Here is a 115343-nt window from a genome sequence, read left to right on the forward strand (position 1 = left end):
ATTTTTGATAAGGAAATACCAGAAATCACAGGAAGAGTGGATATTCGTATTCTCCCAACTAAGGATGAATATGTAAACGATAAAGCTTATTATATTATTGAATGTAAAAGGTTAAATACAACTAACTTTAGTGGAACAACAGGATTGAATGCGGAATATGTAAAGAATGGAATATGCAGGTTTTCTACCGGATATTATTCTTCGTATTTTGGTTGTAGTGCAATGTTCGGTTTTCTTGTAGAACCGGTGAATATACAAAAGGACATTGTGAATAATATAAATTCGATGTTGAATACAAATTTTGTCAATGCCCAAGGACAGTCAGTTAATGCAAATGCAACACAGCAAATACAATATGAGAATTTTGCTAATGGATATTCTCATTCCTATGTATCAAGACATACTTATCGTTCCGGAAATGAATTAACTTTATATCATCTAATGTTTGACTTTTCAAAGAATATCCAATAAAACTAACCTTTGAATCCAATTTAGCCTATCAGCAAGAAGCAATACACTATCAGTTATTCTATAAAGAAGAAAAATAGACTAATGAAAGAAGAAAATAAAATTATACTCTATCAAGATGATAACGAAATAACTCGTGTGTCAGTGCGCTTTGCTGATGAGGATTTGTGGCTGACACAAAATCAGTTGGCAGAAATATATTGTACTACTCAACAGAATATTAGCCAACATGTGGATAATATTTATAAAGATGGTGAACTTGCCCTGGAGGCAACTAACAAGAAATTCTTGTTAGTTCGGCAGGAGGGAAGTCGTCAGGTAAAGACCGCGACGGATATGCCTGAACGATTGAGAAAAGCACTACCGGATATGGAAGAACTTAAAAAGCTGTTGTAATGAATAAAATGAACCAAATCCTTGTGAATAACTCCACAAAGGCCATTATTTGCCACAAAAAAATAGCAATTTTGTGGCAAAATATAAAACTATGGGTGCTAACAGCTCTTACAAGGCTATGTATGACAGTAGTGCCTTTCTTGGATTTGCACTTCTTCTAGGCTCAAAATCTTCTAGTATTATACCCTATTTGATATAATTCTATCTGATATAAATAAATTATACCTTTTCTGATATAATATGAAAGCTTGTGAATAATTTGTCCGCCACAGTCAAGATATTGCGAAAGCAGTATGATCTAACGCAAGAAGAACTATCGTTGAAGTCGAGGGTCGGGCTGCGCTTTGTTCGTGACCTTGAACAAGGAAAGGAAACCTGTTGCAAAAACTGTATCTTTTCGGACAAAACATAATTTATATCTATCCGCCAGATAGATATAAGAAAATTTATAACTTCCCCCTTGCGTATTCTGTTGTAGATTTGTTCTTGTAGAACTAAAAGAAAGGAAAAGAGTTATGCTAAAGAAGGATTTTACGGCGTCGATGCGGTTGCAGGAGCGGGTAAAGAGGAGACGGGGGGCGGAGAGTACGGCGGACTTGTACAGGGCTGTGCGCAACCGGCTGCTGTGCTATTCGGGTAAGGAATGTGTGATGGTGAAGGATGTTACGGTCTCGCTGGTCGCGGGTTTTATGGAGTGGCTGCATGCGGAAGGGTTGCGCGTCAATACGGTGAATAGTTATATCAGCAACCTCAGGGCGATGTATAACCGCTGCCTGCGTGAATCGAACAGCAGGTGTCCGGCCGACTATCCGTTCTACGGGTTGAAACTAAGGCGGGAGGAGACGGAGAAACGTTCTGTTCCGGTGGTGGCGATGGGGGCTTTGGCAGGTATGGAGTTGCCGGAGGGAACAGGTTTGTCGGTGGCGGCGGACCTCGCTTTGTTTTCGTTTACAGCCTGCGGTATGCCTTTTGTCGATCTGGTTCACCTGACGAGGGAGAATATCCGCGACGGCAAGCTGCTGTCGTACCGTCGGCGGAAGACCGGCACGCTGATAGAGCTTGAACTGACGGAGGGGATGAAGCGCCTGATGGGGAAATATGCCAATGCGCATTCGGTTTATCTTTTCCCTGTTCTTCGTGAAAGTTCCACGTATGCGGACTATAAAAGGCTGCTCCGGCAGTATAACGCGTCTTTAAAAGTAATCGGCGTACGTTTGGGGTTGCAGGAGAAATTTACGTCTTACACCATCCGCCACACCTGGGCTTCGGCGGCTTACCGCCAGCATGTCGACATCTCGGTTATCAGCCAGGCCCTGGGACATACTTCGGAAAAAATGACGCGTACCTATCTGGCGCGACTTGATCCGATGGAAATCAGCGCGGCGAATAAACGGGTTTCAGGGCATGTGGATGAATTGCTTTTGAAGAGAGCTTGAACCCTTATTTATGAAATAAGGTACGGGGGCTTGGGAAAGTCGCTTTGTATTTGTTGAAAAAACAGACAAATCAAGCTAACTCGCGACAAAGTTAATAATAATTTGTTATAAACAAAATCTAATATTATAAAAATGAATGCCCTTTTAAGAGCCTTCCCTCTATTCTATTGCTATTAATATATGTTTTTTTATGGATGTGTTCTCTTATTTAGTAAAAAAGTCTTATATCCCTGTTTGAAGGGTGTGACATGTTTGGGCGCTATGAAAATTAACTCCCTTTTACATAATAACGGCGGTTTCTTTACCTCCTGAAACGGGTTTTATAACGGACTTTTTCCAGTTTTCTCCTTGCCGGGAGAACTGTAACCATTTTCTTCCTGTGGAATTCCTTTTTTTTCGTCTTTTTATCCGCCCCGTACCTTATTTCATAAATAAGGGTTAACGGACGGGGAAAAAGGTAAAATCAGAAGAGAGGGGATAAAATGAAAATTTGCAAATTACAATTCTTGCTTTTCCTGTTGTTGCTTCTAGGGGGATGTAAAGATGAAACGGAAGATGTGACCGGTACGGGTAAACTGCTGTTGACAGTGCCGAAGTTGGACGCGTCACTCTGTTATACGTTGTATGCCTATCCCGAAGGAACAGACAAAGTAATTACCACGCAACTTGTTTCAGAAAGCACAGAATGCGTCTTGCCTGCCGGCATTTGCTCTGTGGCGCTGGTCGGATATGACAGTGAAAGCCTGGAACCGGTCGATACCGAACACTTCTCGAGTCTCGGACTGGGCATAAAAAACGCACCGGACATTTTACTCCCTTTACCCCATCCCGCATACCGGGCTACAGCCCCTTCCGTCCGGATAGAAAAAGACGGGAACACCTCCCTTCCCCTCACGCCGGAGGCATTTACCCCTGTTCTTCGCCTGCAGGTAAAGCTGGGGAAAGAATTCTCCGGTATGGAAGCCGAAGGGACATTGGGCGGCATCGTGGCACAACGGCTTATAGCGGGTGAAACGGATAAAACACAAGAGACAAAAAAACTGAAACTGCCGCTCCGCACGGTGACGGATGCCGGGACGTATGAGGTGGAAGCCGGTTTGCCCGGAGTGGGAGAGGAAGCTTGTACGCTTACCCTTTCGCTGCGTGACAAAGCGGGACATACCTGTTCGGGAAGCCTGGACATGACGGAACTTTTGCAAACGGCCCTTGCCGGAGGAAACGACACGCTGGATATCTCCTGCAAAATAACGCCAGCCGTGCCTATCCGCCTTACAACAGGCATACAGACGCGCGCGGCGATAGACGCCTTCGACAATACGCCGGTGGGCATTGTCTACGGAACAGCTCCCGGAAATTACGACGGATATTGGGAAGGACGCGCTGCCGGCGGGGAGATTACGCTCACTCCGGAACGCTATTACCCTTCGGACGGCTCGGCGCTCTATCTCTGCGGCTATTATCCTTTTGCCGAGATGAAGGACGGAGTGATCAAATATACCCTGACAGGCGGTGAAGACCTGATGTTGTCATCCGAATCGGTTGGCTCGCTGAGGAAACCGTTCGACCGGGAAGACGGCGGCGCTCCCCTGAGCTATAAACACCTGCTTACCCTGCTGGGCTTTTCGCTGGAAATAAAAAATATGCCATCCTTTTATAAGGTACGTTTAGTGAACATGAACGGCTATATCTCGAATGTAGAGGTGTCTCCGGGAAAAGGCGGCATCGTGAAGGCCTCCGACCCGTTGCCGGTCAAGGTCTATGAGGCGCCTGCCGGTGGCGGTATCCCTGTGGAGAACGGCAAAGTGGACTTGCCGGGATACCTGCTGGTAGTCCCCTCGGCAAACCTGACGGTAGACCTGCATCTAGCGGTGAACAATGACCCGGACAACGACCGGGTGTTTAAAAATGTCCCGCTTCAACTGTCGGGAGGCGAAGGCGGCAGCGCTTTCGAGGTAGTGATCAATCTGGGGTACGACCCGTTGCCACCTACTCCCACTCCCGATCCTGTACCGGACGGGGTAACGCTTGGCATACAAGTCCGGGTGTCGGACTGGGAAACGGTAATAAAAGACGGTGACCTGGCGCTCCGTCCCGATAAAAATAACCCCGACAATATATAAGAAAAAACAATTTTACGACGACTTAAAACGAAATGAAATGAAAAAGAGAAACATTTTGCAGATCACTTTTCTGGCTCTCTGCGCCACACTTTGCACCTCCTGTACAAATGAGGAGGAAACAATCGCGCCTGCACCTCCGGCAGGCGAGCCTGTCCTGCTCCAGGTTCATACCGGGATAGAGCTGACAAGAAGCGCCATCCAGGGCAGTACTGATGCCTCGACGGTAGGAGCGGCCTTGGATTCTATTGCCGTGTATGCTAACAGTGCAACCCAGCATAGCGCAACCAATAATTATTCCGTATATAAATGGGACACTTCGGCAGCAGGCGCGTGGGTTATAGACGGTAAGGATTCAATCAAATTAACCGGCGAGACGGCCAAAATCTATGCCCATTATCCGGCATATAAGATGAATAATGACGGAACGGCAGATAAATCAAGTGCTTTGAAACCGACAAGCGCCGCCCCGTATATAGGTTCAAGTACGATTGCCATATCCGTGTTTGAAAAAGACGACGTAACGGCTGCCAACCATACCATTACTCCGGTGGATAATGCGGATAAGGACAGTGGTGGTAATGACAATATCAGCGGTAAAGGCAAACTGGCTACCGCTCCGGGTGATATAGACTATATGTATGCCGATACCAGTACGGCTGTAACAGCAACCGCAACCAGTCCCGACGTAACGCTGAATATGAAGCATGCCCTGTCGATGGTCAGCTTCCGCGCTTATAATGACGGGACGTATAATGGGATCGGCCTGTTGACAAAAATTATGCTTAAAAACAGCAACAACGGTACAGCCCTGGACAAGGGTACAAGTCCTGCAATGCAATTAAACGGCATACTTGTTAAAGGAGTTGCTGCAGCTGCGACATATACCCGGTTAATAGGAACTAATGACGAAACATTGGTAAAAGCAACTACAACAGACATTGATGGCAAGACGCTAGCTAAAGAGAAGTCCAAAAAGTTCGGCATCCTGGTCCTTCCGGACGAGATGGCCGGTAGCAGCGGTACTGCCGGCGCTGATAAAAGTTCCGTTAACGTGGTTCTGACCATCGATGGCGTTGATTATACGACAGCATTGCCAAACACCGGAGCTACCTGGGTGCAGGGCAAGAACTATCTCTATACCCTGAAACTAAGCGGTGCGGGCTTGTCCGTTACCTCCGTAATGATAGCAGACTGGACTACGGAAACAGCCGGTAGCGACCTGGAAATAAAATAAAGAACCGGATGAAGACAGTGTTTACACATATCACCCTGTGCGCCTTCCTTTTGTTTGCTTCTTGCGTCAAGGAAGGCGACGGCGCTGATCCGGATCAAGACCTTGCCACTCCGGTAGCGATGCAGGGGCGTGTGGCGGATGTAGAGCTGGAAACCCGTGCCGGTGCTACCACGAGTAATATGAATGGTAAGCACTTCGCGGTGTATGCTGTGAACCACACGGACGGCGAAACCGCCTACGGCACTCTTCCGGCGGGTACGCGGGGAGAATATGAGATACAGGCGGACGGCTCTGCCAAAGGGGTGGAGGGTAAAGAACTCTGGCTGGTACACCAGCGCGCCCGTATTTATGCCGCCCATCCGGCGGGTACGTTTGAGCCCAGTAAGAATATGAATAACAACGATACGGTCCCCCGGCTGGTCATCCCGACCGGGACAATCGTTTATCAGAATACGGCTACCGCGGATGCGAACCGGAAACAGTTGGATTTTGCGGCGGCGGACAGTGATTATATGTATGGGGTGGCTTATAGCAACGGCGCGTTCGGTACGGATCACCCACTGGCGGACAATGGAAAATTACGTCCGGGTGAAGACCGGGTGAACGAATGGGGGCCTTCGGTCAGCTTCGGTTTCCGGCATGCTTTTGCACGTATCTGCATCGTGCTCAAACGGGGACAGGACTATAACGGTTCTACCAGCGTAACACAAGTAACCTATACGCGTGATATGCCGGGCATCGACAGGAATACCCGGATGAACCTGCACACCGGTGCGCTAGAGGGTCTGACAACGGCAGCATCGAAAGCTTATACTTATGACCTGTCCGCGATGACGGATAATAAGATAACTACGGCTACCGATGACAAGGTGGTAATAGAGAGTTATGCCTTGCCTTGCGAGCAGAAAGCATCGAAATTCTCGGTAACGGTGGACGGCAAAGAAATGGAAGTTGCCCATTCCGCCGATGTTGCGTGGGAAGCTGGCAAGGTATATGTTTATACCCTCTCGATTAAAGGAACAGGGTTGGAAATGACCGGAATTACGATGGAAAGCTGGACTGCCGGCTCTTCTACCGGCAGCGTGGAAATATGATGCAACGGATAAATAAAAAAACAATGGGAGCTAAATTGACATACGCTTTAAGTGGGGCGCTGTTCTTGCTGTTTGCCGCCTGCAATGACGAAGAACAGGTGCTTTCCGGCAGTGCGGACTGCCTGCTGCGGCCGGCATTCGAGGCGGAACAGGCCTCTGCGCCCGTGAGCCGTTCCGTTATCAGCGGGATAGGGTCGGCTACGGCAAACGGTACGATTAACAGTATCAAGCTGTTTCTTACAAAGGAAGACCATAGCGCTTATACGGGTAACGAATCGTCCGTCTTTTCTACTGCAAACGGTACAAGCTGGACGGGAAGCCCGGAGATCAAACTTTCGGGCGACAAGGTGTATGTATATGCTTTTTATCCTACGAGCGCAGCGGTTACCAGAGCTGCCGGCGCTAACACGCATACTATTCCGGTGAGCGTCCCGGCTATCGCCTCTTTCGATGGCAGCAGTACCTGGAACTGCAGTACGACGGACTACCTGTATGGTGTAAAGCCAAACTCTTCTCAGGAAGAAACAGTGACCGCCAGCAACCGGGATAGCGAGTTTAGTCCTTCTATTTATATGCGCCATGCTTTGGCACAGGTCGTGTTCAAGCTACAGGCGAGTAACCCGAACAGTACATACGACTATGTAAAGGAAATACGGCTCTCCGTTCATGCCGGTAATGCGCAGAAATTCCGGGCCGGAAGCGGGACGATGCAGATTAAAGACGGAGCGCTTTCGCTTACGGATACGGAAACACTGACTTTTCGCGCGTCGGTAAACCCGGTTTGTGCGACTACATCGTCGGTAACCGTCGGCTACGGGCTGGCAGCGCCTCTGGCGGTAGCGCCGGAAAATGTGTCGTTGACAATCGTATTGGGTGAAAAGGGCGACGCGTCGAACGACCGTACCCTGACGGCCACAAACACCGGGTTTAATATCCAATGGCAAAAAGGGCATATATACACGTATAACCTGAAACTGAAAGACCGCAACCTGACGCTGGACGGCGCTATTACGGACTGGGTGCAGGGTGATCCCACCTATACGGGCCCTTGGGATAATTGAATAAATGACGAAGGAGGAATACGATGACAGGATACAGATACGGGAAACAATTATTATGGATGGCGTTACCGCTCTTATTGGCGGCGTGCGGCCATGAAGCGGAGGATCTGGTAACGCCGGACGAAGGGCCGCTTCGCATCACGGCGGAGATAGGTATGCCTGTGACCCGCGCTACGGATACGGCTTTTGAAGAAGAGGACATAATTGCGGTTACACAGACAGGCGGTAGCACAGGGAATTATAAAAAAACAGGTGGTAACACTTGGACCTGTGTGTCTGGTGAGAATTTCGCAACGATAAAAGACAATACCGCTTTTACCGCTTCCTATCCGGTTGGTTTTTCCACGATTTTGGAAGATCAAACCACGAAGGAGGGGTACACCAATAGCAACCATTTAACGGCAAGCGCCTCGTCTGCCGCTAACCACCTGAACTTTACGTTTGCCCCGGCAGGTGCGAAACTAATTATCAATGTGGCGTATAAGGAGGCTACGGCTGTTACCGGCCTGTCGGTAGCAGGCAACGGCATCTGTACCACGGCAAATTCGTCGGAAACCATCAAACTGCTCCGTGTAACAAACAGCGAAGCTTTAACCTACCATACGTTTACCGGCATTATGCGTGCGGCCGCGTATTCTGCCGGATACAAAATAACGCTGACCGGAAGTGACAATGCTACAAAAACATATACGCAGCCGGCATTCGAACTGAAGGCCGGCCATGCTTATACGTATAATTTTACGTACGGGGTGGATTTGGTATTGAACAGCGTAACGGTAACGGATTTTACAGAAGTAGAGGGTGATAAAGGCGGCGATGTGGGGGATGCCACCTGAAACAGGCCTGCGGAGGAAATGAGAAAAGTAAAACAAGACAGGATATGAAAATAAACGGATTATTAACAGGCGCTCTGGGTCTTTTACTGTATTCCGCCTGTACGGCGGAACACCCGGAAGAGGAACGGACAGGGCTGCTGCAACTAAAGGAAGTAGCGGTGGGCGGTGAAACGCGCGCCCTGGTAACAGCCGACGGGCTGGCAGACGTTTCGCTGTATGTTACGCGTGAGGGAGTGCCTTATACGCTGGGAGGGAATACGCCTTTGGTACAGTTTACAAAAAGTGGCAATGCATGGTCAACCTCCTCCCCGTTTTCTATTTACGGCGGTAAGCCTGCCAAGGTATATGCCTGTTATCCTGTGGTGAACGCCGTTTCTTCTTCCGGAAGCAACGTGTTTACAGTTCCTGTGACGGTTATTTCGGAGGATGATTTTTCGGCCGGTTCGCAAACGGATTATCTGTATGGCAGCAGTGAGGCAACGGCGGAAAGCCCGTCTGTAACCCTTGCCATGCAACATGCTTTGGCAAAGGTGAGTTTCTGTGTCAAAAAGGCGGCAGGTACAACGGAGACCATTAAACTGACAAAACTGGAAATGCTGAGCGTCGGAAATAACCTTTGGCGCGGAACGGGCGTAATGAACCTGTCGGACGGTTCGCTGGACGGATTGACTTCATCGGTTTCGGTGCTGTTGACCAGTGTCGAAGGGATCGTGCTTAACGATAATACGACGGCCGCCAATCTTTTCAGTCTGGTTGCCCCGATGAAGAAGCCGGAGCAGCAATTGTCGTTTCGCCTGACGGTGGAGATTGACAATGATTCATATACCTTCCTGACCGGTTCGGTAAAGGGAGATGTACAATGGAAAGCCGGCCGGCATTACCTCTATACGATTACGGTCAACAAAGTGGGAGGAACGCTTACGGGGATTCAAATTAACGGTTGGATGGACGATGCGAGCCAGGATACGCATATCGGAATTTAAAAAGGAAAATTGCATATGATAAACAGTCGGGTTGGAATATGGACGGTTTGTGTGGCGCTGCTGTTGGCGGCGTGCACCCGTGATATGCCGGAAGGAATAGACAGGCCGGGCGGAGAGGAAGAGGCCGGAACTCCGGTGGAGCTCTCTTTTGACCTGGGAGGAGGCGCGGCGACGCGCGCCGCACAGGAGTCGATGGCGTCCGGTACGAAAATACAGATTTATGTGTATAAGAAAGGAGCGCAGGTGTCCGGAGAGCCTTATGCCCAAGGGGTGTACACGGTACAGTCCGACCTGACGGCAACGGGAGAAATCAAACTTTACCGCGGGGAATATGACATCTATCTGGTGTCGTATAATTCATCGGAAGCCGGAGATGTTCCGGTTCTGTCAAGTACGGATAATAAGATTGCGGTTGGTAACGGTAAGGATTTTATGTATCTGACCCTGAAAGGAATCCGCGTACAGCCGGATAAAGCCGGAGGACAGTTGATGACGGTTTCCCTGGCCGAGCCTTTCACACGCATGGGGACGAAGGTAGGCATCTCGGTCTGCGCCCCGAATACCACCCAACCGGTAGAGGTAAAATCCCTGGAAGTGGTGTCCGTAGTGTTGAAAGGACTTCCCGAAAAACTTTCTTATATACTGGGCAACACCTCGTGGGAGGCAGCGGAAAAATATGAATCATCTTATACGTATAAAGGCACGGATTTTGAGCACCAAGGTACAGCGTGGTTCGATCCGTGGATAGCTGATGCGCAGGTGCTGCTTCCGGTAGTGCCTGCTACAGGGCTGGCTGAACTGGTATTCGAGGTAAAACTGAAAGTGAACAACTTGCCGGATGTATTTACTTATGATGTTGCCCTGGAGAAGATGTTGCTTCCGGGTATGATGTATAATTTCGAGTTTTCCCTGAAATTTTACGGGGCTTTGACTCCGGAAGACCTGACGATTGCCGTCAAAGAATACGATGAGATCAAGGTAGGTACGGATGATTTGGGAAAAGATTAAAGAAACAGGAGTATGAATATAAACAGGATATACATATACGGACGGATCGCATTGGCAGGATGGTTGTTGTTATGCGTGTTTTCTTCGTGCGAAACAGAGGAGGCGCGGCAACCGGAAACAGAGGGTTTGCGTATCTGCCTGCGCTTGCCGGAGGCGCTGACGGTGGAAACGAAAGCGGCAGGGGATAAGATTCTGGACGGAATCACAATAGGCGATGTATGGGTGCTGCAGTATGCTGCCGACAGCACGTTCAAACATAAACAATATATATCAGGAACAGACATTCTGGCTGCTGCCGCTAACCAGACTATTACGCTTACCACGAGCGGTTTCAGCAATGAGGATAGCCGTTTCTATGTGATAGCGAATGCCGGAAACACAAATTCGACGAGTTCCTTTAGCGGAACGGAGACGGAGTTGCAGGCGCTTTTCCGGGCGACGAACGACGGTTGGTCGCAGAGCGAATATAATCTGGTTTCCGCCGGGCCGGTGGTGTATAAGGCGCAGACTGGAACATCGTCGGACAAAGCCGTCATTGTAGCCCCTTTGCAACGCGCTTTTGCCCGTGTGCAGGTGGCGTGGAAGTTCACGGGTAGTACGGGTAGCGGTACGGTGAAGATAAACAGCGTGAAGGTAACGAACCTGCCGAAGAAGATGGCGTTTTATGCCCGTGGCGGCCGGCCGGCGGGTATCGCCTATCCGGATATCGGAGATATAATAAAGGACACAAAAACAGTAAGCAGTCAGTCATTAACCCAGAACTCGACGCTGACTTTCTATATGCCCGGAAACCTGCGGGGGATGGGTACGGGGACGAAGTTTACCGATAAGAATGTGGTAGCTAACGGTCCGGGTGGCACTTTGGCCGGGTGTACTTATCTGGAACTGGAGGGGACATATACCTATCCGGGCAGCAGCGGGCAGATCGGGGTGAAATACCGTATCTACCTGGGCGGCAACCTGGTGAACGACTATAATATCCGCCGGGGATACTCGTATGCGGTAACATTTAATATCAGCGGTGCGAACAGCGCGGATGTGCGGGTAACGGTAACCGATGATAATGTGGTGGTGTTTGACGATGTGGAGACGGTGGACAACACAGTGGATTTTTAAAAGGACAGCATTATGAAGAAAGGACAATTCAATATATGGATGGGGGTTGCCATCCTGCTGCTGGCAGGCATGGCCTCCTGTGAGGACGAATGGGACAGGCAAGCCGCCGGAAAAGGAGAGGGCGATGCGGTAACGGTTACGCTCCGTATCGGCTTGGCGGACGAGGAGGATGGTTCTCTGCCTTCCACCCGCTCGGCGGAAAAGGACGGTGGGGCGTTCGGTATAGAGACGGGCGTTGTTTCCACCCGTGCATCGGTATTGAAACCGGATAAACTGTATAACCTGGAGGTGGGGCAATTCGACCTGTCGGGCAAGTACATGGCAAAAGCGACGGTAGCCAATAGCAGTACCGGAATAACAATAGGTGACAAAGTTACGCTGACCGGCCTGCAGGCGGCACCTAATGGTTGCCAATTGGTAGTGGTGGCAAGGGGAAGCGATGGCGGTACGGTGGCTACATTGTCGGCAAACCAGCCGCTGGACAGTGTGCGTGCCTTGTCGGTAGCGGCGGAGAAGATCAATGCGCTTGATCCCACAAAACTGGAGGATATGAACAAAATGCCTTATGTGCTGCATGTGAAAAATGTTATTATAGATAGTAACGGCGTTATCAGCAGCCCGGAGGGCGGTACGGAAGATGTCCGTTTGAAGCTGAGACGCCTGGCGGTAAGATTGAATATAAGCTGGAACTATGAAGTGGCGGATTATACCCTGCAACGCGTGTTGGTGCAGGATGTACCGAGGAACTACAACCTGTTGCCCAAACCGGAGGCGGACGGTTCGTATCCTTCCCTGGTGGGGCAGTTTACTTCGTATATGGTGCCGAGTACTAATGTGAGTGTCCATAACAGCTATTCCTACTGGATGCCTGCCAACGTGCGTGGCAAGAAGCCGGAAATCACATCGGTAACGATGCGTTCCGGATCGATAGCTCCGGATGGCAGCACGTACCTCTATTTTACGGCGGTGAATAACTCTGTTTCGTCTAAAAAACTGAACTACCGCGTTTATCTGGGCGGGCAGGATGTGACGGATTTCAGCTTGTACGATAATACGGATTATAACTATACGGTCAATTTCAAGCATACCTCTTTGCCGGTGGATGATGAACGGGTGGAGATTGTTTCGCCTGTGCCCGCTTCGGAAAACAACAATAATGAAATACCTACGGCAAACTGCCTTCTGGTAACTCCCGGTAGCGCTTTCTGTTTCGACCCGTATGCTTACAGGCAGAACGGTACAGACATCGAGAATACGCTCCTTACGGGTTGGGCTAAAGACGAAGGAGGTATCGCCTCGGTGAAACTTCTTTGGCAAACGAAGGAAAACGGCGACGTGGGTGATCCGGTAGTGGGCGTGGTCAATTCGGAAACCGACCATACGAACATCGTAGAGGTGAAATTCCGCGACGGCACGGATGTTTCGGCGGCCTCCCCGCTGAAAGAGAAGGGTAAAGGCCTTATCTATTGCCGTGTGGCAAACACCAAAGGCGGTAACGGGGTGATAGCCGCCTATAACGTGAGTGGCGAAATATTATGGAGCTGGCATCTCTGGATAACAGAATATAGCCCTGACCCGACAGGGAATGAGACGGTGACGACGGAGAATAAGCAGAAGCATAAGTATAATAGAAGCGGACGTGATGCCCAATTGCCCATGATGGATCGTAACTTAGGGGCAATGGCGGGTTACAGCACTGTGCCGGAGCGGGAAATAGACCGTTCCAAAGCAAATGGTCTCATGTATCAGTGGGGACGGAAAGATCCGTTTAGAAGCAGTTATACGGAGGAAGTAATTGGATCAATACCGATAGGTTCTTCGGTTGATGTTCCTCTGAAGGGGATATTAAGTTGCTATGGAAGTGATGGTATGACATTCTTTCCGATGAAGATACCAAATATAGCAGCAACTTATCGTGAAGCATATAAAAAAGTGAATACAGTGTTCAAAGTACCAACGCAACAAGGATGGGTATCACCTGTTCCTTCTGACTATTCAACAGCGTGGGGTATGGGGGCAAATAAGGCGATACATGATCCTTGTCCGACTGGTTGGCGTGTTTGTACACAAGAAAATTTCTTTCCCTTATTTAGTTCAGGTACAACATTAGATAAAGCAACTGACAACAATGCCCAGAAGGATGGAGGTTTCTTATTAAAATATGATAGCAGTGATCCTACAAAAACAACTTATTATAGACTGCCGGGATATTGGTATGAAGATCATTATGGAAATATTGGTACTTTTGGTTACTATTGGAGTAACAAAACAGATAATCAAACTGATTCAGGAAAAGGCCCTTATCCTTTGCGATTATTAGCTGATAATACTTCTGTAAATACGTCTGGAGGTGCTAGTGATTACGCCGCATTATTAATCCGTTGTATTCAGGAAAAAGAAAACTAAATATGAACAAAACAGACTTATCGAATGAATTAGCTAAACGCCTGTCTGTTTCCCGATGTCAGGCCCGCCATTTTATTGATGCTTTCAGGGAAGTGTTGGGCGACTGTTTATTACAGGACGATTCCATTTTGATACAGGACTTCGGCAGGTTTGATCTTTGGATTCAGAACGAGCGTAATGGGCGGAATCCGAAAACAGGTACTCCTGCCATTATTCGTGCCCGTAACAGTATAAAGTTCAAACCTTCCCCCCGTTTACTGAAAAAGTTGAACAGGAAGGAATAACCGCTTCCCCGTCCGGGAAGGGCGGAGGCGTGTGGATTTTGGCTTTTTTACCGGATTCGCATTTCGCGTCGGAGGGATACACATTCCCCCTCCGTACGTGAAAATGAAAAATGAATTGAAACGGCTGCAATCCTTGTTTGGAGTGGCCAGCCCTACCGTCCGCCTGTTCGAGGCGCAAATGAAATCCCTTTCTCCCGACGTCCGCCGGGAATGGGAACACTTAATCTGCCGCCTTGCCTTCGGCTATTACGACAACCTGCCTAAGAGGTATGAGAAGTTTATACGAAGGTATCTATCGCATAGCCCGGATGTTTATTTGAATTATTTGCGCCTCCATTCTCCAATGGGGGCTTTTTGTTATCCTTTACTTCACCCTGATTTGTTCCTGAAAATGGTTCATTTGCTTGAGACTTCCGAAAGAAAAACTAAAATTTCCTACTGCCATTTAGCATCCAGTATCCTCCTGGCGTTTGATTTCCGATTGAAAATAAGCACATTATCCAAATATCTGCGTACTTATAAACATGCACCGGAAGAAATCCTGAAATTGATCGGTAAAATAGAGATATATGAAGATGATATGCTTGATTAGCAGCAATATAAACCTTTGTAAAGTTGGAATTTCCTCTTTTTCGCTTGCTTTACATTTGCATCGTGTTCAACAGTGGACACATAAACCTTTTAAATTTTATAATTATGTCACAAGGATTTAAGTTAGTACAGCGTTCCAGTAAACCTGGAGAACAGGATGCAGAGAAAAAGTATTATGCAATGGCGAAGAGCAACGGCACATCCAGCCTGAAACATTTGTGTAAGTTGATTGCCGCCCGCAGCACCGTGTCGAGCGCTGATGTAAAAGCGGTGTTGGACAATCTGAACTTTGTCATGGACCTGGAATTGCAGGAAGGCCGTATCGTGCAGTTGGGTGAGTTCGGGAATTTCCGCCTTTCGGTGAGCAGTGATGGCGTGACCGATCAAAAGGATTTCGACAACAGTCTGCTTCGTAAGCCGAAAATCGTCTTTACGCCGGGCAGCGAACTGCGCGAGACCAAGAAGACGACCGAGTTCACGAAAGTTACGCCCGAAGTGGTAGAGTGCAACCGTCCGCATGCCGTATGATTTACGGACTGAGAATGCGATTAGTAATGGCGCTGCCGCACGAAGCGGCAGGCCTTACTATCCTGCACATTCGCCGGTGCTTTGGCCGGCGTGGATTATTCATACAAATTAAAAAGCAAATAAGATGAATGTAGAAAAAATAATCGATGTTCTCACAATTGTAGCCCGCTGTATAAAGGCGGCCGGAAAACTGATTGGTAAGATAAGCGGCAAAAAACCGCCGAAAAAAGAGGAAGTGCCCAAGGATACAGAATAAAGAATATAGAAAGAAGAGTGCAAATACAGGCTTTTACGGCCCTTTTGTCCGGATCGCTAAAAACTTTTTTCAATTTTTTCTTTGGAAAATTTGGTGGTTTAAAAAAAGTCCTTACCTTTGCACTCGCTTTTCAAACGAAAGCAAACAACGTTCTTTGAAAAATTTACATACAACTAAAAAGTAGTACAAGTATTAAAAAATTAATACCGTCAATACTTACAATAAACAAGGTTATTCTGAGCAGAGATAAAAACAATTTAACAACGAAGAGTTTGATCCTGGCTCAGGATGAACGCTAGCGACAGGCTTAACACATGCAAGTCGAGGGGCAGCGAGGTGTAGCAATACACTGTCGGCGACCGGCGCACGGGTGAGTAACGCGTATGCAACTTACCTATCAGAGTAGGATAGCCCGGCGAAAGTCGGATTAATACTGCATAAAACAGGGGCTCCGCATGGAGATATTTGTTAAAGATTCATCGCTGATAGATAGGCATGCGTTCCATTAGGCAGTTGGCGGGGTAACGGCCCACCAAACCGACGATGGATAGGGGTTCTGAGAGGAAGGTCCCCCACATTGGTACTGAGACACGGACCAAACTCCTACGGGAGGCAGCAGTGAGGAATATTGGTCAATGGGCGAAAGCCTGAACCAGCCAAGTCGCGTGAAGGATGAAGGTTCTATGGATTGTAAACTTCTTTTATAGGGGAATAAAGTGCGGGACGTGTCCTGTTTTGTATGTACCCTACGAATAAGCATCGGCTAACTCCGTGCCAGCAGCCGCGGTAATACGGAGGATGCGAGCGTTATCCGGATTTATTGGGTTTAAAGGGTGCGTAGGTGGATAGATAAGTCAGCGGTGAAAGTTTGTGGCTCAACCATAAAATTGCCGTTGAAACTGTTTATCTTGAGTATGTTTGAGGTATGCGGAATGCGTGGTGTAGCGGTGAAATGCATAGATATCACGCAGAACTCCGATTGCGAAGGCAGCATACTAAACCATCACTGACACTGAAGCACGAAAGCGTGGGTATCAAACAGGATTAGATACCCTGGTAGTCCACGCAGTAAACGATGATTACTAGGAGTTTGCGATACAATGTAAGCTCTACAGCGAAAGCGTTAAGTAATCCACCTGGGGAGTACGCCGGCAACGGTGAAACTCAAAGGAATTGACGGGGGCCCGCACAAGCGGAGGAACATGTGGTTTAATTCGATGATACGCGAGGAACCTTACCCGGGTTTGAACGCATTTGGACCGGAGTGGAAACATTCTTTCTAGCAATAGCCATTTGCGAGGTGCTGCATGGTTGTCGTCAGCTCGTGCCGTGAGGTGTCGGCTTAAGTGCCATAACGAGCGCAACCCTAATCACTAGTTACTAACACATCAAGGTGAGGACTCTAGTGAGACTGCCAGCGTAAGCTGTGAGGAAGGTTGGGATGACGTCAAATCAGCACGGCCCTTACATCCGGGGCGACACACGTGTTACAATGGCGTGGACAAAGAGCAGCCACCTGGCGACAGGGCGCTAATCTCCAAACCACGTCTCAGTTCGGATCGGAGTCTGCAACTCGACTCCGTGAAGCTGGATTCGCTAGTAATCGCGCATCAGCCATGGCGCGGTGAATACGTTCCCGGGCCTTGTACACACCGCCCGTCAAGCCATGGGAGCCGGGGGTACCTGAAGTCCGTAACCGTTGAGGATCGGCCTAGGGTAAAACTGGTGACTGGGGCTAAGTCGTAACAAGGTAGCCGTACCGGAAGGTGCGGCTGGAACACCTCCTTTCTGGAGCACAGAATTACCGAGTATAGTAACGAAGGTATTAACTTCCTTACTTGTGCTGCTTTAGTTGTAATGTATTTATATATGATCTTAAAACTGGACAACCCAGTAGAGAAAACAGAAGCTTCGACGCGGTATCCCCGCGGAAAGAAAGTTTCAGGAAGAAAAAGATAAGCCAGTCCTATAGCTCAGTTGGTTAGAGCGCTACACTGATAATGTAGAGGTCGGCAGTTCAACTCTGCCTGGGACTACACTCCGGGAGAAGTAGTAAAAGTAGTCAGGAAGTTAAAGTAGATAAGTCTACTAACTACTAACTACCAACTACTATCTACCAAACCAAGAGGGGGGATTAGCTCAGCTGGCTAGAGCATCTGCCTTGCACGCAGAGGGTCAACGGTTCGAATCCGTTATTCTCCACAACACTCAGTAATGAGAAAAGATCTTTGACATGATGGACAGAATCAATAAAGTAAAGAAGTAGAGCGAACTTACAGAGATATCATCCCGACACGACAGCTAGTAATAGTTTGTAAGTGTCACCGGAAAGAAAGTAAGTAAGGGCAGACGGTGGATGCCTAGGCTCTCGGAGGCGATGAAGGACGTGATAAGCTGCGAAAAGCTTGGGGTAGGTGCAAATAACCATTGATCCCAAGATATCCGAATGGGGCAACCCGGCAGGTTGAAGGCCTGTCATCCCTTAATGGGAGGCAAACGTGGGGAACTGAAACATCTAAGTACCCATAGGAGGAGAAAACAAAAGTGATTCCGCAAGTAGTGGCGAGCGAACGCGGAACAGCCCAAACCGTTATTGTTTAGGCAATAGCGGGGTTGTAGGACCACGATATAGCAAGAACTTAATCAAGTGGAATGTTTTGGAAAGAACAGCGAAATACGGTGATAGCCCGGTACACGACTGGTTAACGAAGCTTAGTGGTATCCTGAGTAGCGCGGGGCACGAGAAATCCTGTGTGAAACAGCGGGGCCCATCCCGTAAGGCTAAATACTCCCGAGAGACCGATAGTGAACCAGTACCGTGAGGGAAAGGTGAAAAGAACCTCGAACAGAGGAGTGAAATAGACCCTGAACCCGTCTGCCTACAAGCGGTCGGAGCATCTTAGGATGTGACGGCGTGCCTTTTGCATAATGAACCTACGAGTTACTTTCTCCGGCAAGGTTAAGTTCTTCAGGAACGTAGCCGAAGCGAAAGCGAGTCTTAACAGGGCGATTTAGTCGGAGTGAGTAGACGCGAAACCAAGTGATCTACCCTTGTCCAGGATGAAGGTTAGGTAACACTAACTGGAGGTCCGAATGGTTATACGTTGAAAAGTGTTCCAATGAGGTGAGGGTAGGGGTGAAAGGCTAATCAAACTTGGAGATAGCTCGTACTCCCCGAAATGCATTTAGGTGCAGCCTGTGAACTATATAGCATGAGGTAGAGCGACTGATTGGATGCGAGGGCTTCACCGCCTATCAAGTCCAGATAAACTCCGAATGCGTGCTATAGTTATTCATGGAGTGAGGGCGCGGGTGCTAAGGTCCGTGTCCGAGAGGAGAAGAATCCAGACCACCAGCTAAGGTCCCGAAATAACAATTAAGTTGAACTAACGAAGTCAGACTGCAAAGACAGCTAGGATGTTGGCTTGGAAGCAGCCATTCATTTAAAGAGTGCGTAACAGCTCACTAGTCGAGGGGTTTGGCGTGGATAATAATCGGGCATAAATTGTTTACCGAAGCTGTGGATTTCGAAAGAAATGGTAGGGGAGCATTCTAACGGCGCAGAAGATGAGGGATAACCCTTGTTGGAGCTTTTAGAAAAGCAAATGTAGGTATAAGTAACGATAAAGGAGGTGAGAAACCTCCTCGCCGAAAGACTAAGGTTTCCTGATCAACGTTAATCGGATCAGGGTAAGTCGGGCCCTAAGGTTAAGCCGAACGGCGATACCGATGGAAGAATGGTTTAATATTCCCATACTACTTTATGGAGTGATGTGGAGACGGAGAAGTGACAGTCCTGCCGGCAGACGGAATAGCCGGTTAAAGGGTGTAGACGTAGATCGAGGTAGGCAAATCCGCCTTGAGAGTCGAACCTGACAGTATGCAGCGTGCTTGCACAAAGCAATATGGATGTAAACAGGCTCCCAAGAAAATCCGCTAAACATAATTCATAAAGTACCCGTACCGTAAACGGACACACGTAGTTGGGTTGAAAATACTGAGGCGCTCGAGTGATTCACGGTTAAGGAACTAGGCAAAATGGTCCTGTAACTTCGGGATAAAGGACGCCATTCCAGAGATGGAATGGCCGCAGAGAATAGGCCCAGGCGACTGTTTAACAAAAACACATGGCTATGCAAAATGGAAACATGCAGTATANAGTGTAGACGTAGATTATGGTAGGCAAATCCGCCGTAAGAGTCGAACTTGACAGTATGCAGCGTGCTTGCACAATGCAATATGGATGTAAACATGCTCCCAAGAAAATCCGCTAAACATAATTCATAAAGTACCCGTACCGTAAACGGACACACGTAGTTGGGTTGAAAATACTGAGGCGCTCGAGTGATTCACGGTTAAGGAACTAGGCAAAATGGTCCTGTAACTTCGGGATAAAGGACGCCATTCCAGAGATGGAATGGCCGCAGAGAATAGGCCCAGGCGACTGTTTAACAAAAACACATGGCTATGCAAAATGGAAACATGCAGTATATAGCCTGACACCTGCCCGGTGCTGGAAGGTTAAGAGGAGAGCTCAGGAGCAATCCGAAGGTTTGAATTGAAGCCCCAGTAAACGGCGGCCGTAACTATAACGGTCCTAAGGTAGCGAAATTCCTTGTCGGGTAAGTTCCGACCTGCACGAATGGTGTAACGATCTGGGCACTGTCTCAACCGTGAGCTCGGTGAAATTGTAGTATCGGTGAAGATGCCGATTACCCGCGATGGGACGAAAAGACCCCGTGAACCTTTACTATAGCTTTACATTGAGTTTGGGCAATGGATGTGTAGGATAGGCCGGAGACAAAGAAACGGGTACGCCAGTATTCGTGGAGTCGACGTTGAAATACGGCCCTTCTATTGTTTGAGTTCTAACCCGCAGGAGTGGGGACACTGTATGGTGGGTAGTTTGACTGGGGTGGTCGCCTCCAAAAGTGTAACGGAGGCTTCTAAAGGTACCCTCAGACCGATTGGTAACCGGTCGTAGAGTGTAATGGCATAAGGGTGCTTGACTGAGAGACCGACAAGTCGATCAGGTAGGAAACTAGAGCATAGTGATCCGGTGGTTCCGTATGGAAGGGCCATCGCTCAAAGGATAAAAGGTACTCCGGGGATAACAGGCTGATCATTCCCAAGAGCTCATATCGACGGAATGGTTTGGCACCTCGATGTCGGCTCGTCACATCCTGGGGCTGGAGAAGGTCCCAAGGGTTGGGCTGTTCGCCCATTAAAGTGGCACGCGAGCTGGGTTCAGAACGTCGTGAGACAGTTCGGTCTCTATCTATCGTGGGCGCAGGATATTTGAGGGGTTCTGACACTAGTACGAGAGGACCGTGTTGGACAGACCACTGGTTTACCGGTTGTACCGCCAGGTGCACTGCCGGGTATCTAAGTCTGGATTGGATAAGTGCTGAAAGCATCTAAGTACGAAGCCAGCCTCAAGATGAGATATCCCTGAAGGGTCGTTGTAGACTACGACGTAGATAGGCTACAGGTGTAAGTGCAGTAATGTGTGAGCCGAGTAGTACTAATCGCCCGAGACTTTCAGAAGGGAAAGTGGGATGATAGTTTTGTAGGAAAGGAGTTTTACTGAAAAGACTTTATTGATAGTCCAGAGTGTTTAAGAAATAAAAGATATTAAGGTGGTTATAGCACGAGGGATCCACCTCTTCCCATACCGAACAGAGAAGTTAAGCCTCGTCACGCCGATGGTACTGCGTAAAAGTGGAAGAGTAGGTAGCCGCCGTTTTTAAGGAATCAATCGAAAGGTTGGTTCCTTTTTTGGTTTGGTAATTATACTCTGTTTTAAGTTTATGAACAGAAATAGTTTACTGATGTTCTAAATTTATATTGTTGTTTTATTGAGTTTATTTGATTGAAGGGATCAAATAAATATTTATATTCGTCACATATATAATGACTTTATAAATGTATAATATATGGAAATAAGATGGTTGTTTCTTTTTTTTGTAGAGACTTGTCTGGTTGGTACTATTATGGCACAGGATAATCCGATATTATTGTTTCCAAACGGAGCTCCAGGCGAAACGGTCAAACTTATAGAGAAAGCTGATCGAGATGGAGGAAAAGTAGGTGGCGAAACAGTTCTTCGGCTTACAAATGTAAGTGAACCTACTATCACTGTTTATCATGCACCGGACGATGTTGCAACTGGTGCAGCAATATTGGTGTGTCCAGGCGGAGGATATAATATTTTAGCATATGATTTAGAAGGAGATGAAGCTTGTGAATGGCTTAATAATCTTGGCATTACGGCTGTTTTGCTTAAATATAGAATACCACGTCGTGAAGGGCTTCAAAAACATGAAGCTCCTCTACAAGATGCTCAACGAGCTTTGGGATATATTCGTGCGCATGCAGAGGAAATGGATATAGATCCATTGAGAATAGGTGTTATGGGATTTTCTGCAGGAGGGCATTTGGCTGCTATGTTATCCAATAGCCAGAAACGTACATATCCATTAGTTGATGCTGCGGATAAAGAAAGTTGTTGTCCTAACTTCTGCTTATTAGTTTATCCTGCTTATTTAGATGGTGAAAATTTCCAGTTGTCACCAGAATTAAAAATTTCTTCAGAAACACCACCTACAATGTTAATACAAGCAGAAGATGATAAATCCTATATTAATAGTAGCCTTTATTATTATTATGCTTTGAAAGAAATGGGTGTACCTGTTTGGATGCATTTATACAGTAAGGGGGGGCATGGTTATGGTCTACGTGATACAGGTGTTGCTATAAATGAGTGGCCGGATCGAGCAGAAGACTGGTTTCGAGAACTTGGTATAATAGAATAAAGAGCGAAAACAGCTTAGAAACAGGGAATATTTTATATCTTTGCAAACACAATTAGGGGCTGACCGGTTTTGACAGCGGGCAGAAGTGGTTTGTAAGCATGTAGTGCGTAGTTGGCTTGCACTTAAATCTCAGACAACAAACAATTAACTGGCGAAAATAATTACGCTCTCGCTGCTTAATCGAAGTATAGTAGATTAAAGCTTAATCCTTGTAAAAGTTACGAGGACGTGACATCACCCGGAAGCTGTGGCTTCGAAGCGTTCCGATCAGGTGGTGCAGCAATATCGGAGATAGTCTGAAATAAGCCTTGGGTTTCAGATGAAAATTTAGAGGATAAGAGTTGAGTGGGTGGCTTCGGTCTTGCTTAACTCCGACAATTAAAGGCGAAGATAAACATGTAGAAAGCAAATTAATTCCTCGTTTGGACGAGAGTTCGAGTCTCTCCAGCTCCACAAGAAAAGCATAAAGTACAACTTTATGCTTTTTTTATTGGGGCATATTATTATATGTTTCCGTTAATTGATGTGGCATAATGTCTGTTTGTTGTACTATAATNCGAGCCGAGTAGTACTAATCGCCCGAGACTTTCAGAAGGGGAAGGGGGATGATAGTTTTGTAGGAAAGGAGTTTTACTGAAAAACTTTATTGATAGTCCAGAATGTTTAAGAAATAAAAGAGATTAAGGTGGTTATAGCACGAGGGATCCACCTCTTCCCATCCCGAACAGAGAAGTTAAGCCTCGTCACGCCGATGGTACTGCGTAAAAGTGGAAGAGTAGGTAGCCGCCGTTTTTAAGGAATCAATCGAAAGATTGGTTCCTTTTTTGTTTTGGGAGGAATTTTGCTTATTGATAATGAATAATAATCTATATTTGCAAAATAAAAAATGATCGATATGAAAAAACTTATTATTCCGGCATTAGCCCTTTTTCTATCGGCTATGACGCAGGCCAGTGAAAATCCGCTTTGGATGCGTTATTGTGCCATATCGCCTGATGGTAAAATGATCGCTTTTACCTATAAAGGTGATATTTATACTGTTCCGACAGCAGGTGGAAAAGCTGCTCAGTTAACAACCAATCCTGCACATGACACACACCCTGTATGGTCGCCGGATGGACAACAGATTGCTTTTGCAAGTAACAGAAATGGCAATTTCGATATTTTTATAATGGATAAGGATGGCGGCGTTCCGCGACAGCTTACGAGCCATTCTGAAAATGAATATCCGGAAGCGTTTACGAATGATAAGCATATATTATATCAGGCTTCCATACAACAGGATGTAAAAGACGGACAATTCCCATCTTTCTTATTTCCGCAAATATATAAAGTATCTACGGATGGAGGACGTCCTGAATTGTTCTCTTCACTGACAATGGAGAATATCTCTATTAATAAGGATGGAGACAAATTGCTTTATCAGGATAAAAAAGGTTATGAAGATGCGTGGCGGAAACATCATACATCGTCTATTACGCGTGATATTTGGTTATGTACATTGAATGGAGACCGTTCATATAAAAAGATAACTTCTTTTAAAGGTGAAGACCGTAACCCTGTTTGGGCGGCAGACGGAAATTCATTCTATTACCTGAGCGAAGAAAACGGAAGTTTTAATGTTTACAAAGGTGATCTTTCCGGCAAGAATGAAAAGCAGATTACAAATCATACCACACACCCTGTTCGTTTCCTTTCTTCGGATAATAACGGAACACTCTGTTACAGTTACGACGGAGAAATTTATACGGTAAAAGAAGGCTCGCAACCCCAAAAAGTAAATATACAGATTGTTACCGATAAAATAGAGAATGATTTGATAAACCGCTTACTTTCGAGTGGAGCAACAGATATTGCAGTGTCTCCTAATGGAAAAGAAGTGGCGTTTATTGTACGTGGCGATATTTACGTTACATCGGTAGATTATGAAACAACGCGACAGATTACAAACACACCTCAACAAGAGCGGAATTTAGACTTTAGCCCGGATGGACGTTCGCTTGTTTACTCGGCAGAACGTGCTAATACATGGGGTATTTATCAAACCAGCCTTGTTCGTAAGGATGACAAATATTTTACTTATGCACCGGAAATAAAGGAAGAACCGCTTGTGGTAACAGATCAGACATCTTTCCAGCCAATGTATTCACCGGATGGAAAAGAAGTCGCTTTCCTTGAAAATCGTGCGACATTACGTGTAATTAATCTGAAAACGAAACAGGTACGTACTGTATTGGATGGTAAATTCAATTATTCATATAGCGATGGCGATCAACAATATCAATGGTCTCCGGACAGTAAATGGTTTCTGGTTAAATATATCAGTGTAGGAGGCTGGAATAATTGTGATGTAGCTTTGGTTAAAGCTGATGGTAGTGGCGAGGTTACAAACCTTACGGAAAGCGGCTACACGGATGGGAATGCGAAATGGGTTCTCGATGGAAAGGCTATGATCTGGCAAAGTGACCGTGCCGGTCTTCGCAGCCACGGTAGTTGGGGAGCGGAAGACGATGTGTATATCATGTTCTTTGACGGAGAAGCTTATGACAAGTTCAGACAGACAAAGGAAGAAGCGGCTCTTCTTGAAGATGAAAAAAAGGAAGATGATAAAGACACTTCAAAAGACGGTAAAGACAAAAAAGATAGTAAGAAGAAAGAAACAGATAAAGAAAAACCTGTTGACCCGTTAAAATTTGACCTTGTAAACCATAAAGACCGTATTATCCGTTTGACTATTAATTCATCAATGCTAGGTGATGCTGTTCTTACTCCAAAAGGAGATAAGTTATATTATTGCTCATCTTTTGAAAAAGGCTTTGACCTCTGGGAACGCGATTTTAAAGAAAATACAACTAAGCTGCTGATAAAAGATGTTGGTTTCGGTTCTCTTTTCACAGATAAGAAAGGCGAAAATTTATTCCTTGTTTCACAGGGCAAATTGAAGAAAATCGATATTAAAGACAATAAAGTCGAACCAATCGCTTTCAGTGCTGAATTTGCCTATCGTCCGGCCCAGGAACGTGAATATATTTTTCATCATATCTGGCGTCAGGTGCTGGATAAATTCTATGATCCGAATATCCACGGAATTGACTGGAAGGGATATGAGAACGCTTATGAGAAATTCTTGCCGCATATCAACAATAACTTCGATTTTCAGGAAATGCTGTCTGAGTTGTTAGGCGAATTAAACGGCTCGCATACGGGAGCACGTTATTATCCTGAATCTAAAGCTCCGGCAACAGCCAGTCTGGGAGCGTTCTTTGACAATAGCTATACAGGAGACGGATTGAAGGTAGAAGAAATCATAGCAAAAGGCCCGATGACATTGGCTGACAGTAAAATCCGTACGGGATGTATTATTGAGAAAATTGATGGAAATGCAATTAATAAATCAGAGGATTATTACCCTCTACTGAAAGGTAAGGCCGGAAAGAAAGTACTTCTTACCGTATATAATCCTTCTACAAAAGAACGTTTTGAAGAACAGATAAAACCGATATCTTATGGCGAACAGTCAAACCTGCTATACAAACGTTGGGTTGAACAGCGCCGGAAGATGGTAGATGAATTGTCCGGAGGAAAAGTGGGTTATGTACATGTTAAAGGAATGGATAGCGAAAGTTTCCGCGAAGTCTATTCGGAAGTATTGGGACGTTGCCGCAACAAAGAAGCCATTATTGTAGATACTCGTAACAATGGCGGAGGTTGGTTGCATGACGATCTGGCTACTTTATTGAGCGGTAAGGAATATCAACGTTTTATGCCACGCGGACAGTATATCGGTAGCGATCCGTTTAATAAATGGTTAAAACCGTCATGTGTACTGGTTTGTGAGAATAATTATTCAAATGCACATGGTTTCCCGTGGGTTTACAAGCATTTACAGATAGGTAAACTGATAGGAACACCTGTTCCCGGAACAATGACTGCCGTATGGTGGGAACGACAGATTGACCCTTCACTGGTCTTCGGCATTCCACAGGTAGGCGTTCAGGATATGCAAGGTAATTATCTTGAGAATCACCAACTTGATCCGGATATAGAGGTTTATAATACACCCGAGTCCCAATTAAAAGGAGAAGATACTCAGTTGAAAACAGCCGTTGAAGAAATGCTTAAGACAATCAGCAATAAATAGAGTTGTTTTTTATATAATGTTTGAGGCCGTTCATTTTTATGAAACGGCTTCTTTTTTATTGATGTTTTTATAATGAGCAGAAGAACGAAACAAAGAACGGAACCGTGAAATCAACAATAATTCCGTGAAAAATGGAAACAAATACAAGGTCTTTCCCGGAGTAACGGGTGATAATTGGTAATGTGGTATCCATTGTTGTGGCGCCTCCGGCACAAATCGGAGATAAACGACCGAAGTATTTCACGAATAACGGCGCTCCCAATAAAGCTATAATTTCACGGATAATATTGGCAATTAATGCAATTGTACCCAATTCCGTAGCCAATTGTACTCCTAATGAGGCTTCTTTTAACTCCGTAATCAGTATGGATGAAAGTGAATAGTACGCGAAGCCGCTCCCCACTGCCAGGCAATCGAATACGCTCCATTGGGTAATGACTAAACTGATCAGGGCAGAGGCTGTTAATGTACCGACAATTGTTGCCAGCGGAACCAGTAATAGCTTTGGGCTTATGCTACATAGTATATCTTTTAGTTTTTTGTCACTTCCTATACTCAGTCCTACCTGAAACATCAGCAAATAAAGGACGTAGACTGTAATATCGTTCTTAATTATTATATCCGGCAGATAGCCGCTCCATCCCAATAAACAGCCAAAGGCAAAGAATGCTACAACAATCAGACTACCTTTCATTCTTTCCTCCTTTCTTTAAAGAAAAAGTGATAAACAGCCCAGGCGGCCAGTATACTTCCTGTAGTTCCGGCTAAAGCAATTAGAAGCGCTTGTACTCCTAATGTCGTGAGATTATTGACAATTGCTTCATTCGCTCCGACCGAAATCCCTAAAAGGAAAAGGAGTAGCAGGATCGTATATGAGATGGGCTTCCCTATTTTTTGTAATAATTCTATATTCCGTAATAGATAACCGATGGCGATTCCGCCAAACATAATCCCGATTACTGTAAACATTATTTTTTCTTTCCCGATTTAGATGTTTCCGATACTATTTTCTTAAAAGTGACAGGTATGGACATCCCCTCGGCGTTGGCTAATCCATTCGTGATTTTATTGTCTGAAAATTTAAACGAAAGTTCTACAGAAGCACCATCCAAATAAAATTGGCATTTGTATATGTCTGTATTGTCTTGCGCCTTAATATCGTCAATTTTTAATTCTCTTCCGCTTACTTTTACGGTAGCTGTCAGTTTCCCATTTTTTGCTTTAAAAAAACAGGTTCCTTCCTGATAACCGTATGGGGCATCCGACGCGGAAAATTCCCAATTGCCTGTTGGTTTTTCTGAATTTTGTGCTGAAACCATTGTGCATATAAACATGCAAAAGACAACATACATAAACTTCATTACGTTTGTTTTCATAGATTTATTAGAATTAAATTAGATTTATGGGTCAAAGATAAAAAATATCGGAAAGAAAGGAAGGATGGAACAGTATAATAAGTAAAGCGAGAAGCGGAATAATTACCATAAATAAAGTATGTCTCTTGTTCTTTTTCATTACATTTGTAAATCGTTTTGCGTGATTTTTAAATTCAAACTAAATTGTATAAACAGTGAAAAAAACAACCTTATTATTACAGGCTGCCGTATTGGGGCTGATGTTGGCAGGATGTAAGCCGGCTTCAGATACAGAGCCATTAATGGATAAAGTACAATATGTTGATCCTTTTATCGGAACAGGTTTTCATGGACATACATTTCCCGGCGCAACCCGCCCGAATGCTTTGGTACAGTTAAGCCCGGATACCCATTTATTGGGATGGGAGGCTAGTAGCGGCTACCATTATGATGATGATCATATTTACGGATTTAGCCATACGCATTTATCCGGAACAGGTATAGGCGATCTTGGTGATGTTGCATTGCTTCCATATTCCGGTGAAGATTCTATTAAGCCGGTCGCTACATTCAAAAAAGAAACAGAAAAAGCGACGCCCGGCTATTATGCCGTTCGTTTGGATAATTTCGGTATAAATGTGGAACTCACAACTACAGACCGGGTCGGTTTTCATAAATATACCTACGACAATCCTAAAGAGCGTCGCGTAATGCTGGATTTAGGACATATCCTCCAGGCAAACTGGGGACATAAAGTGGTTGGCAACAGCTATATGTTCGTTAATGATTCTACTGTAGAAGGTACGGTTAAAACACAAGGATGGGCACATTTTCATTCTGTTTCCTACCGGATCACTTTCTCCGAACCGATTGAAACGGTTTACCAGTATCTGGATGGAAAGCTACGCCAAGATTCCTTATTCCTGCGTGTTAATACAGATAAGGATTTGAAATTCCATTATAAGTTTCCCGAAAAAGATCAACCATTATATGTAAAAGTAGGAATCTCTACAGTTGATCCGGAAGGCGCCGAAAAGAATTTGCAGGCCGAATTATCGGGCTGGGACTTTGATAAAACACGGGAAGAGTCTTTCAAAATATGGAATAAAGCCCTTAATTTGATTCAGATAGAAAGTTCCGATCCAAAAGTGTTGGTTAATTTCTATACGGCACTTTATCATACAATGATCTCTCCTTATGTATATCAAGATGTAGACGGGCGTTATCTAGGAATGGATAAACAAATACATACAGCAGAACCAGGCTATGTGAATTATTCGGTATTTTCTTTATGGGATACTTTCCGGGCTTTACATCCGTTAATGACAATCATTAAACCGGAATTGGCCGCAGACTGGGGAGAAGTAATGATACAGGGATATAAAGAAGGCGGCATATTGCCTAAATGGCCATTGGCGTCCAGTTATACCGGTTGTATGGTTGGTTATCCTGCCATGTCCATTCTTGCAGATCTTATTGCGAAAGACCTGGCGAAAGGAGATATGAATTTATGGACGGAGGCGGCCACACGTTCTTCCGTTTACCGCCCTGACCTAGCAGAAAAATTCAAAGGTACCCGCGAGCTGGACTTAATAACCAAGCATTCGTATTACAAGGAAAAATATGGTTTTATTCCTGCTGATTCTGTTCCCGAATCCGTATCATGGGGTTTGGAAATGGCTTACTATGACTGGTGTATTTCCCAAATAGCGAAGAAAGCAGGTAACACTGATTTAGCCAATGAATATGCCCAAAAAGCTGAATATTATAAACGTTATCTGGACCCGGAAACAAAGTTAATGCGTGGTGTCATGGGAGATGGCTCATTCCGTACGCCATTCAATCCCCATTATTCATCCCACATGAAAAGCGATTATACGGAAGGAAACGCATTCCAATGGAGTTTCTTTGCTCCTCATGATATGGATAATTTTATTACAGCTATCGGCGGTAAAAAAGAACTTGAAATGCGTCTGGATACTTTGTTTACCACTTCTTCCGAAATTGACGGAGAAGAAGCCTCTGCCGATATTACAGGATTAATCGGGCAGTATGCGCATGGGAATGAACCAAGTCATCATATCGCTTATTTATATAATTGGACAGATTCCCCGTGGAAGGGACAAGAATATCTGGACTATATTATGCGGGAATTTTATACGAACGACCCCGGCGGTATTATTGGAAATGAAGACTGCGGGCAAATGTCGGCATGGTATGTAATGAGCGCGTTGGGCTTTTATCAGGTTTGCCCCGGTATACCTGAATATACATTAGGCCGTCCAATGGTAGACCATGCGGTAATTCATGTAAAGGGTGGTAAGTTTGAGATCACAGTTATAAACAATACTCCTGCAAATAAATATGTAAAAGAGGTCAAGTTGAATGGAAAGCTATTGGAAAAACCTTTTATTTCGCATAACGATATTGTAAACGGTGGCAAATTGGAATTTATAATGAGTAATACGCATTAAGTATAATTCGTTATTTTGATATAGAAAAGGCAGGTAATACACAATTATCTGCCTTTTTTATAGCCCTTGTTGATTGAACTCTTCCTGTGAATAACTACCTGATTTATCTGTATGTCTTCGCTATTATCTCTTAAAATAGTATATACAAACCCTGTTTGATTTAAAAATATTGGTAACCAAAAGGAAAATAAGATTTATATTGGTTGCCAATATACTTTAAAGATTAATATTTTAATGATAATTTTAGATGTTTTTGTAATTACAAAATGATATAGTTCTAACAGAACTAATGCTATTTTCACTTATAAAATGAGCGAAATGTTAAGAAATAGAAGTAGGGGAGGTGTAATTTGTATAAATTATAGCAATATGATTAATAAAAGTATTAAAATGTTTTTGTAATTAATTCTTTTTTTCTTCCTTTGCGGCAAATCTCTGATGAATTAAATAAACTAAATTTTCAGTTCTGTTAGAACTAATTTGTAATCATAGAATAAATAGAGAAATATAAAGTTATGTTCCACATTCTACTAACAGTTAATTAAAAGAAGTATGAAAAGAAAATTAACGTGGTTACTGCTATTTGTATTCTTTGGAATAAGTATATCTATAGCACAAACGAACTCTGTGAAGGGTGTTGTTATTTCTGAAGAAGATGAGATGCCTATTATTGGTGCATCTATTTTGGTAAAAGGTACTTCACAAGGTACAATTACAGATTTTGACGGACGTTTTGATTTTTCCATTCCCGCAGATGCTAAAACTTTGGTTGTGTCGTATGTTGGTATGGAAACACAGGAAGTGCCTATTCAGCCCATCATGAAAATTATAATGAAGAGTAGTTCAAAAGCTTTGGACGAAGTGGTTGTTGTTGCTTATGGTACAGCTAAAAAATCTGTTTTTACAGGTTCTGCGGCAAGTGTTGATAATAGTAAGATACAAACACCGAGCGCCTCTTTCGATAAATCTTTACAAGGACAGGTTGCCGGTTTACAGGTAATGTCTTCTTCCGGTCAGCCGGGTTCCACTTCATCATTCCGCATCCGTGGATCAGGTTCTTTGAATGCCTCTAACGAACCTCTATATGTTGTGGATGGTGTGCCTATTTCGGCAAACACAAAATATAGTAAATTGGCAGACGATAATGATAACACTTCTAGTATTCTTGCGACTTTAAACCCTCAGGATATAGAAAGTATAACGGTTTTGAAAGATGCAGCAGCAGCTTCATTGTATGGTTCACGTGCAGCAAATGGTGTTGTGCTGATTACTACTAAGAATGGTAAATCGGGCAAAGCTACAGTAAGCTTCAATGCTCAATTTGGTTTTTCATCCGTTCCGAAGGCTTATGAAATGATGAGCTCTTCACAATTCTATGATATTAAGTTCCGTTCATATTATGAACAAAGACTGGCATCGGGCGCAACTCCAGCCGAGGCTGCTGCCGCTGCGAATACATTGACACAGGGTGCTATTACGTTTAATCCGTATAATATGGACCAGCCTTACGATGCCAATGGAAATTTGGTTAACGGTGCACGTATTATTGTTGATACGGACTGGCAAGATGAAATATTTAAGACAGCATTTACCCAAGAATATAATGTGAATGTAAACGGAGGAAATGACAAGACTAATTATTTCTTTTCTGTTGGTTATCATGATCAGGATGGTGTAACACCGTCGGCTCTTTATAAACGTTATTCCGGAAAAGGAAACATCTCTACTGAAGTAACTCCTTGGTTGAAAGCCGGAATGAATGTTACATTCTCTCATTCCATTCAGAATATGGAAGTTGGTGGTGGAGCAGGAGCAAGTCCTTTGTATAATGCTTTATTGTTCCCGAATGGGGTTCCTGTATATTTGACAGACCGTGAAGGTAATCCTATTCTTGACGCTAACGGCAACAGACAATATAACTTTACAAACCCGACTTCTTTGGACTTTAACCCGATTGCAATTCCGAAGATGGATATTAACCAAAGTAAGAACTATCGTTTCCTTGCTTCTGCGTTTTTGGATTTTGAGTTATATAAAGGTTTAAATTTCAAAACCGTTTTCTCTCCCGACTATATTCATTATTCAGAATTGAAATACTGGAATAAGGATCACGGAAACGGACCTGCTTATGGTGGACGTTCAGACCGTTATAATACTACCGATTTGATGTATACTTCTACTAATACATTAAATTATAGTACCCAGATTGCAGAAAAGCATAACTTGAATGCAATGGTTGGTTTTGAGTATTGGCAAAGCTCTTATGAAAGAGTTGAAGCCGGTGCAACATCTTTCCCATTGAACGGAATGCACGAGCTTGGTTCAGGAGCTTCCGCACTTGCTCCGCAATCTAAAACAACGAAAGAAGCCTTGATCTCTTATTTGGGACGTATTGAATATACTTATAATGACCGTTACAATCTCTCCGTAAGTTTACGTAGTGATGGTTCTTCTGTATTTGGTACCGACAATAAATGGGGTACTTTCTGGAGTGCCGGTGCTTCCTGGCGTATGGAACAAGAAAACTTTATGAAAGATTTAACCTGGATTGATCAGTTGAAGCTTCGTTTGAGCTACGGTACATCAGGTAATAACCAGGGACTGGACCGTTATCAATCATTAGGTTTATGGGATACAGGTGCTGACTATATTTATGGAACCGCTTCCGGAACAGGTCATACACAGCTTGCCAATCCGAATTTGCGTTGGGAAAAACAGGCAATGTTCAACGTTGGTGTAGATTATCGTTTCCTGAACCGTTTCTACGGGTCTTTGGAATACTTCTACAAGAATTCAAAAGACTTGTTGTACAATTATCCTCTTGCTGCTTCCAATGGTTTTGAATCTGTCATGATGAACATGGCAAAGGTTGCCAATTATGGTGTTGAATTTACTTTTGGCGCTTACATTTTGCGTGATACTCCTGTAAAATGGAATGTAGACTTTAACTTGTCTGCTATCCGTGATGAAGTTAAGGATATTATGGGTGATGAGCAAATCATTTCAAATACGAAGAAGATTTGGACTAAGGGATATAGCCAGTATGAATTTTATATGCCGACATGGGCAGGTGTAGATCCTGCAAACGGTGATCCTTTATGGTATAAGGTTGATGCGAATGGAAACCGTACGACAACAAATGTTTACAGTCAGGCTTCTTATGAAAAACAAGGACGTGCTACTCCTGATGTATATGGTGGTTTGAGTACCAGTGTTTCATATAAAGGATTTGACTTGTCTGTTTTGTTCGCATACAGTTGGGGTGGTTTAGTTTATGATGGACTGTATTCTCAGATTATGCATGACGGAAATCAGGCCGGTGCACAAATGCACGTGGATGAGACAAATGCATGGACTCCTACGAATACTAATACAAATGTACCGAAGTATTCAAACAACAATACAAATTCATCAAACGGTGTGTCAACCCGTTATCTGTATGATGCAACAAACATAAAGTTGAAGAATATAACTTTAACTTACAATCTGCCTTCACGTTTAGGTGCATTTTCAAACGTAGTGAAAGGTGCAAAAGTATTTGTTAGTGCAGATAATTTGTTTACTTGGTTCAAAGATGACTGGAGAGGATATGATGACATCGATATCTTTGGTGTTGGCGGTTATAATGACCGTACGACAATACCTGTTCCACGTACATTTACAATGGGCTTTAATTTGAATTTCTAATCTCACTAATTTATTAAAATGAAATTAAATATGAAGACAAAATATTTATTGTTAAGCCTGGCATTGCCGTTCTTTTTCTCATGTTCCAGCGATGTTCTAGACCAGATACCTACGACTTCCGTGTCTGATGAGCAGATTTATACGGATGTAGCTGCTGCTAAAACTGCTTTAATGGGAGCTTACGCGCAGTTGGGCGATTATCGTTACCACACATTGGCAATGGGAACTTCCGATTTAATGGGAGAAGACCTTACAATGACAAGTGGAGCTTACGGATTTCCTACTTATAACTGGTTGATATTCTCTTATCAATATGCTCAGACTCCTGTTGACGATCCATGGTGGACCGGATATTGCGCATATATCTGGCGTTATGCTTATAAATCAATCGACCAGGCAAATACAATTATTGCCAGCAAGGAAACAATGCTTCCTGATGGTGCTGAGAAAGAAGACATGATAGCACAAGCTTATGGTTTGAGAGGTTATAATTTCTTAATGCTTACCCAATTGTATGCACGTGCTTATACGGACCAACCGGACTCAAAAGGTATCCTGCTGCGTTTAAATCCGGGTTCTACCGAAGAAAGTGAAAACGTGCCGCGTACTACAGTGAAAGAAGCTTATGCACAAATTATTTCTGATTTCACTTATTTATATGAACACAGCAATGGTTCGGATGCTCAGTTTATAAATAAAAGAGCGGCTGCTTTGTTACTTGCCCGTACATATTTAAATATGGCTGATTATCAGAATGCAGAAAAATATGCAACATTGGCCGTTGAAAAATATGATGGTTCTAACCTGATGTCTCAAAGCGAATATCGTGCCGGATTTAAAGATCATAATAAAGAATGGTTGTGGTTCTTTAACTTCACACCAAATACAAGTAATCTGTATGCTTCTATTCCTTCTTTCTATTGGTATTGTTCTTCTTTTGAAGGTTATGAATATGGTGCCAAAATTGCTCCCGGGGATGTAGAAAGCAAGGCATCTGCCGATATGTTGAAGGGTTATAGCACGATTCGTGCCGCCGCTTCTTTCGTGAATATGTTTGAAACCGGAGATTGCCGTAAATTATTCCCCGGTTATGTATACGAAGACGATGGTTATTTTATAAGTAAGTTCGGACACCGTGAGCGTATCGGTGATGCTGAATCTCCTTTCTGTCGAATTGCAGAAGGTTACCTGATCAAAGCTGAATGTGAACTGCAGATGGGCAATGCCGCTACAGCCAAAAACGTTTTGAATACATTACAGGTAGCTCGTGGCGCGACTCCGACTGATGCAACTTTGGATAATATCTGGTACGAAAGACGTAAAGAATTATACGGCGAAGGTTTTGCATTGAATGATATCAAACGTTTGCAGAAACCTTTGAATCGCGTAGGTATGGATCAATGGGCCGGTGTTAAGCAGCTGCCTGCTAACAGTCCACGTTTTATGTTGCCTATTCCGAACACCGAAATGTTCTACAATAAGCAACTGACAAATGAAGATCAGAATGAATATTGGAGAAACTAGACATTCTAATTGCTTGCTTTTATGAATAAACTATTTGCTATATTAATGCTGTTGGTGGTTGCTATGACCACCAACGCACAGCAAACATCCTCCGATCTTGTATTGAAGTTCCAGGGACGTGATGTTAATATTGCTCCGTTCTTCCAGGATTTTCCTTATTCGCAGTTTTCATTAAGTGATGACGGAACAAAGCTGTTCTTCTTTAAAGCATCCAATGAAAATAAATTGCAATGGTTGGATATCGCGAAGGAACAGGACTTATCTAAAGCAACCGATGTTGTGGATCTGGATTTTTCCAAACGCAACTGCTGGCATCCTCAATACAATGATAAGGACGGTTGTGTATATTGGATAGGTGATGAGAGTAATGAGGAAATTATCAATATTTACCGCAGCAATCTTTTGTCTCCGAATCCGGAGAAGCTGACGAATGTTCCCTACATCTACGCGTGGAATTTCAATCCTAAGAAAGATAAGATTGCTTATGTTGCCCGCCTGGCACAGAATGAAAAACGTTTAGACGAACTTCGTATCCTTGACCTGAAAACCGGTAAGGACGAATTGGTTCGTCAGGATGAACCGGATTTCCGTTATACATGGGGTGACGTTAGCTGGCAACCCGACGGTAAAGGCCTTATGATCCTTGCCTTGAAAGATGCTGATCGCCAATATGCCAATATTGTGTATATCGATACGGAAACGAAGAAGACAACAGTCTTGACTGACGCTTCCCGGAAAGCGAGCTATGCAGGTACTTCTGTTATGCAGGAATGGATTTCTCCGGACGAATGTTTTTACTTTTCAGATCAGGATGGTTATAAAAATATCTATCGCTTTGATCGTAAGAGCATGAAATCTACGCAGGTTACTCATTTCACCACAGATATTGAAGACGCACGGTTTGTTACAATCAAGAATGAAAAATATTTGTTCGTGTTGCAAAGTAATCCGATAGAGACATCAATGATGTTGATGGATATTAAGACCGGTAAGATGCTTTACAAGCAGACTTCCGACTTATCGTTATCCATCGGAGCTGTAAAAGGTAACGAGGTAAGCATGTTGGCAAACTCCACTTCCGTAGTTTTCCAGATTGTAAAGGCGGAAGTAGGTAAAAAGAGCATGAAGCTGAATGTAACTTTCGATTTGCCGGAAGCCTTGAAGGCTAAGTTAGTTCATTCGGATGTAGAACGTTTGTCTATCCCTACTTTCGACATCGACCCTGCTACCGGAAAGGAACGCCTGTTGCACGCTTATCTGTATAAGCCGAAGAATCCGCTGCCTGCCGGAAAGGAAATCATCATGATCGAATCGTTTTACGGCGGTGATAACCGTTACAATACTGAATATCAGATCTATAATGCTGCCGGAATCACCGTGCTAAGCCCTTCCCCACGTGGAAGCTCCGGTTTTGGACGCGATTTTGCAGCTATGAATGATAAAGACCTTGGAGGTAACGAGATTATCGACATCATCTACTGCGCCAAGTATATTTCTGACAAGCTGAATGTACCGGCTGAACGTGTAGGCGTCTTTGGAATGAGCCACGGAGGTTATGCTACGATGCGTCTGGTAACTTTTCCCGGTGAAGTCAATGGCAATAAAGCACATTTCAAGTTCGGATTCGGGATTGAGACTGCCGGATTCTGCGATATCATCTATCAGCACACCCACTCAAATATCCCCGACTGGACTTATCTTGAAGCCGGTGACCCTGTAACTGATAAAGCAAAGCTGATTGACCGTTCGTCACTCTATCATGCAGAAAAACTGACCGGTCCTCTCTTGTTGTTGCACGGAAATCATGATAACCGTGTGGATATTGAGGGCTCACGCCTGATGGACCGGAAGCTGATACAACTGGGCTTACCTCACCGATACGTAGAATTTGAAGGACTAGGCCATGGTATCAAGGGAGTGGACAATAACAGGAAATTCTATTACGAATGTTTCCGCTTCCTGGATGAAATAGAAAATCATTAACATCACTCTACATAAGTTTTGATTATTAGAAGGCTGGCTGTTTATCGGCCGGTCTTCTTTTTTTATACTCACCACAAATTAAATAAGCTATGATTAAAGTTCTATTACTCTCCGGATTGTTGGCGCTATCTGCAGCCTGCCCGATGAACGCGAAAGACAAGAAGGATAAGGACGTGAAGCCTGTTGAGAGAGCAACAAACGGCATCAAACCTTACTCGGCAGTAATTACCTCCGAGGCCAAAAGCATGCAGGGACTGTTTACTGTCCACAAAGTGGGGACGGATTGGTATTTCGAGATACCGGATTCTATCTTGTCTCGTGTGATTCTCGCCGTAACCCGCTATACAACCACTCCGGTGGAAGGAGGTCTGTATGGTGGAGAGATGGCGAATAATCAAACAGTTTATTGGGAAAAGGCTACCGACAACAAACTCCTTCTGCGCGCATTGGTTCTGGATGCAGCAGCCGAAGCAGGCAGTGAGATTAGCAAAGCTGTAGCTGTAAGCACCGAAGACCCTATAATCGGCATATTCCCCATCGAGGCCGTTAACGGCAGCAATTCCGTGATTAAGGTCACCGACTTCTTTAGCGGCGATATCCAAGCCGTTTCGCTGCCCGCAAACACCAAGAAGAAATATCACCTCGGCGCGTTGGCTGCCGATAAATCCTATATCGAAAAAATCAAATCGTATCCTATAAATACAGAGGTACACATGGTGAAAACCTTTGCTTCGACACCTCCGGCTGACGGTAAAACCGCTCCTCGCGAGGTTGTGTATCCGGCTGCGAAGATGACGGGAGCTGTTACCATGCAATTGAACACCTCATTTGTATTGTTGCCGGAGAAACCCATGCGTCGGCGTCTCTTCGACCTGCGTGTAGGATACTTTACAGATAAATACACTTACTTTGCCGATGATCAACAAGCCGTAAAAGAGAAAAAGTTCATCTGTAGATGGCGTCTTGAACCCAAACCGGAGGATGTAGAGAAGATGAAGCGCGGCGAACTTGTGGAGCCACAAAAGCCTATCATCTTTTATATCGATCCCGCCACGCCCAAACAATGGCGCAAATATCTGATAGAAGGTGTAAACGACTGGCAAAAGGCCTTTGAAGAAGCCGGATTTAAGAATGCTATCTTTGGTAAGGAATGGCCGGAGAATGATACCACTATGAGCATGGAAGACGCCCGTTTTTCCGTGATCCGCTACCTTGCCTCACCAATCCCCAATGCTTATGGACCGCAGGTACACGATCCCCGTAGCGGTGAGATTATAGAAAGCCACATCGGATGGTATCACAACGTAATGAAGCTTGTTCACGACTGGTACATGATCCAGGCCGGATGCAGCGATAAACGTGCCAACAAGATGCAGTTCGATGACGAGCTGATGGGCGACCTTATCCGCTTCGTCTCTTCCCATGAAGTAGGGCATACCCTCGGGCTGCGTCACAACATGGGAGCCAGCAGCTTGACACCCGTTGAGAAACTTCGTGACAAAGCATGGGTGGAAGCCAACGGACATACCGCCTCCATCATGGATTACGCCCGCTTCAACTACGTAGCGCAACCGGAAGACAATGTAGGCCCTGCCGGACTTTACCCACGCATCAATATCTACGACAAATGGGCTATCAAATGGGGATATATGCCTGTATTCGACGTAAAAGATGATGAAGAAGAACGTTTGGTTCTGAACGAGCTCACCGTAAAGACTCTTGCCAACAATCCACGCCTCTGGTTCGGCAGTGAAGAAATCCGTATCGACCCGCGCAGCCAACGTGAGGATTTGGGAGACAATTCCATGAAAGCCAGCGAGTATGGAATCAAGAATCTGAAACGTATCGTGAAGACGTTGCCCGACTGGACGTACGAAGAGGGCGATCTGAACACCAACCTGCACCGAATGCACCAGGAACTTATCGGTCAGTTCAGGCGTTATCTCGGTCATGTGGCTGCCAATGTCGGAGGAATTTACCGCAACTATAAGAGTGTGGAAGAAGCTGGTAATGTTTATCAGCCCGTACCTAAAGCCACGCAGAAGGAAGCCCTTGCTTTCTTTGATGCACAGTTGTTTACCAAACCCGCATGGATTATAGGCGAACCGTACATGTTCCGTATTTACCAATCACCGGAAGCCGAGTTGACGAAACTTATAGATTACGTGTTCGATCCCTCTGCATCTGCTTTGATAGACCCTGCTACGCTGGTACGAATGGCCGATTTTTCGGGCAGTTTCCCGGATAGCTACCTGCCGGACGAATATATGACCGATCTTTGCGCCCTTGTGTTCAAAGAACTGAACCTCCGCAAGCCGGTAGACGCCTACCGTCGTCATCTGCAGAATGCTTTTGTGGACGGGCTTGTTAAAGGTATGAATAATAGCGGATATAGCCGCACAGAAGTTCCTGCCCTCATGCGCGATAACCTCGATAAACTGGTGTCTCAGCTTGGCAAGGCCATACCGCAGACTACGGATGCCGCTACACTTAGGCATTACCGCAATCTGAAAGCCAAAATAGAGCAGGCGCTTAATCCTGTCCGCAGGTAAAGTCGTATTCCGTAAGAGCTATTAAAAAGCCCGTAAGCAGCCGCCCTAAATTACATGGAGCTTGCTTGCGGGCTTTTTTGTACTTATTCGTAACGTAAAGTGTGTACAGGGTTGGTAATAGCTACGTGATAGCTATGCCAACTTACAGTTATGAGGGTAATGAATAAGACGGACAGAGTAGCCAGTATCGTGTCCGGCAAAAATATGTCCACACGATAGATAAAACCGCTCAGCCAATCATTTAACAGTAGCCATGTAACGGGAATGGAGATAAAACTGCCGGCCATGATCTGAACAATAAACCGTTTATTCAATAAAATCATGATACCGCAAGTAGTAGCTCCGTTTATTTTACGGATTCCTATCTCTTTGGTGCGCTGTTCTGTAATGTACATAGCCATACCAAAAAGCCCGGATAACGTCAAAAGGATGCTAATAAGTGAGTACATAAGCAGTAATTGCGAAAATTCGATTATTTTCCGGTTTTTAGCAAGATATACGTCATATAAATCAGAATAAGTAAAGTAAGCGGTGGGAGCTATCTTATCCCAAGCTTGGCGAACACAGCGTAAAGTCTCTTGTCGCCCTGCGGAACCATAACGCAGGTAGAGATAGCTGAATTGTTCATTACGTGAGATATAAAACATATTCGGATCCGTCTCCTGCCGCATGCCGCTTGTGTTAACATCCGATACAATCCCCGCAATTATTGCCGGTTCGGTATCTTCTTTCTCCGGGCGACCAAAGTAGCTATCGTATGAACGGATAGGTTTACCTACAGGGTTTTCACCTTTGGGTACAAGCACGTCTACATACTTTTTATTCACGTATACCGGACGGTCGTAGAGATTTAAAGCCTGCCGGAGGTTCATCCCTTGCAGTATCTTTATATTTGCAACGCTGAAAAAGCTGCTGTCACCGGAATATTGCTTGAGAGAATGGTATAGTTCGTTGCCCTGCTCATCTTTTGTAATCAACTGCCGATAAAATCCATAGAAAAAGTGGGTGTCCGAGAGGGCTGTTTCGCCTATATCCGGATAACGTTTCAACTCATCGGCAAGCTGACGGATCAGTAATGGTTTCGTATCCAGGCTTCCTATGCAGATAAGATTACGAAAGCATTCGCCACTGCTTTTGCTCAGTTCCAACTGCCTGTGTACTGTTAACGTGGCAAACAGAAGCCCTGTAGAGATGGCGAATTGCGCTACCGAGAGCATTGTTATGATATTACGGCGTCTGTTACCGGTAAATGAGGCGCGATAATCCGCATTAGACAGGCGGGTTATCTTTCTGCTTAAATACAGTGCCGGTATTACAGACAGTAAAAGTATAAAGCAGACGATAAGAGGGAATACCTGTCCGCTAAAGAAAAAAGCTACGGACAGCCTGCCGGATACCATCCGGTTAAAATATGGTACGAGATCGAGTGTAAACAGTAATGATAGCAGAAATGCTGCAATTACAGTAAGGAATGTATCTAAAAAGAGCTGCCCGTATATATCGCCGGGAGACGCACCCATGAGCCGTTGTGTATAGATCATTTTTACTTGCTGCAACACTCTTGAAAAGCTTAGATTAATGTAATTGAAGCAGGCTATAAGCAGAATAAGGAAGGCCGAAGCAAGTCCCGACATCAGCAATGCGTGGTTACTGTGGTTAAAACATTTTATCTCTTCTTTCGTTATTTCCTGAAAATAACTGTCGTGCAGATTGTGAAAGTAATAACGCCCTATATCCATGCCAAGTGTAGGAACTTTATCTTCCTTTATCTTTTGCGCAAACTGCTCACCGTCGAAGTTACTGTCGGTAAGCAGTAGTGTGACGTAATTGTCCTGACTGTTGTTTTTAGCAGTAAGCGCGTCGAAGCGTAAAAACGATTGTGCGTGATCTTTTACCACAGCCACTACCTGTAGAATAATTGTAGGTGGAGTATCTCCTGATGTAAAACCATTGTTACCGGACATGTTCAGCGTGATGTCTTGCCCTAACGGATGATTATTGCCGAAAAACTGTTTTGCCATTGCTTCTGTGAGAGCGATCTTTCCGGGTTGACTCAATGCTTCATGCAAGTCGCCACAAAGTACTTCATAGCTGAAGAACCGGGTGAAGCTACTGTCTACGGACGCTATATTTATGGGTGCATATCGGTTTTCGCCTACGGTAATGAAGCTGGGCGAAAGGTTCTCTATCCCCAGAATGTCTTTTATCTCCGGATAATTATCTCTTAGCCGGGGTATAATATCATTTACAACGAAAGTGATTTGCTGCCCGGATACCATCGGCGAATCTTGGGTAACAAGTACGATGTTATTACGGTTTACATTGCTGTTCTCAATGCCCAGTTCGTACACGGCATAGGCTACCAGCATGTTGGTACAGGCAATGCCTGTGGCAAGACTGAGGATAGAAATGATGGCAAACGTTTTGTTGCGCCACCAACTCCGTATAACCAGTTTCAGAGAAATATATTTCATGGTATTTGTCATTATACAGTTTCAAAGCTACACGGAAACGAAATATGTGGCAAGCAAGCAGGGAAGAAACAGCTAATCTTTTTAAAAATCGTCCAATATTTGGACAATTTTGTGCTTATATTTGCCCTCAGAGGCCGGAAAAACAGAAGCCGGTATTCGTAGAGAACAATATGTTGAACGGGAAAATAGTGTTGGTAGACGATAACGAAGCGATACTGAAAAGTCTGCGGATTGTACTTTCTCATACATTTCCTAAAATTATAGGAGTGAGCGAGCCTGCATTACTGCCTGCTTTATTGCGAGGTGGTGATGTAGACGTCGTTGTACTCGATATGAACTTTGGAGCCGGTGATCATTCGGGAGGTGACGGTCTTTTTTGGCTGGAGAAAATACTTGGTATGGATAATCCGCCGGCTGTGGTGCTCATAACCGCCTATGCAGACATTGAGCTTGCTGTTTCTTCGCTCAAGCAGGGTGCAGCGGACTTTGTAATCAAGCCATGGGATAACGCCAAACTTACCAATACAATAATAGCTGCTTATGAGAAGAGGTATGCCGTTTTGCATCCGGAAGAAAATGCTCTTACGCTGGATGAAATGGAGAAACGGTATATTGAGGAGGTATTGGCCGAGAAAAAAGGAAATCTGACCCTCTGTGCACAGCAATTGAACATCAGCAGGCAGACATTATATAATAAAATGAAGAAATATAACTTATAATGACAGGATATAAACCAGATGATATCCATTGTGGCGGCTTTACCTGTTGTGGTAAGAAGGATAAAAATCGTGTTTAGCCGGAAATTATATATCAAAGTGTTGTTGGGAATGCTTCTGGTACTCTTGTTGAGCTATGTGGGAGCGTTTTTATTGATAACGGAGGTGAGTTATACACTATCGTTTGTGTGTCTGATATTTACATTGTTGATAATTCGCTGGATAATACGGTGTACGAATGAAGTGAACAAGAAAGTAGCCTTCTTTTTCTCGGCTGTAAAGAATCGTGACGCCTCTTTACACTTTCAAAATGTGGCAGACGATCCGTTGTTGGCATCTTTGCAAAGTAACATGAACGAAATAGTCTCTCTGCTGAACGGCAGCAGGTATGAAGTGGAGGAAAAGAGGCTGTATTACGAGAGCGTACTACGTGTATTAATGCACGAAATCCGTAATTCTGTAACCCCGGTTACTTCTCTTTCGGCTGACCTTTTGCAATACTGCGAATCTTATACTTCCGAGCAGTTAAAGGAGAGTCTGGAGGTAATCAACGGACAGGCAAAGAACCTGTCTGCCTTTCTGGATTCTTATCACCGCCTGACACATCTGCCGGAACCGGACATGCGAATGGTAGATGTGACGGAATTGTTCCGCCGGTTAGAACGGTTGCTGTGTGCTGAGCCTGATAGCAAGGAAGTAAGGTATGTGTGTCACGAACCGGTGATGCTTCATGCCGATGTGAACCTGATTACACTGGCTTTAATTAATTTGATCCGGAATGGACTTCAAGCTGTATCTGCTAAAGGAAATGAAGGAGAGGTGGTGGTGGAGGCGTTGATAAAAGATGGATGTGTCTGTATTCTTGTATCGGATAATGGAACGGGGATTCCGGATGAATTTCTGTCATCGGTGTTTATTCCTTTCTTTTCAACGAAGCCGGAAGGTAGCGGCATAGGGTTGAGTATTGTGGAACGGGTGGTAAAGTTACATGACGGACACCTGAGCGTGTCTTCACAGCCCGGTGTCCGTACCACATTTATAATGACGTTCAATAACCCAGTTCAAAGGGTTGTTCGGTAGCCTTTACGCCTTCCGACATCCATTTAGGCATGGGCTTGCCTGTTAAATAGTGCTCAAAAAATTGGAACATGCGCTTCTGAAAGTCTACGCGGTCCACCATCTTCTCCGGCCAGTGCGGACTACCCGGATAGTTCAGCAACCAGGCTGTCTTATGTAATCTTTTAAGGGCTACGAAGTATTCTATTCCCTGATACCATGGCACGTGGCCGTCTGCATCGTTGTGCATGATGAGGATCGGAGTCTGCACCTTGTTGGTATTGAACAGTGGAGAGTTTTCCAGATATTGCAAAGGAGCGCTCCATGGCGTACCTCCGATGCGGCTCTGGGTATGCTCGTATTGGAAGGAACGGTTAAGCCCCGACCACCAGCGGATTCCTCCGTAAGCACTGAACATGTTTACTACCGGTGCTCCGGATTCGATTGCAGCGAACAAATTTGTACGTGTAGCCAGATAGGCCACCTGATAACCTCCCCAACTGTGCCCTTGTGCACCGATGGCCTTTTCATCTACGTAGCCGGTGGCAATCATCATGCTTACGCCGGGCATTACGCAGTTAAAACAACTCTGCCCCGGATAGCCGTCTACGTAACGTACATCCGGATTGAAGATGATGTAGTCGTGGCTATTATAGAAGTGATAGTCTACGGTAGATCGACCCGGTTCGGGCATGCGATATTCGTATAATGTTTCCGAATTACGTTCATAGAAGTTTACAATCATGGGATATTTCCGGCTCGGATCAAAATTGGCAGGCTTATATACCACGCCCTGCAGAGGTGTACCGTCCAAAGAAACCCATGATACGAGTTCGGCAGTGCCCCAAAGCAATCCGTCCTGTTGTCTGTCGCCATGTGTTAGTTGTACAGGATTCTTGAAGGAGATGTTGGTAAGGCGCAAGTCTGGGTATTGCTCAAAGGTTTCCGAAGTGTAGACTATAGCATCTGCCTTCTTCGCCTTTATAGGTTTGTTAAGCATGAAATTTCCGGCAAGCAATGTCTTGGGAACGGCCGGTGAGGATAATTTGGACTGATAATATCCGCTGCCCTTTGTTGTTTCGTTGTAACCGGTAAGTATCTGTGGTTTGGAGAGGTCGATATATCGCTCTTCTTTGTCAAATATTACTAAATGATAGGAAATATGTTCCTTGCGACCATTCACTGTGAGATTCACAGGTGCAGTGGCGGCCTCCGGATCGAAACGCCAGAGGTCGTAACGGTCGTAAACGAGTAGATAACGGTCGTCTGTAGTCCATCCAGCCGAGCCGTAGGCAACGGGATAGTTGGGCTGGTCGTTTTCCTCGTCCCATGCAACAAACGATTGAGGAGTAGTGAGGCGATGCTTTGTGCCGCTTGCCAACGTAATGGTGTACCAGCAACTATCGGTCTTAGCATACCAGTAGGCATACTTTCCGGAGGGCGAAAGGGCGAGTCTGCCGTAGTCTGCGGTAAGCAACGGTTTCCGTTCACCGTTATCTACTGCGACCGTATAATAGTCGCTACGCACACGACTCTCCCACATGGAAGGAAGAGCATATGGCTGGGAAGTATAAAGAAGTGCGATGTCGGAATTACCTTCGTCTCCCAGTTCTATTTCCGGTAATTTTTTATTGGCAAGCTGTACCAGATGGCGGTCGGCAATGTTGTAGACGGCACGGTAAGATCGTTTCAGTTCTTTATCCTTATTGACGTTCTGTACGGTATATTGTATAGGTTCGTTCCAGCTCCATACCTGCACATTAGGACGGTTTTCCTCCAATATAGTGGTATCTTTCTGCTGTGGTTCGGGGGCAGTGCCAAAGAAAAGACGCGCGGAATTTTTTGAGAACTGTAATGTGCCGTTTTCACTGACAATCCAGCCTTGTGGGAAGGCTTCGTTACCGCGTGTAGCGATAAGCTCCGCCGGCGCGTTGTTTGCTGACAGCCATAATTGCATGTCTTTGTATGACGAGTCCTTTTCTGCACAATAGAGAAAGGCAATGTGGTCGCCATTTTCGTTGAAAACAGTCTGTTTAAAAGTTCCGTTGCCTTCTTTGATGAGGACAGGAGTTCCGTTATCTGGATTCAGGGTGTATAGTCCGGGTTTTGCCTCCTGTGTAGTGGTATAAAAGAGGTTACCGCTCTTCCGGGCAAAGCCGTAACCGGTAACAGCCGGGAATTGGAAGGTTTTTGTTCCGTCCAGTGAGCGAAGGTAAAGGGTGGAGTCTGTACGTCCGCATTGGTAGGCTATCCAATCGGCTGACTCTGCCAGCTGATGGTTGCGGAGGGAGTCTATGATTTCTTCCTTGCCGGTAAGAGGGAGGATGATAAGCTGATTCATTGGCATTTTTTCCTCCTTTGTTTTGTGGAGCATCAATGAATCTTTCTCTTTAACGCCAAGCTTCTTTATGGCAACGAGGAATTTTGAAGAAGAAGAAAAGGCTGCTCTTTCCGCGGGGCAGAAAGAGGCAACCTCATCCCCTTTTGTGTTGTATAGCTTGATGGTAGGGTCGCCTATCCATGGCTCCATCTTGCAGGTAACCCATTTCCCGTCGTCGGAAATGCTTTTCTCCGTGATGCGGTTCCATTCTTCCAGATTTTCAAACGTCATGGCCTTACCGGTTCCCCTCTGTGCGAAGGCGGGGAGGGATAGAGACATGCAGGCTATGAATGCAATGTACTTCAAGTTTTTCATATATGCGGCATTTATATTAAATTATATATGTTGTATTCAATCTAAATGCAATATTACATGTTTTTTGTTAAACAGCCTGATGTGCAGTGGCAGAATTTACTTGTCTAATTCCTTTTGTATTCACCGGGATCTTTTTTTTAAAAGATCCCGATGATTTGGAAAAAAGATCCCGATGATTTCAGAATTTATATATACAGACGCAGACATGAAAAAAAAATGATTATTTCGTTAGGGTACGATTAAAGTTATGTGTTATTTATATGAAAGGTGTCAAAAAAGCCTTAGATCAATATTAAGAATGGAAAAAGAACTATTATATAAATATTTTGCCGGAGATACAACAACGGAGGAAGAGGTGCGGATAATGGATTGGGCGGAAGAATCGCCAGAAAATTACCGGAAATATCTTGAAGAACGTAAATTGTGGAATGCTTTGCTAATACATTATGATAATAATATAGAGCAGGAGAAAAAACGAATTGATGTTTCACATGGCAGACGTTTCAACCTTTGGAAGGTAGCCTGTATGGCGGCTTCATTCGCATTGCTGCTTACTGTTTCATGGATGCTATATATAAATAATAGTGCGGAAGAGAATTTGCAATCTGTTATTGTACCGGCCGGGCATCGTGTTCAACTTGTTTTGGAGGATGGTACGAAAGTCTGGCTTAATTCCAAGACAAAACTTACCTATCCAACCAATTTCGGAGATAAAATACGTGAAGTCTCTTTAGATGGCGAAGGCTTTTTTGAAGTAACTCACAATGAAAAGAAACCTTTTATTGTAAAGACAAAGAAATATGATATTAAAGTACTAGGTACAACATTCAATGTGTATGCCTATAACAGTCATGAAAGTGTATTTGAAACTTCTTTGCTGCATGGTTCTGTCGATGTTTCTTCCAATTCGACATCGCATCATGTATTGCTGAAGACACGCGAGAAGGTTACGGAAATAAATGGCATTTTGCAAAAAAGCAACATTGATAATTTGGACCGTTATCGTTGGAAAGACGGTTTGCTCTGTCTGGATGACGTACCGTTTGCCGAGTTGATGAGCAAATTCTCTGCATATTATGATATTCAGATCAATATAGAGAATCCTACAGTCTTGGATTATCGTTGTACGGGCAAGTTCCGACAGAACGACGGTGTGGAATATGCCTTGAAAGTAATACAGAAAGACCTTAAATTTAATTATGTACGAGATGATGAGTCTAATACGATAACAATTAATTAGTAACCATTTAAATCTATTAAATTATTATGAAGGATCCATAGAACTACAAAGAAAAAGCCGGAAGATGTCCCCACATCCACCGGCTTAACGTCAACACGAGACAGTCTTTTAATAAAATCTCAGTATTAACAATAAATCCTTTACAAAGTTATGATAAATATTCTTTGTCAGGCCCATCTTGTGCAAAAAAAACACAGGTTAAATCATTTGGGACGGATTATGAAACTATCAGTATTCCTGTTTTTTTGTTTCGCCTTTTCGGCGATAGCCGAGAATGCCAGTTCGCAAAATGCGAAAGTAACGCTAAATAAGCAAAATGTAGCTGTTAGCGAAGTGTTAAACGCCATAGAGGAGCAAACAGAGTACTTATTCCTCTATAATAAAAAGAACGTGAATGTTAACAGGACCACGTCTGTACATGTAACGGACGAGTCAGTTGCCAGAGTTCTGTCGGAACTATTTCACGGAACAAATATTTCGTATACAATGGAAGGTAAGCATATTGTGCTTACGCGAAAAGAAAGTAATGACTTTCCGGCTACGGCTCAGCAAAGCGGACGTTCTATTAACGGGGTCGTTAAAGATGAAAAAGGAGAAACCGTTATTGGTGCAAACGTTGTAGTTCTCGGTACTACAAATGGAACTATTACCGATTTCGATGGTAACTTTTCATTGAATGGTGTACCCGAAAAAGCCGTTCTTCAAGTTTCTTATATCGGTTATCTTACCAAGGAAGTCAGTGTGGGAAAGCAAAATACGCTGAATATCGTATTGGAAGAGGATACAAAGAAATTGGATGAAGTTGTGGTAATAGGTTATGGTACCCGTCAGCGTAAGAGCATTACGGGTTCTGTAGACCAGGTTGGATCGGAAGTTTTTGAAAATCGTCCGGTATCGAATGCAATGCAGGCATTGCAAGGGGCTTCTGCGAATCTCATCATCCAGCAAAAGAATATGAACCCGAATGATAATAGCATGAGTATTAACATCCGTGGTGTCAGTACTATGGGTAATAATGATCCGCTTATCGTTATTGACGGTTTGATTTCAAGTACGGAAACGTTGAATAACCTGAATCCGGCAGATATTGAAAATGTATCAGTATTGAAAGATGCAGGTAGTGCCGCTATTTACGGATCACGTTCGGCTAACGGTGTAATTCTGGTTACAACAAAGAAAGGAGTTAAGTCAAACAAACCAACTGTGACATTTAACGGTATGATTGGTTTTGAGGATCCTAAAATTTTGTATCAACCTGTAGAAGGCTGGCAAAATGCAATGTATAGAAATCAGGCGAATATGAATATCGGAAGCTCCCCGGCATTTACTCCGGCTCAAATCCGTGATTTATATGATCATCGAGATGAAGAATACTGGTTTCTTGATGAAATCATGAAAACCGGACTTCAGCAAACTTATAATCTTGGCATTTCCGGCGGTAGTGAAAATACTACTTATATGGTATCTGCCGGTTATTTCAACCAGGATAGTAACTTCAAAGGTAATTTTGGTGTTGAACGTTATAATTTCCGTACTAATTTGACGACGGAATACGGACGGTTCAAGTTGACTTCATTAATGGCTTATACTCGTAAAAACGAACGTACGGTTGCCGGTGGTACAGGTAATGTGATTATTAACTCTTCACGTATCCCATCATATTATTATTACAAATTGCAGAGTGAAGATGGAAAGTACCTGATTAACGACGTTATTGGTGATGATAATGCTCTCGCCAAACTGCAAGAAGGCGGGTATGAGAAGAAAGACGAAGATAACTTTATCGGTAGCCTGAACCTGGATGTGAAGTTGTTTGACGGACTGAAAGCCAGAGGTTTGGTTGGTTTGGATTTGACTCAACATCACCGTTTTCGCAGAGACAAGAAAGTTCCTTTATACTCTTCTGCCGATTTGCAAACTCCGGTNGGGTCGTTAAAGATGAAAAAGGAGAAACCGTTATTGGTGCAAACGTTGTAGTTCTCGGTACTACAAATGGAACTATTACCGATTTCGATGGTAACTTTTCATTGAATGGTGTACCCGAAAAAGCCGTTCTTCAAGTTTCTTATATCGGTTATCTTACCAAGGAAGTCAGTGTGGGAAAGCAAAATACGCTGAATATCGTATTGGAAGAGGATACAAAGAAATTGGATGAAGTTGTGGTAATAGGTTATGGTACCCGTCAGCGTAAGAGCATTACGGGTTCTGTAGACCAGGTTGGATCGGAAGTTTTTGAAAATCGTCCGGTATCGAATGCAATGCAGGCATTGCAAGGGGCTTCTGCGAATCTCATCATCCAGCAAAAGAATATGAACCCGAATGATAATAGCATGAGTATTAACATCCGTGGTGTCAGTACTATGGGTAATAATGATCCGCTTATCGTTATTGACGGTTTGATTTCAAGTACGGAAACGTTGAATAACCTGAATCCGGCAGATATTGAAAATGTATCAGTATTGAAAGATGCAGGTAGTGCCGCTATTTACGGATCACGTTCGGCTAACGGTGTAATTCTGGTTACAACAAAGAAAGGAGTTAAGTCAAACAAACCAACTGTGACATTTAACGGTATGATTGGTTTTGAGGATCCTAAAATTTTGTATCAACCTGTAGAAGGCTGGCAAAATGCAATGTATAGAAATCAGGCGAATATGAATATCGGAAGCTCCCCGGCATTTACTCCGGCTCAAATCCGTGATTTATATGATCATCGAGATGAAGAATACTGGTTTCTTGATGAAATCATGAAAACCGGACTTCAGCAAACTTATAATCTTGGCATTTCCGGCGGTAGTGAAAATACTACTTATATGGTATCTGCCGGTTATTTCAACCAGGATAGTAACTTCAAAGGTAATTTTGGTGTTGAACGTTATAATTTCCGTACTAATTTGACGACGGAATACGGACGGTTCAAGTTGACTTCATTAATGGCTTATACTCGTAAAAACGAACGTACGGTTGCCGGTGGTACAGGTAATGTGATTATTAACTCTTCACGTATCCCATCATATTATTATTACAAATTGCAGAGTGAAGATGGAAAGTACCTGATTAACGACGTTATTGGTGATGATAATGCTCTCGCCAAACTGCAAGAAGGCGGGTATGAGAAGAAAGACGAAGATAACTTTATCGGTAGCCTGAACCTGGATGTGAAGTTGTTTGACGGACTGAAAGCCAGAGGTTTGGTTGGTTTGGATTTGACTCAACATCACCGTTTTCGCAGAGACAAGAAAGTTCCTTTATACTCTTCTGCCGATTTGCAAACTCCGGTATTATACATGAACTCAAATACGCTTACGGAAGATTATAACAGTAAGAAGTACACATTAAGTACACAATTCTTATTGGATTATGACCGTACGTTTAATTCTGTTCATCATGTATCCGGATTAGTGGGAGTTTCTAATGAATCGTATACATTTAAAGCCAGTCGTATTGCATGGGAATATACAGACGAAGACCTCGGGCTTCCTACGACAGATGAATCTGTACAAAATAAAGATAACAAGAACTCAAATGGAGATACGGATCAAACAAGTATTACATCCGTATTCGGACGTGTAGGTTATGACTATATGAATAAATACTATGGAGATGTCTCTTTCCGTTATGACGGTTCTTCTAAATTCTCGAAAGATCATCGTTGGGGTTTCTTCCCTTCATTCTCTGCAGCGTGGAGACTTTCCGAAGAAGATTTTATGGAATCATATAAAGAAAAATTCGGTGATTTGAAATTGAGAACTTCATATGGTGTACTTGGTAATCAGAATGTAGATAACTATTCTTATCAGACTGTTTATGAAATGAAAACTAATTCCTATGTGTTCAATAATCAGGTAGTGCCGGGTACTGCGTTTACCTATGGTAATTCTTTATTGACATGGGAAAAATCAGCTAATTTCAATATTGGTTTTGATGCTACTTTCTTTAGCAATAAACTGTTTGTGTCGTTTGATTATTTCAACAAAAAAACTACCAATATTTTGCTTTCACCGGAGGTCTCTACCATATTCGGTAGCTCTGCAGCAAAAGAAAATGCAGGAGAAATGAGAAACCAAGGTTGGGAAGTAACATTTAATTATAAATTGAATTCGGGTGATTTCAGACACAATTTCAATTTCAATATTTCCGATTCTAAGAATAAGGTGACTGACTTTGGAGGAAAGGAACGTATCGACCAGAACGACCAGTTATATAAAATAATTCGTGAAGGTGAAGCGTTGGGTTCTTATTTTGGATATAAAACAGACGGACTTTTCCAAAGCTATGATGAGATTGCCAACAGCGCACTTCCTGTAGGTGCATCTGTACAACCCGGTGATGTGAAATATGTTGATATGAATGGTGATAAAGTAATTGATGAAAAAGATCGTGTTGTTTTAGGGAATGCTTTTCCAAGATATACGTTTGGATTTACTTATAATGTAGAATACAAAGGTTTTGATTTAGGTTTGCTTATTCAGGGAGTTGGCAAACGTTCTATGTATGTACGTGGTGAGTTGATCGAACCGTTCCATTCCAACTATTCTTATTGTATTTATGAACATCAATTGGATTTCTGGACTCCTACTAATCCGGATGCTAAGTGGCCTCGTCTGGTTGCTCCGGGCTCTTCTTCCAGTACAAATAACTGGGGAAAGGCTGGTACGGATCTCTATCTATTGAACGCTGCCTATCTTCGTTTGAAGAATATTCAGGTGGGCTACACATTACCGAAACAGCTGACTGCGAAATTCGGGGTTCAGAAGTTACGTGTAAATCTGAATGCTCAAAATCTATTTACATTATCTAAGAACTCTTTTATTGATCCTGAATCTTCGGAATTTTCTAATAACATGGGAGGTATTGAAGGTGTTGGCGCTAACAGTGCCCGTAATTATCCTACTCTGGTATATTATGGATTTGGATTGGATTTAGAATTTTAATATTTGTGCCGTATGAAAAAGAAATCATTAAAATATTATGCCGGTGTTGTTTGTACTGCTCTTGCTTTGTTTACATCATGTAACGATTTGGATTTAGCACCTACAAATAAATTTACGGATTTGAATTATTGGACTTCAACTGAAAAAGCATCTGCTGTTTTAAGTATGGCTTACAGCCAAATGTTTGGTGCTGATTTTTTCTTTGCGAATGAGCGTCTGTCAGATAATCTATATGAAGGCCGAGGAAGCACGGCTGAAAAGCTTATTACTTCCGGACAGGCCGATGCTGCTCTTGCACGTTTCAGCGATGAATGGAAAAAATGTTATGAAGGTATTAAAACTTGCCATACATTTTTGGAAAATGTAGATCGTGTGCCCGGTATGGACGAAACATTGAAGACGAGAATGAAAGCAGAAGCCCGCTTTATTCGAGCATTTTTGTTTTTCCGTTTGACATGTCATTATGGAGATATACCTTTGTTTGATACCGATTTGACAATGCAAGAAGCTAATACTATTGCTCGTTCTTCCAAGGCGGATGTTATTAGTTTTGTCAGAAATGAGTTGAATGAAATTTCGACAATTCTCCTTACAAAGCAGGAATATGCTGCTTCTGATAACGGTAGAATTACGTGTGGAGCTGCTATGACATTACTGGCTCGTACTTATTTATACGAAAATGATTATCAGAATGTGGCTTCTATTTGTGAAAAGATTATGAATGGTGAATATGGCCAATATAAATTGTTTCCAAGCTATTCAGGTCTTTTCTTACCGGAAAACGAATATAATGAGGAAGTGATTCTTGATCTGGGTTATGTATTGCTTCTGAGAACCTGGGATCAATATTACGATGCTATTCCTCTTTCTGTTGGAGGTCGTGTTAACGGTTTTGCTCCTACACAGGAATTAGTTGATGATTATGTTATGAAAAACGGTAAAGGAATTAGAGAAGCCGGTTCCGGATATAATGAAGATGATCCATATGTGAACAGAGACCCTCGTTTTGCAGCTACTATCGTTTATCATGGATATAAATGGACAAAAGGGGATGGTACTACATCTACCATCTATATTAAACCGGGCTCTTCTGCTGAGGCTGGAGCTTCTAATCTGGATGAATATGCCGGTCCGGGCCAGAACTCTACCGGAACAGGTTATTATCTTCGTAAATATTTTGATCCGACTGCTCCGGCAGGTATGAATGCCGGCTTGAACATCATTTTAATGAGATATGCAGATATCTTGTTAATGTATGCGGAAGCTAAGTATGAGCTGGGTCAGATGAATGAAGATATCTGGAATAAAACGATCAGACCTATTCGTCAGCGTGCCGGATTTACTGATGCTACAGCGCTTGATTATCCTGCCTCTGATTTGCAGAATATTATTCGCCGCGAACGTCGTTGTGAATTGGCGATCGAAGGATTAAGATTGTTTGATATCCGTCGTTGGAGGACAATTGAGACTGTTTTGAACGGTTATCCTCATGGTGCAAAGTTTGCATCAAACAATTCTCAGTATATTCAGCTAGACCTGAGAAGATTTAATAAGGATCGCGATTATTTGTTCGCAATTCCTCAATCACAGAGGGATATTAACAAAAACCTTACCCAAAATCCAGGTTATTAATTCAATTAAAAAGAGAAAATTATGAAAGTAATATTGATTAAATTAACAATAATAGCCTCTTTCATTTTAGCCTTTATTGCTTGCAATGATAATGGAGAAGTGAGAGATACGGGTGTGACAGCCGTTAAGACACTCTATGAACCTGATAATGAGAAAGCGGTTGTATTGCAGTCTTCCGCTTCTGCTACTCTGTACTTTGAGTGGGAACCTGCCCGCGCGGAAGATAGTGGAAGTGTCTTATATGAAGTTGCATTTGATAAAGCAGACGGGAATTTCTCTGATCCTGTTTATATTGCAACGGCTGACAATAATGGAGGAACCAACCATGCTACAATTTCTCATAAACAGTTGAACCGTATTGCTGCTATGGCAGGAATCGAGTCTGCAGAACAAGGAACGTTGAAATGGACTGTTTTCTCATCCAAAGGTATCAACCCGGTAAAAGCGGAGCAGGAACGTACCCTTACATTAACACGTTTAGCCGGATTTGCAGATATTCCTACTGATTTGTTTATTACGGGAGAAGGTACAGAAGTGGGTGCGGACCTTGCAAATGCCCTTTCTATGAAGAAAATCTCTGAAGGTGAATTTGAAATTTATACCAAATTAACCGAAGGTAAACCATTCCAGTTTGTGAGTGCGGTTACGGGAACACCTACTGAATTTTCTTTAAATGGAGAGAAAATTGTGGAAGGAGGTACTTCTACTGTTTCTAAAACAGGTATTTATAAGTATTATTTGGATTTCAATATCGGTTCTTTCACAATGAAGGAGGTGACAAAAGTAAGCTTATATCTGAATTGGTCGCAAATGAAGATTGAATTGCCTTACAAGGCACTTGGAGTTTGGGAAGTAACGGATTACGAAATCACAGGACTTTCTGGAAATGACGATTCGGATGATCGCTATAAATTCAGGATGGAAAGCTCAGACGGAGAAACTGAATGGAGAGCTATTAATAACGACAGTAAGCCGACTGGAAACGAAGCCTATTATTATATGGTAGAAAAGACGGACATTGAACAGTGGACTAACAATCAGGTTTGGAAAAATCCTTCTACGACAGGTTGGAGTGGTAAAACATACGATATAACGTTCTCTTTGAATGCCGCAGCTCCTTATACTCATAATTTAGTAATCAAATAAAAGGGAAAGAATTATGAAAACAGTATTGATAAAAATAACATTTATAGCTTCCTTTATTTTGGCATTCATTGCTTGTGATAATATGGGAGAAACCGATAGCAGGTTGGCGGCTGTAGGCAATTTTCTGGAACCTCTTGACGGACAGACTTTCGTTTTAGAAGCATCTGCTTCGGCCTCTGTTTATTTTGAATGGGATCACGTGAAAGTGGAAGATTCCGGTACGGCTATCTATCAAATCGCTTTTGATAAGCCGGATGGTGACTTTTCTACTCCTGTATATCTGACTGCGTCTGATAATAACGGATTTGAAAATCATGTAACCATCACACATAAACAAATGAATAAGATTGCCGGTATGATGGGCATTAAACCTTCTGATACAGGTTCTTTTAAATGGACTGTTTTTTCTTCAAAAGGAACAAACGCTATGAAATCCGGCAAGGAAAATACGATTACGGTTACGCGTCTGGCCGGGTTTGCCGATGTTCCTATTGATGTATTTGTGACCGGTGAAGCTTCTGAAGGAGGAACAGATCTTTCAAAGGCTCATAAGATGAAAGCTGTTGCCGGTGGAGAATTTGAAATGTATACGAAATTAGTAGCCGGAAAGCCATTCTATTTTACAGATGGAACAACCGGAACACCTAGAGAATTTTATACAGCAGATGGTTTGGTGAAAGAGAATGGTACTTCTACTGTAACTACTGATGGTATTTATAGAATTACACTTGATTTTAATACAGGTGCCTGTACTTATGCATTGGTTACGCGAATAGGTTTCTATTTTTGTCCGCAAGCCAAAATACTGTTCGATCTTCCGTATATCGGTTATGGTGTATTCCAGACGAAAGCGACCGTTGAATTCTTCCAGGAAAGCTGGGGTAGAGATGAGCGTTACAAGTTTAGAATGTTCATAAAAGAGAATGGTGGTGCCGGAGCAGAAGAAGAGTTGGAATGGGGAACATTGAATCAAACGGATTCACGTCCTACGGCAACAAGTCCGGAATCATATTATTATTTGCAACTTGTTAGCCCGACAGATTGGGATAACAAATGGAAATTAATGGGTGACTTTGACGGTGTTCCTGCTACTTATACAATATATCTGACAGCGGATCAGCCTTATACTCATTCTATAGTTAAATAATTTATAATCACTGTATCTAAATTAAGAATTGAGAATTATTTGTCATATCTTCACAAACTTATAATTCTCAGTTCTTAATTTTTTATAATCAATGTAATATCATGAGAACAATTCTTCTTTTGCTATCTCTATCCGTATGGCTTGTGGGATGCGGAGGCGACGATAATGGCACAAACTCTGGCTCTGAAGGAGGACGTGAAATAAGCTGGTATGCTGCGGCAGATAGCAGTAGTGAGGCATTAGTTAATTCTTTTTGGAATACAAGCGGAAAATATTTTAATTATGACAGCAATGGAAAAATAGATTTCCATTATTGGCCACAAGCACATGCTTTGGATGTTTTGATCGATGCTTATGAGCGTACAGGCGACAATAAGTATAAGAGTTTATTTGATCAATGGTTTGAAGGTGTAAAAATTAAAAACGGTAATACTTTTAAAAACGATTATTATGATGATATGGAATGGAATGCCCTTGCCATTCTTCGTGCCTATAAAGCAACCAATGATGTGAAATATAAAGATGCTGCATTACAGATATGGGAATATATCAAAATTGGCTGGAATAATAATGCAGGTGGCGGCATTACCTGGAAAAAAGGGATGGAATATAGTAAAAACGCATGTTCCAATGGACCGGCTTGTATATTAGCGGCCCGTTTGTATCAGGAATTTGGTGATGAGAGTAATAAAGAATGGGCTCTCAAAATCTATAGCTGGGAAAAAAGTACCTTGTTTAACAGTAACAATGGGATGGTATACGATAACATAAACAGCGAGACCGGAGAAATACAAACGAATTGGGTCTTTACGTATAATCAAGGGACTTTTATAGGTTCGGCAGTGGAACTGCATAAAATAATGGGAGAAAAGGCTTATCTGAATGATGCTGTTTTAGCTGCCGATTATACGACAAGTAGCTTGGTTAATAATTCAATACTTAAAAGTGAAGGAGATGGTGACGGCGGACTTTTCAAAGGTATTTTTGTCCGTTATTTTACAGAATTGATTCAGCAGAACCGTTTGGATGCTACAGCAAAGAAACGTTATGTACAATTTTTGCAACACAATGCGGAGACGTTGTGGACTTTGGGTACTAGTAAACCTGCGGTATTTTTCGGTATTGACTGGAGAACACGTTCCGGTGCTTCTACCGGTCTGACGGAACAATTGAGCGGTTGTATGTTGATTGAAGCAATGGCTCTTTTAGAAGATAAGGAAATGTTGTAGTTATCATTTAACAAGTTGTGTTTATGAAAAAAACGATTCTTTTTTCGCTTCTGATTGTATTGACTTTTATTACGGGTTGCAAATCAGATAAACAATTAACAGATTATGTAAATCCCTTTTTAGGAACGGCTACCCTTTGGGAACCCGAAGATTTGGGATATGTTCGTAAAATGAAAGCGCGTACCTGGGGTGCCGAAGTTTTTCCGGGAGCATCTTTGCCAAACGCGATGGTTCAGTTAAGTCCTGTAACACAGTTTCACAGTGGTTCAGGATATCAATATGAAGATACGGTTATTTATGGCTTCACCCATACTAATAAAGGGCATTGGAATTTATGTCATATACCTTTACTTCCTGTTACGGGAACTGTTACCCCTAGTGATTATTGTTCCCATTATAATCATGATAATGAGTCAGCACATCCGGGTTATTATCAGGTTTTTCTTGAGAGATATGGAGTTAATGCGGAATTGACTTCTACTCTTCGTTGTGCTTTTCATAAATATACATTTAAGCCGGAAGATGACAAGAAACTTGTAGCGGATATGACACGTTCAAACAATCGGGTAAAAGAATGGGGCATACAGAAAGTTGATGATCATACTTTTTCCGGTTTTCAGGACGGAGAGGGTAAAATGTATTTCTATGCCGTTTCTAATTATAAAGTAAAAGACATTGAACAGGTAAAAGATGATAAACATGAGGTTTCTGTTGTCGATTTTGATGAAAGTAAAGGAAAAGAGCCTCTGGAACTTAGAATAGGATTCTCTTTTGTTAGTGTGGAAAATGCAAAGATGAATCTGGAGAAAGAAATGTTGAATAAAAGCTTTACTCAGGTGCGTAATGACGCTAATACAGTATGGGAAAATTTACTTTCTAAAATCAATGTTACCGGTGGTACTGAACGTGAGAAAGGGATCTTTTACTCATGTCTGTATCGTTCTTTTCTTTGGCCGGCGTTGCGCAGTGATGTCAATGGAGATTATACTGATGTAAAAGGAGATGTTGTGAATGAAGGTTTTCGTTATTATACCGATCCCTCTTTTTGGGATGATTACCGTAATAAATTAGTGCTTTTGGGAATGATTTCTCCAGATGTGACGACCGATGTTATTAAGTCTATCACCGATAAAGGTGAAAAAAGAAATGGCTATATGCCTACCTTTTTTCATGGAGATCACGCTTCTGTTTTTGTTGCCGGATCTTATTTGCGCGGACTTCGGGATTTTGATTTGAAACGTGCGTATAATTTATTGCTAAAGAATGCTATGGTTCCAGGACGTGGAGGACGCCCTTATTTGGATGAATATATAGAGAAGGGTTGGATTGCCGAAAAAGATACGACTGATGTTCCTACATGGGATGAATATAAAGCAGCTGTAACAAAGACAGTAGAGTATGCTTATGATGATTATGCTACGGCTTTATTAGCTAAAGAGCTAGGTGATAAAGAGAACTATAAGAAGCTGATGGAACGTACAAACAATTACAAGAATTTGTTTGATCCGGGTACCGGTTTCTGGCGGGGACGTATTGATGATGGAAGTTGGATTGCCGACTTTGATCCGTATTATCCGTACTATGCGTATATGTATCGTGAAGCGAATGCATGGCAATCTCTTTTCTTCGCACCTCATGATCCGGAAGGTATGATTGCCCTTTACCCGAGTGAAGAGGCTGTAGAGCAGAAGTTGGATTCTTTGTTTACTGAACCTTGGAGAGGTTATGAAGCCCATAATATGACTGGCTTTATAGGAAATTACTGTCAGGGTAACCAACCGGACCATAGTGTCCCTTATACCTATTATTTTATCGGCAAACAAGAAAAATCTCAGGCTATACTTGACAGCATTATGGGACATTATTATGACATGGGAGCCGATAAGCTGGCCTATTCCGGAATGGATGATGCCGGCGAAATGTCATCATGGTATGTATTCAATGCAATAGGTCTGTATACTTATTCTCCGGCCGATCCGGAGTATATTATATGCGTTCCGCTGTTTGATAAGATTTCATTTACATTAGGAAATAACAAAACATTTTCTATTACCAAACAGAAGACAGGTAATGGCGCCGGTCGGAAAATTACCGGTATTACTTATGGCGGAGAAAAAGTAGATGGCTGGTTTATATCTCATGATCAGCTGGAAAAAGGAAAAGAATTGGTAATTTATACGGAATAGATATTATATATGAAGGCAAAAGGATTTATCGCTCTCGCGGCGGTGAGTATATGTTGGGCGACATCTTGTATGTCGCCAGCATCTACAAATGAGAAAGACAATGATTTGGCAATGGCGGACAGTATGTTGACAAACATTCTGAATAAATATAACGTAGAGAAATATGGTTTGTTGCAGGAAACATATCCGGCTAACCCCGACAATAAAATTACTTATCTGGCGGAAGGAACTATGCAAAAACGCAATCAGGAAGTATCTTTTTTGTGGCCATATTCCGGAATGTTGTCCGGTGTGATTTCTTTGTATAAGAATACGGGGGATGAAAAATATCTGAGAATTTTAGAGGAACGTATTCTTCCGGGACTTGAATTATATTGGGACAATATCCGGGAACCGTTCTGTTATCAGAGTTATCCGATGTTTAATGGGGAAAGTGATCGTTTTTATGACGATAATGACTGGCTGGCTATTGACTTCTGTGACTTGTATGCATTGACAAAAAATGAAGAGTATCTTCATAAAGCGCAGGATTTACATAAATATATTTATAGCGGTTGGAGTGATGAACTGGAAGGAGGAATTTACTGGTGCGAACAGAAGAAAACTTCTAAGAATACCTGCTCCAATGCACCTGCCGCAGTCCTCTGCATGAAACTTTATAATCTTACACAAGACAATGATTATTTGGATCTGGCGAAAAAAACCTATAATTGGACGATGAAGTATTTGTGTGATCCGGAAGATTCCGTATATTGGGACAATATTAAGTTGAATGGTACTATCGGCAAAGCTAAATATACCTATAATAGCGGACAAATGATTCAAGCAGGAGTTTTGCTTTATAAAGCAACCGGCGATGAGCAATTTCTGAATGATGCAAAGCGTACGGCAAAAGGCTCTTACGAATATTTTACAAAAATACGTCGGGGTATAAATGGAACAAATGCCCGTTTTTATTCCGCAAGTCCGTGGTTTAATGTAATTTTGTCGCGTGGGCTTATTGCTTTGTATGAGATAGACAATAACCCTGAATATATAAATACTATGGCGGAAAATGCTCGTTACGCATGGATGAATGCCCGTGATGAAAACGGATTTTTAGGTAACGACTGGACTGGCAATGACAGTAAACCATTTAAATGGTTGCTGGATAATGCCTGTATGATTGAATTGTATTCGGAAATCGGTAACATTAAATAACTACATATTAAACACATAAAAAAGATGACAACACGTAGAAACTTCCTGAGAAACGGAAGCCTTGCATTGGCAGGCTTGATGGTAGGACAGAAATCGTTTGCCGGCTTAGTAGATACTCCACAGGCACCTGTATCGGGAGCTGCTATGCAATATGTATGCCAGCGCCCGGCTCCGGAAAAGCGTCAGTTTACTTCTGCCGCCGTAGAAAATGCAATTAAGACTGCAAAATCCAAACTGAAAGACCAGAAACTGGCATGGATGTTTGAGAATTGTTTTCCGAACACATTAGACACTACCTGTGAACATAAGATAGTTAACGGCAAACCGGACACATTCGTTCTTACCGGTGACATTCATGCCATGTGGCTACGTGATTCTTCTGCACAGGTATTCCCGCATATCCAGTTTGCCAATGACGATCCGAAAGTGAAGGCTATGTTGGCCGGCGTAATCAATCGTCAGACTTGGTGTATTAATGTCGATCCATACGCTAATGCTTTCAACGAAGGTGCGACAGGTAGCGAATGGGAAAGTGATAACACCGAAATGAAGAAAGAACTTCACGAACGTAAATGGGAGATAGACTCTCTTTGCTATCCGATTCGTTTAGCTTATCATTTCTGGAAGAAAACCGGAGATACCTCTCCTTTCGATGACGAATGGGAAAAAGCCATGCAGTCCGTTTATAAAACATTTATTCAGCAACAACGCAAAGATAATTTGGGTCCGTACAAATTTACCCGTGTAACAGATCGACAGGGAGATACGCTGCTGAACGATGGTTGGGGCAGCCCCGTTAAACCGGTGGGATTGATTGTTTCTTCTTTCCGTCCGTCGGACGACGCTACTCTGTTTGGCTTCCTGATCCCTTCTAACCTGTTTGCTATAACTTCTCTTCGTCAGTTGGCAGAGATGATGCGTAAGATTAAAAATGATAATGATTTTGCACGTAAATGCGACTCGTTAGCCGATGAAGTAGAAGCCGCTGTTGAACAATATGGTATTATCAATCATCCGAAGTATGGTAAGGTATATGCTTTTGAAGTAGACGGTTTTTGTAATCATGTCTTTATGGATGATGCCAATGTGCCTAGTTTGTTAGCTTTACCTTATCTGGGATGCGTAGATATGAATGACCCTGTTTACCGGAATACCCGTAAGATGATCTTGAGTGAAGATAACCCGTATTTTTTTAAAGGAACAGCCGGTGAAGGTATTGGCGGTCCGCATGTAGGGATTGGTTATATCTGGCCGATGAGTATCATCATGCGTTGTAATACTACTGATGATAAAGAGGAAATCCGTAAGTGTGTAAAGATGTTGCGTGATACCGATGCTGATACGGGCTTCATGCACGAATCGTTCTATATGGATGATCCGAAGAATTTTACCCGTTCATGGTTTGCCTGGGTAAACACTCTTTTTGGCGAGATGATTTACCGCCTTATAAACGAAGGTAAAACAGATATCTTGAATAATTTGGGATAAGCACAGAATAAGAAGGCGGCTGTAATAGTCGCCTTTTTCATTTAAAACCTTTCAGTATTTCTTTTAGCTTTTTTACTCCTTCGGATGCTCCGGTCCGGATATGTTGAACATCGTTGCGAAAGGTTTTGACTTCTTTCGGATCTATCAGGAAAACAGGTTGTCTGTTACGCACATAGTTTAGCAACCCCGCAGCGGGATATACGTTCAGCGAAGTGCCTATGACCACCACTATATCGGAAGCTTCTACCTCGCGTATGGCTGGTTCTATCATTGGAACAGCTTCTCCGAACCATACTACGAAAGGACGTAACTGACGGTCATTCTTATCTTTGTCTCCCACATGCAAGTCGGGATTATCGGGTGAAATATCGTAAGTGGTATTCATGTCGCCTACCGGACACGATTTCATTAGCTCACCATGCAAGTGAATTACAGAAGAACTTCCGGCACGTTCGTGCAGGTTGTCGATATTCTGGGTGATGATGCGTACATCAAAATCCTTTTCCAGTTCGGCCAAACCGATATGTCCTGCGTTGGGCTTGGTATTCAGTAATTCTCTGCGTCGCTGGTTATAAAAGTTAAGTACCAGTTCCGGATTGGCAGCAAATCCTTCAGGAGTTGCAACGTCTTCCACACGATATTTTTCCCATAGTCCGTCGGAGTCACGAAAGGTGGAGATTCCGCTTTCTGCACTCATACCTGCACCTGTTAATACAACTAATTTCTTTTTCATATCCTTCTAGTTTAGAATATCAACAAAAATAAGGATTTGTTTCCATAATTGTATTAATTTTATTGCTTCAATAGGAAAGACTTCGTTTACTGTTTTTGTGTTGTTACATATTTAGAATGATATATTATGAAAAAAGGATTATCCTTGTCACTACTATTCGCCTTTCTGTTTGTTTATTCATTTATTTACGGGCAGAATGCTTCACTGGTGAATCCCTTTATAGGGACAGGTAAGAGCCATGCGCCTACTTTATGGGGGAATTATGGAGGTACTTATCCCGGAGCAGTGGCACCGTGGGGGCACGTTCAGTTAACTCCCGAAACAAGCAAACGTCCATCCGAAGCGGGTTATTATTATGAAGATGATAAGATTCGTTTTTTTTCCTGTGCCCGTCATCATAGTGGCTATCCAAGCGGTTCGGCCGGTGTTATTCATCTTGCCTTTTTTCCTCAAAGAATAGAGTGTATTCCGGATGAATATGATGGTCGTGTTTTCTCTCATCAGCAGGAACAGGCTACTCCCGGATATTATAGTGTTTGTTTTGAAGCTGGAGACAGGGTGGAGGTTACTGCAATGGAACGAACAGGCCTTTTTCAGTATCACTCTGAAGAAGGGTGGACTACGCTGGTGCTTTGTAGAGCGGGGGCTTTATCAATAGAAGACAAAAATACGCTGAATGCCGAATATATGCATTCCGTTATTCGTTTTAATCAACCTTGGGAAAATTGCATTTTAAGGAATGATACGGCTTACATTACTTTCCGGAAGGAGCAAACAAAAAATGGATTATTGGTAAAACTGGGTACTTCTTCTCATAGTTTCGATGGTAGCATGAGAAATATGAATGTAGAGATGCCCGGATGGGATTTTGATATTGTCAGGCAAACGGTATATAATCATTGGAATGAAGAACTGGACTGTGTTCATATAGAATCAGTTGATGAGGTGAATAAAGAAAAGTTCTATACCGCTTTGTACCATTCTTTTTTATTGCCGTGGATTGTTTCGGATGTGGATGGTAAATATGAAGATGGCCAGGTGGAGGAGGGTAATGTGTATGGTGGTTTTTCGGCTTGGGACACGTTCCGTACATTACATCCGCTTTTATCTTTATTGAAGCCGGACAGACAAAAAGATATGTTACGTTCGGCAATGAATGAATATCGTTGCCGGGGAGCTTTTCCAAAAGGCCCTATGACCGGTTTACATATGATTCCTGTTTTAGTAGATGCCTATGTTAAGGGCGCGACTGATGAAAATGCAGATGATTTATATAAAGCCATGTTGTCGTGCTATCGAGAACCGGATAAATTGTCGACTCTAGATGAATATACACAGGCCGGCTATTTAGACGCATCCCGTAAACAATCAGTCAGCGTCACTACCGAATATGCTTATGATGATTGGGTGTTGGGGCAGTTTGCCCGCCTGACGGGACGTACCCAGGAGGCCGAAAAGCTACTTACCCGTTCATATAATTATCGTAATTTGTTTGATGAGCAGACGTTGTTTATTTTACCGAAGGACAGCAATGGTTTCTTTCGTAATTCCGGCGAGCTTGGTTATCAGGAGAGTAATAAATGGACGGCCTCTTTTTTTGTCCCCCATAACGTGCAAGATTTAATCAATTTATCCGGAGGAAATGACGTTTTTGTTTCTCATTTACAGGATGGATATGACAAAGGTGAAATTATACATGATAACGAACCAGTGTTCCATTATCCGTATTTGTTTACATGGGCCGGCCGGCCGGATCTAACCAGTCAAACTGTGAATAAAATATTGAATGAAGATTATTCTTCACGTCCGGGTGGTATTCCGGGTAATGATGATTTGGGGTCAATGTCAAGTTGGTTTGTATTGAGTTCCATCGGGTTGTTCCCTGCTTGTCCCGGCACGGGTGAATATGTATTGACACCTCCGTTGTTTAATAAGATAGAGCTTTCTTTGCAAAATGGAGAAAAGTTATCTTTATCTCGCGTTGGAAATTGGAGCGAGAAGGTGTTCCCTTCTATCGTATTTAATGGGGACAGGTATATGAAGATGTATATTAGGCATCAGGATATAGTTGAAGGAGGAAAACTTGTTTATGATTATGGTGCTCCTGTAGCCGATTTTTCCTCTTATACGAAGCCTTTTTCGGAAACAAAGAACGAACCTGACTTTGATGTTGCATTCTCTTCTATAGTGGATAAGACGATGTACCCAGATCAGATTAACAGAATGATATTTAATGTTAGGAATACAGGTTCCACAGGAACATTTGTTGCCTGTTTGTATGACGACTTATCTTTAATAGCCTCTAAGCATGTATTGGTTAAGCAGGGGCAGGCAATACAGGATACTCTTTCCTTTACTTTATATAAAGAAGGTAAACATTCAATAGCATTAGAAAAAAACAAGTTTATTGTATTAGTGAAGGATTCTACAAAACGTAAACAGCCGGTTGTTTGTACACATATTGCGGCACCTTCCCTCATTCCCGTAAATGATACGGTGTTTTGGCAACTTACTTATAAGAATATTTCCGGCCGTTTATATAAAGGAAGAGTTCCTGTTCGGATGAATGAGGAATTAATTACGCAGCATCAAATTCTTTTGGAGCCGGGAGAACAAATTTCTATTGTTTTACCTTTTACTACAAGTAAACCGGGTTTTGTAGAAATAAATGTTTTAGACCAAACGAAACAAATAAAGGTATATGAGCATGCATTGGATGCCTGTTTGCTCTATTTGGATTATATCCGGAGAGATTCTGCATTTGTATATGATTTGTCCGGTTTTGATAATCATGGACAGCTGAGTGGAGATTTGTCTTGGGGTAAACAAGGGAAACAAGGAACAGTCCGTACAAATGGTCATACCTATATTGTCTTTCCACGTTCTGAAAGCTTGCAGGCTGTTTACAATAATCAATTAACTATGGCTACGTGGATCTACCCTCAGAAACAGCCAAAGGGTGATGCCGACTTTTTTACAAAGGGAGATTATACTCTGCTAAAAATGGGAAATCCACGTCAATTGGTCTTCTTTGCTGGCGGTTGGGGACGTGGGGAATGTCACGTTACAGTTCCTGAAGACTGGTATACTGCTTGGCATCATATAGCCGGAGTTTGTACGGGTTCCAGTATAAAATTATATATAGACGGGCAGCTGAAACAAGAGATACCAGTGGAGGGTGATTTATCTGTTACAGAATTGCCCTGGACATTAGGACGTAATGCGGAAATGCCCTATAGCCGTTTCTCGGATATGAAATTCGGTGCTACCCGAATTTATGGGATCGCCTTGTCGGATGAGGAAATATTTAATTTGTTCAAACAGGAATCTGGTGATTTTAGGGAATAGTTTCTGTATTATCATCTTTTCATTATATTTGCCGATGTTATACTAACAAAAAGCTTTTATAAGAAAGGAATAAATGGAGAATAATTCTCGAAAGTTACCAGCGCCCTTACTATCAGTAGTACCAATCATTGTCTTGGTCATCCTTTTATATTTCACCATTCGTACTTTTGGCAGTGATGCGTTGAGTGGTGGTAGTCAAGTTGTGCTGCTTACCACTACTGCAGTATGTTCTCTTCTTGCGATGTTATTCTGCCGGACTAAATGGAAAGAAATTGAACAGGCTATATGCAATAACATATTAGGCGTCTCGGTTGCATTAATTATACTATTGTTGATTGGAGCTTTGTCCGGGACATGGATGATTAGCGGAGTAGTTCCGACCTTGATATATTATGGAATGCAGATATTGCACCCCAGCTTCTTTTTGGCTTCTTGCTGTGTTATCTGTGCAATAGTTTCGGTTATGACAGGAAGTTCCTGGACTACTATTGCAACTATCGGCATTGCATTGATGGGAATAGGGGAAGCTCAAGGATTTGCGACCGGCTGGATTGCCGGAGCGATTATTTCGGGAGCCTATTTCGGTGATAAAATTTCTCCGTTGTCGGATACAACAGTGTTGGCTTCATCGGTTACACATACACCTTTGTTCTCGCATATCCGTTATATGATGTACACAACAGTACCATCAATGATTATAACATTGATAATTTTTACGATTGCCGGTTTTGCACATACAAGAGTTGGTAGTGGACAAATAGCTGCATTCTCCGAATCATTGAAGGATACCTTTAATATTTCACTTTGGCTATTACTGGTACCTTTGGTAACAGGCATATTAATTGCACGCAAAGTGCCTTCTCTTATTACATTATTCCTTTCAACAGCATTAGCCGGAGTCTTTGCTCTTTTCTTTCAGCCTCATTTGTTACACGAGATATCCGGTATTTCAATGAAAGGCGCTTTGTCTTCCTTCAAAGGTTTGTTTATGACTATTTATGGTGGTACGCAGATTGAAACAGGTAATGAAGCATTAAATAAATTGGTAGCTACACGTGGAATGGCGGGTATGATGAATACGATTTGGCTTATTCTTTGCGCGATGTGTTTTGGCGGAGCAATGACGGCTAGTGGTATGTTGGAAAGTATAACATCGGTTTTTCTCCGTTTTATGAAACGCCGGATAGGCATGGTGGCTTCAACGGTTATATCGGGTTTATTTTTGAATATCTGTACTGCCGACCAGTACATTTCTATTATTTTGACGGGAAACATGTTCAAAGATATTTATAAAAAGAAAGGTTATGAAAGCCGTTTGCTTAGTCGTACTACAGAAGATTCTGTAACTGTTACGTCGGTATTGGTCCCGTGGAATACATGTGGTATGACCCAGGCCACAATTTTAGGGGTGGCAACGCTAACCTACTTGCCTTATTGCTTTTTTAATTTGATAAGTCCGTTAATGAGTATTATTATTGCAACTTTAGGTTTCAAAATAAAACAAATCCATGAAGAAGATAAAGATCACATTACTGACTAAAGTTATTATTGCTATTGCTGCCGGTGTATTGTTCGGACAATTTTTGCCGTTGGGGTTAGCGCGTATATTTGTTACCTTTAATTCATTGTTCGGAAACTTTCTTTCGTTCTCAATACCACTCATTATACTTGGTTTGGTAACACCTGCCATAGGAGAACTAGGCAAAGGTGCTGGTAAGCTGCTTGCTATAACAGCGTTGATAGCATATGGTTCGACAATCTTCTCGGGGTTTTTTACTTATTTGAGTGGCTCTGCTATTTTTCCGCATATCTTGCCTACAAATACGGAGCTAACAGCAATGGAGAATCCGGAAGATTTTATGTTGAAACCTTATTTTGTTGTTGCTATGCCTCCGTTAATGGATGTAATGACGGCATTGTTGCTCTCTTTCACTATTGGTTTGGGGATTTCAAATATACAAGGTACGACTTTACGAGATACATTTTCCGATTTCAAAGATATTATTATTAAACTGATAGAAGCTATTATTATACCATTGTTGCCGCTGCATATTTTTGGTATCTTTTTGAATATGACGGTTAGTGGGCAGGTGATGAGTGTTATTACCATGTTTTTGAAAGTTATTGTCGTCATTTTCGTATTGCATGTATTACTCTTATTAATTCAATTTACGATAGCAGGAGGAGTGAGCGGAAAAAATCCATTGCGTTTGTTGAAGAATATGTTGCCTGCCTATGCAACGGCTTTGGGTACACAGTCATCTGCAGCAACGATACCTGTAACATTGGCTCAGGCTGTAAAAAATGGTGTTCGTGAGAATATAGCCATCTTTGTAGTGCCTTTGTGTGCTACGATCCATTTATCCGGAAGTACAATGAAAATTACAGCTTGTGCTATGGCGATTATGATTATGGCAGGTGAGCCGATCACCATTTCGCAGTTTGGAGGTTTTATTATGATGCTAGGTGTAACAATGGTTGCTGCTCCCGGTGTTCCCGGAGGAGCTATTATGGCCGCTTTGGGATTGTTACAAGGAATGCTCGGTTTTAATGAGACATTGCAGGCTTTGATGATTGCTCTTTATATCGCAATGGATAGTTTCGGTACAGCTTGTAATGTTACAGGTGATGGTGCTATAGCTGTTGTGGTTGATAAGATTGCCGGAAAACAAGTTTAGTAAATCGTCCGGATCAACTCTTGTAAGGATTCTACTCCTTGTTCTTTCATCATTGTGTTGGCGATATGGGCGCAAGCATAAGCATCTGCCATTGCGTGATGATGATAAACAAGATCGTATCCGCAATAACTTGCTACGGTTTGCAATTGATGATTCCTCAGGAAAGGGTATAATTTCCGGGATAATCGGCAAGTACAATAGAAATCATATTTGGGATAAGCTAATCCGAATGTAGAATATGCAGCTTTCAGACAACCTTCATCAAACGGACTGTTGTGTGCAACGAGAGGAATATCTTTGATTTTAGGCTCTATCTTCTCCCATACTTCTTCAAAATCAGGTTCGTTATTCGTGTCATGGGACGTGATACCGTGAATAGCTGTGGTCCAGCGAGTGTAATAATTAGGAGTGGGACGGATTAAAGTATAAATACTTTCTATAATTGTATTGTCTTCTACTATAGCAATTCCAACGCTGCATATGCTGCTTCTTTTCCCGTTGGCAGTTTCAAAATCTATTGCAGCAAAACGTTCTATCATCGTTCCTAATTTTTACATAAACATAAAAATACTATTTAGCAGGAAATGAAAAGTGCTACGATTGGCATATAATCCTTTAGCTTTATGCGGAGAATTTTCAATGCTTTTGCGATATGGAACTCAACCGTTTTAATACTAACGTTCATATCTGTAGCTATTTCTCTGTAGGTTTTATTTTCATACCGGCTTTTAAAGAATATTTTGCGGGTTTGTTCCGGCATTTCATGCAACGTTGTTCTAATAATTTGTTTTAGTTCATTCGTAAATAGCTCTGAAGGATCACATGATTCAAGGGATGATATGCGGAAACTAAGTTCTCTGGTGTGCTGATCCATAATTTGGTCTTCGGCTTCATTTATAACATTCAGATGGCGAAGGTAATTTATAGCCCTGTTTTTTACGCAAGTTAATACATAAGCTGGTATATTAACACTTTCCGGAAGATCTTTTCTCTTTTCCCAATAAAGCATTATTGCTTCCATATAAATGTCTTCAGCAGCTGCAATGTCACGAACGTATGAATTAGCAAATAAAATGAAAGGCTCCTTAAATTGATCAAAGAGCATAGAAAATTGAGATAATTCAGTTTGCCGTTCATTCATAATTGATGCAAAAGTAATAAAAAAGTCTTTCCTTTTGATGATAGTCTTGTTAAAAGCATTACTTTTGTGCTTCATAAATAGTTGAAGAAGAAAAAAATGGATAAAGTAAGTTATGCGCTTGGTTTAAGTATTGGAAACAATTTTCAGAACTCAGGTATTAAAGATCTTCAGGTAGAAGATTTTGTTCAAGGATTGAAAGATGTTTTATCCGAAACAAAACCGGTCATCAGCTATGATGAAGCAAAGCAGGTAATTAATGAATATTTCATGAAGCTGCAGAAAGAAAAGCTGGAAATCAATAAAAAGGCTGGTGAAGAATTCTTGAATATTAATAAGCATAAAGCTGGCGTTGTAGAACTGCCAAGCGGATTGCAATATGAAGTTCTGAAAAAGGGAACAGGTGCAAAGCCTACTGCATCGGATAAAGTAAAATGCCACTACCATGGTACATTAATTAACGGAACTGTTTTTGATAGTTCTGTGCAAAGAAACGAACCCGCGGTGTTCGGTGTATCACAGGTTATTCCCGGATGGGTAGAAGCTCTCCAATTAATGGAGGTTGGTTCTAAGTGGAGATTGTTTATTCCTTCCCAATTAGCTTATGGCGAACAAGGGGCAGGAGAGATTATCGAACCGAACAGTGCGTTGGTTTTTGATGTTGAATTATTGGATATCGTAAAATAATTAAGTATAAATGAAAATGAAAAAGTTTAGTGTATTGGCTACTGTTGCTATTGCAGCATTAGGTATTTTTGCAACTTCTTGTGATTCTCATCCTACTGCAAATTTAAAAACTGCAGTTGACAGCGCAAGCTACGCTATAGGTGTAAGCACAGGTGCTGGTTATAAAGAAAATTTAAAGACTTTGCCTGGTGGCGAAGCTAATATTGATGCTTTGATTGCTGGTTTTGTTCAGGCTATTAAAGGTGATTCAACAAAAATGACTCCGCAGGCTGCTCAAACATATTTGCAGACTTATTTTGTAGAAGCTCAAGCTCGCGAAGCTAAGAAAACAAAAGAAGAAGGAGAAAAGTTCTTAGCCGAAAATAAAACAAAGGATGGTGTTTTTACAACTGAAAGCGGTTTGCAATATAAAATAGAAAAAGAAGGTGATGGCCCGAAGCCAAAAGCTACTGACAAAGTAAAGGTGCATTATACAGGAACCTTGTTGGATGGCACTAAGTTCGATAGCTCAATTGATCGTGGTGAACCACTTGTTTTTAATTTGAATAATGTAATTAAAGGTTGGACTGAAGGTGTACAGATTATGCCTGTAGGTTCTAAATATATTTTCTGGATTCCTGCAGAGTTGGCATATGGGGAACGTGGTGCAGGACAGGATATCAAGCCAAACAGTACCTTGAAGTTTGAAATTGAATTACTGGATATCGTAAAAGACGACGACAAGAAGTAATATATCTTAAAGTTTATATATAAAGCGGGCAAAATATGCTAAAAAGCATTATTTGCCCGCTTTTATTATTTATTTGTCACTTTTTTCTTTCAGAATGATATTTGAATGAAATAAATTATATACTTTTGATAAAGTAAACATTAATGCATATTGTAAAGCGATTTTAAAATGGAGAAGATAGACAAACTGGACCGGCAGATATTGAACATTATTTCAAAAAATGCCAGGATTCCTTTTAAGGATGTTGCCGAAGAATGTGGTGTTTCTCGCGCAGCTATTCATCAACGGGTACAGCGCATGATTGATATGAATGTAATCGTAGGGTCAGGGTATCATATTAATCCGAAAATCTTGGGTTATAATACATGCACATATATCGGCGTAAAGCTGGAACGTGGCTCTATGTATAAAGATGTCGTTCCTGAGTTTGAAAAGATTCCAGAAGTCGTTGAATGCCATTTCACAACAGGTCCGTATACTTTGCTAATCAAATTATATGCTCGCGATAATGAACACCTGATGGAGTTGTTGAACTCTAAAATACAAGAAATTCCAGGTGTTACAGCTACGGAAACTCTTATCTCTTTGCGCCAAAGTGTAAAACGAGAAATACCAATTTGTAATGTAAAAGAGATACTCTGATTGACTGACTTGTAGTATCAATAGCATTGAAGTAAAGAAAAAAGGCAGGTTCCAAACCTTTCATTCCGGTGAAAGAATTGGAACCTGCCTTTTTCCTATAAATCTGTCTTACTCTATAAACTTAGGTTCTGGTATATTTGCATTTTATCCGATAGAAAATGGTCCTATTTTATATTTTATGTATTATTCTTACCTTTGTAACATATGTATATTGAAGAGTGTATTATATGAATAAATATATCATATTGCTATTCTTGAACTTTGTATCATTATGCCTTTATGCTGATGAAGGATATTGTTTCCGGATTTATTTGAAGGATAAAGGTCCTTCCGGATATAGTTTGGACAAACCCGAAGCATATCTTTCGGGACGAGCTATTGAAAGGCGGATAAGACAAGGAAAAGAAATTACTGTTTCCGACTTACCAATATCCTCTGTTTATCTGGATTCTTTATCGGCATGTGGAGGAATTCCGGTAGTAGTGAGTAAATGGTTTTCTACCGTAGTAATTGCCTGTTCTGACAGTTCGGTGATAGAACAGCTTAAAAAATTCTCTTTTGTAGATTCTGTAAAATGGGTTTGGAAAGGAGATTTGGATAAGAGGATATCTGTATACAAAGACTCCTCCCGTTTAGAACCGTCAGATTCGCCACTGAAATCTTATTATGGTTATGCTGAGGAACAAATAAAGATGCTGAACGGTATTAAATTGCATGACGCCGGTTATCGGGGAATGGGCATGGAAGTCGCTGTAATTGATGCAGGATTTATGAATGTAGACCGTATCAGTGTTTTTGACTCTTTGAACCTTTTGGGCACTCGTAATTTTGTATTTCCTGGAGAGAGTGTTTTTGAAGATGATGATCATGGCACAAAAGTTTTGTCATGTTTGGCCGCAAATGCTCCGGGAATAATGGTTGGGACAGCGCCGGATGCCTCTTATTGGTTGATAAAGAGTGAAGACAGTCGCTCTGAATATCCGATTGAAGAAGATTATTGGGCTGCTGCAGTTGAGTTTGCCGACAGTGTTGGTGTAGACGCTATTTCTTCGTCATTAGGATACTTTACGTACGATGTGAGTGAAATGGAATATAGCCCTTCTGCATTAGATGGAAAGACTGCATTTATCAGTCGTGCGGCTCATAAAGCTGCCGAAAAAGGTATTTTGGTTTTCTGTAGTGCGGGTAATGAAGGTAATGGTTATTGGGAAAAGATTACTTTTCCGTCGGATGCCTCTGATATAGTGACTGTGGGTGCCGTGACAGAGAAAAAGAAAAAAAGTATATTTAGTTCGATAGGTCTTACGGCTGATTACCGGGTGAAGCCGGATGTTGTAGCTTTGGGGAGCGGATGTTGTGTGATTAGTACGCGTGGAGATATACATTACGCGAACGGTACTTCTTTCTCGACTCCTATCCTTGCCGGTCTTGGAATCTGTTTATGGCAGGCTTTCCCTGATTTGAGCAACAAAGATATAATAGAGATGTTACAACAATCGGCCAGCCAATATAAGCGGCCGGATGCTGAATTGGGATATGGTATCCCTGACGTATATAAAGCGTATAAACTTCAAAAGAAACATATTGGAAGACGCGAGTAACATAGAACAAAGAAAAGATGTATTTTCTTTATTTGAATTGACGATTCAAGTAAAGAATGTCTTCTATGAGTCTTTTCCTGATACATATTGGGTACGTGCGGAGATGAGTGACGTACGGACAAATATGTCGTCGGGGCATTGTTATTTGGAGTTCATCGAAAAGAATCCTATAAGCGGACAGATTGTAGCCCGTGCGCGGGGCACTATTTGGGCAAAAACATTCCGTATGGTGAAACCTTACTTTGAGATGGAAACCGGCCAATTATTTTCTTCCGGACTGAAAGTCTTGGTAAAGGTTGCAGTTGAATTCCATGAGTTATATGGATTTAGTTTGACTGTTCTGGATATTGATCCGGCTTATACACTTGGAGATATGGTTCGGAAGCGGATGGAAATTCTTCGTCAGTTGCAAGATGAAGGCGTGTTGACACTGAATAAAGAATTACCGTTTCCTTCTTTACCTCAACGGATTGCCGTTATTACGTCATCAACAGCTGCCGGATATGAAGATTTTCTGAATCAATTGACATCTAATAAGTCCGGTTTCCCGTTTTATGTGAAGTTGTTTCCTGCTCTTATGCAGGGAGATAAGACAGAGGCATCAGTTATTGCTGCATTGGATAAAATTTATCATTATGCGAACTGTTTTGATGTGGTTGTTATTATTCGTGGCGGTGGAGCAACTTCCGATTTGAATAGTTTTGATTCTTATTTATTGGCAGCTAATTGTGCGCAATTTCCATTGCCTGTCATTACAGGAATCGGGCATGAACGGGATGATACGATTGTAGATATGGTAGCACATACCCGGATGAAGACACCAACAGCTGTTGCCGAATTCTTAATTGGACGGATGGAGGCAGCGGAATCTGAATTAAATGGTTTGCAACAAGCCGTATGTTCATTATCCACGGATATTATTCAGAAACAGAAACACTTTTTGCAATTAATAGGAAACCGTTTGCCATCTATTGCTATCGACAGGATTGAACGGAGCCGTGCTGCTTTACAATGGATGGGAAGTAAATTGTCTAATTCTACATTGTCTTTAATAAAATCAAAAGAATCTTTGTTGGAAGCTATGCAGCTTCAATTAAAGAATTTGACTATTACTCAGTTAAAAGAAAGAGAACGTTTCATACAACTTTCCGAACAGTTTGTAAAGATGGCTTCTCCGGAGTATATTTTAAAGCGCGGATATAGTTTATCTTTGAAAGACGGAAAAATAGTGAAGCATGCTGCGGATATGCAGCCGGGTGATGAATTGGTAACGCGTTTTGCAGATGGTGATGTATATAGTACGGTAAATAAAAGGAAATAATATGGCTGAAAAAAAAGAAACATATAATGAAGCGGTAGAAAAGCTTCGAAAAATTGTGGCCGATATTGAAAACGGAGAACTGGATGTGGATGTACTTTCCGAGAAAGTGAAGGAAGCCACCCGCTTGATAAAATTATGCAAAGAAAAATTGTATAAGGTAGACGAGGAAGTGAAAAAAGTTCTGGATGAATTAGATGTATGAAAAGATATGTGCTGATTGTTGCCGGAGGTAAAGGACTGCGTATGGGAGGCGATCTTCCCAAGCAATTTATACCAATAGAAGGAAAACCTATTCTGATGCATACATTGGAAGTGTTTCATCGTTGGGATAATTCCGCCCGTTTAGTGCTGGTTTTACCGGAAGATCATCAGCCTTATTGGAAGATGTTGTGCCGGGAAATTGGTTGTTCGGTTCCGCATGTTATCGTTAATGGTGGAGATACGCGTTTTCAGTCTGTTCGGAACGGATTGGAATTTCTCTCGAAAGAAATGGAAATTTCTTCCGAGAGAAATAAAAAAGCCTTAGTGGCAGTGCACGATGGTGTTCGTCCGTTTGTTTCCAAAGAAGTGATAACTGCATGTTTTGAGAAAGCGGAACAAACCGGATGTGCTGTTCCGGTTGTAGCAATGATAGATTCTTTGCGTGAAATAGATGAAAATGGCAGTCATCCGGTAGACCGCAGTCATTATTTAGCTGTCCAGACGCCACAGGTGTTTTGTTCGGATATTCTGTTGAGAGCCTATGAACAGCCTTTCTCCCCTTTGTTTACGGATGACGCTTCGGTGGTGGAAGCTATGGGTGAAATGATTCATACAGTATCGGGAAACCGTGAGAATATAAAAATAACAACCCCGTTTGATTTATTGATTGCACAAGCTCTTTTTACGCAACATGTTTAATAGATAATTGCTATGCTTGATCTCGATAAACGGTCTATAACTTATCTGCCGGGTGTAGGGCCCAAAAAGGCGGAAGTTTTGCAGAAGGAAGCCGGCATTGCTTCGTATGAAGATTTGCTGTTTTACTTCCCATATAAATACATTGACCGGAGCCGCTTTTATAAAGTAGCCGAGATAAACGGAGATATGCCTTATATTCAGTTGAGAGGGAAAATTTTATATTTTGACACTTTTGGTGAAGGTCGCAGTAAACGGTTGGTTGGGAAATTTACCGATGGAACCGGAACGATAGACCTTGTATGGTTCAAGGGATTGAACTACATAACGGATAAAATAAAACCCGGTCTCGAATATATTGTATTTGGAAAGCCTTCTGAGTTTGGACATATTTATAATATCCCTCATCCGGATATAGATCCGATAGATCAGGTAAACCAGGTTGCCGGCGGACTAACTCCGTTTTACAACACAACGGAGAAAATGAAGAAATCTTTTCTCAATTCGCGGGCCATTCAGAACTTACAATATTCGTTGCTTAATTGGTTGAACTGGGACTTACCGGAAACACTCTCACCCGATATACTGAAACGTATTAAAATGATGCCGTTAAAGGAGGCAATGCGTAATATTCACTTCCCTGAATCGGCAGAGAAACTGAAACAAGCGCAGTTGCGTTTAAAATTTGAAGAATTCTTTTTTATTCAATTAAATATACTCCGTACGGCAAATGTACGGAAGCTGAAACTGAAAGGAATTGTTTTCCCCACGGTAGGACACTATTTCAATACCTTCTATAAAGATTATTTACCGTTTGAATTGACCGGAGCTCAAAAACGAGTAGTACGTGAGATCCGTACGGATGTGGGGAGCGGCCGGCAAATGAATCGTTTGCTCCAGGGTGATGTAGGCAGTGGAAAAACGTTAGTAGGCTTATTGGCAATGCTTTTGGCTATTGATAATAATTGTCAGGCTTGCATGATGGCTCCGACAGAGATACTTGCTACGCAGCATTACGTTACTATTATGGAATTTCTGAAAGATTTAGATGTAAAGGTGGCGTTGTTAACAGGTTCTACCCGGAAGAAAGACAGGAATAAAATACTGCCGGCTATTGCTAACGGAGAAATACAGATTGTAATAGGTACACATGCTTTGATAGAGGAAACGGTTGTTTTTTCTTCTTTGGGATTGGCAATTATAGATGAGCAACATCGTTTCGGAGTGGCACAACGTTCACGGTTATGGACAAAAAACACAGTAGTGCCTCATGTTCTGGTGATGACGGCAACGCCCATACCAAGAACTTTGGCAATGACATTATACGGTGATTTGGATGTGTCGGTTATCGACGAATTGCCACCGGGTCGTAAACCGATAAAGACGGTTCATCGTTATGATAATAAAAAAGCGCAGCTTTATGAATTTCTTCGTAATCAGATAGAACTGGGGCGGCAGGTTTATGTGGTTTTTCCTCTTATAGAAGGCAGTGAAAAACTGGATTATAAGAACCTGGAAGATGGTTTCGAAACATTTAAAGAAGTGTTTCCCGAATATAAAGTCTGTATGGTGCATGGACGCATGAAGGCGGCAGATAAAGAGACGGAGATGCAGAAATTTGTTTCCGGTGAAGCTCAGATATTAATGGCAACTACAGTAATAGAGGTAGGAGTAAATGTTCCGAATGCCTCAGTTATGGTAATAGAAAGTGCCGAACGTTTTGGATTATCTCAATTACATCAGTTACGTGGTCGGGTAGGTCGTGGTGCTGAACAGTCCTATTGTATTTTAGTTTCTTCCTATAAATTAACGAATGAAACCCGTAAACGCCTGGAAATAATGGTAAATAGTAGTGATGGATTTGAAATAGCCGAAGCCGATTTAAAGCTTCGTGGTCATGGTGATTTGGAAGGGACGCGGCAAAGCGGAGAGGGTATTGATTTAAAGATTGCAGATCTGGCAGCCGATGGACAGATTCTTCAATATGCGCGAGATATAGCACTGGGTATATTGGACGAAGATCCTGAATTATTGTCCGATACACACCGGATATTGAACGAACGGCTTAAAATATTGTTTTCGCGTAAGACAAATTGGGGTATGATTAGCTAATATGCTGTAAAACATGTTTTGTTGTAAGTTGCTGTTGTACTGTTGTTTATTTCTTTGCTTTTATTTTAATTCACGGTCATTGCAGAAATTTTTCAGTATATGTTTTTGTCGGCTAATGTAATTTTACGAACTTTGACAGGTTGACTTTTAAATTTACTTGTTGAAAGTCTTTGATTTTCCTGAACTAAATATTGAAATCGTAGAAAAATGAATATACAGGCATTTCTTATTGTATGTTGTTCCATGGTATTGGTCTCTGCTGCAAATGCGGAGAATCCCGCAAAGAAAGAGATACTTCCTAATACCACTAAACATACTAAGTTAATGGATGAACGAGTTTCCGAATTAATGGCAGATCGTGTTGGTTTTAAGAAAGATATTGCATTGAAAGAACTCGCCGAACTAAATGAAAGAGTGGAATTAGCCCAAGAGAATTTGATGTTCCCCGCAGATGAATTATATGCTTCTAACTGGGATACCCGTTGGGTAAATCCTTTTCAGGCAGGAGAAAAGATTGAATTTCCGGACTCATGTGCAATAGATTGTACCACATTTACAATGCCGATTGATACAATGTTGCGCATTACTTCCAAATATGGACCTCGCCGTCGCCGTATGCATAAAGGAATAGACCTGAAAGTACAGATAGGAGATACTATTCGTGCGGCTTTTGATGGGAAGGTACGCATCCGTAATTTTGAGCGTCGCGGATATGGAAATTATTTGGTGGTACGTCACCCGAATGGACTGGAAACTATTTACGGTCATCTATCCAAGATGCTTGTTAATGTAAATGATATTGTACGTGCAGGTGATCCAATTGCTTTGGGCGGAAATACAGGACGTTCTACCGGTTCACATCTTCACTTCGAAACCCGTTTTTTAGGGCAAGCTATCAATCCGGCAGAGATTATAGATTTTGAAAACGGTGTTCCGCATCAGGATACATACGTATTTCATAATGTAAAGATAAACGGACGAAAGAGCAATATTTATACTTCGTCTAATAACCAGATGGTGTACCATCGTGTAAAATCGGGAGAAACATTGAGCAAAATTGCCAGACAATATGGGACGACCGTCGGCGAACTTTGTCGCTTGAACGGCCTAAAGACTACATCCGTTCTTCGTTTAGGCCAATCTATCCGCTGTAGTGCGGATGGCAGTACGGCTGCTACGAAGGGGAAAGACACGCAGGGGCCGACATCCGTGAAGAAGCGAACAAAGACAACTGTAGAAGTATCTGCAGCTGCCGTAGCTTCTCTTCCTGATAACGCAACAAACAACCAGCCGGACAAGGTCCCTGTCTATCATCGTATTAAATCAGGAGATACTTTGAGTGTTATTGCAAGGAAGTATGGAACAACCGTTTCCAAACTATGTGAGTTAAATGGTATTGATAAGACAACGGTTTTAAAGTTGGGACGTTCGATACGCTGTTCATAAATGAAAGTTTAAATAGAATTATAATGAAAAAAGGCACGAGATTATTCCCGTGCCTTTTTTATCAGTATCTTTGTATTATAATTTAGTTAAGTTATGCCAGATACGAAGCAACAATTCGACAAAGTAATATCCCTGTGCCGGGATTTATTCGAGAAGAAATTAAAAGATTATGGTCCTTCATGGCGTATTATGCGTCCGGAATCAGTAACAGACCAGATATTTATAAAAGCAAACCGTATCCGTTGTCTTGAAACAAAAGGGGAGAATATGGTGGATGAAGGTATTCGTCCGGAATTTATAGCTATCGTTAATTATGGCGTGATTGGATTAATTCAGTTGGCTTTGGGATTTGCCGATACGACCGACATAACAAATGAAGAAGCTATACGTTTATATGATAAATACATTACGGCAACAAAGGAATTAATGTATGCCAAGAATCATGATTACGATGAAGCCTGGCGCAGCATGCGTATCAGTTCATATACCGATTTGATTCTGATGAAGCTTTACCGGACGAAACAGATAGAAAGCCATAATGGTAAAACACTGGTATCGGAAGGAGTGGATGCCAACTACATGGATATGATTAATTATGCCTTGTTCGGGTTAATTAAACTGGAATTCAACGAAGAATAACGATGAAAGGGAAGGAGACTGTTCTGAAAATTATTGCAGAATCTTGTCGTCTGCTGATTGGAGTGGTATTTATCTTCTCCGGTACAGTAAAGGCGATAGATCCGATGGGAGGAGCTATTAAAATTGGAGAATATCTTGCTTCTTTCGGGCTTGAAAAACTACAATCTTTCGACGTTCTTATTTCATTTAACCTTTCGGCTGCCGAGTTTACATTGGGCGTATGTATGTTGCTGGGCGTATATCGCCGTTATGCCTCATTCCTTACTCTGTTATTTATGGCGTTTATGACGCCACTTACTTTGTATCTTGCCTTATTCAATCCGGTATCGGATTGCGGATGCTTTGGAGATGCCCTTGTAATAACAAATTGGGAAACATTCTATAAAAATATCGTTCTTCTGGCTGCGGCAATCTTTGTATTTATATACAACCAGAAGTTATTGCAGTGTTTTACATATAAAGTCTATTGGTTTGTTGCCCTGTTTGCTTATGCTTTTAATGTCGGCTTTGCCTATTACAATTATAACCATCTTCCTATATTGGATTTTCGCCCTTATAAAATTGGAGCTAATATTCCGGAACAAATGTCTATCCCGGAAGGAGCGCCCGAAGACGAATATCGTTATTCCTTTGTTTATGAGAAAGACGGCGTAAAGAAAGAGTTTTCTTTGGAAGATGTTCCGGCAGGTGACAGTACGTGGACTTTTGTAGATTCCAAAACAGAGCTGGTTAAACAAGGGTATGTTCCTCCGATAGCGGCATTTAATATCTACAACGATAAAGACGAAGACGTAACCGACGAGATATTACATAATCCGGACGGAGTATTATTGTTAATTGCTTCTAAACTGGAAAATGCCGATGATGAGCGGATTGACGAAATAAATAACGTCTACGATTATGCTGTAGAAAACAAGATACCTTTCTATTGCATTACCGGTTCTTCACCGGAAGAGATTATTAAGTGGAGTGACAATACAGGCGCCGAATATCCATTTCTGATGGCAGACGAGGTATTATTAAAAACAATCATCCGGTCTAATCCCGGCCTTGTCTTTCTGAAAGACGGAACGATATTGGCCAAATGGCATTATAATGATATTCCGAAAGAAGAAAATCTAAAGAATATTATAGACGGTTATCTGCAAGGAAACAAACCGAAAAATAAAGAAGATGGTTTGTTGGTAACCAACCTATTAACTTTTACCGTACCTTTGTTGCTCGTTTGGATATATGACTTTCTGCGCAACCGCAGGAAGAAAAAGGTAAATAACGAGGCAAAAGAAAAATAAGTTATTGTATTACATATTAAATAATTAAGAATTATGAGAAAGAATATTGTTGCAGGAAACTGGAAGATGAATACTACTCTTCCCGAAGGTTTAGCTTTGGCTAAAGGTTTAAACGAAGCATTAAAAGGTAAGACTCCTAATTGCGATGTAATTATCGGTACTCCGTTTACTCATTTGGCAAGCGTTGCTGCCGCTATCGATACCAACAAAATTGGCGTAGCTGCTGAAAACTGTGCAGATAAAGATAAAGGTGCATTTACCGGTGAAGTTTCTGCTGCTATGGTAGCTTCTACAGGTGCTAAATACGTTATATTGGGACACTCTGAAAGACGTGCTTATTACCACGAAACTCCGGAAATCTTGAAAACAAAAGTTGAATTGGCTTTGGCTAATGGCTTGACTCCTATTTTCTGTATCGGAGAAGTATTGGAAGAAAGAGAAGCAGGAAAGCATTTCGAAGTAGTTGATGCTCAGATAAAGGGCTCTTTGTTTGATCTGTCTGCTGCAGATTTCGCAAAGATCGTTTTGGCTTATGAACCGGTTTGGGCTATCGGTACAGGTAAGACTGCTACTTCAGACCAGGCTGAAGAAATTCATGCTCATATCCGCGCAACATTAGCTGCTAAATATGGCGACGAAATTGCCAATAACTGTACAATCCTTTACGGCGGTAGCTGTAACGCAGGCAACGCGAAGGAATTGTTCTCCAAACCAAACGTAGACGGAGGTTTGATAGGTGGTGCTTCTTTGGCTGTTGATAAATTCATGCCTATTATCGAAGCTTTTGATAAATAATATCATATTCTCTATTTGGGCGGAGGTTACTCCGCCCATTCATAATAAAAATAAGGTCGGACAACGATCTCATGCCTACGATTATTCCAACATGAAACGTATATCTTGTATTATATTCCTTTTGTTTCTACTGATTAGCGGAGGCGGTATATCCGCCCAGATATCAAGTGAAAAGGTTACGACCATTTTCGATGATTTGCAAGAACCCGGATTCAGAAAGGGGCAGGTCATTGTGAACCAGTCTTCTGCTATACGTAATTTGGTAGGGGCACGTATGTATGGCGAAAATGTTGAGAAGACGGACACGGAAACTTTCTTGAAAGTACAAGGCTTCCGTACACAAGTATTCTCCGGAAATAATCAACGTAAATCTAAAGACGAAGCATTCCGGAAAGAAAAAGAAATAAAAGAGATGTTTCCAGATGTACCTACTTATGTTACCTACACGGCACCTTTCTGGAAATTGCGTGTGGGCGACTTTCGTTCGCATGAAGAGGCTTATCATATGATGCGTCTTTTAATGGAAGCATTTCCTTCTTATGGCAAGGAAATGTATATTGTAAGAGAAGAAATAAAGATTCCGTTAAACTAAAGTGAAGCATAACACAAAGAAGAAATGAGTTTAATAGTAGACGAAGAAGAGAAATTGCGTATACAAAACGAATTATCTGTTCATTACAAAGCAATACTTGAACTTCTTGGAGAAGATTCCGAACGTGAAGGTTTGTTGAAGACTCCGCATCGCGTAGCGAAAGCAATGCAGTTCTTAACCAAAGGCTATTCCGAAGATCCGGAAGAAGTACTTCGGTCGGCCATGTTTCAGGAAGAAGATTATAAACAAATGGTTATTGTTAAAGATATCGACTTCTTCTCTCTTTGCGAGCATCATATGCTTCCGTTCTTCGGGAAAGCCCATATCGCTTATATTCCCAAGAAATACATTACCGGCCTGAGTAAAATTCCTCGTGTAGTAGACATCTTTGCTCGTCGTTTACAGATACAAGAACGTCTCACTATGCAGATTAAAGACTGTATCCAGCGAACACTGGATCCGTTAGGAGTAATGGTAGTTATCGAAGCGCAACACATGTGCATGCAAATGCGTGGCGTTGAAAAGCAAAACTCTCTGACGACAACTTCCGACTTTACAGGCTTCTTCCAGCAAGCTAAAACACGTGAAGAGTTTATGAACCTGATAAAACATCAACGCTAAGAGTTGCTTTTCTTTTTTACGACCAGTTTTTCCTTTCAGCCGTATTGCCGTTCGTCAGGCATTGCGGCTTTTTTTATGCCCGCCGATCAGCAGGGCATTTAAGCAGCGGTTCATCTGTTTTTTAATGCTTCCTGATGATATTTTATTATCGTTTTCCCGACAAACTAATCGGATCACATTTGTGATCTATATAAATCACAAGGGTGATCCAATCAAATCACGACTATGATCTATGTAAATCACAAATGTGATCCGGTTAGTTGTTCGGGATGAAAAGGCTACTTTCTCTGCTTCTTGCCTGCTATTAGTAATGAGAGTAATGATTATTCGTTTTAGTGCTTTCTTTTTTCGTTTTACTTATTAAAAAACAAGAAGTAGACGTTATTTTGTTTTTCTTTGTAAAAGAGAAAAACAGATAAAAATGGACTATTCGTTTGATACATATATTACCCGGAAGCTCCCGTGGATAAGTCTGGTCAGTACGGCATTCATTATATATCCGAATATATCCTGTCTTCCCTGGCAGCTAAACTTGCTGCACGACTCTGGTTATACTGCTTTTTTCATCTACTTTGCTTACCGTTTCTTTTTCTTTTGGGGGTTGATTTGCTGGATGATACGTTATAACTTACGGAAGATACCGGTTGCCCAGTTCAAAGAACGGCTTGTGCGTAACTTTGTGATTTCCCTCATCGCGTATCTGGTGTTCGCCTCTGTCTCTTTATGGGTATCTTCTTTTGGATTCTTTACTGATTTTAGGGGAAGTACATTGATCTCCCAGTTTTTTACGTTATGTGCACTGTGTACGTTTATTGGTTATATATCAATGATGTATTCCCGTCAGCGAGAGAAAGAACAGGAGATTGAACGACTTCGTTTTGAAAACTTGCAAAGCCAGTGTGATGCGCTGGCGAATCAGATTAATCCGCATTTCTTTTTCAATTCGTTAAATGGCATACAGGCGTTAATCCGTAAGAAAAACGACGAACATACCTTAATGTATGTGCATCAGTTGTCCGATATTTTCCGTTATTTGCTTCAAAGCGACCGCAAAGGTTTGGTATCATTGAGAGAAGAGCTGGAATTTATACGGTCTTTCCAATATGTGATGGAAGTGCGTTTTGCAAACAAATTGGTCTTTTCTATTGATGTAGATGAAGAGAAAAAGGATATGCTGACATTGCCGGTTCTCTCATTACTTCCGTTGGTAGACAACGTAACGGTTCATAATATGATAGACAGCGAACATAAAATGGAAATATCAATTTCCCTGAGTGACCGGAATGAGCTGGTGGTGTCAAACCCGGTTTATCCTAAACTGTCTCCTCCGGATACGAACGGTACCGGACTTAAAAATCTTGATAATCGCTTTTCCTTACTGATGAATAAACAGATACGGATAGAATGTGACGGTAAAATATTCCGGGTTTATCTTCCGTTGGAATAATGAATCTTTCTTAATACTATTGGATATGAGAGTGCTGATTGTAGAAGACGAAACTGCTGCTTACGAGAATTTACTGGATATTCTAAAGGAAGTAGCTCCGGACATTCAGGTTGCGGGAAATACGGAAAGCGTTACTCAAACGGTTCATTGGCTACAGTCTAATCCTGCACCGGATTTAATATTTATGGATATTCATCTGTCGGATGGTTCTGCGTTTGCTATTTTTGATAAAGTAGAGTTGGAAGTTCCCATTGTCTTTACTACCGCTTACGACAAGTATGCAATAGAAGCATTTAAGGTAAACAGCATAGATTATTTGCTGAAACCCGTAAAAGAGGAAGCCCTTGAGCATGCTTTAGAGAAATACAGCAAATTTACACATCAGGATATTATTCAATATTTATCGCAATTGACCCGGCTTTCACCTGCCCGTAAATATAAAGATAAGCTGTTGATACCATATAAAGACAGATTGGTGCCAATTAATCTGGATGAAGTTTCCTTCTTCTACACGTCCGATAAAAATACAAGCGTGTATTTAAAGGATGGGCGAAATTATCCGTATTCTAAAACATTGGAACAGATAATGCCAACCCTTGATCCGGTAAACTTTATCCGGGCAAATAAGCAGTTTATCCTTAACAGGGAAAGTGTTACCGATATAACGATCTGGTTTGATAACCGTCTTCTTGTGACATTGGATGTGGATGTTCCGGAACGTATATACATAAGTAAAAATAAAGCTTCCGAGTTTAAGGCATGGATGGTGAATAATGAGGCGTAATTTAGCTCGGGTTGTTTTCCTTTTTCGTGATAATTTCCTTTTTTTTCGTTTTGATGAAAAAACTCTTTTGTTGTTAACATTCTTCTTCCATCTTTGCATCATAGATAATGAAATATTATTATATCGAGAGCAATAACCAATAATAAGATACTTTATGTTACGAAAAATCAGATTACTATCTGCTGTTGTGTTCTTTTCTGCAATTACTTTATTATTTCTGGACTTTACGGGTACGATACATGAATGGTTGGGCTGGCTGGCAAAAATCCAGTTTCTTCCTGCTTTATTGGCCTTGAACTTGGGAATTATATTTTTTCTGGTAATTCTGACTTTGGTCTTCGGACGTATCTATTGTTCTGTCATTTGTCCGTTAGGTGTATTTCAGGATATAATAGCACGTATTGGAAGGATGGGGAAGAAGTTGCCATATTCTTATTCTCCGGCATTATCATGGCTACGTTACGGTGTGTTGGTTGTGTTTATTCTTGCTATGATTATGGGCCTTAATGCGGTTGTTGCAATACTGGCGCCTTATAGCTCGTACGGACGGATTGTTAATAACTTATTCCAGCCGTTCTGGCAATGGGGGAATAATTTGCTTGCTTATCTGTCGGAACGTATAGACAGTTATGCTTTTTATGAAACGGAAGTGTGGCTAAAGAGTATGCCGACGTTTGTTATTGCATTGGTAACGCTCGTTATGCTTGTTGTTTTGGCGTTTCGTAACGGCCGTACTTATTGTAATACAATTTGCCCGGTAGGAACGGTGCTTGGTTTCATATCGCGTTACTCTTTGTTCCGTATAACGATAGATACCGTGGAATGTAATAGTTGTGGCCTCTGTGCCCGCAACTGTAAAGCGGCATGTATTGATCCTAAGGAACATAAAGTGGATAATAGTCGTTGTGTCACTTGTATGAACTGCATAAATATTTGTCATCGGAATGCGATAGCATATGCTCCGGTAGTGAAATCGAAAAAGAAACAAAAGGACGTAAGTGAAAAACCGGGGCAATCCGATGGCAAAGTAAACCTGTCTCGCCGTAGAGCTTTGTCTGCGACTGTTTTGGTGGCTATGACTACTACGTTGAAAGCACAAGAGAAGAAACTGGAAGAAGTTGAGATGAAAAAAGATGGCGGATTGGCACCTATCAAGGAACGTAAAGAGCCTCCGCGCCAGACGCCCCTTACCCCTCCGGGTTCATTGAGCGCCCGTAATATGGCGAAGCATTGCACAGCTTGTCAGCTTTGTGTTACGGCTTGTCCGAATCAGGTTCTGCGTCCTTCCGGAGATCTGATGAATTTGATGCAACCGGAAATGTCGTACGAACGTGGTTATTGCCGTCCTGAATGTGTCAAATGTTCGGAGGTTTGTCCGGCTGGTGCTATACGTCCGGTAACTAAGGCGGATAAGTCTGCAACCCAGATTGGCCATGCCGTATGGGTGGAAGAATATTGTATTGTACATACAGATGATGTAGAGTGTGGAAACTGTGCCCGTCATTGTCCCACCGAAGCGATCCAAATGGTTGCGATTGATCCGGACGATAAGGAATCGCATAAGATTCCGGTTATAAATACCGAACGTTGTATTGGGTGTGGAGCTTGCGAAAACCTTTGTCCGTCGCGCCCATTCACGGCAATTTATGTAGAAGGCCATATAGCTCACCGGATTATATAATTGATCTAAAAAGTAAAGACATGAAAGAACAAGATAAAAATATAAATCGTCGAGAGTTTCTGAATATTGTAGGGATAACTGCCGCTTCAACAACGGCTACGCTTTATGGTTGCACTCCTAAGAATGAGAAAACGCCTGCCGGAAGAGCTTCCCTTGCTGTTCCGACAGACCAAATGACCTATCGTGTTTTGCCCGGTAACGAAGATAAAGTGTCTCTTTTGGGGTATGGATGCATGCGATGGCCAACAATTCCTTCTCCGGATGGTAATGGCGACCTTATTGATCAGGATGCAGTGAACGAATTGGTAGATTATGCGATTGCACATGGCGTAAACTATTTCGATACATCACCTGTATATGTACAGGGATGGTCGGAGAAGGCGACCGGTATCGCTCTTAAACGGCATCCGCGAGAGAAACTGTTTATCGCTACCAAGTTGTCTAACTTTGCGAATGCTTCGAGAGAGAACTCCATAGCAATGTACCGGAAGTCGTTTCAAGATTTGCAGACCGATTATTTTGACTACTATCTGCTCCATTCCATCGGAGGTGGCGGAATCGAGGTGTTTAACAGGCGTTATATTGATAATGGAATGCTTGATTTCCTGATAGCTGAACGTGAAGCCGGACGCATCCGCCGTCTTGGCTGGTCTTTCCATGGCGATGTGGAAGTGTTTGATCAGGTACTTGCTATGCACGATACTGTAAAATGGGATTTTGTCCAGATACAATTAAACTATGTTGATTGGAAGCATGCTTCCGGACGTAATGTCAATGCTGAATATCTGTACGGAGAACTCGAAAAGCGGGGGATTCCTGCTGTTATTATGGAGCCGTTATTGGGGGGCAGGCTCTCTAATCTGCCGGATCATGTAGTAGCGCGTCTAAAGCAACGCCGTCCTGAGGATAGTGTCGCTTCATGGTCTTTCCGTTTTGCAGGTTCACCGGAAAATGTCTTAACAGTACTGAGTGGCATGACTTATATGGAGCACTTGCAAGATAATATTCGTACTTATTCACCTCTTGTTCCTCTAACTGACGATGATAAAGATTTTCTGGAAGAGACGGCACAGTTGATAATCACTTATCCTACCATACCTTGTAATGATTGTAAATATTGTATGCCTTGTCCTTATGCGATAGATATTCCGGCTGTCTTGTTACATTATAATAAATGTGTGAATGAAGGGAATGTAGCCCAAAGACAGAGTGATGAGAATTATAAGGAGGCTCGTCGGGCATTTTTGGTCGGGTATGACCGCAGTGTACCGAAACTGCGCCAAGCCAATCATTGCGTTGGATGCAGCCAATGTAATGAGCATTGCCCGCAAGGAATTGATATACCTAAAGAGATGCAGCGAATAGACAAGTTTGTCGAACAGTTGAAACAAGAGACTCTTCCGGTATAGGTTTTTGGTTACTGGTCACTGAATTCTTGTTGTTCGTCACAATTATTTGAAGGGTGAAACAGGCTTCTCTACTTTTGAATCAAAATCAAAAAAAAGAGAAGCCATGCATAAAATTTATCTTTCAATAATAAGCATTCTTTGTTTATCGACGAATTTGTTATGGGCACAGGTCGATACAATTGCAGACCAAAAGATACAGGAAGTGGTAGTAATAGCAAAACTGCCATCTGTACAAATACAACCCGACAAAACGACTTTTCGTTTAGACGCTTCGGTAACTCATAACCAAGGCAGCCTTTATGATGCTCTTTGCGGATTGCCGGGTGTGATTGTGAATAATGACGGGACAATCATATTGAATGGCCAGCCGGGAGTAAATGTTTTGATGGACGGCAAGTCTACCTATCTGAGTGGGCAGGAATTGGTGAACCTCCTGAAATCCACACCGGCAACAACAGCCGAAAAGATTGACCTCATTACTCATCCTTCTGCGCGGTTTGACGCTAGTGGAAACTCGGGGATAATTGATATTCATAGTCGTAAGATTAAGCTTCGTGGAATGAACTTGTCTCTGAACGGGAATTTTACCCAGGGACGTTATTCTACAGGCTATGGTAGTGCCTCTTTAAATTATAGGAGAGAAAAGTTTAATGTATTTACTACTTACTCATATTATCAGGGGCAAGAATTTAATGAACTGAATATCGCACGGGCTTTTATAGACCCGCGTACAGGTGAAGAAACCGGACTAAACCTGAACCAAAACTCCTATCGGCATGACTTGAATAAGACGCATTACTACCGTATAGGACTGGATTATTACATAACAGATCGTACTACATTAGGCTTTACTTTTAATGGCAATCATCATAGTAAACGCCGGGTCGGAACAATGGATTCGTATTTTCAAACATTAAAAGATCAACCGGATTCGACCCGTTACACGTGGAATGACAGCCAGAGAAAGACTATGAACCTCTCTGCAGGAGTAAATTTTCTGCATAAATTCGACTCGAAAGGAAAAGTACTGGATGCTTCATTCGATTACCTTCGCTTTAAATATAATGATGACCAATTCCAGCACGATCTGTTTCAGGATGGAACTTCCAACCGGCAGAAACGGGATTCTTTGAAGGGACTGATGAATGGTATATTGAATCTGTATACGGGACAAGTGAATCTGGTATTGCCTCATGGTGATAAATGGTCGTTAGACGCAGGAGCAAAGACCTCATTTGTACATTTGGACAATAGCGCAAACTATACGGATATATGGAATGGAAAATTTATTCATAATGCGTCTATTAGCAATCGTTTTGTATATGATGAAAATATCAATGCCGGTTATTTGCAACTAAAAGCCGATTTCAAACCGTTACATATAGAGGCTGGTTTACGAGTGGAAAATACGCGGGTTACCGGTAAACAGTCCGGTAATTCTGTACAAAGAGATTCATCTTTTACACAACGATATACAAATGTATTCCCTACACTGTTAATGCTGTTCAGTATTAGGGAAAGTAGTCTATCATTATTTTATGGCCGGCGGATTGTCCGTCCTGACTACGGCGATTTGAATCCTTTTATTTACATCTTCGATAACTATACTTATGAACAAGGGAATACTATGCTGAAACCTCAGTTGTCTGACAATCTGGAGTTGGCATATATTCATAAAACGTTGTTTAAGGCAAGTTTCTTCTTTACGCATATTCATGATGTGATAGTAAAGAGCTTTTCGTTGATGGATGATAATCGGATGTTAGTTTCGCCGGCCAATTATTCTTCGGCTTTTAGCTTGGGACCACGTATTAGTACTTCTAATTTGCCGCTTGCTTCTTTCTGGGATATAAATGTAAATGCTTCAGCGATTTATAATCATTTTCAGTGGTTGATAAACGGAGAAGAACAGATAAGTAAACGATTGGCTTTTGTAGGAGGGCTGAATAATCAGTTTACTTTAGGGAAAGGCTGGTCTGCGGAACTGAATGTATCTTATAGAAGTAAAATGGCTGCCGGACAAGCTCTGATGTCTCCGGTTTGGCAGATGGATGCAGGTGTTAAAAAACAGATATTAAAAGGAAAGGGTAGCATACAATTATATGCAAGAGATATTTTTAATACATATAACAGAAACATGAATGTGGTAACGCCCGATCAGAAAGCGTATGTAAAAGAGCGTGAAAGTCAGTCTGTAATAGGAATCTCTTTCTCTTACCGTTTCAATAGTGGGTATAACGCGAAAGAGAGTAGGCGGAAAAGTAGTATAGATGAAAGTAAAAGAATAAATTTGTAATAAAATAATATATATGAAATTTTTGTTCCGTGCTTTATCTCCTTTCTTTCTTGGAGTCGTGATGTTTAATTGTATCCGGTTTACTACAGACCTGTTGCGATATGAGATACCGTGGACTGGTGGCTCAATGAAGTATCATTTATTTGCTTTGTTTGTTACGATTGTGATGTGTTATGCATTTGACTTTGCAAGCCGGTACTTCCTTTCCCGGATAAGGCCGAAATTGAAAATATCTGTTGTATCGGAATGCTTGCTGATAGTGTTGAATTTGTTGATTGTCATGAATCTGATTATGTTTGCAGGTGACCGGATAGGCTTTTTATATATGGGAAATACCATTACCGATTACGTAGTTGCCAATGTGATTTACATACCTCTTCTCTTGATTTATTATATCATTCTTCGCAGTAATCAATTGGAGACGGATTATCATCAACAAACTTTGCAGTTGGAAAAGATAAAGACGGATCAATTGGAAATGGAATTGAAGTTTTTGAAATCCCAGTATCATCCTCATTTCTTGTTTAATGTCCTGAATACGATTTATTTTCAGATAGACGAAAAGAATGCTTTACCACGACATACAATTGAAAAGCTGTCGGAATTGTTGAGGTATCAATTATATTCGGAAGATAATAAAGTGTTGTTAGAGCAAGAGTTTGATTATTTGAATACGTATATCTCTTTGCAAAAGCTTCGTGCTAATGAGAAACTTGTCTTGAATTTCTCCTTTGATCCGTCTTTGCAAGGGTATAAAATCTCTCCGCTGTTATTATTGCCTTTGGTTGAGAACGCTTTTAAATATGTAGGAGGTGAGTATAAGATAGATATTCAGGCAGGTAAGAAAGGCAATTATTTTCATTTTCTTGTAAAAAATTCGATTCCTCAATCGGTTTTACCTGTCAATCGGAAGGTGGGTATTGGGTTGGAAAACTTGAAGAGAAGACTGACTTTGTTATATCCGGATAGATATAGATTGGAAATAAAAGAGGAAGACAATATATTTGTTGTGAATTTGTTTATTGTATTAGATGATGCAGCCGATTAAATGTGTAATAACGGATGATGAACCGATGGCCCGCAAAGGTCTGGTTTCGTATGTGGAGAAAGTAGATTTTCTTACATTAACGGGCGTATGCGAGGATGCGATCCAATTGAATACGTTACTAAAGACGGAACAGCCTGATTTGCTTTTGCTGGATATAGAAATGCCTTATCTTTCCGGTTTGGATCTTTTGGCAACATTGCCGAACCCTCCCAAAGTTATTATTACATCGGCGTACGAACAATATGCTTTGCGGGGCTATGAATTGGATGTTACGGATTATTTGTTGAAACCGATTTCATTCGATCGTTTTTTGAAAGCAGTGAATAAAGTATATAATCAGATACAAAAAGAATCTGTTACCGGCAATATGCCGGATGAGTTTATGTTTGTAAAAAGTGACAAACAGATGCTGAAAGTATTTTTGAAAGATATTCTTTTTGTTGAGGGCATGGAAAACTATATTGTTATCTATATGCCTTCCGATAAATTAATTGTGCATTCGTCTATGAAGAAAATATTGGAATCCTTACCGGAGAATATGTTTTTGCAGACGCATCGTTCATATATTGTCAATAAACAGGTGGTAGAAGGGATAGAAGGAAACCAATTGCTGATAGGTGCGCATAAAGTGCCCGTTGCCCGTAATTTCAAAGAGGAGGTATTCAAACAAATTCTGACGAATATATTATAACTATGATATGAGTATATAGGCTCTGTAATGAGTTTCTGTTGTAACCGGACAGAGAGAAAGATAGCCTTTTATAATCTTGCCGTCTTCTAATTTCAAGGGATAAGTCTCTTGCATAAAATGGTGATGAGAATAGGCTTCCCCTGCTTTTCCGTCATAGGTAATCCGAAAATCCCCTGTTGCTCTTGAATCAATGTATTTTTGGAAAAGACGGAGGGCTACCATTCCCATTGTATAACGCATATTAATCTCTATACATGGGTGAATATTATAATTCCCTTTATCTTTATAGATTAACATGTCTACTCCTAAATAGCCGCTATAAATAGCACCGAAGGTGTCTTTTAATACGTGGCCAACAGTGTTTTGTATATGTTGTAGTTTTGTTTCTCCTGTAAACGAAGAGATTCTTTTACGCATCATTTCCTGGTTTTGTAAAACATTTCCGGAATAAGCGCCTTTTTCTTCCGTATTGAATACGGAAAGCCCTTGGTATTGTACTTCACCTTTGCCATCAGAATAGAATTCCATGGCAAAGTCTTGTATCTTATTCAATCTACATTCTATGCTGATTGCCCCTTGCTTGTTGATAGCTCTGTTTATCCATGTTCTATCTTTCTCGGTTATACATCGGTCTATCGGGTGCAGTCCTCTTCCTGATGAGGAATAAGGTGTTTTTAGTATGAATGGAGCATTATATGCTAACATATATTTCTCTATTTCCTGAATATTCGTGTAAAATCCGGGAGATACGGGAATAGGCATATCGGGTAATAATTCCCGTATTTTGTTCAGACATTCAGTTGCAGTTTGCCTTCCGGTTAGCTGTTTGTATTCATCTTTCCATTGGGGAACAGTAATTTCTGATGGAGAATTCTGCTTTAACTTTTCAAAGAGATTGATACTATGAGGTGATATACCCCAAGGTGAGGCCTCTATTGGAATGGAGGATGATATTCCTTTTTTTATATCTTTATATGTCACTGGGGTCGCAAATGGATGGATTTCTTTTGGGAGAAGCGATAAAAAAAGAGATGAATTATCGTCATTTACCAATACATAGTCTTCCGGCTCGGAATACCATATAGGTAGGAGGGCCAGTTCCTGTATCATCTTCTGTACGTTTGTCGGCGGAGTATAATTTTCTGTTCCTAACAGTATTGCCGTTTCATGTCCGGGATTGAAATAATGAATTTTCTTAGGCATAACTATAAAACAGCGAAGCCGTCTTTTATAGAGGACGGCTTCGTTTATGAATAGGTTTGATTTTAATTATTCAAGGTTTTCATCAATGGCCTCAATCTTTTTGATTATAAGATCCATTTCTTCTTTTAGCTTTTCAATCTTACGTTCCATTTCTTTTAATAAACCTCCACCTCCTTTGGAAGATATACTAAGGAAGCCAATATTGTTTTCGTAAGTTTGCAATTCATTCTTCATACGCTCATACATACGCATGAGTTTTTCTCGTTCTCCGTATAACTTACCTTTGCTATGTTCTCCACTAACCATATCGCTTAAATTGTTACGGAAACTTTGCATTTTACGGTCATTCTTGTCTACCTTTAAACGATCGAATTGTTTGTCTACGGCTTCGTGATATTCTTTATAGATTTTGTCTTTCTCCTTGAAAGGTACGAAACCTATAGTGTTCCATTCTGCCATATAGCCTTTTAATGTTGCTAAAGCTTCTTCGGACTCTAGTGTTTCGTCCAGATTATTAATCTTTTCGATTAATTCTTTTTTAGATGCTAAATTAGTTAGCTCTACGCTTTTCTGTGAAACGACATTCTTGTTTTTTTGTTCAAAGAAATAGTCACAAGCGGAAATAAAACGTTTCCAAATGGCATCCGAATGTTTACGGGCAACGGAACCAATCGTTTTCCATTCTTTTTGGAGAGCAATCATTTTCTCGGTTGTCTCTTTCCAATCGGTGCTATCCTTCAATGCTTCAACTTTCTCACACAATGCTCTTTTCAATTCGAGATTCTTTTCCATCTCTTCTTTGATAGCCTTGTAGAACTCGCTCTTTTTGTTGAAGTATACATCACAAGCAGCACGGAAACGTTCAAATATCTTTACATTAAATTTTTTAGGCGCAAACCCTATAGTCTTCCATTTATCTTGTAAGGCAATGACTTCTTTGTTTTTTTCTTCCCAGTCTTTGAATGATTTAAGGGTACTGAAGTCTATATTTTCGATTTCTTCGCAAATAGCTGTTTTCGCTTCCAGATTTTCCTGTTCTTTCGCTTTTAGCTTCTCAAAATGTTCCTGATGACGTTTGTTGATAACGGTAGATGCAGTTTTAAAGCGAGTCCATAAGTCTTCTCTTGATTCTTTTGCAACAGGACCAATCTCACGCCATTGTTGATGCAATTTCTGTAGTTGATGGAATGCGGAAATGACATCCGGCTCATTCTCCAATTTTTCTACAGTTTCACAAAGAGCCGTTTTTAATTCCAGGTTCTTTTTGAAATCATAATCACGGAACTGGTTATTTATTTTGATGATATCATAGAACTTTTCGCTATATGTTTGGTAGTTTCTCCATAAATCATTAGCATGTTCTTGAGGAATCAACTTAATTTCTTTCCATTTCTGTTGAATTTCCTTGAAGTCATTGTATAATTTATTGAAATCTTCCTGGCTTTCGGTCAAAGCTTTCAATTGATCGATTAATTGAAGTTTCAATGTGTAATTTTCTGTTTTTATACGTTCTTCTTCTGCAAGGACAGCAGCTCTTTTTTCTTTATAAGAAGCCAACAATTCTTTTATTGTATTTTCAGTCTCATCTTCAGGAGCAACAAAATCCTTCTCTTCTCCTCCGTTTTCGAGGAACGTCTTCTTTAATTCGTCTACTTCATTACGGCGAATTTTATAATAGGCTTGTTTTAATGATTCTACTTCACTACGAGCAGTCTCTGCTGATTTTTCTACTAACTCGGTTAGCTTACTCAAGATTTCTTCTTTTGTCAGCTTGCTGGCAGCCATAGCAACTTCTTCCTCCGGAGTTATGTTTGCATTCGCATCTTCCTGAGAATTTTCCGGTACTGTAACCGGAGCTTTAGCTTCTTCTAATTTGCCTGCTTCTTCTGCCGGCAGATTAGTTTCAACGGTGTCCTTCATATACAATCACTTATTTAAGAAAAGGAGTATTTCCTATATCAATCACAAATTAAGCTAAATATTTTGTGATTACAGCATTTACAAGCAATTATTTATACTAAAAAGTTCATGTTTTATGTTCTTTTTTCGGGACATTTCATAGCCTTTATTTTTTAACTTTATGTTTTTTAAGGTGATAAAGAGGCAATGGCTTAAATTCAGACTTATCTGTTTTATTGGCTGTTGCTGTCTATTAATGCTTTTGTCAGTCTTTTCCCGTTTTTACTCCCTGAAAAGTCAAAGAGCACGATGCCGCAATTCTTTTTGCCGGCTTTTTGTATATGTTTTGCTATCAGGTTATTTATTTTTGCAAAATGGATAGGACCGGCGACAGGAACTGCTGTTGCACTGACAAAAGTGAACCCCCAAAGTTCCGAATTATAAGGTTCTGCTCCCATTTTTTCTATATTCCGGATACATATTTGTGTCTTGTAGTCTGTTTCTTTGACTGATGAATATTGGTATTCATCTTCAACTGTAACAAAGCACTTGTCTCCGTTTTTACTGCTGAGAGTAACTGTGCAAGTTGCGTTATCTTCCCATCCGGAGCATTCCGCTCCCGGATAATTGTCCATGGCATGGTCTCTATGCAGGAATAATATCTTCCCCCGACAGTTACCTAAAGTAATATCTGACCGGAAATCATGCATAAAGTATGTTTGATATTCCGGTTTTTCCAGTATGACGGAAAGAAGATGTGCATAGTCGGTGATTTTACCGTTCTCCTTTTTCAGAAATACAATAAGAGTTTCTGATGGATTCCTTTTCAGGAAATCAATAAATTCCGTTAATACATTTTCCTCCCAGTAAATATCCTGGAAAAACGGACCATGATAAATTCCTAATTTATTATTATCCATTGCTTGCAGTCGAATATCAAAGCAACGTATACCTTGCCTTAATTGAGTTGGGATACTAATATCTTGTGTTATAATACCTACGCCTCCATGTTGTGAGGCTCCGCTATCATGTGTGCCGGGAATTGATATTTTACATAGTGGAGTTGAGTCATCTATGTTTTTCATCCATGTAGAATAGCTACCTGATTGTACAACTGGCTTTTCTGCTTTTATGGAGTAAGCAGTTAAAATATAAAATGCAAAAAATAAAATGTAACGTAAGTGTTTCATGTGGCGTATTATTTAAGTGTTTTTATTTGGCGATAAATATACAAAAAAACAGATTATATGTTTTATTTACAAAGAATAGAACATATAATCCGTTTTAGAAATATCGGTATGTAAAAACTTATCCTAAGAATGAAATCAGTACACCGGCAGCAACTGCAGAACCAATTACTCCTGAAATATTACTGGCCATACAATATTGTAATACATGATTCTTTGGATCATATTTTAAGGCAATTTCATTTGCAACGCGTGAAGCCATAGGTACAGCGCTTAATCCGGTAGCTCCGATTAACGGATTGATTTTCTTCTTTGTAAATAGATTGAATAATTTGACAAAGAAAATACCTCCTGCTATGGATAAGGCAAAAGCAAGGAATCCTCCGATAACAATTCCTATTGTTGTTAAGTTCAAGAAAGCCTCCGCGGTCATAGTTGCACCTACTGACAGACCCAAAAAGATCGTTGCGGCATTCATGATACTATTAGACGCGGCATCAAATAACCGGAATGTATTTGTGCCTATTTCCTTCACGAGGTTACCGAACATGAGCATCCCGATTAATGGCACTGCACTCGGAACAAACAATGCTACTACTGTTGTAACTACGATAGGGAAAATTATCTTCAATACCCGCAGATTTTTTATTTCTACACTGGATGGATACTTCTTCTCCTGCTCTTTCATATTAATACATAGCTCCTTCTTGGAACAAAATAGTTTTACAACTAAAGGTATAATTACCGGAACTAAGGCCATGTAAGAGTAGGCCGCAATAGCGATAGGTCCTAATAAATGAGGGGCCAGCTTAATTGTTGTAAAGATAGCCGTTGGTCCGTCTGCTCCTCCGATAATACCTAATGCCGCCGCTTCCTTAGGGGTAAATCCCATTAGGATAGCTACTAATAATACGGTAAAGATACCCAGTTGTGCTGCGGCTCCAAAGATTGAAAGGCGAAGATTACGAAGCATTGGCCCGAAATCCGTTAAAGCACCTACACCCATGAAGATAATAGGGGGAAGAAAGCCTGTTTTTATTAACATGTAATAGATGAAGTTCATGATCCCCAATTCATGAGCAATATCATGCAGCGGCATTTCCCAAATATTTTTCATGACGCCATGTACGTTAATAAGCCCGTTTTCGTTTGCCTGAATAACCCCCATATCACCTCCCGGGAAATTAGCAAGCAATACTCCGAAGGCAATTGGTACGAGTAGTAAAGGCTCATACTGCTTTTTTATACCTAAATAGAGTAAAATAAAAGCAATAGCGTACATGATGAGGAACTGCGGTTCAGCAATAATATTGCTGAACGCTGTCATATCATATAAGTTTTGAAATATCTCCTTCATTATTGGATAGTCATTAATACATCGTCCTCAGAAACAGAATCGCCGGAAGAGAAACAAATGGCTGTAACAGTTCCGCCGAATTCCGCGCGAACAGCATTATAAGTCTTCATTGCTTCTACGTAGCACAAAATATCACCTTCCTTTATGGTATCTCCTACCTTCACCGGAGCTTCAGAGGCATTTTTTACCAAGAAGAACTTTCCTTCAAGCGGAGACAGAACTTCTTTGCCGCTTCCTGCAGATACAGGAGCAGTATTCTGTGCTGGTGCTGGTGCGGCGGGAGCAGCAGACGGAGAGGTGTTCGTTGTATCTCCAAAAGCTACAGTAACCCGGTAAGCCTGGCCGTTGACATCTACCGTCATTGTCTGTGGCGATGTTGGCATACTGAAAGCTTGTGTTGCAGGAGTTGCAGGTTTTAGAGCTTCCTCTTTTTCCGCTTTTTTCTTAGCAACATCCGCTTTAAATTCAACTTTTGCTTTTCCTGAACGATACGCTTCATATTGAGCAGGGTGCATAGCATATTCGAATAATTCTTCGTCATCTTCGCCGTATTCCCATTGTTTTTCGTTCATTAATTTGCGATACTTGTCCAATGAATCCGGATAATTATCCTGAGGATTACCTTCAAAGAATTCACGACCTTCTGCCTTTGCCTTCTCGATTAGTTCAGGTGCCAAAGCTCCGGGCAGACGTCCGGCCTTTCCTAATAGCATATCCCAAATGTCGTCAGCAATCATGCTCCAGCGTTCTTTGCCTTTTTCCATTTGCATCACATTCATCAAGGAAAGATTTTTCACATATTGGCTGAAAGGCGTTACTAATGGAGGATACCCTACACGGGGCCATACATAGGCTACCTCATCAAACAACTTTATAAGCAACTGATCCTGAGATAAGAGCGGTTTGTTGTTCTTTATACGGTTTTTATTAATAGATTCAAGATTTTTGTCAAGGTCGGCCATTAAACTTCCCATCATACCGCCCGGTAGTCCCGGACCAATCAACAAAGAGTTCATGAGGCGATTGCGGGGGCTGATATAAAGACCTAAAAAGTCGTCCATAAACTCCTGAATAAGACTTCTTACTTTCATGTAAGCTTCCATGTTGATCTCCGGTACTTTGTACCCTGCATCTTTTAGCATAGCCTGTACGGTTAATAAATCGGCATGGCCTGTTCCCCATGATAAAGGTTCCATTCCTACGTCGATGTAATCACATCCTGCATTACAAACTTCCAGAATGGAGGCAACATTGAATCCAGGACCTGCATGGCTATGATATTGTATAGGTATTTCCGGATATTTTGCTTTGATGTTGGCTACGATCTGTCCCAGCGTATGTGGTCGGCCGATTCCTGCCATATCTTTGATGCAAATTTCATCAGCACCCAGTTCGATTAACTCAAAAGCCATATTGGTATAATACTCTACCGTGTGAATAGGAGAGTGCGTGATACACAGTGAACATTGCGAAATCATACCGGCAGCCTTTGCATACTTGATGGAAGGTGCTATATTGCGTACATCGTTTAATCCGCAGAATGTACGGGCGATGTCTGTTCCTTGTACTTTTTTTACTTTGTAGAACAACTGTCTTACATCATCCGGAACCGGACTCATGCGCAGACCATTCAATGCTCTGTCAAGCATATGTGTTTGTATTCCGGCTTCATGGAACGGCTTAGTCCATTCGCGTACTGATTTATTGGGGTTTTCTCCAAAAAGTAAATTAACTTGCTCAAAGCCGCCTCCGTTTGTTTCTACACGAGCAAAACATCCCATTTCTATAATAGCGGGAGCTACTTTGACTAGCTGGTCAACTCTGGGAACATACTTACCGGCAGATTGCCACATGTCTCTGAAGACCAAGCTAAATTTGATTTCTCTTTTCATGATTTTTTATAAATAATACTTGTTACATTTTCTCTATTTTTACAACTCTTCCTTTCCCGCCGGTTACCATACTGATTGCAGAAACAATGGCAGCTGTTTCTTGTCCGCCGACAGCGCCTGATTGTGCAAAAGCGAGAGGTGAGGCTGTTGCAACTTGCTTTTTTGCGATTTCTTCTTCGGGGGCATACTTGTTAACTAATGAGATGAGACCTTTTCCTAGATTAATAACAATTAGTAGAATCGCAAATACTGTAGTCATACCGACCACCATTAATAATAATCCGGTTTCTATATTTTCCATATTGTCTATATTTCAAAGAAGTATCTGTTTAAGGTATTTACAGGGATGATCTGTTTAAATACTAATTAAAAACTATCGCAAAAGTACAAATTTACAAGAACATGCTATAAGGTTAATCCTTTAAAAAATTAAAAAAGATAAGAGCCTCAGTGGTTTTTGCTAATAAATTAAACCCTATGTTTCGTTTTTATTGCGATTTGAAATAAAATATAAATCGGAACGACTTCTATATTTAATAGATATTATGTTCTGTTTTCGTTGAAAGAGGCTAACAGTGCTTGCATCTCTGTATGGATTTTTCCATTGCTAGCCAGCACTTCTTCTCCGTCGGACCAGTTATTACCCCCTTGGAAATCGGTTACCACTCCTCCGGCTTGCTGGAGGATGAAAGCTCCGGCTGCTATATCCCACGGGCCAAGGAATGCCTCCACACGAGCTTCGAAGCGACCGGCCGCAACATAGCATAATTCGGCTGCAGCAGATCCTAATAGCCGGCAGCCGGCAGAGGAGCCGTATAACTTATCAACCAGATAAACAGCAAGCGGGTGATAGGATTTGAAGCTATAAGGGAAGCCCAGTGCAACAAAAGATTTCTCTAGAGTCGAAATCTCCGAAACTTGAATAACCTTGTCATTCAGGTAGGCTTTTCCTCCTTTTATTGCGTGAAAGCATTCGTCTCGATGTACTTCATAGACCACTCCCAGCAATGTTTCTCCATTTTTTCTCAGGGCGATGCTTACACAGTAGGGAGCCATGTCATGTATGTAGTTTGTTGTTCCGTCAAGAGGATCTATAACCCAGCAGTATTCTTCGGAGGAATGTGAACCGGAGCCTTCTTCTGCAATAACGCCGGCTTCGGGCATGAGAGTTTTAAGTTGTTCAACGATCATCTGCTCGGCTGCTTTATCGACATAAGAAACATAATTGTGTGCACTTTTTTCTTCCACTTTGGTGGCGGAAAATTGCTTACGCTCTTTTTTCAGATATTCGCCTGCGTGATGGGCAATGATTCGGACCTGAGAGCACAAGAGATTCAAATCTTTCATATTTCTGGTGAATTTTGTGTCAAAGGTATATTCTTTATTTGTATTTTTGTTAATAAATCGTCAAACAAAATGGCTCGTTTCGACGTTATGAATATAACAAGATACCCGGGAATTTATATATGAAAAAATGGATTAAACGGATTGGAATTATATGCTTGCTACCTATAGCATTGGTTTTGCTGCTTTCCATCCTGTTATACGTACCTCCTTTTCAGGATTATGCAATTAGCCGGGCCACGCACTACGCCGGAGAGGCCACAGGCATGCAAATCAGCATAAAGAAAATACGCCTCTCCTTTCCACTGAACCTTACGGTTAAGGGCGTAGAAGTCGTTGCTCCGACTGCGGATACATTGCTTGCCCTGAATAGTCTCAGGATAAGTATCCGTCCGTTACCCTTGTTGAAGAAAGAGATACTGGTAGATGCTATTGATTTACATGGGGTAGAAGTAAATACCGGGAACTTTATCAGTGGCATGGAAATTAAAGGAAGGTTAGGCAAACTGTATGCCCGTGCAGACCGGATTGACTTATCTGATGAGGATGCTACCTTAAATACATTAGAACTGTCTGATACAGCCATTACGTTATTTTTAAATGATACCACTTCCGAAAAAGATACGTCATCAACGTCCGTAAATTGGAGGTTCAGATTAAATAAGATTGCTCTTGACAAAGTAACTTTTGGCCTCCAGATGCCAGGCGACTCATTACGTCTTGCAACCTATATAGACAAAGCACTTCTTTCGGATGGTAGCGTAGATTTGGGAACATCATTATACAGTGTGAGACATTTTAACTTGTCTGATTCTCAGTTGAATTATGACAGTGGTTATGGCGTTCCGACAGAAGGATTGGATCCTTCTCACATCGCATTAAATAACCTGACAATAACAGCAGACTCTCTTCTGTATCAAGATAAAAAAATGAATGCCCGTCTTCGTGAATTTAGAGTAGAAGAACGCTCCGGGCTTGCCATTACGGAATTGGAAGGAACATTGCATAGTGACACGACAGCAATTAATGTCCCCGGATTGGTTTTGAAGACTGCTTATTCCGAGATCAGTTTACAAGCGCATGTTCCTTGGAGTACACTTAATGACAAGCCATCCGGTAGTATGAAGATGGAATTGTTGGCCACATTGGGCAAGGAAGACTTGTTTATTGTAGCCGGCAATCTGCCGGCAGACTTTAAGAAGTCGTTTCCAGAAGAACCATTAACTGTAGAAGCAAAGGCAGACGGAAACCTCTCATCCCTGTATCTCCGTAAACTGGATGGTGAATTACCGGGAGCTTTCAATTTACAGGCTGCGGGGGATATGAAAGCTTTGACGGATAATAAACTCCGTTCCGGACAAATAAAATTGCTCGCGGAGACAGGTAATCTTGGTTTTATTATTGATTTGCTTTCTCCGGAACAACGAGACCGGTTTGCTATTCCAAAAGGCATTAAATTGAATGGAATAGCGATGCTTGGTAACGGAGAATATTCTACTCGCTTGCGGCTTACAGAAGGCGATGGGAAGATAGATCTGAATGCCCGCTATAATCCTGTCAAGCTGTCGTATGCCACCGATATGGAAATAGATAGTCTGCAACCAACTCATTTCATGCCGAAAGATTCGTTACTATGGCTTGCCGCTTCCGTAAAAGCGGAAGGAATGGGTACCGATATTTTCTCGGAATCTACATGGAGTAAACTGGACGGGAAAATATCGGATATCCGTTATGGTACGTCTTCCGTTTCGGATGTTACGCTTAAAGGGGAATTAGAGAAAAATAGTCTGAAATTTGATTTACTGAGTAAATATCCGCTTGCGAAGATGGATGTTTCTCTGAATGCAAGCCTGCATAGAGACGATGTCCGGGCAATGCTGATTGCTGATGTGGAAAACTTTGATTTGTATGGCATGCACCTTATTGCTAATCCATTATCAACCTCTTTTCAACTTTTTGCCGAAGCGCATAGTAATTTGGATGAAAATAACGATCTGGATATTTCTCTCGGAAATTGGGAGCTGGTTACGCCGAAACAAAAATTTCGTCCGAAAATGCTGACGCTTAAAGCCCGTTCTAACATAGATACTACACAAGTTTCTTTCCATGCGGGCGATCTGGCGCTCTCTCTGACCGGCAGCGGATGTATACATGAAATGACAGAGAAGTTGACAATGGTATCGGATAACCTTACAACTCAGCTCCGGCGCGACTCTACTATTAATCTCGCTGTTCTCCGTCCCTTGTTACCAGACGTTCATCTTGAAGTGACGGCAGGGCAAGATAATCCGATATTCAACTATTTGCAGAACTATTATGTAGAGTTTAATTCGTTAACATTGAATGCTTATACTTCTCCGGAAACGGGTTTTCGCATGGACGCCGGGTTATATGGACTGGCGAGAGATACTTCACAGCTGGATACAATACGGGCTACCGTTTATCAGGATTCCCTTTCGCTTATCTATCATGCAGAAGTAGTGAAAAATAAATATCGAAAGCAGCAACCTTTCACTGCAGGAATAGAAGGAAAAGTAAGCTATATGTATGGCGATATTACATTATATTATAAAGACGGGCAAGGAAAACCCGGTTTGTTGCTGGGCTTGAAAGCTCATAAAATTCCCGATGGAATCCGGCTACATATGTTTCCTGATAATCCTATTATCGCATTTACTCCGTTTCGGTTAAACAGCGACAATTACATTGTGATAAAGAGTGAAAAAGATATTGCTGCCAATCTCCGTCTTTCCGGTGATAACAATGCAGCGTTATGGATACACTCGAGTGCCGAAGACGAAGGCATGGAGGAAGTGCATGCCGAACTGAACCAGATAAATCTGGATGTTATTTCGGGTGCGTTCACTTACTTGCCCCCAATGAAAGGTATTTTGAATGCCGACTTTCAGTATGCTCCTTCCGACAGTGCTTTTATGGTTGTGGCTGATGTTAATGTAGATGATTTTTATTACGAGAACGACCGTGTGGGCGAGTTGATGTTCAACGCTGTTTATCTGCCTATGGCGAAAGGTAACCATCAAGTAGACATGCACTTCTTCCGAGATAGGGAGGAGGTGACGGCAGCTACCGCTTTTTATACCGTAGGTACGCCTGATATAATTGCGGGAAACATAGATGTTACGCACCTGCCGCTAGAGATGCTCAACCCGTTTATTCCGGATGACATGGCGAAACTTAGTGGTGCACTGAACGGTCAAATGTCCATTACCGGTTCGAGTGACAAGCCTGATGTCAACGGTTTTTTACAACTTGACACCACGTCTGTTTTTGTGGGAGCAGTCGGTAGTTCGTTTCGTTTTGACGACGGACGAATAGACGTGAAGGATAATTTGATTACGTTCGATGATTATAATATTTATGGTTCAGGTAAGAATCCGTTTGCGATAGATGGAACTATCGACTTTCATCGTCCGGAACGTATGATGGCAAATCTTCGGTTGCGTGCCGATAATATGCAGTTGCTTAATGTGAAACGTAACGACGAAAGTCTTGTTTACGGAAAGTTGTTCGTAAACCTGGACGCTACCGCCAAAGGCCCGTTGGATGCGCTAACCATGCGTGGTGATCTGCAACTTTTGGGCAATACCAACGTTACTTACGTATTACAGGATTCTCCTTTAACGGCGCAGGATCGTATGTCGGATATGGTAACTTTCGTCTCTTTTGCCGATACGGTACGCCGTCGAACTCCGAAGAAACCACCGTTGCCGCTTGGAGGAATAGATATGCTAATGACTGTACGTATTGATCCTGCGGTACAATTGAATGTAGATCTTACCCCCGATCAATCCAGCCATGTCAATCTGGAAGGTGGCGGCGACCTGTCGTTCCAATATACCCCACAGGGCGATATGATATTAAACGGACGCTATACTTTGTCCGGAGGCACGGTGAAGTATTCTTTGCCTGTCATTCCTTTGAAAGAATTTAATATCCAACAAGGAAGCTATGTACAGTGGACCGGCGATTTGATGGATCCTACCCTGAATGTAACCGCTACTGAACGTGTCCGGACATCTGTAAGCCTCGACGGGCAGTCACCGCGTATGGTAAACTTCGACGTAGGCATCATGTTGAAACAACGTCTCGAGAATCTCGGTCTGCAATTTGTAATATCTGCTCCCGAAGATATGGCAGTGCAGGAACAGCTTACCCGCATGGGACCCGAAGAGCAGCAGAAACAAGCCGTAAGTATGATTATTACCGGGATGTATCTGGCTGGTACGGGAGGAGGAAAAACAAACATGAATATGGGCTCCGCACTCAATAGCTTCCTGCAAAGTGAGATCAACAATATTGCCGGAAGTGCGTTGAAGTCCGTCGATATATCGTTTGGAATGGAAAGCTATGACGAAGATGGTGACAATGAAGGTGGTAAACGAACGGATTATTCCTTTAGTTTTGCCAAACGTTTCTATAACGACCGTATACGGGTGGTTCTGGGCGGAAGAATCTCTACAGGAGGCGATGTGAATAACGGACAGGCACAACCTTTTATAGATAATATTTCTGTGGAATACCGTCTCGACACAAGCGGGTCGCGCTATGTAAAACTATTCTATGATAAGAATTATGAAAGTCTTCTGGAAGGTGAAATTACGGAAACAGGAGCAGGTATTGTACTCCGTAAGAAGATGATGCACCTGCGCGAATTGTTCAACTTCAGAAAAAATAAACTTAAACCTGTTAACGAAAACAAGCAGTAATGAAGATGATATTTTATAAATATAAGTTTCTTTGCGTTTTCCTTTTTGTATTGCTCGCATCTTGTTCTACTACAAAAAATCTTCCCGAAGGCCAGGTACTTTATACCGGAATAAAAAAGATAGAAGTAGTGGATGAAGATAAAACCCGTGCCGGGGATGAAGCTTTGGATGAGGTGGAGGCGGCTCTTGCTTATCCGCCAAATAATGCTTTGCTGGGAAGCTCATCTATCCGCACGCCGTTCCCGTTCGGACTTTGGATATATAATGGTTTTGTAAACAAGAAGGGTAAGATAGGAAAATGGATATTCAAGAAATTAGCGGCAAAGCCCGTTTATATCAATACCGTGAATCCGGATGTACGGGTTAAGGTGGCTCAAAACTTACTGCATGAGTATGGTTATTTTAATGGAACGGCTTCGTATGAAGTAGAGGCCGACCGCAAGAATCCCCGTAAAGCCAAGTTGCGCTATAATGTGTCGATGAGTCAACCTTATACTTTGGATAGCGTGCAATATGTACGTATACGTCATCGTGCCGATTCGCTGATTAAGGAAAATATAGGCGATAAGTTATTACACAAAGGGGAAAATTTCAATGTTGTGAAACTGCAAGCCGAGCGTGAGCGTATTTCTTCGCTGTTACGAAACAATGGCTATTATTATTTCCGCCCCGAATTCATCACCTATCAGGCGGATACAATGCTTTCGCCTGGCAAGGTTGCACTGCGGGTAGTTCCTAAGGAGGGTTTGCCTCCATCTGCGTTACGCCCGTGGACATTGGGGGATGTTACCGTATGGCTTAATGGATATAATAATGAACCGCCAACGGATTCAATTCGTTATAAAGACCTCACGATCTACTATCAGGACAAATTACGTGTTCGTCCGTCGGTAATCTACAACCGTCTTTATTTCAAACCCGGTGATTTGTATTCACAGCAGCAGCAAGAGCGAACGCAGACGGCTCTCTCCCGGCTTGGTATTTTCCGTTACGCAGAGATGCAATATATGCCGAAAGACACAATGCGTCGTCAAGACACATTGAACTTGCGGATTAACACGGTCTACGACCTTCCTCTGGATGGTGAACTGGAGTTGAATTTGACTGCCAAGAGCAATGATCAGGTTGGGCCGGGAGCTATCTTTAGTGTCACGAAACGAAACGTGTTTGGTGGTGGGGAAACGTTCGGAGTGAAACTTCGTGGCTCGTACGAATGGCAGACAGGTAACCGTATTGAGGGCTCTGCCTCGAAAATAAACAGTTATGAAATAGGGGTTACTGCCACACTAACGTTTCCTCATGTGTTGTTTCCAACTATGAAGAAACTGGATACAAAATATCCATCGAGTACAGCGTTTCGTATTTATATAGATCAGATGAACCGGGCACGGTTCTTTAAACTACTGGCTTTTGGCGGTGACGCGTCATACGAATTTCAACCTTCGGCAACGAGCCATCATACGATAACGCCTTTTAAGTTAACTTTTAACCTGCTTCAGCACCGAACGGAAGAGTTTGACAGCATAACGAATGCCAATCCTGCTTTGTATAAGAGTTTGCAAGATCAATTTATCCCTTCGATGGGCTACACGTATACGTATGACGATTCTCCGATTACTTCCAAAAGAAATCATCTATGGTGGCAATTTTCCGTAACGCAAGCCGGACTTGTTATGGATGGAATTTACGCGTTGGCGGGAGAAGGTTTCAATAAAAAGGATAAGAAATTATTGGGTAATCCCTTCGCGCAATTCATCAAGGGAACAGCAGAGATTCGGTATAACTATTATTTGGGTAAAAAGCAACGTTTGGTTGGCCGTTTGATGGCGGGAGCGGCTTATAGCTACGGTAATGCTATCACTACACCTTATAATGAGCAGTTTTATATTGGAGGGGCGAACAGTATTCGGGCTTTTACAATCCGGAGTATAGGACCTGGCCGGTTCCGTCCTGATCCCGACAATAAATACGCTTATATCGATCAGACGGGGGATTTGAAGTTTGAGGCTAATCTGGAGTATCGTTTCCCGATTCTTGGCGACCTGCATGGGGCAACGTTCCTTGATAGCGGTAACATCTGGTTGATTCGCAATGACCCGAACCGTCCCGGAGGACAGTTGAAGTGGGGAAGTTTCCTGAAAGATCTTGCACTTGGCACGGGCGTCGGATTGCGTTATGTGTTTCCTTTTATCGTGATTCGTCTGGATATGGGGATTGGCTTGCATGTTCCTTACGATACGGGAAAGAAAGGATATTATAATATTCCGAAATTCAAGGATGGTTTGGGAGTGCATCTGGCAATAGGTTATCCGTTCTGATATCCGGAGGAAGGCTGGACAGTTGCAAACGAACAATCCCTCAAAAGTCCGGATAAGGGGCTTTTGAGGGATTATGCAATAGAATAGGTATTGTGCTTTTATTGGAATTTATTCCTTTGTAGCCAGATGGTTTTTCAACGGATTAGTGTACATTTCCAATATTTTTGTACGCAGGAATGCTTCGTCTTTGTTTGGCAAGACAATCTTGTCCAACTGTCCTTGCAGGTAGTTTTCAAAATGTCTTTTATCCTTTAATCCGTAGTTCTCACTAAAGCGTTTTGATCCGGTTAGGATGTCGTAGGCTACATAGTTACACGGATAGAAACGGTAATGCTTGTAAATTTCCTTGTCTATAACGGATGCGATGGCTGTAAACAGTTCATTTTTCTCCATCTGTGGATCTAGCTTCGACAAAGAACCGTTAATCGGAGTTCCGAGTGTGAAATGTACGCGCCCTTTGTTGTTCAGTATGCCTGTTTCCATGCTCAGCAGATCGTCGCGTTCGCTTTTTACGTAATCCGGATTATCTCTTCTCATCTGAAACTCTCTAGCCTTGAGGTAATCGCATGGGTCGTATTCGTACGAGATAGCGACCGGCACGATATTAAGCTCCATCAGATTGCTTAAAATGTCTTTTTTTCCACTCATATTCAGCATTTTCAGGACGCTGCCTTGTGTACGGTCGTCCGAATCTTTGGCACGGCCTTCCCGTTGCGCAATCCAGATAGATTCTTTTGTATCTGTTATAGTGTGACGGATGTAAGCCGAAAGAGTTCCGCTTACTTCCAGCATCTGGCGGACAGATACTCCCCGCTTCACAATGAAGCTGTTGTTGAGGCGCACCAAAGTCTTAATCCATGGACGGATTAGTAAATTATCTCCGATTGCTACCTGGGTCATCCCATAGCCAACATCATATAACATGACATTTAGGAATGAAGCGTCCATCACGATGTCGCGGTGGTTGGAAATAAATGTACACGCCGGTTTACCTTCGGGTAAACGGCTCCGGCCGGAAATCGAAAGTGAGAATGTTGTGTGTTTGGCTACAATCATGACGGCTTCACGCGAAAGAGTGGATTTAAATTCCTCTTTCGTCTTGCACGAACGCATTGCGGCAACGAACTGTTCCCATGTTAAATCGGACTTCATATATTGATAAGCCCGTTCAAGATCTTTATTGGTTGCCAGTTCTTCTATTGCATCCTTCACCTCGTCGTTGTTTAACGGACGGATGTCGTCGAAATTAGGGGAAACTGTTTCTATATCCATATCATTATAATTGAAAGTTGATGATTAAAAGAAACCGTCAGCTATTTTTGTCAATTGTTTAAAATTCGTTTTCTATAATATCAGTCATCACATCTTTTATGTCTAATCCGGCAGCACGTACTTGCTGAGGGATAAAACTGGTAGCTGTCATTCCGGGTGTAGTGTTTATTTCGAGCAGATAGGGTTCTCCGTCTGCCTGAATAATGTAATCTACACGTATCAGCCCTTTGGCACCCAGTAGGTCGTAGATTCTTGAAGTCTCGCTTTGTATCTTCTCCGTTAATTCGGGAGAGATACGGGCAGGCGTGATTTCTTGTACCTGTCCGTTATATTTCGCATTGAAATCAAAGAACTCATTTTTTGTTACAACTTCGGTAATCGGAAAGACTACTTCTTTTCTCTGTTGGCCGAAGTTACCTACTTTATAACATCCGCACGTTACTTCTGTTCCAGGAATAAAGCTTTCTAAAAGAACTTCTTTTCCTTCGATAAAAGCTCTTTCTATGGCAGGCTGTAATGCCGATGCTTCTTTTACTTTTGTTACGCCGAAACTGCTCCCTCCATCATTGGGTTTTACGAAAATGGGAAGTCCCAGTTGTGCGACAGCATCTTCATTGGTAATAGATTGTCCTCTAAATAAACGAATGGACTTGGCAATGTTTACACCGAAGTTGTGTAAAAATTTACTGCATACAAACTTATTAAATGTGATGGCGCTCACTAACATTCCACAGGAAGAATAAGGCAATCCTATCATATCAAAATACCCTTGTAAACGCCCGTCTTCGCCAGGAGTACCATGGATAGTTATGTATGCAAAATCGAAATGTTTCACCTTTCCGTTTTCACGGAAACTAAAGTCATTTTTGTCTATCGGCGTATGTTCCCCATTAGGAAGCTGTACCGCCCATTCGCCCTTTTTAACGATGGCAATATATAAATTATATTTCTCTTTATCAATAAAAGAATAGATTCCTTCTGCACTTTTTAATGAAATAACAATTTCAGAAGAATCACCTCCGGCTACAATAGCAATGTTTCTTTTCATTTCTATAATTCTTTAGTATTTGCATATATGCGCCATCTTTCTATCAACTGTTCCATATCGGAAGGAATTTCGGAATCAAAAAACATTTCCTTTCCGGTTGTCGGATGGATAAATCCTAACGTTTTGGCGTGTAACGCCTGTCGGGGACAGATAGCGAAACAGTTCTGCACAAACTGTTTGTATTTTGTAAAAGTTGTTCCTTTTAATATTTCGTGGCCACCGTACCTTTCGTCATTAAAAAGTGTGTGTCCGATATATTTCATGTGGACGCGTATCTGGTGTGTGCGTCCTGTTTCCAGGCGGCATTCTACCAGTGATACATATCCTAAACGCTCCAATACGGTATAATGTGTTACTGCTTGCTTTCCCTGGTCTCCTTCGGGGAAAACTTTCATTTGCATACGATCGCGCGGATCGCGTCCTATATTTCCTTCTATACGTCCTTTGTCTTCTTGTACAATGCCCCAAACTAATGCGCGGTATTTGCGTTTAGTCGTTTTATTGAAAAACTGTAAGCTTAAATTCGCTTTCGCTTCCGGTTTTTTAGCTACTACCAGCAATCCGGAAGTATCTTTGTCAATGCGATGTACTAAACCTAAACGAGGGTCGGAAGGGTCATAGTATGGGTCGTCTTTCAGATAATGGGCCAGCGCGTTTACCATTGTGCCCGTATAGTTACCGTGCCCGGGATGCACAACCATGCCTGCCGGTTTGTTTACAACCAGCAAATCATCATCTTCATAAATTATATTCAGAGGAATGTCTTCTGGAATAATTTCCAGTTCACGACGTGGACGAGCCATGACGATGGATACTACATCTAATGGTTTTACCCGGTAGTTGCTTTTTACCGGTTTGCCGTTTACCAGAATACAACCTGCTTCGGCAGCTAATTGTATTCGGTTGCGTGTAGAGCCAAACATGCGGTCTACCAAAAATTTGTCTACGCGTAACAGAGACTGGCCCTTGTCTGCTACGAAACGGAAATGTTCGTAAAGACCTGGAGCTATTTCGGCCGGGGTTTCTTCGCCTTCTTCCGGTAGTAGTAAATCATCTACCTGTTCGTCGTCAATATCTTCCAGAAACTCGTCCATGCTTTCTTAAAACCAGTTTTCTTCTTCGCTATTTAATTCTTGAACCGGAACTTCATCCTGTAAAAGAGAATCAGCTGGAAGAACTTCTGCATCACCGCTGCTTACTTCCAAAAGCAGAGATGCTGCCAGTGGTACTTGGTCGCCTTTGTATAAACTGCGTCCGTTTGCTGATACACCTATTGCCAGGTCCTTGAAGTCACCCGGAACATATTTTATTTCAATATTGTTAAATCCTCGGGCTTTAAGCAATGCGTATGCCTGACGGAAAGATAAGTCTTCAATTTCCGGAATAAGCCCCATTTGCGAAGTAAGTGCGTTGATAGTAACAAAAACGATGCGCCCTTCTTTTACTTTCGATCCGACAGACGGAACTAATTCCACGATAGAGCCGGGTGTTACATCTTTGGAGAAGACGGAATCAATTACATTATAACGTAAACCGCTACTTTCAAAAAAAGACGCCGCTTCCTGTAGTTTCAATCCTTTTACATCTGGCACGATAACGGCTTCATTATGGCGTGTATAGGTATCTAACCAAGCTAGTACGCCATAGATAACACCGCCTGTAACTACTGCTGCCAGCAGTAAGTTTATGACTATCGGACTCTTTATCAGCTTAACAAAAAATCTACTCATTTTTGTCTTGTATTTGTAGGTGGGTCAAAAGTAGAAAAAAAACATCACATAGACGCTATTCCATTTCGTACATTGCTACAAAAACAAAGAAAGTAAAGGCTTTTTACAAAACCTCTACTTTCTTTAAAATCTTACTAACAGGATTTATTATCCGTTATACTCGTCTGATACTGTTAATTTAGCTCTTCCTTTTGCACGACGAGCTGCTAATACTCTACGGCCATTAGCTGTAGCCATTCTGGAACGGAAGCCGTGCTTGTTCTTTCTTTTTCTGTTGGAAGGTTGGAATGTTCTTTTCATTTCTCTATATTTTTATTTATTATTCGCATACTTATTTGGGCTGCAAAGATAAAGGCTTTTTTTTAATAAACAAACAGTTGATTGTATTTTCTTGCTTTTGGGAATTTCTTCCAGCTTTATAGCCTATGAGCGCATAAAATAAAATGTACAAATAACAAGGAATAAGAATGATGTAGGCTTGTTGGTTATTATTGGGCATTGCAGTACTGGTCTTTTGTATTAAATCTAAAAAGAATCCGAATAGAACCGGAATAATAGCTCCGCCTACCATAGCAATAACTAACAGAGAAGATGCTGTTTTAGTATATTTTCCCAGATTAGTTATAGTTAAGGCCCATAGGCATCCCCACATGATGGAGTGAGCAAATCCTAGACCTGCTACACAATAGATGGCATATTCGGCGGAAAGTGAAATTATTAGTAAAGATATAATTAAAGCTATTAATGTAAATAATGCTAATGCTTTGTTCTGCTTCATTATTTGTAATACAAATATACTGACGATATACCCTGTAATCATACCGATAGGGCCTATCGCTGAATAATGTGCAGGATAGTCAACTCCTATTGATTTGGCAAAATCGATAATTGAAGCCATCGGTAATGTTTCGACCCCTACATATAGAAATAATGCAATGATACCGAATAATAGATGAGGAAATTGCCATATGCTTGTTTTTAAATTTGCCTGTAAAATGGTTTTCTGACTGTGTGTTTTTCCAATTGACTCATTATTCTCTCCTTCTGCCTTTATTTCTGGCAAAGGAAGAAAATAGATACATACTGCCAATAAAGCGATAATACTACCTGCTATACCAAAGGGAATGTTGGCATTTGTTATTACAGGATTCTTTATGTCAATAAAAAAACTTAGAAAAAGAGGTCCGAGAAACCATGCTGATTGGTTCATAATTCCCATTATACACATCCGTTGTGCGGCTTTTTCC

At 41.9% G+C, this 115343-nt stretch carries 81 protein-coding genes, 2 tRNA genes, 4 rRNA genes, 1 other RNA gene and 2 pseudogenes (2 of these 90 only partly in view); 69 read left to right on the plus strand and 21 right to left on the minus strand.

Translation table 11 applies throughout. The features are described 5' to 3' along the window. The 26 genes and pseudogenes from C1721_RS06675 to C1721_RS06790 all read left to right on the plus strand — a co-directional run. Positions 1–471 carry the 3' portion of a hypothetical protein gene (locus tag C1721_RS06675; RefSeq protein ID WP_159063552.1) on the plus strand. It extends 123 nt beyond the left edge of the window, so 471 of the gene's 594 nt are visible here — the last part of the coding sequence; the start codon falls outside the window, past its left edge; the stop codon is at positions 469–471. Between the two features lie 81 nt (positions 472–552). Then, positions 553–804, plus strand: a pseudogene (locus C1721_RS06680) (virulence RhuM family protein); the annotation flags it as partial. Between the two features lie 310 nt (positions 805–1114). Beyond that, a pseudogene (locus tag C1721_RS16300) lies at positions 1115–1240 on the plus strand (helix-turn-helix domain-containing protein); the annotation flags it as partial. 139 nt (positions 1241–1379) lie between these two features. Further along, the gene (locus tag C1721_RS06685) at positions 1380–2300 is read left to right on the plus strand and encodes a tyrosine-type recombinase/integrase (RefSeq protein ID WP_102407674.1); all 921 of its coding nucleotides are present in this window, start codon (positions 1380–1382) and stop codon (positions 2298–2300) included. 482 nt (positions 2301–2782) lie between these two features. After that, positions 2783–4420: a fimbrillin family protein gene (locus C1721_RS06690; RefSeq protein WP_108745536.1), complete on the plus strand. Its 1638-nt coding sequence runs from the start codon at positions 2783–2785 to the stop codon at positions 4418–4420. A 37-nt stretch (positions 4421–4457) separates the two neighbouring features. Further along, a complete protein-coding gene (locus C1721_RS06695) occupies positions 4458–5654 on the plus strand; it encodes a fimbrillin family protein (RefSeq protein ID WP_102407676.1) in 1197 nt (398 codons plus the stop codon). An 8-nt stretch (positions 5655–5662) separates the two neighbouring features. After that, the gene (locus C1721_RS06700) at positions 5663–6748 is read left to right on the plus strand and encodes a fimbrillin family protein (RefSeq protein WP_102407677.1); all 1086 of its coding nucleotides are present in this window, start codon (positions 5663–5665) and stop codon (positions 6746–6748) included. A 23-nt stretch (positions 6749–6771) separates the two neighbouring features. Continuing rightward, a complete protein-coding gene (locus C1721_RS06705; RefSeq protein ID WP_159063553.1) occupies positions 6772–7809 on the plus strand; it encodes a fimbrillin family protein in 1038 nt (345 codons plus the stop codon). 23 nt (positions 7810–7832) lie between these two features. Then, positions 7833–8645 carry a fimbrillin family protein gene (locus C1721_RS06710; RefSeq protein WP_102407679.1) on the plus strand — a complete coding sequence of 271 codons (813 nt, stop codon included), beginning with the start codon at positions 7833–7835 and terminating at the stop codon, positions 8643–8645. 44 nt (positions 8646–8689) lie between these two features. Further along, positions 8690–9628, plus strand: a complete 939-nt coding sequence (locus tag C1721_RS06715) for a fimbrillin family protein (protein ID WP_102407680.1) — start codon at positions 8690–8692, stop codon at positions 9626–9628. Positions 9629–9643: 15 nt separating this feature from the next. Continuing rightward, positions 9644–10636 carry a fimbrillin family protein gene (locus C1721_RS06720; protein ID WP_102407681.1) on the plus strand — a complete coding sequence of 331 codons (993 nt, stop codon included), beginning with the start codon at positions 9644–9646 and terminating at the stop codon, positions 10634–10636. 12 nt (positions 10637–10648) lie between these two features. Continuing rightward, a complete protein-coding gene (locus tag C1721_RS06725; RefSeq protein WP_102407682.1) occupies positions 10649–11752 on the plus strand; it encodes a DUF4906 domain-containing protein in 1104 nt (367 codons plus the stop codon). 12 nt (positions 11753–11764) lie between these two features. Then, positions 11765–14158 (plus strand): DUF4906 domain-containing protein, encoded by a 2394-nt coding sequence (locus tag C1721_RS06730; protein WP_102407683.1) that lies wholly within the window; start codon positions 11765–11767, stop codon positions 14156–14158. 2 nt (positions 14159–14160) lie between these two features. Then, positions 14161–14442, plus strand: a complete 282-nt coding sequence (locus tag C1721_RS06735) for an HU family DNA-binding protein (protein ID WP_102407684.1) — start codon at positions 14161–14163, stop codon at positions 14440–14442. Between the two features lie 115 nt (positions 14443–14557). Next, positions 14558–15034: a hypothetical protein gene (locus C1721_RS06740; protein ID WP_234347372.1), complete on the plus strand. Its 477-nt coding sequence runs from the start codon at positions 14558–14560 to the stop codon at positions 15032–15034. A 23-nt stretch (positions 15035–15057) separates the two neighbouring features. Further along, positions 15058–15561 carry an HU family DNA-binding protein gene (locus C1721_RS06745; protein WP_234347377.1) on the plus strand — a complete coding sequence of 168 codons (504 nt, stop codon included), beginning with the start codon at positions 15058–15060 and terminating at the stop codon, positions 15559–15561. Positions 15562–15685: 124 nt separating this feature from the next. Then, complete coding sequence (locus C1721_RS16410) at positions 15686–15817, plus strand: hypothetical protein (protein ID WP_261793748.1); 132 nt, start codon at positions 15686–15688, stop codon at positions 15815–15817. 260 nt (positions 15818–16077) lie between these two features. Then, positions 16078–17605, plus strand: a 16S ribosomal RNA gene (locus tag C1721_RS06750). A gap of 174 nt (positions 17606–17779) precedes the next feature. Further along, positions 17780–17853: transfer RNA gene (locus C1721_RS06755), tRNA-Ile, on the plus strand. A gap of 92 nt (positions 17854–17945) precedes the next feature. After that, positions 17946–18019 (plus strand) — tRNA-Ala (locus tag C1721_RS06760). Between the two features lie 127 nt (positions 18020–18146). Beyond that, positions 18147–21364, plus strand: a 23S ribosomal RNA gene (locus C1721_RS06765). Between the two features lie 88 nt (positions 21365–21452). Beyond that, positions 21453–21563 (plus strand): 5S ribosomal RNA (gene rrf / locus C1721_RS06770). A 190-nt stretch (positions 21564–21753) separates the two neighbouring features. Next, positions 21754–22632 (plus strand): alpha/beta hydrolase, encoded by an 879-nt coding sequence (locus C1721_RS06775; RefSeq protein ID WP_102407687.1) that lies wholly within the window; start codon positions 21754–21756, stop codon positions 22630–22632. Between the two features lie 55 nt (positions 22633–22687). Then, positions 22688–23088, plus strand: a transfer-messenger RNA (tmRNA) gene (gene ssrA / locus C1721_RS06780). A gap of 225 nt (positions 23089–23313) precedes the next feature. Next, a 5S ribosomal RNA gene (gene rrf, locus C1721_RS06785) occupies positions 23314–23424 on the plus strand. The 16S, 23S and 5S rRNA genes sit together here with 2 tRNA genes alongside, the layout of an rRNA operon. 103 nt (positions 23425–23527) lie before the next feature. Then, positions 23528–26773, plus strand: coding sequence for a S41 family peptidase (locus C1721_RS06790; RefSeq protein ID WP_102409291.1), 3246 nt, complete (start codon positions 23528–23530; stop codon positions 26771–26773). 67 nt (positions 26774–26840) lie between these two features. Here C1721_RS06790 and C1721_RS06795 read toward each other — a convergent pair whose 3' ends face one another. Genes C1721_RS06795 through C1721_RS06805 form a run of 3 tightly spaced genes read right to left on the minus strand, consistent with a single transcriptional unit; the run spans position 26841 to position 28149 of the window. Further along, a complete protein-coding gene (locus tag C1721_RS06795) occupies positions 26841–27467 on the minus strand; it encodes a LysO family transporter (RefSeq protein ID WP_102407688.1) in 627 nt (208 codons plus the stop codon). Then, positions 27464–27742 (minus strand): LysO family transporter, encoded by a 279-nt coding sequence (locus C1721_RS06800; RefSeq protein WP_102407689.1) that lies wholly within the window; start codon positions 27740–27742, stop codon positions 27464–27466. The genes C1721_RS06795 and C1721_RS06800 overlap by 4 nt, the downstream gene beginning before the upstream one ends. Next, a complete protein-coding gene (locus C1721_RS06805; RefSeq protein ID WP_102407690.1) occupies positions 27742–28149 on the minus strand; it encodes a hypothetical protein in 408 nt (135 codons plus the stop codon). The genes C1721_RS06800 and C1721_RS06805 overlap by 1 nt, the downstream gene beginning before the upstream one ends. 194 nt (positions 28150–28343) lie before the next feature. Between C1721_RS06805 and C1721_RS06810 the strand changes: the two genes are divergently transcribed. The 5 genes from C1721_RS06810 (at position 28344) to C1721_RS06830 (ending at position 40348) form a co-directional block, all read left to right on the plus strand. Next, entirely contained in the window at positions 28344–30602 is a 2259-nt protein-coding gene (locus C1721_RS06810; RefSeq protein ID WP_102407691.1) for a GH92 family glycosyl hydrolase, read from the plus strand. A 552-nt stretch (positions 30603–31154) separates the two neighbouring features. Continuing rightward, on the plus strand, positions 31155–34289 hold the full coding sequence (locus tag C1721_RS06815; protein WP_102407692.1) for a SusC/RagA family TonB-linked outer membrane protein: 3135 nt from the start codon (positions 31155–31157) through the stop codon (positions 34287–34289). Positions 34290–34319: 30 nt separating this feature from the next. Beyond that, positions 34320–35813, plus strand: coding sequence for a RagB/SusD family nutrient uptake outer membrane protein (locus C1721_RS06820; RefSeq protein WP_159063554.1), 1494 nt, complete (start codon positions 34320–34322; stop codon positions 35811–35813). 21 nt (positions 35814–35834) lie between these two features. Further along, positions 35835–37796: an alpha/beta hydrolase family protein gene (locus C1721_RS06825; protein WP_102407694.1), complete on the plus strand. Its 1962-nt coding sequence runs from the start codon at positions 35835–35837 to the stop codon at positions 37794–37796. 89 nt (positions 37797–37885) lie between these two features. After that, on the plus strand, positions 37886–40348 hold the full coding sequence (locus C1721_RS06830) for a zinc-dependent metalloprotease (RefSeq protein WP_199830400.1): 2463 nt from the start codon (positions 37886–37888) through the stop codon (positions 40346–40348). A gap of 83 nt (positions 40349–40431) precedes the next feature. Here the strand turns inward: C1721_RS06830 and C1721_RS06835 are convergent, their stop codons facing one another. After that, a complete protein-coding gene (locus tag C1721_RS06835) occupies positions 40432–42822 on the minus strand; it encodes an ABC transporter permease (protein ID WP_102407695.1) in 2391 nt (796 codons plus the stop codon). 170 nt (positions 42823–42992) lie between these two features. Here C1721_RS06835 and C1721_RS06840 point away from each other — a divergent pair, with 170 nt between their 5' ends. After that, positions 42993–43541 carry a response regulator gene (locus C1721_RS06840; RefSeq protein ID WP_102409294.1) on the plus strand — a complete coding sequence of 183 codons (549 nt, stop codon included), beginning with the start codon at positions 42993–42995 and terminating at the stop codon, positions 43539–43541. Positions 43542–43559: 18 nt separating this feature from the next. After that, on the plus strand, positions 43560–44618 hold the full coding sequence (locus C1721_RS06845; protein WP_234347379.1) for a sensor histidine kinase: 1059 nt from the start codon (positions 43560–43562) through the stop codon (positions 44616–44618). On the opposite strand, the gene C1721_RS06850 is transcribed toward C1721_RS06845, so the two are convergent. Further along, positions 44587–47289: a S9 family peptidase gene (locus C1721_RS06850; protein ID WP_102407697.1), complete on the minus strand. Its 2703-nt coding sequence runs from the start codon at positions 47287–47289 to the stop codon at positions 44587–44589. The genes C1721_RS06845 and C1721_RS06850 overlap by 32 nt on opposite strands. Positions 47290–47587: 298 nt before the next feature. Here C1721_RS06850 and C1721_RS06855 point away from each other — a divergent pair, with 298 nt between their 5' ends. From C1721_RS06855 to C1721_RS06900, 10 genes are all read left to right on the plus strand, one after another. Continuing rightward, the gene (locus tag C1721_RS06855; RefSeq protein WP_159063555.1) at positions 47588–48529 is read left to right on the plus strand and encodes a FecR family protein; all 942 of its coding nucleotides are present in this window, start codon (positions 47588–47590) and stop codon (positions 48527–48529) included. 219 nt (positions 48530–48748) lie between these two features. Continuing rightward, positions 48749–50506, plus strand: a complete 1758-nt coding sequence (locus tag C1721_RS06860) for a SusC/RagA family TonB-linked outer membrane protein (protein ID WP_159063556.1) — start codon at positions 48749–48751, stop codon at positions 50504–50506. Beyond that, entirely contained in the window at positions 50425–53463 is a 3039-nt protein-coding gene (locus C1721_RS06865) for a SusC/RagA family TonB-linked outer membrane protein (protein WP_102407700.1), read from the plus strand. Before C1721_RS06860 ends, C1721_RS06865 begins: the two co-directional genes overlap by 82 nt. Before the next feature lie 12 nt (positions 53464–53475). After that, the gene (locus tag C1721_RS06870; RefSeq protein ID WP_102407701.1) at positions 53476–55095 is read left to right on the plus strand and encodes a RagB/SusD family nutrient uptake outer membrane protein; all 1620 of its coding nucleotides are present in this window, start codon (positions 53476–53478) and stop codon (positions 55093–55095) included. Positions 55096–55116: 21 nt separating this feature from the next. After that, entirely contained in the window at positions 55117–56241 is a 1125-nt protein-coding gene (locus tag C1721_RS06875) for a SusE domain-containing protein (RefSeq protein WP_102407702.1), read from the plus strand. Positions 56242–56254: 13 nt separating this feature from the next. Beyond that, positions 56255–57388 carry a SusE domain-containing protein gene (locus C1721_RS06880; protein ID WP_102407703.1) on the plus strand — a complete coding sequence of 378 codons (1134 nt, stop codon included), beginning with the start codon at positions 56255–56257 and terminating at the stop codon, positions 57386–57388. Positions 57389–57489: 101 nt separating this feature from the next. Next, complete coding sequence (locus C1721_RS06885) at positions 57490–58617, plus strand: glycoside hydrolase family 76 protein (RefSeq protein WP_102407704.1); 1128 nt, start codon at positions 57490–57492, stop codon at positions 58615–58617. Between the two features lie 23 nt (positions 58618–58640). After that, positions 58641–60803: a GH92 family glycosyl hydrolase gene (locus C1721_RS06890; RefSeq protein WP_102407705.1), complete on the plus strand. Its 2163-nt coding sequence runs from the start codon at positions 58641–58643 to the stop codon at positions 60801–60803. A 69-nt stretch (positions 60804–60872) separates the two neighbouring features. Continuing rightward, entirely contained in the window at positions 60873–62003 is a 1131-nt protein-coding gene (locus tag C1721_RS06895) for a glycoside hydrolase family 76 protein (protein WP_234347600.1), read from the plus strand. A 24-nt stretch (positions 62004–62027) separates the two neighbouring features. Further along, positions 62028–63491: a glycoside hydrolase family 125 protein gene (locus tag C1721_RS06900; protein WP_102407706.1), complete on the plus strand. Its 1464-nt coding sequence runs from the start codon at positions 62028–62030 to the stop codon at positions 63489–63491. Positions 63492–63528: 37 nt separating this feature from the next. On the opposite strand, the gene C1721_RS06905 is transcribed toward C1721_RS06900, so the two are convergent. Further along, on the minus strand, positions 63529–64224 hold the full coding sequence (locus C1721_RS06905) for an SIR2 family NAD-dependent protein deacylase (protein ID WP_102407707.1): 696 nt from the start codon (positions 64222–64224) through the stop codon (positions 63529–63531). Positions 64225–64350: 126 nt separating this feature from the next. Between C1721_RS06905 and C1721_RS06910 the strand changes: the two genes are divergently transcribed. From C1721_RS06910 to C1721_RS06920, 3 genes are all read left to right on the plus strand, one after another. Further along, positions 64351–67572 carry a GH92 family glycosyl hydrolase gene (locus tag C1721_RS06910; RefSeq protein ID WP_102407708.1) on the plus strand — a complete coding sequence of 1074 codons (3222 nt, stop codon included), beginning with the start codon at positions 64351–64353 and terminating at the stop codon, positions 67570–67572. A gap of 73 nt (positions 67573–67645) precedes the next feature. Beyond that, positions 67646–69112 (plus strand): Na+/H+ antiporter NhaC, encoded by a 1467-nt coding sequence (gene nhaC, locus C1721_RS06915; RefSeq protein ID WP_102407709.1) that lies wholly within the window; start codon positions 67646–67648, stop codon positions 69110–69112. Continuing rightward, on the plus strand, positions 69081–70250 hold the full coding sequence (locus C1721_RS06920; protein WP_102407710.1) for a dicarboxylate/amino acid:cation symporter: 1170 nt from the start codon (positions 69081–69083) through the stop codon (positions 70248–70250). The genes nhaC and C1721_RS06920 overlap by 32 nt, the downstream gene beginning before the upstream one ends. Here the strand turns inward: C1721_RS06920 and C1721_RS06925 are convergent. Then, on the minus strand, positions 70247–70786 hold the full coding sequence (locus C1721_RS06925) for a 3'-5' exonuclease (protein WP_102409297.1): 540 nt from the start codon (positions 70784–70786) through the stop codon (positions 70247–70249). The two genes, C1721_RS06920 and C1721_RS06925, sit on opposite strands and share 4 nt — an antisense overlap. Before the next feature lie 38 nt (positions 70787–70824). Then, a complete protein-coding gene (locus C1721_RS06930) occupies positions 70825–71466 on the minus strand; it encodes an RNA polymerase sigma-70 factor (protein ID WP_227472072.1) in 642 nt (213 codons plus the stop codon). A gap of 21 nt (positions 71467–71487) precedes the next feature. Between C1721_RS06930 and C1721_RS06935 the strand changes: the two genes are divergently transcribed. From C1721_RS06935 to C1721_RS07035, 21 genes are all read left to right on the plus strand, one after another. Continuing rightward, positions 71488–72075, plus strand: a complete 588-nt coding sequence (locus C1721_RS06935) for a BamJ family beta-barrel-assembly machinery protein (protein WP_102407711.1) — start codon at positions 71488–71490, stop codon at positions 72073–72075. A 16-nt stretch (positions 72076–72091) separates the two neighbouring features. Continuing rightward, complete coding sequence (locus C1721_RS06940) at positions 72092–72805, plus strand: BamJ family beta-barrel-assembly machinery protein (protein WP_102409300.1); 714 nt, start codon at positions 72092–72094, stop codon at positions 72803–72805. Between the two features lie 168 nt (positions 72806–72973). Then, complete coding sequence (locus C1721_RS06945; RefSeq protein ID WP_102407712.1) at positions 72974–73447, plus strand: Lrp/AsnC family transcriptional regulator; 474 nt, start codon at positions 72974–72976, stop codon at positions 73445–73447. 227 nt (positions 73448–73674) lie between these two features. After that, complete coding sequence (locus tag C1721_RS06950) at positions 73675–75048, plus strand: S8 family peptidase (RefSeq protein ID WP_102407713.1); 1374 nt, start codon at positions 73675–73677, stop codon at positions 75046–75048. Further along, a complete protein-coding gene (gene xseA, locus C1721_RS06955) occupies positions 75029–76369 on the plus strand; it encodes an exodeoxyribonuclease VII large subunit (RefSeq protein ID WP_420872730.1) in 1341 nt (446 codons plus the stop codon). Before C1721_RS06950 ends, xseA begins: the two co-directional genes overlap by 20 nt. 1 nt (position 76370) lies before the next feature. Beyond that, positions 76371–76571, plus strand: coding sequence for an exodeoxyribonuclease VII small subunit (gene xseB, locus C1721_RS06960; RefSeq protein ID WP_102407714.1), 201 nt, complete (start codon positions 76371–76373; stop codon positions 76569–76571). Continuing rightward, positions 76568–77269: a 2-C-methyl-D-erythritol 4-phosphate cytidylyltransferase gene (locus tag C1721_RS06965; protein WP_102407715.1), complete on the plus strand. Its 702-nt coding sequence runs from the start codon at positions 76568–76570 to the stop codon at positions 77267–77269. Before xseB ends, C1721_RS06965 begins: the two co-directional genes overlap by 4 nt. 12 nt (positions 77270–77281) lie before the next feature. Continuing rightward, a complete protein-coding gene (gene recG, locus C1721_RS06970; RefSeq protein ID WP_102407716.1) occupies positions 77282–79378 on the plus strand; it encodes an ATP-dependent DNA helicase RecG in 2097 nt (698 codons plus the stop codon). Positions 79379–79585: 207 nt separating this feature from the next. Next, the gene (locus C1721_RS06975) at positions 79586–80824 is read left to right on the plus strand and encodes a peptidoglycan DD-metalloendopeptidase family protein (RefSeq protein WP_102407717.1); all 1239 of its coding nucleotides are present in this window, start codon (positions 79586–79588) and stop codon (positions 80822–80824) included. 93 nt (positions 80825–80917) lie between these two features. Continuing rightward, a complete protein-coding gene (locus tag C1721_RS06980; protein WP_102407718.1) occupies positions 80918–81463 on the plus strand; it encodes a DUF1599 domain-containing protein in 546 nt (181 codons plus the stop codon). Positions 81464–81465: 2 nt separating this feature from the next. Continuing rightward, positions 81466–82755 (plus strand): BT_3928 family protein, encoded by a 1290-nt coding sequence (locus tag C1721_RS06985; RefSeq protein WP_102407719.1) that lies wholly within the window; start codon positions 81466–81468, stop codon positions 82753–82755. A 33-nt stretch (positions 82756–82788) separates the two neighbouring features. Further along, positions 82789–83550 (plus strand): triose-phosphate isomerase, encoded by a 762-nt coding sequence (tpiA, locus tag C1721_RS06990; protein ID WP_102407720.1) that lies wholly within the window; start codon positions 82789–82791, stop codon positions 83548–83550. 91 nt (positions 83551–83641) lie between these two features. Next, positions 83642–84142 (plus strand): cell division protein, encoded by a 501-nt coding sequence (locus C1721_RS06995; protein WP_102409302.1) that lies wholly within the window; start codon positions 83642–83644, stop codon positions 84140–84142. A 24-nt stretch (positions 84143–84166) separates the two neighbouring features. Beyond that, entirely contained in the window at positions 84167–84763 is a 597-nt protein-coding gene (gene folE / locus C1721_RS07000; RefSeq protein ID WP_102407721.1) for a GTP cyclohydrolase I FolE, read from the plus strand. 421 nt (positions 84764–85184) lie between these two features. Continuing rightward, positions 85185–86210 (plus strand): sensor histidine kinase, encoded by a 1026-nt coding sequence (locus C1721_RS07005; RefSeq protein ID WP_102407722.1) that lies wholly within the window; start codon positions 85185–85187, stop codon positions 86208–86210. A gap of 25 nt (positions 86211–86235) precedes the next feature. Then, positions 86236–86994 (plus strand): LytR/AlgR family response regulator transcription factor, encoded by a 759-nt coding sequence (locus C1721_RS07010; RefSeq protein WP_102409304.1) that lies wholly within the window; start codon positions 86236–86238, stop codon positions 86992–86994. A 154-nt stretch (positions 86995–87148) separates the two neighbouring features. Then, positions 87149–88675 (plus strand): 4Fe-4S binding protein, encoded by a 1527-nt coding sequence (locus tag C1721_RS07015; RefSeq protein WP_102407723.1) that lies wholly within the window; start codon positions 87149–87151, stop codon positions 88673–88675. A 20-nt stretch (positions 88676–88695) separates the two neighbouring features. Next, positions 88696–90084 (plus strand): aldo/keto reductase, encoded by a 1389-nt coding sequence (locus tag C1721_RS07020; RefSeq protein ID WP_102407724.1) that lies wholly within the window; start codon positions 88696–88698, stop codon positions 90082–90084. Between the two features lie 103 nt (positions 90085–90187). Beyond that, entirely contained in the window at positions 90188–92380 is a 2193-nt protein-coding gene (locus C1721_RS07025; protein WP_102407725.1) for an outer membrane beta-barrel family protein, read from the plus strand. A 13-nt stretch (positions 92381–92393) separates the two neighbouring features. Further along, positions 92394–93428, plus strand: a complete 1035-nt coding sequence (locus tag C1721_RS07030; RefSeq protein ID WP_102407726.1) for a sensor histidine kinase — start codon at positions 92394–92396, stop codon at positions 93426–93428. Further along, positions 93415–94119: a LytR/AlgR family response regulator transcription factor gene (locus C1721_RS07035; RefSeq protein WP_102409306.1), complete on the plus strand. Its 705-nt coding sequence runs from the start codon at positions 93415–93417 to the stop codon at positions 94117–94119. The genes C1721_RS07030 and C1721_RS07035 overlap by 14 nt, the downstream gene beginning before the upstream one ends. On the opposite strand, the gene C1721_RS07040 is transcribed toward C1721_RS07035, so the two are convergent. The 7 genes from C1721_RS07040 to C1721_RS07070 all read right to left on the minus strand — a co-directional run bounded on the left by C1721_RS07040 (position 94120) and on the right by C1721_RS07070 (position 103004). After that, a complete protein-coding gene (locus C1721_RS07040; RefSeq protein ID WP_102407727.1) occupies positions 94120–95322 on the minus strand; it encodes a hypothetical protein in 1203 nt (400 codons plus the stop codon). A 66-nt stretch (positions 95323–95388) separates the two neighbouring features. Next, positions 95389–97242 carry a DUF349 domain-containing protein gene (locus tag C1721_RS07045; protein WP_102407728.1) on the minus strand — a complete coding sequence of 618 codons (1854 nt, stop codon included), beginning with the start codon at positions 97240–97242 and terminating at the stop codon, positions 95389–95391. 212 nt (positions 97243–97454) lie between these two features. Then, the gene (locus C1721_RS07050; protein WP_102407729.1) at positions 97455–98411 is read right to left on the minus strand and encodes a phosphatidylinositol-specific phospholipase C; all 957 of its coding nucleotides are present in this window, start codon (positions 98409–98411) and stop codon (positions 97455–97457) included. Between the two features lie 118 nt (positions 98412–98529). Beyond that, positions 98530–99765 carry a sodium ion-translocating decarboxylase subunit beta gene (locus C1721_RS07055; protein WP_102407730.1) on the minus strand — a complete coding sequence of 412 codons (1236 nt, stop codon included), beginning with the start codon at positions 99763–99765 and terminating at the stop codon, positions 98530–98532. Continuing rightward, positions 99765–101657: a biotin/lipoyl-containing protein gene (locus tag C1721_RS07060; protein WP_102407731.1), complete on the minus strand. Its 1893-nt coding sequence runs from the start codon at positions 101655–101657 to the stop codon at positions 99765–99767. The genes C1721_RS07055 and C1721_RS07060 overlap by 1 nt, the downstream gene beginning before the upstream one ends. Before the next feature lie 22 nt (positions 101658–101679). Then, complete coding sequence (locus C1721_RS07065; protein WP_102407732.1) at positions 101680–101958, minus strand: OadG family protein; 279 nt, start codon at positions 101956–101958, stop codon at positions 101680–101682. Positions 101959–102200: 242 nt separating this feature from the next. Continuing rightward, positions 102201–103004 (minus strand): inositol monophosphatase family protein, encoded by an 804-nt coding sequence (locus tag C1721_RS07070; RefSeq protein WP_102407733.1) that lies wholly within the window; start codon positions 103002–103004, stop codon positions 102201–102203. A 119-nt stretch (positions 103005–103123) separates the two neighbouring features. Between C1721_RS07070 and C1721_RS07075 the strand changes: the two genes are divergently transcribed. Beyond that, complete coding sequence (locus C1721_RS07075; protein ID WP_102407734.1) at positions 103124–107728, plus strand: translocation/assembly module TamB domain-containing protein; 4605 nt, start codon at positions 103124–103126, stop codon at positions 107726–107728. Beyond that, entirely contained in the window at positions 107728–110046 is a 2319-nt protein-coding gene (gene tamL / locus C1721_RS07080) for a translocation and assembly module lipoprotein TamL (protein ID WP_102407735.1), read from the plus strand. The genes C1721_RS07075 and tamL overlap by 1 nt, the downstream gene beginning before the upstream one ends. 108 nt (positions 110047–110154) lie before the next feature. Here tamL and C1721_RS07085 read toward each other — a convergent pair whose 3' ends face one another. The 6 genes from C1721_RS07085 to C1721_RS07110 all read right to left on the minus strand — a co-directional run. After that, the gene (locus tag C1721_RS07085) at positions 110155–111318 is read right to left on the minus strand and encodes a 1-acyl-sn-glycerol-3-phosphate acyltransferase (RefSeq protein WP_102407736.1); all 1164 of its coding nucleotides are present in this window, start codon (positions 111316–111318) and stop codon (positions 110155–110157) included. Between the two features lie 58 nt (positions 111319–111376). Continuing rightward, positions 111377–112366, minus strand: coding sequence for a D-alanine--D-alanine ligase (locus tag C1721_RS07090; RefSeq protein ID WP_102407737.1), 990 nt, complete (start codon positions 112364–112366; stop codon positions 111377–111379). A gap of 2 nt (positions 112367–112368) precedes the next feature. Then, the gene (locus C1721_RS07095; RefSeq protein ID WP_102407738.1) at positions 112369–113460 is read right to left on the minus strand and encodes an RluA family pseudouridine synthase; all 1092 of its coding nucleotides are present in this window, start codon (positions 113458–113460) and stop codon (positions 112369–112371) included. Positions 113461–113466: 6 nt separating this feature from the next. Then, on the minus strand, positions 113467–114096 hold the full coding sequence (locus tag C1721_RS07100) for a PASTA domain-containing protein (protein ID WP_102407739.1): 630 nt from the start codon (positions 114094–114096) through the stop codon (positions 113467–113469). Between the two features lie 147 nt (positions 114097–114243). Next, positions 114244–114396, minus strand: coding sequence for a 50S ribosomal protein L34 (gene rpmH, locus C1721_RS07105; RefSeq protein ID WP_022456740.1), 153 nt, complete (start codon positions 114394–114396; stop codon positions 114244–114246). A gap of 31 nt (positions 114397–114427) precedes the next feature. Beyond that, positions 114428–115343, minus strand: partial view of an MFS transporter gene (locus C1721_RS07110; protein WP_102407740.1) — the 3' portion only. Its footprint extends 401 nt past the window's final position; only the last 916 of its 1317 coding nucleotides appear in the window; its start codon lies beyond the right edge, outside the window — the gene reads right to left on this strand; it ends in the stop codon at positions 114428–114430.

Origin of the sequence: Parabacteroides bouchesdurhonensis, from assembly GCF_900186615.1 — a bacterium.
GTDB classification, from domain to species: Bacteria; Bacteroidota; Bacteroidia; order Bacteroidales; family Tannerellaceae; genus Parabacteroides; species Parabacteroides bouchesdurhonensis.

What these genes read in the sequence shown, in the direction of transcription:
- C1721_RS06815 (WP_102407692.1), top strand. Translation starts at nt 31,155, where the DNA reads ATGAAAAGAAAATTAACGTGGTTACTGCTATTTGTATTCTTTGGAATA.
- C1721_RS07085 (WP_102407736.1), bottom strand. Translation starts at nt 111,318, where the DNA reads ATGGATATAGAAACAGTTTCCCCTAATTTCGACGACATCCGTCCGTTA.
- C1721_RS07030 (WP_102407726.1), top strand. Translation starts at nt 92,394, where the DNA reads ATGAAATTTTTGTTCCGTGCTTTATCTCCTTTCTTTCTTGGAGTCGTG.
- rpmH (WP_022456740.1), bottom strand. Translation starts at nt 114,396, where the DNA reads ATGAAAAGAACATTCCAACCTTCCAACAGAAAAAGAAAGAACAAGCAC.
- C1721_RS06820 (WP_159063554.1), top strand. Translation starts at nt 34,320, where the DNA reads ATGAAGACAAAATATTTATTGTTAAGCCTGGCATTGCCGTTCTTTTTC.
- C1721_RS06995 (WP_102409302.1), top strand. Translation starts at nt 83,642, where the DNA reads ATGAAACGTATATCTTGTATTATATTCCTTTTGTTTCTACTGATTAGC.
- C1721_RS07015 (WP_102407723.1), top strand. Translation starts at nt 87,149, where the DNA reads ATGTTACGAAAAATCAGATTACTATCTGCTGTTGTGTTCTTTTCTGCA.
- C1721_RS06920 (WP_102407710.1), top strand. Translation starts at nt 69,081, where the DNA reads ATGAAGAAGATAAAGATCACATTACTGACTAAAGTTATTATTGCTATT.
- C1721_RS06890 (WP_102407705.1), top strand. Translation starts at nt 58,641, where the DNA reads ATGAAAAAAACGATTCTTTTTTCGCTTCTGATTGTATTGACTTTTATT.
- C1721_RS06700 (WP_102407677.1), top strand. Translation starts at nt 5,663, where the DNA reads ATGAAGACAGTGTTTACACATATCACCCTGTGCGCCTTCCTTTTGTTT.
- C1721_RS06725 (WP_102407682.1), top strand. Translation starts at nt 10,649, where the DNA reads ATGAATATAAACAGGATATACATATACGGACGGATCGCATTGGCAGGA.
- xseB (WP_102407714.1), top strand. Translation starts at nt 76,371, where the DNA reads ATGGCTGAAAAAAAAGAAACATATAATGAAGCGGTAGAAAAGCTTCGA.
- C1721_RS07010 (WP_102409304.1), top strand. Translation starts at nt 86,236, where the DNA reads ATGAGAGTGCTGATTGTAGAAGACGAAACTGCTGCTTACGAGAATTTA.
- C1721_RS06910 (WP_102407708.1), top strand. Translation starts at nt 64,351, where the DNA reads ATGAAAAAAGGATTATCCTTGTCACTACTATTCGCCTTTCTGTTTGTT.
- nhaC (WP_102407709.1), top strand. Translation starts at nt 67,646, where the DNA reads ATGGAGAATAATTCTCGAAAGTTACCAGCGCCCTTACTATCAGTAGTA.
- tpiA (WP_102407720.1), top strand. Translation starts at nt 82,789, where the DNA reads ATGAGAAAGAATATTGTTGCAGGAAACTGGAAGATGAATACTACTCTT.
- C1721_RS06715 (WP_102407680.1), top strand. Translation starts at nt 8,690, where the DNA reads ATGAAAATAAACGGATTATTAACAGGCGCTCTGGGTCTTTTACTGTAT.
- C1721_RS06975 (WP_102407717.1), top strand. Translation starts at nt 79,586, where the DNA reads ATGAATATACAGGCATTTCTTATTGTATGTTGTTCCATGGTATTGGTC.
- C1721_RS06830 (WP_199830400.1), top strand. Translation starts at nt 37,886, where the DNA reads ATGATTAAAGTTCTATTACTCTCCGGATTGTTGGCGCTATCTGCAGCC.
- C1721_RS06695 (WP_102407676.1), top strand. Translation starts at nt 4,458, where the DNA reads ATGAAAAAGAGAAACATTTTGCAGATCACTTTTCTGGCTCTCTGCGCC.
- C1721_RS07095 (WP_102407738.1), bottom strand. Translation starts at nt 113,460, where the DNA reads ATGGACGAGTTTCTGGAAGATATTGACGACGAACAGGTAGATGATTTA.
- C1721_RS07100 (WP_102407739.1), bottom strand. Translation starts at nt 114,096, where the DNA reads ATGAGTAGATTTTTTGTTAAGCTGATAAAGAGTCCGATAGTCATAAAC.
- C1721_RS06895 (WP_234347600.1), top strand. Translation starts at nt 60,873, where the DNA reads ATGTCGCCAGCATCTACAAATGAGAAAGACAATGATTTGGCAATGGCG.
- C1721_RS06940 (WP_102409300.1), top strand. Translation starts at nt 72,092, where the DNA reads ATGAAAAAGTTTAGTGTATTGGCTACTGTTGCTATTGCAGCATTAGGT.
- C1721_RS06720 (WP_102407681.1), top strand. Translation starts at nt 9,644, where the DNA reads ATGATAAACAGTCGGGTTGGAATATGGACGGTTTGTGTGGCGCTGCTG.
- C1721_RS06735 (WP_102407684.1), top strand. Translation starts at nt 14,161, where the DNA reads ATGAACAAAACAGACTTATCGAATGAATTAGCTAAACGCCTGTCTGTT.
- C1721_RS06730 (WP_102407683.1), top strand. Translation starts at nt 11,765, where the DNA reads ATGAAGAAAGGACAATTCAATATATGGATGGGGGTTGCCATCCTGCTG.
- C1721_RS06980 (WP_102407718.1), top strand. Translation starts at nt 80,918, where the DNA reads ATGCCAGATACGAAGCAACAATTCGACAAAGTAATATCCCTGTGCCGG.
- C1721_RS07070 (WP_102407733.1), bottom strand. Translation starts at nt 103,004, where the DNA reads ATGAAAGATTTGAATCTCTTGTGCTCTCAGGTCCGAATCATTGCCCAT.
- C1721_RS07035 (WP_102409306.1), top strand. Translation starts at nt 93,415, where the DNA reads ATGCAGCCGATTAAATGTGTAATAACGGATGATGAACCGATGGCCCGC.
- C1721_RS07045 (WP_102407728.1), bottom strand. Translation starts at nt 97,242, where the DNA reads ATGAAGGACACCGTTGAAACTAATCTGCCGGCAGAAGAAGCAGGCAAA.
- C1721_RS07060 (WP_102407731.1), bottom strand. Translation starts at nt 101,657, where the DNA reads ATGAAAAGAGAAATCAAATTTAGCTTGGTCTTCAGAGACATGTGGCAA.
- C1721_RS06790 (WP_102409291.1), top strand. Translation starts at nt 23,528, where the DNA reads ATGAAAAAACTTATTATTCCGGCATTAGCCCTTTTTCTATCGGCTATG.
- C1721_RS07090 (WP_102407737.1), bottom strand. Translation starts at nt 112,366, where the DNA reads ATGAAAAGAAACATTGCTATTGTAGCCGGAGGTGATTCTTCTGAAATT.
- C1721_RS06805 (WP_102407690.1), bottom strand. Translation starts at nt 28,149, where the DNA reads ATGAAAACAAACGTAATGAAGTTTATGTATGTTGTCTTTTGCATGTTT.
- C1721_RS06935 (WP_102407711.1), top strand. Translation starts at nt 71,488, where the DNA reads ATGGATAAAGTAAGTTATGCGCTTGGTTTAAGTATTGGAAACAATTTT.
- C1721_RS06690 (WP_108745536.1), top strand. Translation starts at nt 2,783, where the DNA reads ATGAAAATTTGCAAATTACAATTCTTGCTTTTCCTGTTGTTGCTTCTA.
- C1721_RS07075 (WP_102407734.1), top strand. Translation starts at nt 103,124, where the DNA reads ATGAAAAAATGGATTAAACGGATTGGAATTATATGCTTGCTACCTATA.
- C1721_RS06985 (WP_102407719.1), top strand. Translation starts at nt 81,466, where the DNA reads ATGAAAGGGAAGGAGACTGTTCTGAAAATTATTGCAGAATCTTGTCGT.
- tamL (WP_102407735.1), top strand. Translation starts at nt 107,728, where the DNA reads ATGAAGATGATATTTTATAAATATAAGTTTCTTTGCGTTTTCCTTTTT.
- C1721_RS07050 (WP_102407729.1), bottom strand. Translation starts at nt 98,411, where the DNA reads ATGAAACACTTACGTTACATTTTATTTTTTGCATTTTATATTTTAACT.
- C1721_RS06800 (WP_102407689.1), bottom strand. Translation starts at nt 27,742, where the DNA reads ATGTTTACAGTAATCGGGATTATGTTTGGCGGAATCGCCATCGGTTAT.
- C1721_RS06795 (WP_102407688.1), bottom strand. Translation starts at nt 27,467, where the DNA reads ATGAAAGGTAGTCTGATTGTTGTAGCATTCTTTGCCTTTGGCTGTTTA.
- folE (WP_102407721.1), top strand. Translation starts at nt 84,167, where the DNA reads ATGAGTTTAATAGTAGACGAAGAAGAGAAATTGCGTATACAAAACGAA.
- C1721_RS06905 (WP_102407707.1), bottom strand. Translation starts at nt 64,224, where the DNA reads ATGAAAAAGAAATTAGTTGTATTAACAGGTGCAGGTATGAGTGCAGAA.
- C1721_RS16410 (WP_261793748.1), top strand. Translation starts at nt 15,686, where the DNA reads ATGAATGTAGAAAAAATAATCGATGTTCTCACAATTGTAGCCCGCTGT.
- C1721_RS06930 (WP_227472072.1), bottom strand. Translation starts at nt 71,466, where the DNA reads ATGAAGCACAAAAGTAATGCTTTTAACAAGACTATCATCAAAAGGAAA.
- C1721_RS06825 (WP_102407694.1), top strand. Translation starts at nt 35,835, where the DNA reads ATGAATAAACTATTTGCTATATTAATGCTGTTGGTGGTTGCTATGACC.
- C1721_RS07020 (WP_102407724.1), top strand. Translation starts at nt 88,696, where the DNA reads ATGAAAGAACAAGATAAAAATATAAATCGTCGAGAGTTTCTGAATATT.
- C1721_RS06775 (WP_102407687.1), top strand. Translation starts at nt 21,754, where the DNA reads ATGGAAATAAGATGGTTGTTTCTTTTTTTTGTAGAGACTTGTCTGGTT.
- C1721_RS06885 (WP_102407704.1), top strand. Translation starts at nt 57,490, where the DNA reads ATGAGAACAATTCTTCTTTTGCTATCTCTATCCGTATGGCTTGTGGGA.
- C1721_RS06900 (WP_102407706.1), top strand. Translation starts at nt 62,028, where the DNA reads ATGACAACACGTAGAAACTTCCTGAGAAACGGAAGCCTTGCATTGGCA.
- C1721_RS06835 (WP_102407695.1), bottom strand. Translation starts at nt 42,822, where the DNA reads ATGAAATATATTTCTCTGAAACTGGTTATACGGAGTTGGTGGCGCAAC.
- C1721_RS07055 (WP_102407730.1), bottom strand. Translation starts at nt 99,765, where the DNA reads ATGAAGGAGATATTTCAAAACTTATATGATATGACAGCGTTCAGCAAT.
- C1721_RS06710 (WP_102407679.1), top strand. Translation starts at nt 7,833, where the DNA reads ATGACAGGATACAGATACGGGAAACAATTATTATGGATGGCGTTACCG.
- C1721_RS06945 (WP_102407712.1), top strand. Translation starts at nt 72,974, where the DNA reads ATGGAGAAGATAGACAAACTGGACCGGCAGATATTGAACATTATTTCA.
- C1721_RS06855 (WP_159063555.1), top strand. Translation starts at nt 47,588, where the DNA reads ATGGAAAAAGAACTATTATATAAATATTTTGCCGGAGATACAACAACG.
- C1721_RS07025 (WP_102407725.1), top strand. Translation starts at nt 90,188, where the DNA reads ATGCATAAAATTTATCTTTCAATAATAAGCATTCTTTGTTTATCGACG.
- C1721_RS06880 (WP_102407703.1), top strand. Translation starts at nt 56,255, where the DNA reads ATGAAAACAGTATTGATAAAAATAACATTTATAGCTTCCTTTATTTTG.
- C1721_RS06965 (WP_102407715.1), top strand. Translation starts at nt 76,568, where the DNA reads ATGAAAAGATATGTGCTGATTGTTGCCGGAGGTAAAGGACTGCGTATG.
- C1721_RS07005 (WP_102407722.1), top strand. Translation starts at nt 85,185, where the DNA reads ATGGACTATTCGTTTGATACATATATTACCCGGAAGCTCCCGTGGATA.
- C1721_RS06705 (WP_159063553.1), top strand. Translation starts at nt 6,772, where the DNA reads ATGGGAGCTAAATTGACATACGCTTTAAGTGGGGCGCTGTTCTTGCTG.
- C1721_RS06950 (WP_102407713.1), top strand. Translation starts at nt 73,675, where the DNA reads ATGAATAAATATATCATATTGCTATTCTTGAACTTTGTATCATTATGC.
- C1721_RS06875 (WP_102407702.1), top strand. Translation starts at nt 55,117, where the DNA reads ATGAAAGTAATATTGATTAAATTAACAATAATAGCCTCTTTCATTTTA.
- recG (WP_102407716.1), top strand. Translation starts at nt 77,282, where the DNA reads ATGCTTGATCTCGATAAACGGTCTATAACTTATCTGCCGGGTGTAGGG.
- C1721_RS06870 (WP_102407701.1), top strand. Translation starts at nt 53,476, where the DNA reads ATGAAAAAGAAATCATTAAAATATTATGCCGGTGTTGTTTGTACTGCT.
- C1721_RS06850 (WP_102407697.1), bottom strand. Translation starts at nt 47,289, where the DNA reads ATGAAAAACTTGAAGTACATTGCATTCATAGCCTGCATGTCTCTATCC.
- C1721_RS07040 (WP_102407727.1), bottom strand. Translation starts at nt 95,322, where the DNA reads ATGCCTAAGAAAATTCATTATTTCAATCCCGGACATGAAACGGCAATA.
- C1721_RS07065 (WP_102407732.1), bottom strand. Translation starts at nt 101,958, where the DNA reads ATGGAAAATATAGAAACCGGATTATTATTAATGGTGGTCGGTATGACT.
- C1721_RS06845 (WP_234347379.1), top strand. Translation starts at nt 43,560, where the DNA reads ATGATATCCATTGTGGCGGCTTTACCTGTTGTGGTAAGAAGGATAAAA.
- C1721_RS06840 (WP_102409294.1), top strand. Translation starts at nt 42,993, where the DNA reads ATGTTGAACGGGAAAATAGTGTTGGTAGACGATAACGAAGCGATACTG.
- C1721_RS06685 (WP_102407674.1), top strand. Translation starts at nt 1,380, where the DNA reads ATGCTAAAGAAGGATTTTACGGCGTCGATGCGGTTGCAGGAGCGGGTA.